The sequence below is a fragment of the Pseudomonas fluvialis genome, assembly GCF_002234375.1.
Lineage (GTDB): Bacteria > Pseudomonadota > Gammaproteobacteria > Pseudomonadales > Pseudomonadaceae > Aquipseudomonas > Aquipseudomonas fluvialis.
The window spans coordinates 1-104,298 of the sequence record NZ_NMQV01000023.1 but is presented as its reverse complement, the minus strand read 5'-3'; the positions used below and the strand labels follow the sequence as shown (position 1 = coordinate 104,298).

The 104,298-nt window shown below is 62.1% G+C and carries 106 protein-coding genes, 3 tRNA genes and 4 pseudogenes; 50 read left to right on the top strand and 63 right to left on the bottom strand.

Going from position 1 to position 104,298, the window contains the following annotated elements:
• Nucleotides 1-163 precede the first annotated feature (163 nt).
• The 3 genes from arsC to CFY91_RS12755 are packed head-to-tail and all read left to right on the top strand — an operon-like array spanning nucleotide 164 to nucleotide 1,519.
• Nucleotides 164-517: an arsenate reductase (glutaredoxin) gene (gene arsC / locus CFY91_RS12765; protein WP_093986760.1), complete on the top strand. Its 354-nt coding sequence runs from the start codon at nucleotides 164-166 to the stop codon at nucleotides 515-517.
• Complete coding sequence (gene wrbA, locus CFY91_RS12760) at nucleotides 514-1,119, top strand: NAD(P)H:quinone oxidoreductase (protein ID WP_093986759.1); 606 nt, start codon at nucleotides 514-516, stop codon at nucleotides 1,117-1,119. The genes arsC and wrbA overlap by 4 nt, the downstream gene beginning before the upstream one ends.
• Complete coding sequence (locus tag CFY91_RS12755) at nucleotides 1,112-1,519, top strand: DUF2069 domain-containing protein (protein ID WP_093986758.1); 408 nt, start codon at nucleotides 1,112-1,114, stop codon at nucleotides 1,517-1,519. The genes wrbA and CFY91_RS12755 overlap by 8 nt, the downstream gene beginning before the upstream one ends.
• A gap of 5 nt (nucleotides 1,520-1,524) precedes the next feature.
• Here CFY91_RS12755 and hda read toward each other — a convergent pair whose 3' ends face one another.
• The 4 genes from hda to CFY91_RS12735 are packed head-to-tail and all read right to left on the bottom strand — an operon-like array spanning nucleotide 1,525 to nucleotide 4,936.
• Nucleotides 1,525-2,229, bottom strand: a complete 705-nt coding sequence (gene hda / locus CFY91_RS12750; protein ID WP_093986757.1) for a DnaA regulatory inactivator Hda — start codon at nucleotides 2,227-2,229, stop codon at nucleotides 1,525-1,527.
• Nucleotides 2,226-3,320: an AI-2E family transporter gene (locus CFY91_RS12745; RefSeq protein WP_093986756.1), complete on the bottom strand. Its 1,095-nt coding sequence runs from the start codon at nucleotides 3,318-3,320 to the stop codon at nucleotides 2,226-2,228. Before CFY91_RS12745 ends, hda begins: the two co-directional genes overlap by 4 nt.
• The gene (locus CFY91_RS12740; RefSeq protein ID WP_093986755.1) at nucleotides 3,317-3,871 is read right to left on the bottom strand and encodes a CDP-alcohol phosphatidyltransferase family protein; all 555 of its coding nucleotides are present in this window, start codon (nucleotides 3,869-3,871) and stop codon (nucleotides 3,317-3,319) included. The genes CFY91_RS12745 and CFY91_RS12740 overlap by 4 nt, the downstream gene beginning before the upstream one ends.
• A 9-nt stretch (nucleotides 3,872-3,880) precedes the next feature.
• Entirely contained in the window at nucleotides 3,881-4,936 is a 1,056-nt protein-coding gene (locus CFY91_RS12735; RefSeq protein ID WP_093986754.1) for a DUF2066 domain-containing protein, read from the bottom strand.
• Between the two features lie 215 nt (nucleotides 4,937-5,151).
• Here CFY91_RS12735 and purM point away from each other — a divergent pair, with 215 nt between their 5' ends.
• The 4 genes from purM (at nucleotide 5,152) to CFY91_RS12715 (ending at nucleotide 8,327) form a co-directional block, all read left to right on the top strand.
• A complete protein-coding gene (purM, locus tag CFY91_RS12730; RefSeq protein WP_093986753.1) occupies nucleotides 5,152-6,210 on the top strand; it encodes a phosphoribosylformylglycinamidine cyclo-ligase in 1,059 nt (352 codons plus the stop codon).
• Nucleotides 6,210-6,854: a phosphoribosylglycinamide formyltransferase gene (gene purN / locus CFY91_RS12725; RefSeq protein ID WP_093986752.1), complete on the top strand. Its 645-nt coding sequence runs from the start codon at nucleotides 6,210-6,212 to the stop codon at nucleotides 6,852-6,854. The genes purM and purN overlap by 1 nt, the downstream gene beginning before the upstream one ends.
• 14 nt (nucleotides 6,855-6,868) lie before the next feature.
• The gene (locus CFY91_RS12720) at nucleotides 6,869-7,582 is read left to right on the top strand and encodes a DUF3108 domain-containing protein (RefSeq protein WP_093986751.1); all 714 of its coding nucleotides are present in this window, start codon (nucleotides 6,869-6,871) and stop codon (nucleotides 7,580-7,582) included.
• Nucleotides 7,583-7,721: 139 nt separating this feature from the next.
• Nucleotides 7,722-8,327 carry an inorganic diphosphatase gene (locus tag CFY91_RS12715; protein ID WP_093986750.1) on the top strand — a complete coding sequence of 202 codons (606 nt, stop codon included), beginning with the start codon at nucleotides 7,722-7,724 and terminating at the stop codon, nucleotides 8,325-8,327.
• A gap of 52 nt (nucleotides 8,328-8,379) precedes the next feature.
• Here CFY91_RS12715 and CFY91_RS16315 read toward each other — a convergent pair whose 3' ends face one another.
• A complete protein-coding gene (locus tag CFY91_RS16315; protein WP_279305037.1) occupies nucleotides 8,380-8,511 on the bottom strand; it encodes a hypothetical protein in 132 nt (43 codons plus the stop codon).
• A gap of 181 nt (nucleotides 8,512-8,692) precedes the next feature.
• Here CFY91_RS16315 and CFY91_RS12710 point away from each other — a divergent pair, with 181 nt between their 5' ends.
• Together CFY91_RS12710 and CFY91_RS12705 are read left to right on the top strand one after the other, a co-directional pair.
• A complete protein-coding gene (locus CFY91_RS12710) occupies nucleotides 8,693-9,982 on the top strand; it encodes an OprO/OprP family phosphate-selective porin (RefSeq protein ID WP_093986749.1) in 1,290 nt (429 codons plus the stop codon).
• An 83-nt stretch (nucleotides 9,983-10,065) separates the two neighbouring features.
• A complete protein-coding gene (locus CFY91_RS12705) occupies nucleotides 10,066-11,193 on the top strand; it encodes a GNAT family N-acetyltransferase (RefSeq protein WP_093986748.1) in 1,128 nt (375 codons plus the stop codon).
• Nucleotides 11,194-11,234: 41 nt separating this feature from the next.
• On the opposite strand, the gene CFY91_RS12700 is transcribed toward CFY91_RS12705, so the two are convergent.
• From CFY91_RS12700 to CFY91_RS12685, 5 genes and pseudogenes are all read right to left on the bottom strand, one after another.
• Entirely contained in the window at nucleotides 11,235-11,654 is a 420-nt protein-coding gene (locus CFY91_RS12700; RefSeq protein ID WP_003289468.1) for a DUF6306 domain-containing protein, read from the bottom strand.
• Nucleotides 11,655-11,759: 105 nt separating this feature from the next.
• A pseudogene (locus CFY91_RS16330) lies at nucleotides 11,760-11,840 on the bottom strand (peptidylprolyl isomerase A); the annotation flags it as partial.
• A 144-nt stretch (nucleotides 11,841-11,984) separates the two neighbouring features.
• Nucleotides 11,985-13,106, bottom strand: a complete 1,122-nt coding sequence (locus tag CFY91_RS12695) for a beta-ketoacyl-ACP synthase III (RefSeq protein ID WP_093986747.1) — start codon at nucleotides 13,104-13,106, stop codon at nucleotides 11,985-11,987.
• A 210-nt stretch (nucleotides 13,107-13,316) separates the two neighbouring features.
• Entirely contained in the window at nucleotides 13,317-15,335 is a 2,019-nt protein-coding gene (locus CFY91_RS12690; protein ID WP_093986746.1) for a methyl-accepting chemotaxis protein, read from the bottom strand.
• A 132-nt stretch (nucleotides 15,336-15,467) separates the two neighbouring features.
• A complete protein-coding gene (locus CFY91_RS12685; RefSeq protein ID WP_165765327.1) occupies nucleotides 15,468-16,244 on the bottom strand; it encodes a substrate-binding periplasmic protein in 777 nt (258 codons plus the stop codon).
• Between the two features lie 152 nt (nucleotides 16,245-16,396).
• Here CFY91_RS12685 and CFY91_RS12680 point away from each other — a divergent pair, with 152 nt between their 5' ends.
• Nucleotides 16,397-17,698 carry a ferredoxin reductase family protein gene (locus CFY91_RS12680; protein ID WP_093986744.1) on the top strand — a complete coding sequence of 434 codons (1,302 nt, stop codon included), beginning with the start codon at nucleotides 16,397-16,399 and terminating at the stop codon, nucleotides 17,696-17,698.
• A gap of 3 nt (nucleotides 17,699-17,701) precedes the next feature.
• Here CFY91_RS12680 and CFY91_RS16475 read toward each other — a convergent pair whose 3' ends face one another.
• From CFY91_RS16475 to CFY91_RS12665, 4 genes and pseudogenes are all read right to left on the bottom strand, one after another.
• Nucleotides 17,702-18,100 carry a CZB domain-containing protein gene (locus CFY91_RS16475; RefSeq protein WP_423812484.1) on the bottom strand — a complete coding sequence of 133 codons (399 nt, stop codon included), beginning with the start codon at nucleotides 18,098-18,100 and terminating at the stop codon, nucleotides 17,702-17,704.
• 78 nt (nucleotides 18,101-18,178) lie between these two features.
• Nucleotides 18,179-18,517 (bottom strand): annotated as a pseudogene (locus tag CFY91_RS16470) (methyl-accepting chemotaxis protein); the annotation flags it as partial.
• A 680-nt stretch (nucleotides 18,518-19,197) separates the two neighbouring features.
• Nucleotides 19,198-19,734, bottom strand: a complete 537-nt coding sequence (locus CFY91_RS12670) for a PAS domain-containing protein (protein WP_093986742.1) — start codon at nucleotides 19,732-19,734, stop codon at nucleotides 19,198-19,200.
• Between the two features lie 190 nt (nucleotides 19,735-19,924).
• Nucleotides 19,925-20,362 (bottom strand): HIT family protein, encoded by a 438-nt coding sequence (locus CFY91_RS12665; protein ID WP_093986741.1) that lies wholly within the window; start codon nucleotides 20,360-20,362, stop codon nucleotides 19,925-19,927.
• A gap of 92 nt (nucleotides 20,363-20,454) precedes the next feature.
• Here CFY91_RS12665 and CFY91_RS12660 point away from each other — a divergent pair, with 92 nt between their 5' ends.
• The gene (locus tag CFY91_RS12660) at nucleotides 20,455-21,153 is read left to right on the top strand and encodes a glutathione S-transferase N-terminal domain-containing protein (RefSeq protein ID WP_093986740.1); all 699 of its coding nucleotides are present in this window, start codon (nucleotides 20,455-20,457) and stop codon (nucleotides 21,151-21,153) included.
• A 66-nt stretch (nucleotides 21,154-21,219) separates the two neighbouring features.
• Entirely contained in the window at nucleotides 21,220-21,432 is a 213-nt protein-coding gene (locus CFY91_RS12655; RefSeq protein WP_093986739.1) for a VF530 family protein, read from the top strand.
• Nucleotides 21,433-21,486: 54 nt separating this feature from the next.
• Here CFY91_RS12655 and CFY91_RS12650 read toward each other — a convergent pair whose 3' ends face one another.
• Complete coding sequence (locus CFY91_RS12650) at nucleotides 21,487-21,999, bottom strand: DUF3087 family protein (RefSeq protein ID WP_093986738.1); 513 nt, start codon at nucleotides 21,997-21,999, stop codon at nucleotides 21,487-21,489.
• A 229-nt stretch (nucleotides 22,000-22,228) separates the two neighbouring features.
• A complete protein-coding gene (gene hrpA, locus CFY91_RS12645; RefSeq protein WP_093986737.1) occupies nucleotides 22,229-26,278 on the bottom strand; it encodes an ATP-dependent RNA helicase HrpA in 4,050 nt (1,349 codons plus the stop codon).
• A gap of 109 nt (nucleotides 26,279-26,387) precedes the next feature.
• Between hrpA and CFY91_RS12640 the strand changes: the two genes are divergently transcribed.
• Nucleotides 26,388-26,774 (top strand): hypothetical protein, encoded by a 387-nt coding sequence (locus CFY91_RS12640; protein ID WP_093986736.1) that lies wholly within the window; start codon nucleotides 26,388-26,390, stop codon nucleotides 26,772-26,774.
• 9 nt (nucleotides 26,775-26,783) lie between these two features.
• Here CFY91_RS12640 and CFY91_RS12635 read toward each other — a convergent pair whose 3' ends face one another.
• The 3 genes from CFY91_RS12635 to CFY91_RS12625 are packed head-to-tail and all read right to left on the bottom strand — an operon-like array spanning nucleotide 26,784 to nucleotide 29,868.
• Nucleotides 26,784-27,473, bottom strand: coding sequence for an ABC transporter ATP-binding protein (locus CFY91_RS12635; RefSeq protein WP_093986735.1), 690 nt, complete (start codon nucleotides 27,471-27,473; stop codon nucleotides 26,784-26,786).
• Entirely contained in the window at nucleotides 27,466-28,689 is a 1,224-nt protein-coding gene (locus tag CFY91_RS12630) for an ABC transporter permease (protein ID WP_093986734.1), read from the bottom strand. The genes CFY91_RS12635 and CFY91_RS12630 overlap by 8 nt, the downstream gene beginning before the upstream one ends.
• A gap of 3 nt (nucleotides 28,690-28,692) precedes the next feature.
• Nucleotides 28,693-29,868 carry an efflux RND transporter periplasmic adaptor subunit gene (locus tag CFY91_RS12625; RefSeq protein ID WP_093986733.1) on the bottom strand — a complete coding sequence of 392 codons (1,176 nt, stop codon included), beginning with the start codon at nucleotides 29,866-29,868 and terminating at the stop codon, nucleotides 28,693-28,695.
• A gap of 189 nt (nucleotides 29,869-30,057) precedes the next feature.
• On the opposite strand from CFY91_RS12625, the gene CFY91_RS12620 reads away from it, so the two are divergent.
• Nucleotides 30,058-30,261, top strand: a complete 204-nt coding sequence (locus CFY91_RS12620; RefSeq protein WP_093986732.1) for a hypothetical protein — start codon at nucleotides 30,058-30,060, stop codon at nucleotides 30,259-30,261.
• A gap of 1 nt (nucleotide 30,262) precedes the next feature.
• Here the strand turns inward: CFY91_RS12620 and CFY91_RS12615 are convergent, their stop codons facing one another.
• On the bottom strand, nucleotides 30,263-31,729 hold the full coding sequence (locus tag CFY91_RS12615) for a helicase HerA-like domain-containing protein (protein WP_093986731.1): 1,467 nt from the start codon (nucleotides 31,727-31,729) through the stop codon (nucleotides 30,263-30,265).
• 80 nt (nucleotides 31,730-31,809) lie between these two features.
• On the opposite strand from CFY91_RS12615, the pseudogene CFY91_RS16465 reads away from it, so the two are divergent.
• A pseudogene (locus CFY91_RS16465) lies at nucleotides 31,810-32,844 on the top strand (HAMP domain-containing protein); the annotation flags it as partial.
• Nucleotides 32,845-32,934: 90 nt separating this feature from the next.
• Nucleotides 32,935-33,699: a methyl-accepting chemotaxis protein gene (locus CFY91_RS16460; RefSeq protein ID WP_371870496.1), complete on the top strand. Its 765-nt coding sequence runs from the start codon at nucleotides 32,935-32,937 to the stop codon at nucleotides 33,697-33,699.
• A 50-nt stretch (nucleotides 33,700-33,749) separates the two neighbouring features.
• Here CFY91_RS16460 and CFY91_RS12605 read toward each other — a convergent pair whose 3' ends face one another.
• The 3 genes from CFY91_RS12605 to purU are packed head-to-tail and all read right to left on the bottom strand — an operon-like array spanning nucleotide 33,750 to nucleotide 35,245.
• The gene (locus CFY91_RS12605) at nucleotides 33,750-33,959 is read right to left on the bottom strand and encodes a hypothetical protein (protein WP_093986729.1); all 210 of its coding nucleotides are present in this window, start codon (nucleotides 33,957-33,959) and stop codon (nucleotides 33,750-33,752) included.
• On the bottom strand, nucleotides 33,934-34,356 hold the full coding sequence (locus CFY91_RS12600) for a CBS domain-containing protein (RefSeq protein WP_093986728.1): 423 nt from the start codon (nucleotides 34,354-34,356) through the stop codon (nucleotides 33,934-33,936). The genes CFY91_RS12605 and CFY91_RS12600 overlap by 26 nt, the downstream gene beginning before the upstream one ends.
• A gap of 37 nt (nucleotides 34,357-34,393) precedes the next feature.
• Complete coding sequence (purU, locus tag CFY91_RS12595; protein ID WP_093986727.1) at nucleotides 34,394-35,245, bottom strand: formyltetrahydrofolate deformylase; 852 nt, start codon at nucleotides 35,243-35,245, stop codon at nucleotides 34,394-34,396.
• A gap of 385 nt (nucleotides 35,246-35,630) precedes the next feature.
• On the opposite strand from purU, the gene mvaT reads away from it, so the two are divergent.
• Nucleotides 35,631-36,014 (top strand): histone-like nucleoid-structuring protein MvaT, encoded by a 384-nt coding sequence (gene mvaT, locus CFY91_RS12590; RefSeq protein WP_093986726.1) that lies wholly within the window; start codon nucleotides 35,631-35,633, stop codon nucleotides 36,012-36,014.
• 54 nt (nucleotides 36,015-36,068) lie between these two features.
• Here the strand turns inward: mvaT and sbcB are convergent, their stop codons facing one another.
• Nucleotides 36,069-37,505, bottom strand: a complete 1,437-nt coding sequence (gene sbcB / locus CFY91_RS12585) for an exodeoxyribonuclease I (RefSeq protein ID WP_093986725.1) — start codon at nucleotides 37,503-37,505, stop codon at nucleotides 36,069-36,071.
• Nucleotides 37,506-37,740: 235 nt separating this feature from the next.
• Here sbcB and CFY91_RS12580 point away from each other — a divergent pair, with 235 nt between their 5' ends.
• From CFY91_RS12580 to CFY91_RS12555, 6 genes are read left to right on the top strand one after another with little or no spacing between them, the layout of a single operon-like run.
• Nucleotides 37,741-38,508 (top strand): RDD family protein, encoded by a 768-nt coding sequence (locus tag CFY91_RS12580; protein WP_093986724.1) that lies wholly within the window; start codon nucleotides 37,741-37,743, stop codon nucleotides 38,506-38,508.
• Entirely contained in the window at nucleotides 38,505-39,485 is a 981-nt protein-coding gene (locus tag CFY91_RS12575; protein WP_093986723.1) for a stage II sporulation protein M, read from the top strand. Before CFY91_RS12580 ends, CFY91_RS12575 begins: the two co-directional genes overlap by 4 nt.
• Nucleotides 39,472-41,040, top strand: a complete 1,569-nt coding sequence (locus CFY91_RS12570) for a DUF4129 domain-containing protein (protein WP_093986722.1) — start codon at nucleotides 39,472-39,474, stop codon at nucleotides 41,038-41,040. The genes CFY91_RS12575 and CFY91_RS12570 overlap by 14 nt, the downstream gene beginning before the upstream one ends.
• The gene (locus CFY91_RS12565) at nucleotides 41,037-42,215 is read left to right on the top strand and encodes a DUF4350 domain-containing protein (RefSeq protein ID WP_093986721.1); all 1,179 of its coding nucleotides are present in this window, start codon (nucleotides 41,037-41,039) and stop codon (nucleotides 42,213-42,215) included. The genes CFY91_RS12570 and CFY91_RS12565 overlap by 4 nt, the downstream gene beginning before the upstream one ends.
• Nucleotides 42,212-43,279: an AAA family ATPase gene (locus CFY91_RS12560; RefSeq protein WP_093986720.1), complete on the top strand. Its 1,068-nt coding sequence runs from the start codon at nucleotides 42,212-42,214 to the stop codon at nucleotides 43,277-43,279. The genes CFY91_RS12565 and CFY91_RS12560 overlap by 4 nt, the downstream gene beginning before the upstream one ends.
• Nucleotides 43,276-44,607, top strand: a complete 1,332-nt coding sequence (locus CFY91_RS12555) for a DUF58 domain-containing protein (RefSeq protein ID WP_093986719.1) — start codon at nucleotides 43,276-43,278, stop codon at nucleotides 44,605-44,607. Before CFY91_RS12560 ends, CFY91_RS12555 begins: the two co-directional genes overlap by 4 nt.
• A 5-nt stretch (nucleotides 44,608-44,612) precedes the next feature.
• Here the strand turns inward: CFY91_RS12555 and CFY91_RS12550 are convergent, their stop codons facing one another.
• The 3 genes from CFY91_RS12550 to CFY91_RS12540 all read right to left on the bottom strand — a co-directional run bounded on the left by CFY91_RS12550 (nucleotide 44,613) and on the right by CFY91_RS12540 (nucleotide 45,910).
• The gene (locus CFY91_RS12550) at nucleotides 44,613-44,972 is read right to left on the bottom strand and encodes a PilZ domain-containing protein (RefSeq protein WP_093986718.1); all 360 of its coding nucleotides are present in this window, start codon (nucleotides 44,970-44,972) and stop codon (nucleotides 44,613-44,615) included.
• An 83-nt stretch (nucleotides 44,973-45,055) separates the two neighbouring features.
• Entirely contained in the window at nucleotides 45,056-45,487 is a 432-nt protein-coding gene (locus CFY91_RS12545; protein WP_093986717.1) for a DUF4124 domain-containing protein, read from the bottom strand.
• Nucleotides 45,488-45,517: 30 nt separating this feature from the next.
• Nucleotides 45,518-45,910 carry a tetratricopeptide repeat protein gene (locus CFY91_RS12540; protein WP_093986716.1) on the bottom strand — a complete coding sequence of 131 codons (393 nt, stop codon included), beginning with the start codon at nucleotides 45,908-45,910 and terminating at the stop codon, nucleotides 45,518-45,520.
• A gap of 171 nt (nucleotides 45,911-46,081) precedes the next feature.
• On the opposite strand from CFY91_RS12540, the gene CFY91_RS12535 reads away from it, so the two are divergent.
• The 3 genes from CFY91_RS12535 (at nucleotide 46,082) to CFY91_RS12525 (ending at nucleotide 48,908) form a co-directional block, all read left to right on the top strand.
• The gene (locus tag CFY91_RS12535) at nucleotides 46,082-46,990 is read left to right on the top strand and encodes a universal stress protein (RefSeq protein WP_093986715.1); all 909 of its coding nucleotides are present in this window, start codon (nucleotides 46,082-46,084) and stop codon (nucleotides 46,988-46,990) included.
• Between the two features lie 96 nt (nucleotides 46,991-47,086).
• Nucleotides 47,087-48,538, top strand: coding sequence for a pyruvate kinase (gene pyk / locus CFY91_RS12530; RefSeq protein WP_093986714.1), 1,452 nt, complete (start codon nucleotides 47,087-47,089; stop codon nucleotides 48,536-48,538).
• A gap of 25 nt (nucleotides 48,539-48,563) precedes the next feature.
• Nucleotides 48,564-48,908, top strand: a complete 345-nt coding sequence (locus tag CFY91_RS12525) for a YajD family HNH nuclease (RefSeq protein WP_093986713.1) — start codon at nucleotides 48,564-48,566, stop codon at nucleotides 48,906-48,908.
• 63 nt (nucleotides 48,909-48,971) lie between these two features.
• Here the strand turns inward: CFY91_RS12525 and fadD1 are convergent, their stop codons facing one another.
• On the bottom strand, nucleotides 48,972-50,660 hold the full coding sequence (gene fadD1 / locus CFY91_RS12520) for a long-chain-fatty-acid--CoA ligase FadD1 (RefSeq protein ID WP_093986712.1): 1,689 nt from the start codon (nucleotides 50,658-50,660) through the stop codon (nucleotides 48,972-48,974).
• 308 nt (nucleotides 50,661-50,968) lie between these two features.
• On the bottom strand, nucleotides 50,969-52,657 hold the full coding sequence (fadD2, locus tag CFY91_RS12515) for a long-chain-fatty-acid--CoA ligase FadD2 (RefSeq protein WP_093986711.1): 1,689 nt from the start codon (nucleotides 52,655-52,657) through the stop codon (nucleotides 50,969-50,971).
• Nucleotides 52,658-52,868: 211 nt separating this feature from the next.
• On the opposite strand from fadD2, the gene CFY91_RS12510 reads away from it, so the two are divergent.
• From CFY91_RS12510 to CFY91_RS12485, 6 genes are all read left to right on the top strand, one after another.
• The gene (locus CFY91_RS12510; RefSeq protein WP_093986710.1) at nucleotides 52,869-53,807 is read left to right on the top strand and encodes an alpha/beta hydrolase; all 939 of its coding nucleotides are present in this window, start codon (nucleotides 52,869-52,871) and stop codon (nucleotides 53,805-53,807) included.
• A 46-nt stretch (nucleotides 53,808-53,853) separates the two neighbouring features.
• A complete protein-coding gene (locus CFY91_RS12505) occupies nucleotides 53,854-54,324 on the top strand; it encodes a MaoC family dehydratase (RefSeq protein WP_093986709.1) in 471 nt (156 codons plus the stop codon).
• A gap of 110 nt (nucleotides 54,325-54,434) precedes the next feature.
• Nucleotides 54,435-54,659: a DUF2061 domain-containing protein gene (locus tag CFY91_RS12500; protein ID WP_093986708.1), complete on the top strand. Its 225-nt coding sequence runs from the start codon at nucleotides 54,435-54,437 to the stop codon at nucleotides 54,657-54,659.
• Nucleotides 54,660-54,689: 30 nt separating this feature from the next.
• Entirely contained in the window at nucleotides 54,690-55,256 is a 567-nt protein-coding gene (locus CFY91_RS12495) for a hypothetical protein (RefSeq protein ID WP_093986707.1), read from the top strand.
• Between the two features lie 61 nt (nucleotides 55,257-55,317).
• Nucleotides 55,318-56,589: an alpha/beta fold hydrolase gene (locus CFY91_RS12490; protein ID WP_093986706.1), complete on the top strand. Its 1,272-nt coding sequence runs from the start codon at nucleotides 55,318-55,320 to the stop codon at nucleotides 56,587-56,589.
• Nucleotides 56,579-57,361, top strand: coding sequence for an MlaA family lipoprotein (locus CFY91_RS12485; RefSeq protein ID WP_093986705.1), 783 nt, complete (start codon nucleotides 56,579-56,581; stop codon nucleotides 57,359-57,361). Before CFY91_RS12490 ends, CFY91_RS12485 begins: the two co-directional genes overlap by 11 nt.
• 7 nt (nucleotides 57,362-57,368) lie before the next feature.
• Here the strand turns inward: CFY91_RS12485 and CFY91_RS12480 are convergent, their stop codons facing one another.
• Complete coding sequence (locus CFY91_RS12480) at nucleotides 57,369-58,520, bottom strand: patatin-like phospholipase family protein (protein ID WP_093986704.1); 1,152 nt, start codon at nucleotides 58,518-58,520, stop codon at nucleotides 57,369-57,371.
• 38 nt (nucleotides 58,521-58,558) lie between these two features.
• Nucleotides 58,559-59,494 (bottom strand): lipid A biosynthesis lauroyl acyltransferase, encoded by a 936-nt coding sequence (locus CFY91_RS12475; protein WP_093986703.1) that lies wholly within the window; start codon nucleotides 59,492-59,494, stop codon nucleotides 58,559-58,561.
• A gap of 126 nt (nucleotides 59,495-59,620) precedes the next feature.
• Here CFY91_RS12475 and minC point away from each other — a divergent pair, with 126 nt between their 5' ends.
• The 6 genes from minC (at nucleotide 59,621) to CFY91_RS12445 (ending at nucleotide 65,936) form a co-directional block, all read left to right on the top strand.
• The gene (gene minC / locus CFY91_RS12470; RefSeq protein WP_093986702.1) at nucleotides 59,621-60,337 is read left to right on the top strand and encodes a septum site-determining protein MinC; all 717 of its coding nucleotides are present in this window, start codon (nucleotides 59,621-59,623) and stop codon (nucleotides 60,335-60,337) included.
• A gap of 100 nt (nucleotides 60,338-60,437) precedes the next feature.
• Nucleotides 60,438-61,253 carry a septum site-determining protein MinD gene (gene minD / locus CFY91_RS12465; RefSeq protein ID WP_093986701.1) on the top strand — a complete coding sequence of 272 codons (816 nt, stop codon included), beginning with the start codon at nucleotides 60,438-60,440 and terminating at the stop codon, nucleotides 61,251-61,253.
• Nucleotides 61,250-61,504 (top strand): cell division topological specificity factor MinE, encoded by a 255-nt coding sequence (gene minE / locus CFY91_RS12460; protein WP_093986700.1) that lies wholly within the window; start codon nucleotides 61,250-61,252, stop codon nucleotides 61,502-61,504. Before minD ends, minE begins: the two co-directional genes overlap by 4 nt.
• A gap of 81 nt (nucleotides 61,505-61,585) precedes the next feature.
• Entirely contained in the window at nucleotides 61,586-62,221 is a 636-nt protein-coding gene (locus CFY91_RS12455; RefSeq protein WP_093986699.1) for an RluA family pseudouridine synthase, read from the top strand.
• A gap of 71 nt (nucleotides 62,222-62,292) precedes the next feature.
• Entirely contained in the window at nucleotides 62,293-64,575 is a 2,283-nt protein-coding gene (locus CFY91_RS15920) for a M10 family metallopeptidase (RefSeq protein WP_093986698.1), read from the top strand.
• Between the two features lie 71 nt (nucleotides 64,576-64,646).
• Nucleotides 64,647-65,936, top strand: coding sequence for a M18 family aminopeptidase (locus CFY91_RS12445; protein ID WP_093986697.1), 1,290 nt, complete (start codon nucleotides 64,647-64,649; stop codon nucleotides 65,934-65,936).
• 74 nt (nucleotides 65,937-66,010) lie between these two features.
• Here the strand turns inward: CFY91_RS12445 and ahpF are convergent, their stop codons facing one another.
• The 3 genes from ahpF to CFY91_RS12430 form a co-directional block, all read right to left on the bottom strand.
• Nucleotides 66,011-67,564 carry an alkyl hydroperoxide reductase subunit F gene (gene ahpF / locus CFY91_RS12440; protein ID WP_093986696.1) on the bottom strand — a complete coding sequence of 518 codons (1,554 nt, stop codon included), beginning with the start codon at nucleotides 67,562-67,564 and terminating at the stop codon, nucleotides 66,011-66,013.
• Nucleotides 67,565-67,714: 150 nt separating this feature from the next.
• Nucleotides 67,715-68,278, bottom strand: coding sequence for an alkyl hydroperoxide reductase subunit C (ahpC, locus tag CFY91_RS12435; protein WP_093986695.1), 564 nt, complete (start codon nucleotides 68,276-68,278; stop codon nucleotides 67,715-67,717).
• Nucleotides 68,279-68,437: 159 nt separating this feature from the next.
• Nucleotides 68,438-69,400 (bottom strand): NAD(P)H-quinone oxidoreductase, encoded by a 963-nt coding sequence (locus CFY91_RS12430; RefSeq protein WP_093986694.1) that lies wholly within the window; start codon nucleotides 69,398-69,400, stop codon nucleotides 68,438-68,440.
• A gap of 190 nt (nucleotides 69,401-69,590) precedes the next feature.
• On the opposite strand from CFY91_RS12430, the gene CFY91_RS12425 reads away from it, so the two are divergent.
• Together CFY91_RS12425 and CFY91_RS12420 are read left to right on the top strand one after the other, a co-directional pair.
• Nucleotides 69,591-71,675 (top strand): carboxy terminal-processing peptidase, encoded by a 2,085-nt coding sequence (locus tag CFY91_RS12425; protein WP_093986693.1) that lies wholly within the window; start codon nucleotides 69,591-69,593, stop codon nucleotides 71,673-71,675.
• 131 nt (nucleotides 71,676-71,806) lie between these two features.
• Complete coding sequence (locus tag CFY91_RS12420) at nucleotides 71,807-73,552, top strand: GGDEF domain-containing protein (protein WP_093986692.1); 1,746 nt, start codon at nucleotides 71,807-71,809, stop codon at nucleotides 73,550-73,552.
• A 9-nt stretch (nucleotides 73,553-73,561) separates the two neighbouring features.
• Here CFY91_RS12420 and CFY91_RS12415 read toward each other — a convergent pair whose 3' ends face one another.
• The 6 genes from CFY91_RS12415 to CFY91_RS12390 form a co-directional block, all read right to left on the bottom strand.
• Nucleotides 73,562-74,032, bottom strand: a complete 471-nt coding sequence (locus CFY91_RS12415; protein WP_093986691.1) for a tetratricopeptide repeat protein — start codon at nucleotides 74,030-74,032, stop codon at nucleotides 73,562-73,564.
• Nucleotides 74,029-74,394: a hypothetical protein gene (locus CFY91_RS12410; protein WP_165765326.1), complete on the bottom strand. Its 366-nt coding sequence runs from the start codon at nucleotides 74,392-74,394 to the stop codon at nucleotides 74,029-74,031. Before CFY91_RS12410 ends, CFY91_RS12415 begins: the two co-directional genes overlap by 4 nt.
• On the bottom strand, nucleotides 74,391-74,714 hold the full coding sequence (locus CFY91_RS12405) for a helix-turn-helix domain-containing protein (RefSeq protein ID WP_093986690.1): 324 nt from the start codon (nucleotides 74,712-74,714) through the stop codon (nucleotides 74,391-74,393). The genes CFY91_RS12410 and CFY91_RS12405 overlap by 4 nt, the downstream gene beginning before the upstream one ends.
• A gap of 504 nt (nucleotides 74,715-75,218) precedes the next feature.
• Nucleotides 75,219-75,923 (bottom strand): BamJ family beta-barrel-assembly machinery protein, encoded by a 705-nt coding sequence (gene bamJ, locus CFY91_RS12400; RefSeq protein WP_093986689.1) that lies wholly within the window; start codon nucleotides 75,921-75,923, stop codon nucleotides 75,219-75,221.
• Nucleotides 75,924-76,094: 171 nt separating this feature from the next.
• A tRNA-Asp gene (locus CFY91_RS12395) sits at nucleotides 76,095-76,171 on the bottom strand.
• Nucleotides 76,172-76,192: 21 nt separating this feature from the next.
• Nucleotides 76,193-76,268, bottom strand: a tRNA-Val gene (locus CFY91_RS12390).
• Between the two features lie 157 nt (nucleotides 76,269-76,425).
• Here CFY91_RS12390 and rdgC point away from each other — a divergent pair.
• Entirely contained in the window at nucleotides 76,426-77,346 is a 921-nt protein-coding gene (gene rdgC, locus CFY91_RS12385) for a recombination-associated protein RdgC (protein ID WP_093986688.1), read from the top strand.
• Between the two features lie 385 nt (nucleotides 77,347-77,731).
• Here rdgC and CFY91_RS12380 read toward each other — a convergent pair whose 3' ends face one another.
• From CFY91_RS12380 to dapA, 3 genes are all read right to left on the bottom strand, one after another.
• Nucleotides 77,732-78,601, bottom strand: coding sequence for a phosphoribosylaminoimidazolesuccinocarboxamide synthase (locus tag CFY91_RS12380; protein WP_093986687.1), 870 nt, complete (start codon nucleotides 78,599-78,601; stop codon nucleotides 77,732-77,734).
• A 78-nt stretch (nucleotides 78,602-78,679) separates the two neighbouring features.
• On the bottom strand, nucleotides 78,680-79,789 hold the full coding sequence (gene bamC, locus CFY91_RS12375; RefSeq protein ID WP_093986686.1) for an outer membrane protein assembly factor BamC: 1,110 nt from the start codon (nucleotides 79,787-79,789) through the stop codon (nucleotides 78,680-78,682).
• 18 nt (nucleotides 79,790-79,807) lie between these two features.
• Complete coding sequence (gene dapA / locus CFY91_RS12370) at nucleotides 79,808-80,686, bottom strand: 4-hydroxy-tetrahydrodipicolinate synthase (protein ID WP_093986685.1); 879 nt, start codon at nucleotides 80,684-80,686, stop codon at nucleotides 79,808-79,810.
• Between the two features lie 189 nt (nucleotides 80,687-80,875).
• On the opposite strand from dapA, the gene CFY91_RS12365 reads away from it, so the two are divergent.
• On the top strand, nucleotides 80,876-81,433 hold the full coding sequence (locus tag CFY91_RS12365; RefSeq protein WP_093986684.1) for a glycine cleavage system transcriptional repressor: 558 nt from the start codon (nucleotides 80,876-80,878) through the stop codon (nucleotides 81,431-81,433).
• A gap of 10 nt (nucleotides 81,434-81,443) precedes the next feature.
• Complete coding sequence (locus CFY91_RS12360) at nucleotides 81,444-81,917, top strand: peroxiredoxin (protein ID WP_093986683.1); 474 nt, start codon at nucleotides 81,444-81,446, stop codon at nucleotides 81,915-81,917.
• A gap of 42 nt (nucleotides 81,918-81,959) precedes the next feature.
• Here CFY91_RS12360 and CFY91_RS12355 read toward each other — a convergent pair whose 3' ends face one another.
• Together CFY91_RS12355 and CFY91_RS12350 are read right to left on the bottom strand one after the other, a co-directional pair.
• Nucleotides 81,960-83,021, bottom strand: a complete 1,062-nt coding sequence (locus tag CFY91_RS12355) for an AI-2E family transporter (RefSeq protein ID WP_093986682.1) — start codon at nucleotides 83,019-83,021, stop codon at nucleotides 81,960-81,962.
• 38 nt (nucleotides 83,022-83,059) lie between these two features.
• Nucleotides 83,060-83,296, bottom strand: coding sequence for a sulfurtransferase TusA family protein (locus CFY91_RS12350; protein WP_093986681.1), 237 nt, complete (start codon nucleotides 83,294-83,296; stop codon nucleotides 83,060-83,062).
• Between the two features lie 239 nt (nucleotides 83,297-83,535).
• On the opposite strand from CFY91_RS12350, the gene CFY91_RS12345 reads away from it, so the two are divergent.
• Complete coding sequence (locus CFY91_RS12345; RefSeq protein WP_093986680.1) at nucleotides 83,536-84,972, top strand: M48 family metalloprotease; 1,437 nt, start codon at nucleotides 83,536-83,538, stop codon at nucleotides 84,970-84,972.
• A gap of 9 nt (nucleotides 84,973-84,981) precedes the next feature.
• Here CFY91_RS12345 and nadA read toward each other — a convergent pair whose 3' ends face one another.
• The 16 genes from nadA to aspS all read right to left on the bottom strand — a co-directional run bounded on the left by nadA (nucleotide 84,982) and on the right by aspS (nucleotide 97,949).
• The gene (gene nadA, locus CFY91_RS12340; protein WP_093986679.1) at nucleotides 84,982-86,040 is read right to left on the bottom strand and encodes a quinolinate synthase NadA; all 1,059 of its coding nucleotides are present in this window, start codon (nucleotides 86,038-86,040) and stop codon (nucleotides 84,982-84,984) included.
• A gap of 120 nt (nucleotides 86,041-86,160) precedes the next feature.
• Nucleotides 86,161-86,236 (bottom strand) — tRNA-Lys (locus CFY91_RS12335).
• 57 nt (nucleotides 86,237-86,293) lie between these two features.
• The gene (queC, locus tag CFY91_RS12330) at nucleotides 86,294-86,971 is read right to left on the bottom strand and encodes a 7-cyano-7-deazaguanine synthase QueC (protein ID WP_093986678.1); all 678 of its coding nucleotides are present in this window, start codon (nucleotides 86,969-86,971) and stop codon (nucleotides 86,294-86,296) included.
• Between the two features lie 11 nt (nucleotides 86,972-86,982).
• Nucleotides 86,983-87,633 (bottom strand): 7-carboxy-7-deazaguanine synthase QueE, encoded by a 651-nt coding sequence (gene queE, locus CFY91_RS12325; protein ID WP_188390235.1) that lies wholly within the window; start codon nucleotides 87,631-87,633, stop codon nucleotides 86,983-86,985.
• Nucleotides 87,634-87,745: 112 nt separating this feature from the next.
• Nucleotides 87,746-88,546 carry a tol-pal system protein YbgF gene (ybgF, locus tag CFY91_RS12320; protein ID WP_093986677.1) on the bottom strand — a complete coding sequence of 267 codons (801 nt, stop codon included), beginning with the start codon at nucleotides 88,544-88,546 and terminating at the stop codon, nucleotides 87,746-87,748.
• A 6-nt stretch (nucleotides 88,547-88,552) separates the two neighbouring features.
• A complete protein-coding gene (gene pal, locus CFY91_RS12315) occupies nucleotides 88,553-89,050 on the bottom strand; it encodes a peptidoglycan-associated lipoprotein Pal (RefSeq protein WP_093986676.1) in 498 nt (165 codons plus the stop codon).
• 54 nt (nucleotides 89,051-89,104) lie between these two features.
• Nucleotides 89,105-90,376 (bottom strand): Tol-Pal system beta propeller repeat protein TolB, encoded by a 1,272-nt coding sequence (gene tolB / locus CFY91_RS12310; protein ID WP_229727129.1) that lies wholly within the window; start codon nucleotides 90,374-90,376, stop codon nucleotides 89,105-89,107.
• Between the two features lie 26 nt (nucleotides 90,377-90,402).
• Nucleotides 90,403-91,329 (bottom strand): cell envelope integrity protein TolA, encoded by a 927-nt coding sequence (gene tolA, locus CFY91_RS12305; protein WP_093986674.1) that lies wholly within the window; start codon nucleotides 91,327-91,329, stop codon nucleotides 90,403-90,405.
• On the bottom strand, nucleotides 91,329-91,787 hold the full coding sequence (tolR, locus tag CFY91_RS12300; protein WP_093986673.1) for a protein TolR: 459 nt from the start codon (nucleotides 91,785-91,787) through the stop codon (nucleotides 91,329-91,331). The genes tolA and tolR overlap by 1 nt, the downstream gene beginning before the upstream one ends.
• A gap of 10 nt (nucleotides 91,788-91,797) precedes the next feature.
• Entirely contained in the window at nucleotides 91,798-92,469 is a 672-nt protein-coding gene (gene tolQ / locus CFY91_RS12295; RefSeq protein ID WP_371870490.1) for a protein TolQ, read from the bottom strand.
• 26 nt (nucleotides 92,470-92,495) lie between these two features.
• Nucleotides 92,496-92,927 carry a tol-pal system-associated acyl-CoA thioesterase gene (gene ybgC / locus CFY91_RS12290; protein WP_093986671.1) on the bottom strand — a complete coding sequence of 144 codons (432 nt, stop codon included), beginning with the start codon at nucleotides 92,925-92,927 and terminating at the stop codon, nucleotides 92,496-92,498.
• Between the two features lie 57 nt (nucleotides 92,928-92,984).
• Entirely contained in the window at nucleotides 92,985-94,034 is a 1,050-nt protein-coding gene (gene ruvB, locus CFY91_RS12285; protein ID WP_093986670.1) for a Holliday junction branch migration DNA helicase RuvB, read from the bottom strand.
• Nucleotides 94,031-94,642, bottom strand: a complete 612-nt coding sequence (ruvA, locus tag CFY91_RS12280; RefSeq protein WP_093986669.1) for a Holliday junction branch migration protein RuvA — start codon at nucleotides 94,640-94,642, stop codon at nucleotides 94,031-94,033. Before ruvA ends, ruvB begins: the two co-directional genes overlap by 4 nt.
• Nucleotides 94,643-94,657: 15 nt before the next feature.
• Nucleotides 94,658-95,182 carry a crossover junction endodeoxyribonuclease RuvC gene (ruvC, locus tag CFY91_RS12275; protein WP_093986668.1) on the bottom strand — a complete coding sequence of 175 codons (525 nt, stop codon included), beginning with the start codon at nucleotides 95,180-95,182 and terminating at the stop codon, nucleotides 94,658-94,660.
• A 138-nt stretch (nucleotides 95,183-95,320) separates the two neighbouring features.
• Nucleotides 95,321-96,070 carry a YebC/PmpR family DNA-binding transcriptional regulator gene (locus tag CFY91_RS12270; RefSeq protein ID WP_093986667.1) on the bottom strand — a complete coding sequence of 250 codons (750 nt, stop codon included), beginning with the start codon at nucleotides 96,068-96,070 and terminating at the stop codon, nucleotides 95,321-95,323.
• A gap of 103 nt (nucleotides 96,071-96,173) precedes the next feature.
• Complete coding sequence (gene aspS / locus CFY91_RS12265) at nucleotides 96,174-97,949, bottom strand: aspartate--tRNA ligase (protein ID WP_093986666.1); 1,776 nt, start codon at nucleotides 97,947-97,949, stop codon at nucleotides 96,174-96,176.
• Nucleotides 97,950-98,161: 212 nt separating this feature from the next.
• Here aspS and CFY91_RS12260 point away from each other — a divergent pair, with 212 nt between their 5' ends.
• From CFY91_RS12260 to CFY91_RS16240, 5 genes and pseudogenes are all read left to right on the top strand, one after another.
• Entirely contained in the window at nucleotides 98,162-99,271 is a 1,110-nt protein-coding gene (locus CFY91_RS12260) for an HD domain-containing phosphohydrolase (protein ID WP_093986665.1), read from the top strand.
• Nucleotides 99,272-99,360: 89 nt separating this feature from the next.
• A complete protein-coding gene (locus tag CFY91_RS12255) occupies nucleotides 99,361-99,828 on the top strand; it encodes a Dps family protein (protein ID WP_093986664.1) in 468 nt (155 codons plus the stop codon).
• A 53-nt stretch (nucleotides 99,829-99,881) separates the two neighbouring features.
• Nucleotides 99,882-100,949, top strand: a complete 1,068-nt coding sequence (locus CFY91_RS12250) for a GGDEF domain-containing protein (RefSeq protein ID WP_093986663.1) — start codon at nucleotides 99,882-99,884, stop codon at nucleotides 100,947-100,949.
• A gap of 174 nt (nucleotides 100,950-101,123) precedes the next feature.
• A pseudogene (locus tag CFY91_RS16310) lies at nucleotides 101,124-101,426 on the top strand (cold shock domain-containing protein membrane protein); the annotation flags it as partial.
• An 81-nt stretch (nucleotides 101,427-101,507) separates the two neighbouring features.
• Nucleotides 101,508-101,726 carry a cold-shock protein gene (locus CFY91_RS16240; protein WP_229727130.1) on the top strand — a complete coding sequence of 73 codons (219 nt, stop codon included), beginning with the start codon at nucleotides 101,508-101,510 and terminating at the stop codon, nucleotides 101,724-101,726.
• A 58-nt stretch (nucleotides 101,727-101,784) separates the two neighbouring features.
• Here the strand turns inward: CFY91_RS16240 and CFY91_RS12240 are convergent, their stop codons facing one another.
• The gene (locus CFY91_RS12240; RefSeq protein WP_093986661.1) at nucleotides 101,785-101,991 is read right to left on the bottom strand and encodes a SlyX family protein; all 207 of its coding nucleotides are present in this window, start codon (nucleotides 101,989-101,991) and stop codon (nucleotides 101,785-101,787) included.
• On the bottom strand, nucleotides 101,988-102,422 hold the full coding sequence (locus CFY91_RS12235) for an HIT family protein (RefSeq protein ID WP_093986660.1): 435 nt from the start codon (nucleotides 102,420-102,422) through the stop codon (nucleotides 101,988-101,990). Before CFY91_RS12235 ends, CFY91_RS12240 begins: the two co-directional genes overlap by 4 nt.
• A gap of 476 nt (nucleotides 102,423-102,898) precedes the next feature.
• Between CFY91_RS12235 and CFY91_RS12230 the strand changes: the two genes are divergently transcribed.
• Complete coding sequence (locus CFY91_RS12230; RefSeq protein ID WP_093986659.1) at nucleotides 102,899-104,254, top strand: OprD family porin; 1,356 nt, start codon at nucleotides 102,899-102,901, stop codon at nucleotides 104,252-104,254.
• The last annotated feature ends 44 nt before the right edge of the window (nucleotides 104,255-104,298 follow it).

Sequence of the window (104,298 nt, the reverse complement as noted above, 5' to 3'; positions counted from 1 at the left end):
GGGGACGGCGAGGGAAAAAAAGGGGCCCAGAGGAGAGAGAGGAAACAGCCCCGGGCGATGAATAAAACCCAGCTTCCCGCCTCTTTCCGGGTTCCCGGCAGTTCGGGGCGGGCCCCACGGGCGGTTAAAATCCCCGCCACTTCCCTGCACGAGCGACCCTGTGATGAGCGAACTGTGCCTGCTGCACAACCCGCGCTGTTCGAAATCCCGCGCAGCCCTTGAGCTGCTCGAAGCCCGCGGCCTCCAGGTCGAGGTGTTGCGCTACCTGGACAGTCCTCTCAACGCCGCGCAACTGCGTGAACTGCTGGGCAAACTGGGCCTGTCAGCCCGGCAACTGCTGCGCAGCGGCGAGGAACTCTACCAGAGCCTGCACCTCGACGATCCGCAGCTCAGTGAAGCGCAACTGATCGACGCCATGGCCGAGCACCCGCGCCTGATCGAGCGGCCCATCCTGATCAACGGCCCGCGCGCCATGGTGGGCCGCCCGCCCGAGCGCATTCTGGAGATCCTCCCGTGAGCGACGCCTATATCTTGGTGCTCTACTACAGCCGCCACGGCGCCACTGCGCAGATGGCCCGGCAAATTGCCCGTGGCGTGGAGCAGGGTGGCATGACGGCACGCCTGCGCACCGTGCCCGGCGTTTCCAGTGAATGCGCGGCGGTTGCCCCGGAGATTCCCGACGAGGGTGCGCTGTATGCCAGCCTGGATGACCTGCGCCAGTGCGCCGGTCTGGCACTGGGCAGCCCGACACGCTTCGGCAACATGGCGGCGCCGCTCAAGTACTTCCTGGATGGCACCAGCGGTCTGTGGCTGACCGGCGAACTGGTGGGCAAGCCGGCCGCACTGTTTACCTCCACGGCCAGCCTGCATGGCGGCCAGGAAAGCACCCTGCTGTCGATGATGCTGCCCCTGCTGCATCACGGCATGCTGATCAGCGGGCTGCCCTACAGCGAACCCGCGCTGCTGCACACCCAGGGGGGCGGTACGCCCTACGGGGCCAGCCACCTGGCCGGCGCCGACGGCAAGCGGCCACTCGACGAACATGAAATCAGCCTGTGTCGCGCCCTGGGCAAACGCCTGGCGCATATCGCCCAACGCCTGGAGCCTAGCCGTGGCTAAAACCCCCAAAGCCTTGCCGGAACTCGACTGGCTGATCCCGCGCATGAAGCTCAGCCGTGCGCTGAGCCTGTTCAACTTCGTGGCCCTGCTGCTCTTGCTGCTGGTATGGAACCTGTGGTTCGCCGACCTGCATGGTGCACGACCGTGGGTGGTGCTGAGCATTCAGCTGCTACCGCTGTTATTGCTGGCCCCCGGCATCCTGCTGGGTAACGCACGCGCGCATGCCTGGCTGTGCTTTGTGGTCAACCTCTACTTCATCCAGGGGGTACTGGCCGCCTTCGATCCGGCACGCGCCCTGTATGGCGCGCTGGCAACCACCATCAGCGTGCTGCTGTTCTGCTGTGCCCTGCTGTACACCCGCTGGCGTTTCCAGTACCAGCGCAAGCTGGCCGGCGAATAGCCGGCCTACCAGCCCAGGGTCTGTTTGAGAAACGGAATGGTCAGCTTGCGCTGGGCCTGCAAGGAGGCCTGGTCAAGCTGCTCAAGCAACTCGAACAGCGCACTCATGCTGCGCGCACCGCGGGTCAGGATAAACCGCCCGACCTCATCGGACAGCTGCAAGCCACGCCGCGAAGCACGTAGTTGCAGGGCACGCAACTTGTCTTCCTCGGCCAGTTCGCGCAACTGAAACACCAGCGCCAGGCTGAGCCGCGACTGCAAGTCAGGCAAGGCCACCGGCAATTCGCGAGGGGCCGCGCAAGCGGCCAGCAGCAGACGCTTGCCGGCATCGCGCAGACGATTGAACAGGTGGAACAGCGCTTCTTCCCAAGCGCTCCGACCCAGCACGGCTTCCAGATCGTCCAGGCAGACCAGCGCGCACTGCTCCAGGTCATCGAGCAGTTCGGGACCGTATTCGACCAACTCAGCCAAGGGCAGATAGACCGCCTGCTCGCCCTGTTGCTCGGCGCGCAGGCAGGCAGCCTGCAGCAAGTGGCTACGCCCGACGCCCGCACTGCCCCACAGGTAAATCAGGCTGTCGCCCCAGCCTGCATCAGGCTGGCACAGGCGCTCGACATAGCCGAGCGCTGCCGCGTTGGCGCCAGGATAGTAGTTGGCAAAGGTGGCGTCGTCGCGCAAACGCACACCGAGAGGCAGCTGGATTGGTTTCATGCCTGCTTCGGCGGCTCACCCGAGCCGTTTCCGTTCTCCCCATAAAGATCGGAAAGTTTATATAAATCATGCACATGACGCAGCAAAACCATGATCACCGCGGCCACCGGCAAGGCCAGCAGGATACCTACGAAGCCGAACAGCTGGGCACCGGCCAGCACCGCGAAGATGACCGCCACCGGATGCAGGCCGATGCGATCGCCCACCAGCAGCGGGGTAAGCAACATGCCTTCGAGCATCTGACCGATGCTGAACACCACCACCACGCCGACCAGCGGGTACAGGGCGTCACCGCCGAACTGGAAGACCACGGCAATCAGGGCCGCACCGATACCCACAATGAAGCCCATGTAGGGCACGATGCTGGCCAGGCCGGCAAGCAGGCCGATCAACAGCCCCAACTCCAGGCCAATCAGCATCAGGCCGCTGGCATAGACCGCACCCAGCGCCAGCATGACCAACAGCTGGCCACGCATGAAAGCGCCCAGCACCTCGTGACACTCGCCGGCCAGGCGCAGCACCAGGCCTTCCTGGCGACGCGGCAGGAGGTTGCGCAGGCGCAGCATCAGCACATCCCAGTCGCGCATCAGGTAGAAACCCACCACCGGCACCAACAGCAGATTGCCGACAAAGCCCAGCAAAGCCAGGCTGGAGTGGGTGACCTGGCTGGCCAGCAGGCCGAGCAGATCACCGGTTCGCTCGGGGTTGCTCGACAACGCGGTGCGAATCCGCTCGAAGCGCCAGAAATCACCGTCTACCCCCAACTGCATCTGCACCCAGGGCAAGCCCGTGACCTGCAACCATTCCAGCATGTGCGGGATCAGCTCGTACAAACGTACCAACTGACGCCCCAGCATGGGCAGGAGAATCAGCAATAGCAGCAGGACCGTCAGGGCAAACAGCACGAACACCAGGGTCACCCCCCAGGTCCGCGACAGCCCACGACGCTCCAGACGATCGACCAGCGGGTCACCCAGATAGGCGAGCAGCATGGCCACCAGGAAGGGCGGCAAAATCGGCGTCAGCAGGTAGAGCAGCCAGCCACCGCCCAACAGGGCTACCAGCCACAGCCAGCGTCGCGAATCGGTCATAAGGTCACTCCCTTGCGTTGGCGGCGATACAGCCGCGTCCAGGCCCATACATAATGCAGGCCGCTGCACAGGGTCAGCAGCAGCACCGTAACGATCAGCAGCGGGCGCACCTCGGCAAAGCTCGGCAGCCAGCTCAGTTCCAGCAGCACGGCCAGCACCAGGATGATCTGCGCCAGTGTCGAGGCTTTGCCGAGCAGGCTCGGGCGCATCTGCAAGGCACCGACCAGCACACGGTACACCAGCGCCCCTCCTACGATCAGTGCATCCCGCAGCAACACCAGCAGGGTCAACCACCAGGGCAATACCTGGCTCAGCCCCAGACAGACATAGCTGGTGACCAGCAGCAGCTTGTCGGCCAGCGGGTCCAGTACGCTACCCACGCGACTCACCCAGCCAAAGCGCCGCGCCAGAAAGCCATCCAGCGCATCCGAAGCACCGGCCACGGCGAACAGCCAGAGCGCTGCAGCAAAGCGTTCGCTGAGCAGCAACCAGGCGATCGGCAAGGTCAACAGCAGGCGCAGCAGGGTCAGCAGGTTGGGCAGATGGCGCATGGCGGCAAATCAGGGCCAGCGGTATTGCAACAGTGCGGCCGAGGCAGCCGGCACCTGCGCGGCTGCGGCCAGCGGCGCCTCGCCGCTCTGTTCAGCGGTTACCGGCTGGACGGCAGGCACCTCGGCAGGCACGACCTGCAGTTGCAGCAAGCTCAGTTGTGCATGCAACTGCTGGGCACCGGCCTGCAGGCGATAACGCAAACGATCGCCCTCGACGCGCAACAGGCGCGCGGCAAAGGGTTCCAAGACACGCTCCAGCTGGGCAAAGCGGGCCAGGTCGGCCCCCTGTACTTCCAACACCAGCTGGCTGGCGGCCTCCGGGCGCACCACAAAACGCGGCGCCAGGCGCTGGCTGAGCGTCAGCAGGAGGGCGTCGGCCAGGCTGGCCTGGTCACTGGCCTCAAGCTGGCCACGCTCCTCGCCATCGCCCAGCAACAGGCGCCAGTCGGCCTGCCAGGCCGAGCCGCGCTGGCGAGCCAGTACCAGCAACTGCATGTCAGCCTCATAACGTACCGCGGGCTCCTGCAACACCGCCTCGGCATCACCCTGCAACAGCTCGTCACTAATCAGCAACTGCTCGCTGAGATCGGCCAGGGGCAGGCGTATCGGCAGCCCGCGATGCTGCGCGGCCTGCTGTAACAGACTGGCGCCGTCCTGGGCATCGCCGACCAACTGGCTACCGTCCACACCCTGATTCAGCCACCAGACCAGCAAGGCCGGGCGGCTGGCGCCCCACAGCGCCAAACCCGCCTCGCGCAAGCGCGATTCACTGGTCAGCGGGTCGAACTCCACCAGCACATGGTCATCGGCGTAACCGAACTGGCGTGCCAGTTGCTGCGGATCGGCACGCAGCGCCTGCACCTGCGGGTTGAGCAGCGCCTGGGGATCGCCGGTCAGGCGCAGCACCAGGGTATCCAGCGCCCGCTGCAACGCCTCGCTACGTTGTTCAGGGCTCTGTCCGGCGAGGCTTTCGCGCACCTGATAAAGCGCCTCGGGGCTGGCAGCCCACAGGGGGGGCGCCCAGAAAGGCAGGCAGAGCACCAGCAGACGAAGAAAAACACGCATGGGGAATTCACCCGTTGACAGATTGGCGACAAAAAACGGCCGCAGTGTACCCCGAGCCAGAGCCCCCTGGCGTGCCGCGCACGACGATTCTGCCGCAGCCTTCGCCGACAGGCCATGGTCGCCCCCCGGCAAGCCTGATAAAATCGCCGCCTTTCCGGGTCGGCGCCGGCCGCGCACGACTGTTCCAACCGCTATCCAGGCAAAGGCACGCATTCATGAGCAAGCAACCCTCCATCAGCTACAAGGACGCCGGTGTCGATATCGATGCAGGCGAAGCCCTGGTCGAGCGCATCAAGGGCGTGGCCAAGCGCACCGCGCGGCCGGAGGTCATGGGTGGCCTGGGTGGCTTCGGCGCGCTGTGCGAGATCCCCGCCGGCTACCGGCAGCCGGTGCTGGTCTCCGGCACCGATGGCGTCGGCACCAAGCTGCGCCTGGCACTGAACCTGAACAAGCACGACAGCATCGGCCAGGACTTGGTCGCCATGTGCGTCAACGACCTGGTGGTGTGCGGCGCCGAGCCGCTGTTCTTCCTCGACTACTACGCCACCGGCAAGCTCAACGTCGACGTAGCCGCCACCGTGGTCACCGGCATCGGCGCCGGCTGCGAACTGGCCGGCTGCTCCCTGGTCGGCGGCGAGACTGCCGAAATGCCCGGCATGTACGAAGGCGAAGACTACGACCTGGCCGGCTTCTGCGTCGGCGTGGTGGAGAAGAGCGAGATCATCGACGGCTCGAAAGTCGCCACCGGTGACGCGCTGATCGCCCTGCCCTCCTCCGGCCCGCACTCCAACGGCTATTCGCTGATCCGCAAGATCCTCGAAGTATCCGGTGCCGACATCGAAACCACCGAACTGGACGGCAAGAAGCTGGCCGACCTGCTGATGGCGCCGACGCGCATCTACGTCAAGCCGCTGCTCAAGCTGATCAAGGACACCGGCGCGGTCAAGGCCATGGCCCACATCACCGGCGGCGGCCTGCTCGACAACATCCCGCGCGTGCTGCCGCAAGGCGCCCAGGCGGTGGTCGACGTGGCCAGCTGGACCCGTCCGGCGGTATTCGATTGGCTGCAGGAAAAAGGCAACGTCGACGAGCATGAAATGCACCGCGTCCTCAACTGCGGCGTGGGCATGGTCATCTGTGTCGCTCAGGACCAGGTCGAAGCTGCGCTGGCCAGCCTGCGCGCCTCGGGCGAGCAGCCGTGGGTCATCGGCCAGATCGCCCAAGCCACCGAAGGTGCCGCCCAGGTTCAGCTGAACAACCTGAAAGCCCACTGATGGCCTGCAATGTCGTCGTCCTGATCTCTGGCTCCGGCAGCAACCTGCAGGCGCTGATCGACAGCATTGCCCATGACGGCAATCCGGCCCGCATCGCCGCGGTGATTTCCAACCGCGCCGATGCCTACGGCCTGGTGCGTGCGCAGCAGGCCGGCATCACCCGTGAGGTGCTTGACCACAAGCAGTTCGCCGACCGCGAAGCCTTCGATGCGGCGCTGGTCGAGGCTATCGATCGCCACCAGCCCGACCTGGTGGTGCTGGCGGGCTTCATGCGCATCCTCACCCCGGCCTTCGTCACGCACTACAGCGGTCGCCTGCTGAATATCCACCCCTCGCTGCTGCCCAAGCACAAGGGTCTGCACACGCATCAGCGGGCCCTGGAGGCTGGCGACAGCGAACATGGTTGCAGCGTGCATTTCGTCACCGAGGAACTCGACGGCGGCCCTCTGGTCGTACAGGCTGTATTGCCCGTCCTCGCCGACGATACGCCAGACAGCCTGGCGCAACGCGTGCACCAGGCCGAGCACCAGATTTACCCGCTGGCCGTACGCTGGTTCGCCGAAGGGCGCTTGCGCCTCGGCCCGCAAGGTTGCCTGCTGGATGGACAAGCCTTGCCTGCGCAAGGCTGGCAGATTCGCCCCTGACCTGGAGAATGTCGATGCGTCGTGCTGCTGTATTGCTACTCAGCCTGCTCGCCCTGCCCGTGGCGGCACTCGAGCTGAAACCCTACACCGCCAGCTACACCGCCGACTGGAAGCAACTGCCGGTCAGCGGCAGCGCCGAGCGCAGCCTGCAGGCACAAGCTGACGGCAGCTGGCAACTCAGCTTCGAAGCCAGCATGTTGCTCGCCGGCCTGACCGAACGTAGCCGCCTGCGCGTTCAGGGCGAGCAGCTGCAACCCCTGGACTATCAGTTCTCCCGGCACGGCCTGGGCAAATCCAAGCAGATCGAGCATCGTTTCGACTGGGAGGCCAAGCAGGTGGTTGGCTCGGACCGCGGCGATGCGGTACGCCTGCCACTCAACCGTGGACTGCTCGACAAGTCCACCTATCAGCTGCAACTGCAATACGACGTAGCCGCCGGCAAGAAGGCCCTCAGCTATCAGGTTGTCGATGGTGATGAAATCGAGACTTATGATTTCCGCATCCTCGGTGAGGAGCGGGTGCGTACCAAGGCTGGCCTGCTGGATGCCATCAAGGTTGAGCGGGTGCGCGACCCGACGCAAAGCCAGCGCAAGACCACCCTGTGGTTCGCCAAGGACTGGGATTACCTGCTGGTGCGACTGCACCAGGTGGAGAAGGACGGCAAGGAATACCTGATCATGCTCAAGAGCGGCACGGTCGACGGCAAGACCGTCAGCGGCCGTCAGTAAGACGCCACACACTCAAACAGCCGGGCCAGCGCCCGGCTTTTTTGTGACTGTCACCCAACGGCAAACCCCTTGTAAAAAAACACTCACAGTCACCACGCATGATGACCGGGCAATCCCCCCTGTTCCTTGAGGAGTCACCATGCAAAAGTCCCTGCTCGCCATCGGTATTGCCCTATGCCTGGGTAGCACTAGCCTGCTGGCCAGCCAATCGATCAGCCATCCGTTCCATGCCGCACAGGCCGATAATGCACCGGCTGACGTGCACCTGGCCGTGGAAATCCCCGCTGGCAGCTTCACCAAGTACGAAATCAATGAAGAAGGCTTGGTCTTCGTCGATCGCTTCCAGTCCATGCCGGTTGTCTACCCTGCCAACTACGGCTCGCTGCCGCGCACCCTGGGGGGGGACAACGATCCGCTGGACGCCCTGGTACTGACCCGCGAGGCCCTGCATCCAGGCGTGCTGATCAAGTTCCGGCCAATCGGCTACCTGAAGATGATCGATGGCGGTGAGGCCGATGAGAAAATCATCGGCGTGCCGAGCAGCGATATCGATCCCACGTACGACACCATCCAGGACATCGACGACCTGCCGGCCATCGAGCGCCAGCGCATCGAAGCCTTCTTCCGCGTGTACAAACAGCTCCCGGAAGGTCGTAAGAAGGTTGAGCTGAACGGTTTCGGCAACGCCGAAGAAGCCCGCAAGATGATTCAGCAGGCAATGGACAACTACCAGAAAAAACACTGAGAGCCACCGTTCCTCCACAAACCCCGCCACGGCGGGGTTTGTCGTTGCTGGCCTAGTGCGCCTGGCGATACTGGAACAGGTAGCCGAGCTTGCGAGTGGCCACCTTGCCCAACTCACGGCGGTCAACCTGCGCATAGCCGCCGAGCTGGCGCGCGGTAAAGCCCGACGCTCCCAGCGAGCGCAACGTTCGCAGCTGACGAAAAAGTGCCGCAGCCGCTCTGTGATGCGGCTCCACGGAAAGTTCCGCTGTCACAAAAGATTTACATATCAGCCATTTGGCTGACATACGCCGCCGCCAAGATTCCCCCCAACACAAAGAGCCCATCTCGTGTGTTTCCGACGCTAAACATAAAGGGGAATTTTGGATGATCCGTAAGCACTTCGCCGGTTTCGCCGCCAGCGCCCTCGCTCTGGCCGTTTCCGCCCAGACTTTCGCCGGTACCGTCACCACCGACGGCGCCGATCTCGTTATCAAGACCAAGGGCGGCCTGGAGGTCGAAACCACCGACAAGGAGTTCTCGTTCAAGATCAATGGCCGTCTGCAGGCTGATGCCGACAGCTTCGATGGTTTCTACACCCGGAACGGCGAGCGCGCAGATGAGACCTACTTCCGTCGTGCGCGTCTGGAGATTTCCGGTGTTGCCTTCACCGATTGGGGCTACACCTTCCACCGCAACTTTGGCAACGATTCCAGCGATTGGCAGGAGCTGGCCATCCACTACAACGGCTGGAAGCCGGTCCAGGTTTCGGTTGGTCGTATCAACCCGACGTTCGGCCTGGAAGAAGCCGTCAGCTCCAAGTGGATCACCGCCATCGAGCGCTCGGCGATCTATGACCTGGCGCCCTGGCTGAACGACCACGAAGACGGCGAAGGCATCCGCGTGCGTACCACTGTCGGCATGTTCCACGGCGAGGCCGGTGCCTATCGTCAGGATGGTGGCGACGGCGTCGACATGCTCGAGGACGAAGATGGCGCCAACAACACCAGCTTCGTGCTGCGTGGCGTGATCGCCCCGATCGTCGAGAAGGACCAGGTGCTGCACTTGGGCGCGAGCTTCGGTCAGCGTGACGTGGAAGAAGGTTACCTGGAACGCATCCGTCCGCGCCTGTCCGTGCGTGGCACCACCGAAGACAGTGCCAACGGCAACCGCGCCACCTTCGGCGGCACTCGCACCGACGGCAGCGATCAGGCCTGGGGTCTGGAAGCGGCTTACATGATCGGCCCGTTCTCGGTTCAGGGTGAATACCTGACCCGCACCGTCGACGCCCAGGATGGTTTCGAGGATCTGGAAGCGTCCGGCTACAACGTGCAGCTGGCCTACACCCTCACCGGCGAGTCGCGCTCCTACAAGCTCGATGGCGGCAAGTTCGACAAGATCAAGCCGGAGAACAAGCAGATCGGTGCGTGGGAAGTGTTCTACCGCTTCGACGACATCACCGTCGACGAGACCGGTATCGCCCCGAGCGGTTATGTCGGTGCGCTGGACAGCGCCAAAGCCGGTGCCAAGACCCACACCATCGGTGTGAACTGGTATGCCAACGAGTCGGTCAAGCTGTCGGCCAACTACTTGAAGACCAGCGTGGACGACGTGGTAAACGCCAATGGCGACGACGACGGCGACGCCATCAGCCTGCGTGCCCAGTACGTGTTCTAAAACATCACCTCATCCGTGATGCTCCATTGAGCCCCGCCCTGGCGGGGCTTTTTTTCGCCTGCGGGACAGGCCAGACTGCGCGCATGCCTATCCAGACCCTGTACCGCCTCGCCGAACTGCCTCCCGCCGAATGGGATGCGCTGCTGAGCGATGATCAGCCCTTCCTTCGTCACGCCTTCCTCTGCGCGCTGGAAGACAGCGGCAGCGTGGGTGGGCGTAGCGGCTGGCAACCTGCCCATCTCCTGCTGCGCGACCCGCAGGGCGCGTTGCAGGCAGCCTTGCCGCTGTATCGCAAGTTTCATTCGTACGGCGAGTACGTGTTCGATTGGGCGTGGGCGGATGCCTGCCAGCGGGCCGGCATCGCCTACTACCCCAAGCTGCTTTGCGCGGTGCCTTTCACCCCGGTCACCGGCAGTCGCCTGCTGGGCGACGTACAGGCTGCCGGTGAGCTGCTCGATGTACTCACCGCTGGGCTTGAAAGGCAGGAACTGTCGGGGCTTCACGTGAATTTCAGCGAGCCGCGGGCCGATCAGCTGCTGGTGGGACGGGATGGCTGGCTGGAGCGCATCGGCTGCCAGTTTCATTGGCACAACCGTGGTTACCGCGATTTTCAGGACTTTCTCGATGCACTGACCTCGCGCAAGCGCAAGCAGTTGCGCAAGGAACGCGAACAGGTGGCGGGGCAGGGCATCAGCTTCGAGTGGCGCGATGGGCACGAGCTCAGTGAGGCGGAATGGGATTTCGTCTATGCCTGCTACGCCAACACCTATCAGGTCCGCGGTCAGACGCCCTATCTGACTCGGCAATTCTTCAGCCTGTTGGCCGAGCGCATGCCGCAGGCGATTCGCGTGGTGCTGGCGTTACAGGGCTCGAGGCCGGTGGCGATGGCCTTCAGCCTGCGCAGTGCGTCTGGCCTGTACGGTCGGTACTGGGGCTGTCTGGCGGAGTTCGACCGGCTGCACTTCGAGACGTGCTTTTACCAGGGTATCGATCAGGCCATCGCGGGCGGCCTGGAGCGGTTCGATGCCGGGGCGCAGGGTGAGCACAAGCTCATTCGTGGCTTCGTGCCGGTGATCACGCGCTCCTGGCACTATCTGGCGCATCCCGGCTTGCGTGCCGCGGTGGCCGAATTCCTCACTCAGGAACGCGCGGGTGTACAGGCCTATGCCGAGGCGGCACGCCAGGCGTTGCCGTATCGGCAGGCTGACTGACGGCGCAATAGGCACGCACCGATAGGCGCGAAGAGAAAAAATCAGTGCGACGCTGCGCTGTTCTCTTCGTGAATACGCAGCATCTGCTCCAGCTCGCTGCGCAGCAGCGGGTCGTCGCAGCCGGGCAGGTACTCACGCAGTTTGCGGATGACCCACTGCTGACCGCGATCGACGAAGGGCAGGCGCTCGTCCAGCGATTCGATGGCCATGGCCTTGCCGTAGAAGGCGCCGGTATCCCGGTTCGGCTCCAAACCCAGGTGCTTGAGGCAATTGAGCAGCAGCTTGCAACTGTCGATCTCGCCCTGGCGAATCTGCTCCAGCAGCTCGCGCTGCTGCGGATCGGTGGCCTGCTGCAGCGATTCGCCAGCGACCTTGGCACCGGCACGCTCGGCGCTGAGCAGGTCCTGTAGCAGCTGGGCCTGGCCTTCGGGGGTATTGAGGGGGCTTTGTGGGGCACTCATTACGCGATCTCCTGTAGCAGAGCAGTGCGCGGATGGGCGCAGCGGCTCGGCCGCCGCGTCGTTGCCGCAAGCGAGATGACCGGCGAGGCCGGTCATCGGAGGGGGTCAGAGCTTCTTGGCGCTGACGATCTTCACCGGCGTCAGCGGCACGTTCTGCATCATGCTGCGATTGCCGGTCGGTACGCGGGTACAACCCGCGGTGTTGGGGGAATCTTGGCGGGAGTTATTTCAGCGCAGTGGCTGTTAGATGAAAATTCAGTGACAACGGAACTTTTAAGTTCCGTAAACAATAAAAAACCGGCCTAAGCCGGTTTTTTATTGCTCGCTCTCTCAGCGCTTGCGCAGGATCACGCTACCAATCGAGTAACCGGCACCGAAGGAGCTGAGCACCCCCACGCTGCCCGCCGGCAGGTCGTCCTGGTACTTGTGCAGGGCAATGACCGAACCGGCCGAACTGGTGTTGGCATAGCTGTCGAGAATCACCGGTGCTTCATGCGGCTCGGCATCGCGGCCAAGCAGCTTGCGGGTGATCAGCAGGTTCATGTTCAGGTTGGCCTGGTGCAACCAGAAGCGCCGTACAGCGGACACCTCCAGCTGATGCTCGGCCAGGTGCGCGGCAATCAGCTCGGCCACCATCGGACAGACATCGCGGAACACCTTGCGCCCTTCCTGGACAAACAGCTTGTCGCGGGCACCGATACCTTCCTCGGCACAGCGATTGAGGAAGCCGAAATTATTGCGGATGTTGTTGGAGAACTGCGTGATCAGCTTGGTGCCGACGATTTCGAACTGCTGCGCCGAGCTGGCCTGATCAGCACGTTCGATGATCACGGCAGTAGCCGCATCGCCAAAGATGAAGTGGCTGTCACGGTCACGGAAATTGAGGTGGCCGGTGCAGATTTCCGGATTGACCATCAGGATGGCACGGGCTTGCCCGGTCTGTACTGCGTTGGTCGCCGCCTGGATACCAAAGGTGGCCGAAGAGCAGGCCACGTTCATGTCGTAGCCCCAGCCCTGAATACCCAGGGCCGCCTGAACTTCGATAGCCACGGCGGGATAGGCACGCTGCAGGTTCGAGCAGGCAACGATGACACCGTCGATATCCGCGGCGCTGCGTCCGGCGCGCTGCAGGGCTTCGCGGGCTGCAGCCACGGCCATTTCGGCCAGAATGCCCAGCTCGTCATTGCTCCGCTCGGGAATGCGCGGGGTCATACGCTGCGGATCGAGGATGCCGGCCTTATCGATAACGAAACGACTCTTGATGCCGGACGCCTTCTCGATGAAGGCCACGCTGGACTCACTCAGCGCCTCGACTTCACCACGCTCGATGGCGGCGGCATGTTCAGCATTGAACTGCTGAACATAGGTATTGAAGGCCAGCACCAGTTCCTCGTTGGAGATGCTGTTGGCGGGAGTAAACAAGCCGGTGCCACTGATCACGACGTTGTGCACAGTCTTTCCTCTTTGTTCTTCGGTCGCACGCAGCGGCCATCATGCAAGGGCTGGCGGTACAGGCCCGCAGCAGCTGAAACAGCAGGAAACACATTATGCCCTGCGAAAGAACAGAGTGTGCCACAGGCGCACCGATGGCGGGCAGTAGACATAACGCGCAGTTCACCGCATTGCTGTCTTGATGCGCGCCGCAGCGTGCAAGACACAGTTTCAGGTACGAAAACGACCGACATTGCCCAGCAGCGTATCCGCCAACGTCCCCAGGCTGGCCGCCGTCTGGTGATTACTGGCCACCGCCAGGCCGTTCTCTTCGGCCATGCGCGCGATCATCTCCACCTGCTGGGCGATTTCCGTGGATGCACTGCTCTGCTCACGCAGCGCATGAGAAATCTCCGCCACCGTGGCCTGCACCTGTTCGGCCGCCTGGCGAATGCGCGCCATGGCTTCGCCCGCTTTCTCGGCACGCGCCACCCCGGCGTTGACCCGCTCGACACCCCGCTCCATGCCCTCCACGGCACCTGCCGTACCCTGCTGGATGCTCTTGACCATCTCGGAGATTTCCCGCGTGGAGTTGGCCGTGCGCGCCGCCAGGTTACGCACCTCATCGGCGACCACGGCAAAACCGCGCCCCTGCTCACCCGCCCGCGCCGCCTCGATGGCCGCATTGAGCGCCAGCAGGTTGGTCTGCGCGGCAATGTCACCAATCACCCCGACGATGGCGGAAATCTGCCCGGAGCGCTCACCAAGTTCCTCGACAGTACGCGCCGACTCGGCAACCGATACGGCAATTTCACTGATCTCCTGCACCACCGATGCGACAATCGCCCCCCCATCGCGCGACAGCTCGCCAGAGCGGACCGCCAGCTCATCCGCCGCACCGGCACCGCGGGCGATATGCTCGATTCCCACGGTCATCTGCTCCACCGCCGCCGCCATGTTGGAAGCCGCGTCGCTCTGTTTCTGTGATGCCACATGAATCTGCCCGGAAGCCGTCACCAGGTCACGCGCGGCATCGGCTACTTCGCCGGCATTGCCCTTGATGCCTGCAATCAGGCCACGCATGGCCTCAGCCATGGCATTGAAGCCCGCTGCGACAAAGCGCAATTCATCGCGCGCCGCCAGCTGGATATGACTACTCAGCTCACCACGCGCCAGGCGCTCGCTGCCCTCGCGCAGGCAGCGAATGCTGTTCATCACCGACAGGTAGGCACCCATCGACAGGTAGCCGATCACCGCCAGTACCAGCACGGCCAGTAATAGGTTGAAGTACAGCACCTGCTGGGCCTCAGCCATGCGCTGTTCGAGCAACTGGTCGAGGGTCGGCAAGAGTACCTGGTTCATCTGTTGATAACCGATCGTGATCCCCTCGGTGGTCAGCTCGAAAAACTGCGCAGCACTGGTCGACTGAAAATCCTCATGCAGCAGCATGCCCTGGACGACCTGCTCAACCCGCTGGATTTTCTGATAGAGCGCTGCCACCGCCTGTTCAAGCGACAAACGCAGCTCCGGGCGTTGCTCGGCCACCTTGGCCAGGCCAGCCTCCACATCCAGCATGGCACTGCGGATTTCCTCGTTGAGTACGCTCAAGGCAATGCGCTGAGCACTATCGGCATGCCCCTGGGCCAGCGCACCGGAGCCCTGGGCACGCAAGCGGCCAAAGCGTTCGAGCAAAAATGGCAAACGATTGATTGCCGCCGTCATCAGGTAGAAGCTCGCTTCGTCCGGATCGAAACTCAGGCCATAGGCATCGGCCAGCTGAATCTGCAAGCGCAGCAACTGCGCCACCAGCTCGGTGTGCGCGTGGAAATTGGCGGCGCGCTCCAGTTGTAGCCCCTGCGCTTGCAACACCTGCCAATCCCGCTCGATCTGCTGCCAGGCGGGCAGCTGGCGCTTGTCCTCGGCCAGACTGGCACGCAGGCTGGCCAGCGCACGCGATACCTCTTCGGCGCGCTGCGCACGCTTATCCCGCATGTCTGCATTGCCGCCCAGCACCATCGAGGACAAGCCGCGATGCTGCTGGGTCAACTCAACCATCCGGGCCAGCGGGCGGGTCAGCGCGGTCGCCACCAGTTCGTTGCGCGAGCGCTCGATGGTTTCCCGCAACTCACTGGCCAGGGCCCACATCAGGCTGGCGAAGGCCAGCAGTACCAGAGCACCGATCAGGCCAAACTTGCTGGGATAGTTGAGCCGGTTCATCAACGCGGTGGCGGGTACAAAGAGGGTTTTCATGACAGACATCCCGAGGCGGATCAGGTGGGCAAGGCCCGCCGTAGCACACCGGCCAGCCTTCATACCTGACAGAATCACTCGGACAGTTCGCCACGTCCCTGATTGCAGTCAAGATAACGACTAACCAGTCAGTCAGGAATCTGGCAGGCCGTGCAGGGTACGTTCACGGGCTTGATAGCCTGGCGACTCGCGCACCCTGCGCACGCTGTCCCAGATGCGCTCGGCCAATTCGCCATCACGGTCGCAGAGCGGCGCACTGAGCATCAGGAAGTAAGGTTTGACCTGCAGCGGCAGCGGCGCCTTGCGGATGCTCGCCGCTAACTGGGCATCCCCCTGCAGAATGAAATCGGCACGGGCACTCTGTAACGCCACTGCCGAGACACGCCGGCTGGCCAGCATGCGCAACAGGGCCTGGGGTTCGCGACTACTTTCGTCCACGCGTGCGCCCAACTGATGCAGGAAAGGCACGATGGAGAAGCCACTGAGCGACCCCACCGAGCCATTCACCTGCAAACGCTGGCCATCCCAGTGAGGGATCTGCTCGACACGGTGGTAGAGCGCATAATCGCCGGTATGCAGGCGCCGACTGCTATCCACACTGCCTTGGGCATCCAGCGGATAGCGCCCCAGCAAGGCACGCTCGGCCTGGTAGCTGGCCGCAAAGGCACCGTCGTAGCGCCCCTGCTGCAGGCCCGCCAGGCAACGCCGCCAAGGCACGGCAATAAACTCGATAGGCCGTTGCAGATGCTCGCCTACCTCGCGCAGCAATTCGATATTCAACCCCTCGCCTCCCCGCATTACCCAGGGGTAGGAGTCACTGTCTTCATAGCAAAAGCGCAGCGCTGCGCTGTCCTCGGCCTGTGCGGTAGCCAGCAGCAGGCTGCAGCAGATCAACAACACTCGGGACACGACAGGCTCCTTGCGGGGGAACAGGCAAAACTGCAGTGAGTATAGGCAAGGTAAAGGTACATTCAGCTTCGCTTCAGTTTGCCGGCGCATGCTAACTAGGCTTTTAATAAGCAAGCTACTTATTAGCCTGATAAATACCAAGGAGCTCATCCATGCGCTCGATTAGCGTGATCGCCAGTCTGGTACTGGCCGCCTGGCTGTATAGCCTGGGCATGGGGCCTGGCGCTGCCTGGCTGGATGTCTGGTGGTGGCGTCGCGAAACCATCCTGTTCAGCGGCGTGCTGTCGTTTACCCTGATGGCCTGGCTGATGCTGCTAGCCATGCGCCCGGCCTGGCTGGAGCAACGTATGGGCGGTCTGGATCGGCTGTATCGCATGCATCGCCTGGCCGGCTACTGGGCCATCGGCCTGGGCTTTGCGCACTATCTACTGGAGCTGGCCGGCCCACTACTGGACATGCTGGTTCCCCACCCAGGCAAGGGCCCCAAGGTCGAACGACTCTTCGAAGCCTGGCGCGACTCGGCCAAGGACCTGGGCGAATGGTCGATCTGGCTGCTCGGCCTGCTGTTGGTGCTAACCCTCTGGCAGCGCTTCCCCTACCACCTGTGGCGTTACGCACATCGCCTGCTGGCACCGCTGTTCCTGCTGTTCGCCTTCCATGGCGTGGTACTGGCACCGGATAACTACTGGCGCCAGCCGCTGGGCCTGCTGATCGCCGGCAGTGCACTGCTCGGCAGTATCTGCGCGCTGTATTCGCTGACTCGACGCATCGGCCAGTCACGACGCCATACCGGGCAGATCGTCGCCATGCGCGCCCTGGCTGATGATGTGCTGGAGATCACCTGCCAGTTGCAAGGCCACTGGCGGCACCAGCCCGGACAGTTCGCTTTCATTGACTTCGGTGGCGCCGAGGGCGCACACCCCTTCACCCTCAGTGCTGCTGATACGGGAAATGCCTGTGTGCGCGTTGCCATCAAGGCCCTGGGTGACCACACCCGACACCTGCAGCACACCCTGCAGGTAGGCCAGGCCGTGCAGGTCGAGGGCCCCTACGGTGCCTTCACGCTGCCATCGGCACAGTTGCCCAACCAGCACTGGATTGCCGCCGGGATTGGCGTAACTCCCTTCCTGGCCTGGCTGGAAGCGCTTCAGGGACAGCCCGAACGTGCGCCCCAGGCCACGCTGCATTACTGCGTACGCAACCCAGCGGAAGACCTGTTCGGTCAGCGTCTGGCGCAGCTGTGCAGCGGCTTGCCAAGCATCCGCCTGCAGGTCCATTACAGTGACCTCCAGGGACCGCTAGATGGCTCCACCCTGCTCAGCGAGCACCCGCAAGGCTGGCCACACCTGTGGTTCTGCGGCCCGCAGGGGCTGGCCGAACACCTGCGGCGCGGCCTGCGTCAGGCCGGCATGCCGCTGGCACAGTTTCACCAGGAAGCCTTCCGCATGCGCTGAGGGTTAGCCGAGCGAGGCATGCTTCTCCTGCAACATGGCATCCATATGCTGGATCATCGCGTAGCTCTGTTCCTCGGCTTCACGCATTGCATCGATGATGCGTTGCTTGATCGCCGGCTGGTGGATCCAGTCGGCATCACGCAATGCCACGGCGGCCTGTACCGCACGGTGTACCTGGACATGCGGTGCTTCAAGGGCACGGAAGCCGCGGGTATGGCTGCAACTGGCCTGCCCTTCGCCCTGGTAGTACCACTGACCAAGGCGACAGTGCTGGTGATCCATGGCCACCGCCTCCAGCGCACCGGTGAACTGCGCCGAGCTGTCCAGAGCGATATAGCCGTTCTGCTTGTAGATGATGTGGTCGACCTTGACCAGGGTGTTGAGCGCCTGGTCCTTGGCCATGCTCACTGCCGCCATGGTTTGCCGCGAACCACTGGCAAAGGTATCGAACTGATCGCGGAAGCCCACCGCCATGCGACTGACTTCCTGCGCCAAGCTGTTGGAGTCGGCGGCTTGCACCACCATGTCGCTGACGCGCCGGCTGAAATTGCCAATGGTACTGGTGACCTCCACCGCCGCATCCTTGGTACGCCGCGACAGGGCCTTGACCTCATCGGCAACGACCGCGAAGCCGCGTCCCTGGTCGCCGGCACGCGCTGCCTCGATGGCGGCATTAAGTGCCAGCAGGTTGGTCTGATCAGCGATCTCGGTAATGATCGACAGCGACGCCTGCACCTGCTGGCTGTCGTTGCCCAGCTGGTTGACCACCTCCGCAACCTGATTGATGGTGCGTGAGATATTGTCCAGCGCCTCCACCATTTGCTGCACGCCCTGCTGACTGTGCAGAGCCGCGCTGCCATTGTCATTGGCAATCTGCTCGACCTGCCCCATACGCTCGCCAATGTGCAGCAAATCCTCCTGGGCATCTCGCAGGTTACGAATCAGGTTCTGCACATTGAGTGAGTGCAACGCCGAATGCAGCTGGTTGTCGGCGACCAGCCGCGAGTTCTTGCTCATCTCGCCGATCGAGTAGTTGATGTTTTCCAGCGACACACGCAACTGACCGGGCATGCCGTCAGTCAGCGCCTGGCGCTGGAAGTTGCCTCGCGCCACGTGACTGAAACAGGAGTCGACCTCCTTGAAGTAAGACTCGACCTTGTCGAGGAAGTCGTTGACCTCCCAGGCCACCTTACCCACCTCGCCCAGGTGCTGGGTATTGGTCACGCGCAAATGAAAGGCGCCCGCATTGGCCTGACTCATCGTGTCGTAGACCGTCTGCAGGGTGCGCAGCACACGCCCCCCGGCACGCAGCATGACTACAACCGGCAACAGGGTCAGCACGGGTTGCAGCAACCACCACAGGCTGCCTTCGGCAAACAGGATGGCCCACAAGGGGCCCGCCAGGGAAATAGCCACCAGGCTGCCGGCCAGCAGCTTGATGCGCGCGCAGAGGAACGGTGAACCCGCGCTGACGCCGTAGGTTTGCGGTGACGAGAAACTCATGAGCGCACCTCCTGGGTGAGCGCCAGGACAAACCCGGTGTAGTCCGTGCCTTGTTGCTGCAACAACTCCTGCAGGTAGGCTTGTGAGCGGGCAATCGCTTCACGCGGGCCAGCCTCGCGCTCCAGCTCCAGCATGCGCCGATAGATGGGTTCGAGGACCGCCAGCGCACTGGCCTTGGGCTTGCGACGCACCGAATAGTAGCCACGCAACTGGCCAGCGCTGTCCAGGTCCGGGGTGATATTGGCCAGCACCCAGTAGAAACTGCCGTCCTTGCACAGATTCTTCACATAACCGAAGAACTCCTGGCCGCCCTGCAGGGTGCTCCACAGCAATTGGAAAACCCCACGCGGCATATCCGGATGACGCACGATATTGTGCTGTACGCCCAGCAGCTCAGGCTCGGCAAAGCCGGAGATCTTCATGAAGGTGCGATTGGCGTAGGTAATGCGTCCCTTGGTATCGGTTTTGCTGACGATGAACTCATCATCGCCAAGACGAATTTCGTTGCGTGTAGGAGTGATCTTCAGCTTCATGCCAGTAGTCCGCAGGTGGAGACGGTGCATCCTGAACATCGCCAGGCGATAGACGCACTATCGGCCAGCCTGCTGGCCACTTGAATGGCTAGGGGGGCCTGACACAGGCTGCACAGCGGCATAGTGCCAGCAGCCCCCTGGTGAAAACTTGAGCCAAAGCAAGCAAAACGCCGCCTTGGCCAGAGCGGGCTTATTGCTCGAGGCGTTTCTGCAAGCGCGCCTGCAATGCCTTGAGTTGCTCGGCATCGGCCTGCTGGCTGGCATGGATACCCAGCGAGTCGCCGGCAAAGCGCGGAATGATGTGCAGGTGCAGGTGGAAGACCGTCTGCCCGGCCGGGGCACCGTTAAACTGTGCAATCTGCACGCCGTCGGGCTGCAGCTCCTCCACCAGCAGTTTGCTCAGGCGCTGCACCACGGCCATCAGCTGAGCCAAGGTAGCACCATCGACCTCCAGCAGGTTGCGTGCCGCGACCTGTTTGGGAATCACCAGGGTATGCCCGTAGGATTGCGGGAACAGGTCGAGGAAGGCCAGTACCTGCTCATCCTCGTAGATCTTGTAACAGGGCAGTTCGCCACGGATGATCTTGGCAAAGACATTCTGTGGGTCGTATTGGCCATGCAGGCTCATGGTGCTCTCCCTCGGCACAGGTTGTGAGAGATGCACCATACCGGCTCGCCAGCCCGCCGAACAGCCAGCTCACGCCCCAGCCAGGAGATCCCATGAATCCGCTCGACGCGTTCCCCGTCACCCGCAAATGGCCACCGAGCCAACCACAGTACCTGCAGCTGTATTCGCTACCCACCCCCAACGGGGTCAAGGTATCGATCATGCTGGAAGAAATCGCCCTGCCTTACGAAGCGCACCGGGTCAGCTTCGAGGACAACGCTCAGTTCAGCAGCGAGTTCCTGTCACTCAACCCCAACAACAAGATTCCAGCCATCCTCGACCCCAACGGGCCTGAAGGACAACCACTGGCACTCTTCGAGTCCGGCGCAATCCTGCTCTACCTGGCCGAGAAAAGCGGACAACTGCTACCCGCCCAGGCCCAGCAACGCTACGAATGCATCCAGTGGCTGATGTGGCAAGTCGGCGGCGTCGGGCCAATGTTTGGCCAGCTGGGTTTCTTCCATAAGTTTGCCGGCAGCCAATATCCCGACAAACGTCCGCGCGACCGCTACGTTGCCGAGGTGGTGCGCCTGCTCGGCGTACTGGAGCAACGCCTGCAGCAACGCCAATGGCTGATGGGCGACACCTACAGCATTGCCGATATTGCCGTACTGCCCTGGGTGAATACCCTGCTGGGCTTTTATGGCGCTGGCGAACTGGTCGACTTCGCCCGCTTCGCCAACGTGCGCCGCGTACTCGACGCTTTTCTTGCCCGCCCGGCGGTACAGCGCGGCCTGCAGGTACCCGGCTGAGCGTGCCGCACTCGCGCAACCTTTAGGCGGGCGCTAAAGTGCCCGCCCGGACATGAGAAACGCACGATGAGCAATGATCCACTGCACGGCCTGCCCCTGAAGACCATCCTGCAAGCACTGGTCGAGCGACATGGCTGGGAGCGCCTCGGCCAGCTGATCGCCATTCGCTGCTTCCAGCATGAACCCAGCCTGGCTTCCAGCCTGAAATTCCTGCGTAAAACCCCCTGGGCGCGGGAGAAGGTCGAAGCCTTGTATATAAAAGACCTGGCGCACAAGTGACCCTCGGCGGGAGGCGCGCACAGCGATTCCTCACTGAGCGCGTCCAACAGGCTACTAAAGCGACTCCAGCCAACGCGGATCGAAGCAACGCTGCTCGGTGTCCAAGCCGCGTTGCTGCATGGCCTCACAGTGGCTGTCGATTTCCCGCACCATCTGGCTCAACTCACTGCTGTTCCCGTCCAGTTGGTGCATCTGGGTAACGCCCAGATGGTAGAAACGCAGCACCTTCATGGCGGTTGCATCGCCGGCGGCGACACCTGCCTGCACCCGGTGCATGCGGTTGGTCACCTGCATCAGGTGGCGCTTGAGTTGCCAACCATAGACAGCGGCGGCCATCACCGGACGCGACCAGAGTTGCTGGCGCACCAAGGCGATGGTCAGCACCAGACCTGCCAGCACACCCAGCAGATTCCACTGGAAGTTGTCCCCTCCCGGAGTGCCGAACAGCCGGTTACTCGCTGTCGCACAGAGCATGCCCAATACCACAAAAATCAGCACGACCAGCAGCGTGCTACGCCGGGTTTGCTGGCGATAATGCTCGGGGTTCATCGGTTGGATTTCGAACATGGTTTTCCTGCAAGGTCTGAACAATCAATGACAGCAGGCTGGCCCGCGCTGCCTGCTGGTTATACTGCGCGCCACAAACAGCCGGCAAGACGAGCAATACACCTGTGCTCGGATTGACGTACCTGGCAGTAGCAGACTAACCGTAGCGAAAAGGTGCCCCCTATTCCTAGGGCCAAGCCTGGCGGCGCAATGGGCTGCATGAATAAATAACCAGAGCGGCAGCCTGGCCTTAGCTCTCCACCACAGACCACTGCTTGGCCAGGCGTTTGTCCGACACGGCCATCCTGGTGCCCAGCTGCTGGGCGAACAGCGACACGCGATACTCCTCGAGCATCCAGCGATACAGGGTCAGCTGCGGGTCGCGCTTGCCTTCCTGGGCATGCTTGGCGGCGCGCGCCTGGTACTGCTCCCAGGCGGCACTCAGCTCGCCGGTCCAGACGCGGTCGCGCTGCACCTGACTCCCCACCTTGTCCAGGCGCTGTTCGATGGCCTTGAGGTAGCGCGGAATCTCCTTCAGCCACTCACCCGGTGTCTCGCGCACGAAGCCGGGGTAGACCAGATTGGCCAGTTGCTGCTTGATGTCGTTGAGCGCCATGGCCTGGGCCAGGTCGATCTTGCCTTTGAAGCGCTTCTGCAGGCCGTGGGCAAGCTTGAGGATGTCCAGGGTGAGCCTGGCGATGCGCTCGGCGTGACTGGTCCAGTCGCCACGCTTGCGCTCGGCCAGCTGCGCCAGAGCGGCGCCGTCGCGCGGCAATGTCGCCTCGCCGTCGAGGATGCAGGCATCGAGACTGGCCAGCAGGATGTCCTCGACCAGCGCCTCGGGGCGGCCCATTTCGCGGTACAGCAGGGCCAGCTCGGTGAGCCCCGGCAGCTTGCCGCGCAGGTACTTGGCCGGCTCGGCCAGCTGTTGCAAGAGCAGGCGCTGCAAGGCTCGGCGGTGCTGGTAGTCGGCCTCGGCCTGGGTCGGGAAGCGCCCTTCCTTGACCACACCGCGCACTCCATCAGGGCCGCTCTCGGCAGTCTCCACCAGCGCCGGGAACACGGTCATGGACAGGCCGGCGATCTTCTGCTGGGTCTTCTCGGCGACCTGGGCAAAGGCCTTGGCCTCGACCGGCTTCTGTTCCTGCTTCTGCTGCGGCATGGCCAGTGCGGCCTGGCTGGCCTCGGCGAAACGTGCGCAAAGCTCGGCCAGATCGCGACCTTCGCCAAGGAACTTGCCGCGCGCATCGACCACCTCGATGTTCATCTTCAGATGATTTTCCAGCTGCGCTGCCGCCTCGACCCACGCCTCTTCGGGCACGCGGGCACCAGTCATGCGGGTCAGTTCGCGACCCAGCGACTCGGCCAGGCTGCCCTGGCCGAAGACCATCTTGGAGAGTGCCGCGCCGACGAAGTCCGGCACCGGCACGAAGTTCTTGCGCAGTGCCTTGGGCAGACCGCGCACCAAGGCGATGGCCTTGGCCTCGAGCAGACCTGGCACCAGCCAGTCGAGGCGTTCGGCCGGCAGCTGCGGCAGCAGCGGCGCCGGCACGCGCAAGGTCACCCCGTCGCGCGGGTGGTTCGGCTCGAAGTGGTAGGTCAGCGGCAGTTGCAGCTCGCCGAGCTGGAGAATGTCCGGGTACTGCGCGGCGGTGACTTCCTTGGCGTCGCGCGCCAGCACGTCCTCCTCGCGCATGATCAGCAGCTGCGGGTTCTTCGCCCCTTCGCCCTTGTACCAGTGCTCGAAGGTCGCGGCCTGGTGGATTTCCGCCGGAATGCGCGCCTCGTAGTAGCCGTACAGGGTTTCCTCATCGGCGAGGATGTCGCGGCGGCGCGCCTTGGCCTCCAGCTCGTCGAGGCGCTCGAGCAGCGCGCGGTTGGCCGCCAGGCATTTGGCACGACTGTTGATCTCGCCACGCACCAGGCCCTCGCGGATGAACAGCTCACGCGAAGCGACCGGGTCAACCGGGCCGAAATGCACCGGCCGGCGGCCGACCACGATCAGCCCGTACAGGCTGACCTGCTCGAAGGCCACCACCTGGCCACGACGCTTCTCCCAGTGCGGCTCGAAGTGGTTCTTCTTGATCAGGTGGCCGGCCAGCGGCTCGATCCAGTCCGGCTCGATCTTCGCCACCATGCGGGCGAACAGCTTGGTGGTTTCCACCAGCTCGGCGGTCATCACCCAGGCCGGCTTCTTGCGCCCGATCACCGACGAGGGGTGAATCCAGAAGCGCCGCTGGCGCGCGCCGAGGTAGTCGCCATCTTCACTCTTCTGGCCGATCTGGCTAAGCAGGCCGGACAGAATCGCCTTATGCACGGCGGCGTAGCTCTTGGCGCGCTGCGCCGCCTCGCTGGCCTCGGCCTGCTCGCGGACGATCACGTTGACCTTGCTGTCGGTAGTCGGCTTGACCTTCGCCTCGCTCTGGGCCGGGCGCTCGCGCTTGCCTTCCGCTTTGCTCGTCGACAGCTGCAGCTCGCGGGCGATCAGCACCAGCTGGCGGTGCGCATCGCGCCATTCGCGCAGACGCAGGTAATTGAGGAAGTTCTTCTTGCACCAGTTGCGCAGCGGGTTGCTGCCCAGCTCCTGGCGCTTCTCCTCGAAGCCGCGCCACAGGTTGATCAGCGCAGCGAAGTCGGAATCCACATCCTTCCACTGCGCATGCGCCTGGTCGGCCGCCTGCTGGCGGTCCATCGGCCGCTCGCGCGGGTCCTGCACGGACAGCGCCGAAGCGACGATGAGGATCTCCTCTAGGCTGCCGAGCTTGGCCGCCTCCAGCACCATGCGCCCCAGGCGCGGGTCGATGGGCAGGCGCGCCAGTTGGCGGCCCAGCGGGGTCAGCTGGCCCTCGCGGTTGACCGCCGAGAGTTCCTGCAACAGGTTGAAGCCGTCGCTGATGGCCTTGCCATCCGGCGGCTCGATAAAGGGGAAGTCTTCGATGCTGCCCAGGCGCAGGTGCAGCATCTGCAGGATCACCGCCGCCAGGTTGGTACGGAGGATTTCCGGATCGGTGAATTCGGGGCGGGCGAGGAAGTCCTCCTCGCTGTACAGGCGGATGCAGATGCCCGGTTCGACCCGGCCGCAACGGCCCTTGCGCTGGTTGGCGCTGGCCTGGGAAATTGCCTCGATGGGCAGGCGCTGGACCTTGGCGCGGTAGCTGTAGCGGCTGATGCGCGCGGTGCCGGAGTCGATCACATAGCGGATGCCCGGCACGGTCAGCGAGGTTTCCGCGACGTTGGTGGCCAGTACGATCTTGCGCGCGCCCATCGGCGCGAAGATCTTCTGCTGCTCGGCCGGGGTCAGTCGCGCGTACAGCGGCAGCACCTCGGTCAGGCGCAGGTTGGCCTTGCGCAGCACCTCGGCGGCCTCGCGAATCTCGCGCTCGCCGGGGAGGAACACCAGCACGTCGCCAGGACGCTTGCCCTCGGCGCGCTCATGGGCAGCAATCTCGTCCAGCGCGGCGAGGATGCCCTGGTCGACGGTCAGATCGTCGAGCAGGCGCTCGCCCTCCTCGTCCACCTCGGCGGCCAGCGGGCGATACCAGGTCTCCACCGGGTAGGTGCAGCCGGACACCTCGATGATCGGCGCATCGTTGAAGTGCTTGCTGAAGCGCTGCAGATCGATGGTCGCCGAGGTGATGATCAGCTTCAGATCGGGGCGGCGCGGCAGCAGGGTCTTCAGGTAGCCGAGCAGAAAGTCGATGTTGAGGCTTCGTTCATGCGCCTCGTCGACGATGATCGTGTCGTACTTCTCCAGGTAGCGATCGTGCTGGGTCTCGGCCAGCAGGATGCCGTCGGTCATCAGCTTGACCAGGCTGGCGTCGCCGGAATGGTCCTCGAAGCGCACCTGGTAGCCGACCAGCTCGCCCAGCGGGCTGCCGATCTCCTCGGCCACGCGGGTGGCCACGCTGCGCGCGGCCAGACGGCGCGGCTGGGTGTGGCCGATCAGGCCATGCACGCCACGGCCCAGCTCCAGGCAGATCTTCGGCAACTGGGTGGTCTTGCCCGAGCCGGTCTCGCCGGCAATCACCAGCACCTGGTGCTCCTGCAACGCCTTCTTGATCTCGTCGCGCTTGGCGGCGATCGGCAGGGCATCGTCGTAGCGGATCGCCGGAATGCTCTGCCGGCGCGCCTCGACCTTGGCCACCGAGGCCTGGAAGCGCTCCAGCCACTGTGCCAGCCTGGTCTCGTCCGGCATCTTGCGCAACTCGTGCAGCTGGCGACGCAAGCGATGCCGATCCACCAGCAAGGCCTGGCCAAGGTTGTGCTGCAGGGTCTCGAAGTCGGGCGTGGCGTGGGTCATGGCGTGGATCGGCTGAACAAAGGGTGGCGATTGTCGCAGATTTTACCCGCTGTCCGGGCCTGCCCTGTGTTGCAATAGCACCTGCCCATTTCGCAAAAGGACCTGCACCGTGTTGCGCCAACTGTTTGCCTGCGACTTTTATGTACAAATCATGCCCGACGCTTTTCAGCTGACACTGCTGGAGCCGCCCTATCCACAGCTGCAGGTACAAGCCAACCCGGGCTTCACCAGCTCGCGCCTGCTGGTCGGCCAGTTCAGCCAGGCCAGCCGCTGCCTGCGTGAAGCGCTGGGTCAGTTGCCCGGCAAGGGCTGGGTAAAGCGCAGCCCACGGCTACTGCTGCATCCCATGGCTCTGTGCGAGGGCGGGCTGAGCGAGGTGGAAGAGCGCCTGCTGCGCGAGCTGGGCTTGTCAGCCGGCGCCCATCAGGTGCGCTTGCATCTGGGCAACCCGCTCAGCGCAGAGCAGGCCCAGGCCTTGCTACGGCAAGTCGCCTGACCCCGACATTCAGGGCTGGATGCGCCCATCCACCAGGATCACCTGCCGCGCGCAGCGCGCTGCCAGGCGCGGGTCATGGGTGACCAGCAGGATGGCACAGTCAAACTGCTGGTTGATTCGCTCGAAAAGACTGAACACTCCCTCTGCGCTGCGGCTGTCCAGATTGCCGGTCGGCTCGTCGGCCAGCAGCAGCGGCGGTCGGGTGACCAGGGCACGGGCGATGGCTACCCGTTGCTGCTGACCGCCCGACAGCTGCCCCGCCGGCTTGTCGGCAAACGCACCAAGACCGACTTCCCCCAGCAGCTCGTGCGCCAGCTGGCGCTGCTCGGCGCTGGGCCGGCCGCTACGGATCATCAAGGGCATCAACACGTTGTCCAGCACACTGAAGGCACTGATCAGGTGGTGAAACTGGAACACGAAACCCAGGGCCTGGTTACGCAGTCGCGTGCGCTGTGCGTCATCCAGCCGCGAGGTGGCCTGGCCCAGCAGATACAGCTCACCACTGCTCGGCTGATCGAGCAGGCCGATCTGGTTCAGCAAGGTACTCTTGCCAGAGCCGGACGGGCCGATCAGCGCGCACAACTCACCACCCCGCAGGGTGAGCTCGATGTCTTGCAGCACCCTGCTCTCCTGAGGCGTGCCTGGGTTGTAGACCTTGCCCAGCCCTTGCAGGCGCAGTATTTCACGCGATTCAGACATAGCGGATGGCCACCGCCGGATCGAGGAGCGCGGCGCGGCGCGCCGGCCAGGCCGCTGCCAGCACCCCACTGAGACTGGCCACCAACATGGCCAGGGGAATCAGATCAGGAGCCACACTGATTTCAAACAGGCGCTTGCCAAACAGATTGAACAGCTGGATCAATCCCCAGCCGGCCAGGCCGCCCACTGCAGAACCACACAGGCCGAACAGACCACCCTGGATCAGGAAAACCCGCAGGATTTGCCCACGCGGGCTACCCATGGCCCGCAGGATGCCAATCTCACGCGTGCGCTGAACGACGCTGACCGCCAGCACGCTGGCAATACCGAAAGCCACCGAAATGCCGACGAACAAGCGAATCATCTGCGTGGTCATGCTCTGCGAACTCAGCGCATTGAGCAGCTGTCCATTGGTCTCCATCCAGCTCTGCACCTTCAGCCCGGTCAGCCGTTGCAGGCGCTGGGCCACCTGCTCGGCCGCGAAGATGTCATCCACCGTGGTTTCCAGCACGGTCACGCCACCCGGCAAGTCGAGCAGGGTTTGCGCCTGTTTGAGTTCCAGGTAGACATAACGGGTGTCCAGCTCGCGGACCCCCAGCTCGAAGATGCCGACAATATCCACTACCGCGTCACGCCCGCCCCCCGCGTCCAGGCGCAACTTGTCGCCGATGCCCAGGCCCAGTTCCTCGGCGAGCTGTTGACCAATCAGCGCCTGGTCGGCGGCCAGGCGCAGCGTGCCGGCACGCATGTGCCGCTGCAACGGGATGATCCGCAGGTAGCGCGGCAGGTCCACGCCGAGCAGGGCTACCGAGGTACGTGCCACGCCACGCCGGGCCAGCGCCGGACCACTGACTACCGGCGAGACTGCCCGTACCTGAGGATGCTCGTCGAGCAGTGCCAGCAGCGCCTGCCAGTTGCTGATCGAGCGCAAGCGCTGTGCGCGTGGGCTTTCCCGCAGCAACAACTGGCTGCCATCGGCCAGCGGAGCCAGGCGGTTGAACTCATCCGGCGGCAGGATGCGGATATGCGCCTGACTACCCAGGGTGCGCTCCACCACGTTGGCCTGCAGGCCAGTAATCAGCGCGGTGATAAAGACGATCACCGCCGAGCCGACGGCAATCCCCAGGATGATCAGCAGGCTTTGCTGGCGGTTTTCGAGGAGAAAGCGCAAGGCAATCAGCCATTCCGTCCAGTGTGTGCGCCAGGCTTGCGGCATGCGCTACTCCTGCTCCGCCGCCAACCCAGGCAATAGGCGCACGCGTACCTGCTGCCCCACTTGCGCTGGCTCTGCCAGCAGCAGATCGCCTTCCGCAAGGCCGTCGAGTACTTCGCTGTGACTGTCGCCCTGCAGCCCCAGACGCACGCTCAGTGCTTCCACGCGACCATCACGCACCCGCTGCACCTGCGCCTGGCGCCCTTGGCGCTGCAACAGTGCGTCATTGGCCAGCACCAGGGCCTGCTCGCGGCGGGCGGTTTCGATATTCACCGAGACGGTCATGCCGTAACGCAGGAAGTCGGCCGCTTCAAGCAACTCCAGATGCACATCGAGGGTCCCGCGACTGCTGTCGACATTCGGTGCAATGAAACTGACCCGCGCGGCCAGCCACTGTTCGGGGTAGGCATCAGCCGCCACCTGGGCGGGCTGCCCCAGCGCCAGGGCGGCAATATTCTTTTCATCCAGCGGCAGGATGATCTCGCGGCTGTCGGCGCGGGCAATCTGCAGCAGGGTACGCCCCGGCTGCACCAGGTCGCCCGGTTCCACGGCACGGTTCTGCACCGTGCCCGCGACCTGGGCATGGATGCGCGTCTTGGCCAGATTGGCCCGCGCCGCCTGCAGGCGTTGTTCCAGCACCTGTTGCTCACTACCGCCCGGCGCCAGGGCCGCGGCAGCCAGCTCGGCGCGTTCCAGCGCCACACGCAGGCTGCGCTCGATACGACGGGCCTGCTCCAACTGCTCCAGTGACAGCAACTGGCGCTGTCGCAAGGCCTCGCGCCGCTGGTACTCGCGCAAGGCCTGGGCATGGTTGTGGCGTGCCTCGCGCAAGGCCGCCTCAGCTTGCGGGCGCAACGAATCAGTCAGCTGACGCAACGCTGCCTCGGCTTCCGCCAGGCGTGCGCGCTGCTCGTCATCCTGCAGGCGCAGCAGCAACTGGCCGGCCTGCACCGAGTCGCCTTCACGTACATAGCGTTCGGCCACCACCCCGGTGATCTCGCTGCCGACCTGGGCCACCGACTGATTACCCACTTCGCCGCTGGCCACCACGCGCTGGACCAACGGGCGCAGCTCCAGGCGGTACGCCGCCACTTCCGGGCCACGCGCAACCTGCCACCACCACCAGGCCAGCCCAGTGCAGAGAATCAGTAGCCAGACAATCAGTGAACGCGCAGCGGGCACGGGACTCTCCACGGGCAAGGCTCAGGCATCGATGCCCGGCAGCTTACCGCAAGCGACGCCTGGCCTGCACTTGCGAGGCTGGGGCGAATCAGCGAGGATGCGCGGCGCGCGGCCCTGCACGCCGCGCCCAACTGTTGCGGTGGCGGTTCTCCAGCCTGCCCTGCGCTGTTTTGATCTGTGGAAGAGCCCGTGAACAAAGACCAACTGCGCGCTGAACTGGAGCGTCAGGCGCAACGTTACAAGGATGTCTATGGCGGCGAAGTGACCCTCTACGCCGCCCAGCCGGAACCCGAACGCAAACCCTGGCGCAAGCGCCCCTCGGTACAGGACCAGGCGTTTGCCAGCGAACTGGAAAAGATCGCCAGGGACTTGCAAGCACCCGCCGAGCCCTGACTCAACGCTTGCCCAGCAGCGACCCCAGCAAGCCACGCACCAGCTGCCGCCCCAGTTGGTTGGCCGCCTGACGCACCGCACTCTTGAGCACCTGCCCGGCAACCTCACCCAATGCCTCCAGGGCCGGAGAGCCGGCCCCCGGCACGGGCTGGCCGGTCGCCTGCGCGGGGGTCGCCTGCAGGGCGCGTTCGCGCAGCATTTCGTAGGCCGAGTGGCGATCAATCGCCTGGTCATAACGCCCGCGCAACGCCGAATTCGTGATCAGCGCGCGACGCTCCTCGGCCAGCAACGGGCCGATGCGCGACTGCGGCGGGGCAATCCACACATGCTCGACGCGCCCGGGAATGCCGCTGCTCTCCAGGCTGCTGATCAGCGCCTCGCCAATGCCCAGCTCACTGAGACGGCTGCGCGTATCGAACGCCGGGTTGCTGCGAAAACCATCAGCCACCGCCTTGAGGCTGCGTTGCTCGGCCGCCGTGAAGGCACGCAGGCCATGTACGATGCGCAATCCCAACTGGGCCAGTACCGGATCGGGCAGGTCGCTGGGGCTCTGCGTGACGAAATACACCCCGACACCCTTGGAACGGACCAGCCGCACCACCTGCTCCAGGCGCTCCTGCAAGGCTTTCGGGGTGTCATGGAAAAGCAGGTGTGCTTCATCGAAGAACAGCGCCAGTAAAGGCCGCTCGGCATCGCCTCGCTCGGGCAGTTGCTCGAACAGCTCAGCCAGCAACCAGCACAGGAAGATCGCGTACAGCTTGGGTGATTCGTGGATCAGCCGGCTGGCATCCAGCAGATGAATCATCCCGCGGCCATCAGCGGCCGGCTGCAACAGATCGGCCAGTTGCAGCGCCGGCTCACCGAATAGCGCTTCGCAGCCCTGCTGCTCCAGCGTCGCCAGCCGCCGCTGCAAGGCCTGTGCCGAGGCCTTGGTGAACAGCGCGGCATCCTCGCCAAGCACCGTGGGCTGCTCGCCAAGATGCTGAAGCAAGGCCTTGAGGTCTTTCAGATCCAGCAACAGCAAGCCCTCGCGATCCGCCACGCGAAATACCGCATAGAGCGCGGCCTGCTGGCTGTCGCTGAGCTGCAGCAGGCTGCCCAGCAGCAGCGGGCCCATTTCGCTGAGGGTAGTACGTAGCGGATGGCCGGTCTGCCCGTGCACATCCCAGAGGGTCAGCGGGTAAGCCTGGCTGCGGTAGTTGAGGAAACTCATCTGGGCAATGCGCTCGGCAATCTTGCCCTGCGGGGTAGCGGCTGCTCCCAGGCCACACAAATCGCCTTTGATATCGGCAGCAAACACACTGACCCCGGCATCACTGAAGCCTTCGATCAAGCGCTGCAGGGTCACGGTCTTGCCGGTGCCGGTGGCTCCGGCGATCAACCCATGACGATTGCCCAGGCGCAGACTCTGGCCTTGCGGCTGGCCATCGGCACGCGCGCCCAGCAGCAACTCGGTGATTTTTTCCATCTTGTCTTCCTGTGGGTTCAAGCTTTACTCAACAGTAACCGATAACCCGGCTGGAGCCACCTCACCTGGACATAGAAGCCATGCTCAAGAATCTGAAATTTCGCCACAAGATCTTGCTCGCCGCCTCGCTGGTAGTGATCGGCGCCTTCAGCCTGTTCACCCTGTACAACGACTACCTGCAGCGCAACAGCATCAACCGCAACCTCGACGGTTACCTCAACGAGATGGGCCAGGTCACCGCCAGCAACATCGAAAGCTGGCTGTCCGGGCGCATCCTGCTGGTCGAGGCCCTGGCACAAAACCTGGGCCGGGACCGTAGCCAGCAGGCCCTGGAGTCGCTGCTGGAACAGCCGGTGTATGGCAAGACCTTCATGTTCAGCTACCTGGGCGCCGATGACGGCAGCTTCATCATGCGACCTGACGATGAAATGCCCGCCGACTATGACCCGCGCACCCGCCCCTGGTACAAGGACGCCATCAGCGCGGGAGGCAGCACGCTCACCGAGCCCTATATCGATGCGTCGACCAACCAGCTGATCATCACTATTGCCAGCCCGGTTCGCGAAGCGGGCCGCCCGGTCGGTGTGGCTGCTGGCGACCTGAGCCTGGACACCCTGGTCAAGACCATCAACGCCCTGGATTTCGGCGGCATGGGCTATGCCTTTCTGGTCAGCAGCAACGGACAGATTCTCGTCCATCCGGACAAGTCGCTGGTGATGAAGAACCTGCGTGATCTGTTCCCACAGAACACCCCGGCGATCAGCAGCCAGCTCAGCGAAGTCAGCCTCAATGGCCAGCCACGCCTGCTGACCTTTGCCGCCATCAGTGGTTTGCCCTCGGTGCAATGGCATATCGGCCTGTCCATCGACAAGAACAAGGCCTATGCCTCGCTCCGCGAATTCCGCGCCACCGCATTGGTCGCTACGCTGGTCGCCGTGGTGCTGATCATCTTCCTGCTCGGCCTGCTGATTCGCGTACTGATGCGTCCGCTCAATCAACTGGGACGCGCCATGCAGGACATCGCCCAGGGCGAAGGCGACCTGACCAAGCGCATCCACAATGACAGCAACGACGAGTTCGGCCTGCTGGCCAGCGCCTTCAATCGCTTCGTCGAACGTATCCACGCCTCGATACGCGAAGTGTCCTCGGCCACCCTGCAGGTCAACGAAGTGGCCAAGCTGGTGGTGAACGCCTCCAACTCGTCCATGCACAACTCCGATGAGCAGGCGCAGCGCACCAACAGTGTCGCCGCGGCGATCAACGAGCTGGGCGCGGCCGCCCAGGAAATCGCCCGCAACGCCGCCGACGCCTCACACCAGGCTTCCACCGCACGCCACCTGGCCGAGGACGGCCGCAATGTGGTCGAACGCACCATCAGTGCCATGAACGAGCTGTCCAGCAAGATTCGCAGCTCTACCCAGAACATCGAGGCGCTGAACAGCCGCACGGTGAACATCGGGCAGATCCTCGAAGTGATCAAGGGCATCTCCGAACAGACCAACCTGCTGGCCCTCAACGCTGCCATCGAAGCCGCCCGCGCGGGCGAAGCCGGGCGAGGCTTTGCCGTGGTCGCTGACGAGGTTCGCAACCTGGCCCACCGCACCCAGGAGTCGGCCCAGGAAATCCAGAAAATGATCGAGGAGCTGCAAGTGGGTGCCCGCGAAGCGGTCGGCACCATGAGCGAAAGCCAGCATTACAGCGAAGAGAGCGTAAAAATTGCCAACCAGGCCGGCTCCAGCCTGGGCAGCGTAACCGAGCGCATCGGTGAGATCGATGGCATGAACCAGTCGGTAGCCACCGCCACCGAAGAACAGACTTCGGTCATCGAGTCGCTGAACATGGACATCACCGAGATCAATACGCTCAACCAGGAAGGCGTGGAAAACCTCAACGCCACCCTGCGTGCCTGCACCGAACTGGAGCAACAGGCTGCACGCCTCAAGCAACTGGTGGAGAGCTTCAAGATCTGAAGTAGCGGCGCACAAAAAAAACCGAGCAAGTGCTCGGCTTTTTTGTGTCGTTACGCCTTCTGCGTATCTGCCTGAGCAGCCAGCCAGGCCTGCCAGGCGCAAGCAGCACCAGGGAACTCGGTACCGTGCGCCTCGCTCAGTTGCTCCGGGTCAAAGCGCCGGGTGCAGCCTTCGCCAAGGGTCGCCGGCATGCCGGCGGCGCCACGCTGCAGGGCGGCCAGCGAGGCCGCCTGTTCAGCCGCGGGATCTGCCTTGCTCATGCAGGGCAAACTCCTTCACCGCACGCAACACGTCGTGCCGACTGATCTGTCCGACCAGCACACCGTCATCGACTACCGGCAGACGACGTCGACGGCCGCGCAGGAAGCGTTCGGAGGCCTCGATGATATCGGTCTGCGAGGTGACGGTTTCCACCTCGCGCGCCATGTAGGCACTGACGTTGCCACCGACTTCCTCGTGATAGGCCCCGGCCAGGATGCCACGCAGGCAGTCACCCTCCGAGAGCAAGCCAATCAGGTGCCCCTGAGAATCGACCACCGGCGCACCGGAGATATTGTGTTCGAGCAGACGATTGATCGCCGTGAACAGGTCCATATCCGAGCGGAAGGTCACCAGATGGCGGGTCATGTAATCCCCGACCTTGATCGACTTGAGCATGTGCGCTCTCCTTGTTGGCGTTGATCCGGGTGGCCGGTCAGTCGAACACCACGGTTTTGTTGTCGTGTACCAGTACTCGGTCTTCCAAGTGATAGCGCAAGCCACGGGAAAGCACCATCTTTTCCACATCCTTGCCGAGGCGAACCATGTCCTCGATGCTGTCGCGATGGCTGACCCGTACCACATCCTGTTCAATGATCGGGCCGGCATCCAGCTCGTCGGTAACATAATGGCAGGTGGCACCAATCAACTTGACCCCGCGCAAGGAGGCCTGGTGATAAGGCTTGGCCCCGACGAAGGACGGCAGGAAGCTATGGTGGATGTTGATCACCCGCTGGGCAAAACGCTCGCAAAGTGCTGGCGGTAATATCTGCATGTAGCGTGCCAGGACAATGGCGTCAGCCTGTTGCTCCAGGACCAGGCGCTCTACCTCGGCAAAGGCAGCGGCCTTATCTTGCGGGTCGACCGGCACATGGTGATAGGGAATGCCATGCCACTCGACCATGCTACGCAGCGTGTCATGATTGGCGATCACGCAGGGAATGTCACAATCCAGCTCGCCGCTGTGCCAGCGATGCAGCAGGTCAGCCAGGCAGTGCGACTCGCGACTGGCCATCAGGACCACACGCTTACGCTGGCTGGAGTCGGTCACCCGCCACTCCATCTCGAACTCCCGGGCGATCGGCGCGAAGGCCTGACGAAAACCCTCCAGGTCGAACGGCAGCGAATCGGCACGGATCTCATGACGCATAAAGAACCAGCCACTCTGATTATCCGAGTGGTGGCTGGCTTCCGTGATCCAGCCATTGTAGGTAGCCAGGAAACTACTGACCTTGGCAACAATCCCAACACGGTCCGGACAGGCAATGACCAGACGAAACGTACGCATGAACAGGCTCCCGCTCTAGGTAAAGCGCCATTCTAGCCAGTGCCGTGGACGAAAGGCACGGTAAACGCCGAGCAAATGCAGCACAGGCAACTCGGCAGGGCAGATCGCCCCCTCAGGGCGCGCCGCACATCATCAATAAGCGCACCGAGCATTTTGTCGTTTTTATATGACACATACCGTAACCTTGAATAGAAGGTCACGCCTGTTAATTATTGCTTATTTATTCAAGCCAGCATTTACAGGCTCATGCAGGCTGACTAACATTGCCGCCAATGTTGGGTTTGTCTGTTGTAGCCAACATGACAGTTCAGCGTGTCGAATAAATATTTCGGCAGCGCCTGCGCAACCCGATTCTTTTTATCACTGCAACACACGGGATATATCCATGAGCACGTCGCTGATCAGTGAATACCGCGCCACCCAGGAAGCCATTGAGGAACTGCAACAACGTCTGCAAGCCCTGTCGCAAGACCAGAAACTGCAACAGGAACTGGAGTTCGAGCAGAAACTGCGTGCACTGATGGCCGAATATGGCAAATCGCTGCCGGCCATCATTGCCATTCTTGATCCGCAGGCAGCCAAAAACAGCCGCGCCAGCCAGCCGGCCAAGGCCAGCAGCAGCCGTCGCAGCCGCAAGACCAAGCAGTACAAAAACCCCAACACCGGCGAAGTGATTGAAACCAAGGGTGGCAATCACAAAACCCTGAAAGAGTGGAAAGCCCAATACGGCAATGACACCGTGGAAAGCTGGATGACCCTGCTGGACTGAATTCAGTCGTATTGAAAAATCCCCTGCTGGTCAGGGGATTTTTTATATCCGCGATTAATCCGGCTGCGCCAGTTGCGCCTGCAAGTCCTGCGCATAGCGTTGCCACTCAGCCAGCAAGCGATACTGGGCGTCCCCCGCCTGCGCCATCGCCTGCGCCATCGCCCGTTCAAACTGTTCCGAGGTATTTGGCGCGGCGTATTGCGGATCACTCAGACGCTGCCGGCAAAATTGCCGCCAGCGCTGCCGTTCGGCCTGCGACAGGCTATCCGGAAAGTTGCGCGCGCGGTAACGAAACAGCAACTCGCCCAAACGCGCGTCATCGAACAACCAGTCACCCTGTGCCAACTGTTCAGCACTGGCCTCGCGCACCTGCTGCACCAGGCGCCGGTCACGCTCACCGAGAAAGCCGGCGTAGAGCTGCTGCTCGACATCTGCCGGCGCAAAACCGGGCTCCTCGGCGTACAGCGCCGCCAGCTTGTCCTGCCATAGCGCACGCTGCTCGGCCAGTTGCCGGCCGCGCTGTTGCAGATCAGCCAGGTCCAGACCGAGCCGCTGGCAATCGCTGTCACCCAGCACATTCAGCGGTGCCAGCACCGGGCAACGGTTGATATGCACCAGTTTCAAGGGCACCGGCAACTCGTCGGCAGCCAGTTCGCTATGCCGGCGATACAGGCGCTGGCGCAGGCTTTCCGCATCCAGTTCCAGCAAGGGCCGGGGGTCCTGATGCAGGTCACAGACGATCAGCGCATTGCGATTGTGCGGATGCCAGGCCAGCGGCAACACCACCGCCAGGTAGTGACGACTGGCGGCAAAGCGTCCGGACACATGGAGCAGCGGCTGCAACAAACGGACCTGCGCCTGCACGGCATTCTTGCGACGCAAGTCGTACAGGTACTGGTACAAGCGCGGCTGACGCTCCCGTAGCAGGCGGGCCAAGGCGATGGTCGCACGCACATCGGCCAGCGCATCGTGGGCCTGGCCATGTTCGATACCATTGGCAGCGGTCAGCAGTTCCAGGCGCAGGCTGACCTGCCCGTCCTGCTGCGGCCAGACCAATCCTTCCGGGCGCAAGGCATACGCCGTGCGCAACAGGTCGATGAGATCCCAGCGACTGTTACCACCCTGCCACTCACGGGCATAGGGGTCGATAAAGTTGCGCCAGAAGCTGAAACGGGCGACTTCGTCATCAAAACGCAGGCTGTTGTAGCCTGCCGTACAGGTCCCCGGCTGGACCATCTGCTGCTCGAGGCGCTGCATGAACTCCACCTCGGCAACGCCCTGCTCGGCCAGACGCTGCGGGGTAATGCCGGTGACCAGGCAGGCCTGCGGATGCGGCAGGATATCCTCGGACAACTTGCAGTAGAGATTGAACGGCTCGCCGATCTCATTGAGTTGTTCATCGGTACGTATCCCGGCCACCTGCAAAGGGCGGTCACTGCGCGGATCGATCCCGGTGGTTTCGAAGTCGTACCAGAAAATACTGGAAGTCACATGCACTCCATAGGTCTATTGCCCGCCTGTCCGTCGTTACGCCACCCTGGCCTGGCCCGGACACACCAGCGCGCAGTGTAGACTGCCCACCGACCAGCGGCTCCACTACGCAGTTTACCCGACCAGCGCTTGCCGGTCGGGCAATGGCTGATTAGCATGCACGGCTCATTCTCACCTGCACGCGCCTAAGGATGGTCGGCATGCTCACCCCCTACCTGCCCAGCTGCCTGATGGCATGCCCTGCAACAGGGGTTGCGGCTTGAGCCAGACCTTCGCGCCTCCCGCCGCCGCGGCACAGCCTGCCCTGGACAGCTGCTATCAGGTGGAGACCCCGGAAGGCATCGACCTGCAGCTGCGTCCGGCCGGTATCGTGCCGCGCGCACTGGCCTATACCATCGACCTGCTGATCCGCGTGTTGACCCTGCTGCTGCTATTCACCCTGCTGGCCTTTCTTGGCCGCTTCGGCACCGGCCTCGGGCTGATCCTGACCTTCCTGATCACCTGGTGGTACATGGTGCTGTTTGAAGTACTCAACCAGGGACGCACCCCCGGCAAATACTGGATGGGCTTGAGTGTGGTGCACGATGATGGAACACCCGTGGGCTGGAGTGCCTCCCTGTTGCGCAATCTGCTGCGCTTCGTCGACATTCTGCCGTTCGGTTATACCCTGGGCTTACTCAGCTGCCTGAACCATCCGGCGTTCAAACGGCTCGGCGACATCGCCGCAGGCACCTTGGTGGTCTATCGCGAAACCACCCTGTTCAGCCGGCCACCACTCCCCGAAGCTATCCCGCAACGTCCGCCTCTGCCCCTGCACCTGGACGAGCAACGGGCACTCATCGCCTTTGCCGAGCGGCATGAGCAGTTATCCACAGCCAGACGCCAGGAGCTGGCGACCATCGTCTCGCCACTCTTCGATGACGCCGACCCCGCCGCCAGTGAGCAGGCACTCTATGGCATCGCCCATGGCTTACTGGGCCCGGCGCTGGACACCCCGTCATGAAGCAGACGCAGTTTGAACAACGCTACCAGGCGCACTGGCACGCCTTCGCGCTGCAGCTTGAAAGCCTGGAAAAAAGCCAGGCCTGCGACCCCGCACATCGCTCTTTCGCCAGTGCCTACCGCCAGATCTGCCAGCACCTGGCACTGGCCCAGGCGCGCGGCTACAGCAGCCACCTGATCGACCACCTGCAACGCCTGGCATTGCGCGGCCACCGCCAGTTCTATCGGCACCGCAGCAGCCTCCCCGGGCAATTGGCCGGTTTCCTGCTGCAGGGCTTTCCCCGCCTGGTGCGCCAGCAATGGCGTAGCGTGCTACTGGCCAGCCTGCTGTTCTATGGCAGCCTGCTGCTGATGGGTGGCCTGGTGTACAGCCATCCCGAGCTGGTGTACAGCATCATGGAGCCCAGCCAGGTCAGCGACATGGAACAGATGTACGACCCGGCCGCACGACGTATCGGCAAGCTGGCCGAACGCGACAGCAATGATGACTGGATGATGTTCGGCCACTACATCATGAACAACATCGGCATTGCCTTTCAGACCTTTGCCAGCGGCCTGCTGTTCGGGCTGGGCAGCCTGTTCTTTCTGTTATTCAACGGTCTGATGATTGGTGCGGTAGCCGGCCACCTGACGCGCATTGGCTATCACGACACCTTCTGGTCGTTCGTCATCGGCCACGGTGCCTTCGAACTGACCGCCATTACCCTGGCCGGGGCGGCAGGCCTGCAACTGGGCTGGGCACTGATCGCCCCCGGCCGCCATGCACGCAGTGAAGCCTTGCGTCTGGCAGCTGCGCAGGCTGTAAAGCTAGTGGCCGGTGTGATCATCATGTTGCTGATCGCCGCCTTCGTCGAAGCCTACTGGTCATCCATGACCCTGGCCAGCAGCTCGCTCAAGTACTGGGTAGGCGCGGCGCTCTGGCTGCTGGTCGCTATCTATTTCCTGGCTGTCGGACGAGGTACCCATGCGCCTGACTGACGCCACGGTGGTCATCCGCCCACGCAGCCAGTGGGAAGCCATGGACCTGGGCATACGCCTGGCACGCCGTCACGCCGGCCTGCTAATGGCCAGTTGGGCGATCATCACCCTGCCACTGCTCGGCCTGCTCAGCGCCTTGCTGTGGTCTTACCCCAGCATAGCGGTGCTGATCTTCTGGTTGCTCAAGCCAGCCTACGAACGCCTACCGCTGTATATCCTCTCGCAGGCACTGTTCGGCCATACCCCCAGCCTGTCGGCCAGCTTGCGCGCCTTGCCGGGCCTGCTCAAACCGCAGTTGCTGGCCAGCCTGACCTGGCGACGCCTGAGCATGACGCGCAGCTTCGATCTGCCCGTTCTGCAACTCGAAGGCCTGGCCGGCCAAGCGCGCAGCCAGCGCCTGGTGGTGCTCGGCCAGAAAGGCACCGCCGGCGCTACCTGGCTGACCCTGGTAGGCGTACACGTGGAAATGGCCCTGCTGTTCGGTCTGTTCGCCCTGCTCTACCTGATGTTGCCGATGCAGGTGGAGATCGACTGGAGCTGGGAAAGCCTGATCAACCCGGATAGCCATCAGTGGCTATGGCTGGAGCACCTGTCCAACCTGCTCTACGGCCTGTTGCTGGTGATCTGGGGACCGGTGTATGCAGCCTGTGGCTTCACCCTGTACCTCAACCGCCGCAGCGAACTGGAAGCCTGGGATATTGAACTGGTGCTGCGTCGCCTGCGCCAGCGCGTCACCGGCAGCGCCTATGCCCTGCTATTGCTCGCCGGCCTGTTGCTCAGCCAATGGCCGGCCCCGGCACTGGCCGACGACATGCCCGTGCAGTGCCAGCCCGAGCAGCTGGCAGCCGACCACCCCGATGCGCCACGCCTGCAGCTGCAGCACCTGGACAGCGACAGTGCCCGTTATGCCATTGCCGGGCTGCTGGCCGAACCGCCCTTCGAACACACCGAACAGGTCACCCGCTGGCGTCTTGGCGACCCCCAGGAACTGGACGAAGAACGCATAAAAGCCTGGGCCGAGCGACTCAAGGCCTTATTCGACTGGTGGGAGCGCAGCAGCGGCCTGGCCCTTGTGGTGGAGAGCCTGCTCTGGGGCCTGTGCCTTGGCTTGCTGGTATGGCTGGCCTGGCGCTACCGACAATGGCTGCAGGCCTTCGGCAGCCGTTTGCGACTGCCACGCCGCAGTCCGGCGGAAGTCCCGCCCAGCCAATTGTTCGGTCTGGAAGTCAGCCCACAAAGCCTGCCGCAGGACATTCCCGGCGCCGTACTGGCGTTGTGGACAGAACAACCGCGCGCCGCCCTCAGCCTGCTGTATCGCGCCTTGCTCAGTCATCTGCTGCATGAGCGGCAGTTGCCGCTCAAGGCGTCGCACACCGAAGGCGAGGTACTGGCCCTGGTGCAGCGCCAGCAGCATGAGCCGCTCAGCCAGTTTTGCCAGCAGCTCACCACGCACTGGCTACAACTGGCTTACGGCCACCGCCTGCCCCCTGCAGACAGCTGCCAGGCACTCTGTGCACAGTGGCGCCAGCTGTTCACCACGGAGCCCCGCCCATGACTACGCGGCAACGCCAGTGGCTGCTCGGCGGCCTGCTGTTACTGGCTCTAGTGGGCCTGGGTGGCTACCTCTTCGAACAGCTACAACACTACCAGAGCACCGTCAAGCACGGCCCCAGCCCGGAAGCCCGACGCAACCCCTACCTGGCCGCGGAACACTTCCTGCGTCTGCAGCAGATTCCCGTGCAGCGCGCTGCCAACTTCTCCACCTTGCACGACCTGCCAGCCATGGGCCATAGCCTGCTGGTGCTGGGGGGGCGCAACAAGCTCAGCCCGACCCAGCAAAAGCGCCTGCTCGACTGGGCAGCCCGTGGCGGTCACCTGCTGTTCGTGGCCGAAGCCCTGTATGACGAGGAGCGCCAGGCCAGTGACGATCCGCTGCTGGACGCCCTGGGTATCCAACAATACCGTACCGAGGAACTGCCCGAAGAGCACAGCGAGGACAGCTCGGCGCCACGCGACAACCCACATCCCGAACTGACCCGCCTGTACCTGCAGAACGAAAAGGCGCCGGCCTATATTGCCTTCGACGACGAGTTTCACCTGTACGACAGCCAGAACCGCGCCCATGCCTGGGCCAACAGCGCGGCGGCCACCCACTTGCTGCAGCTGTACCACGGCCAGGGCATGGTCAGCGTGCTCAGCGATGCCTGGATCTGGGAAAACGACAACATCAGCGGCTACGACCATGCCTGGCTGCTCTGGTACCTGACCCAGGACAGCCAGGTCACCCTGTTCCACGACGCCGAGCGTGATGGCCTGGGCAGCCTGTTACTGCGCCACTTCCCACTGGCTCTGCTGCTGCTCGCCCTGCTGCTGGGGGCCGGCCTCTGGCATGTGGCGCCGCGTTTCGGTCCGCTGCTGCCGTCCGCAGATCCGACGCGCCGGCAACTTGAGGAACACCTGCGCGGCAGCGCCGACTTCCTGCTGCGCCGTGCCGGCCAGCACAGCCTGCTGCAGGGCCTGCAACAGGACATCCAGCGCCGCGCCCGCCATCGCCAGCCCGGTTTTGAACGCCTGCCGGTAGCCGAGCAATGGCAGGTGCTCGGCCGGCTCAGCCGTCTTCCCAGCAACGCCATCAGTCAAGCCATGCGCCCGCTCGGCCAGCAGCCGCTGAGCGCCGCCGATTTCACCCGTCAGGTTGCCCACCTGCAACGTCTCAGGAATGCCCTATGAGCGAACATACCGCAGAGCCCACCCCGTCCCATGACGACACCGCACCGGCCGTCACCGCCGTGCCCCCCGCCGCCAGTGCGGCAACCCCGGCCAGTGCGCCAAGCAGCCAGCGGCAGCGTGCCAGTCAGTTGGCTCAGGCACTGCGCCAGGAGCTGCACAAGGCGCTGATCGGCCAGCAGGCGGTGGTCGAGGACGTACTGACCGCCCTGCTGGCCGGCGGCCATGTGCTCATCGAAGGGGTTCCCGGGTTGGGCAAGACCCTGCTGGTGCGGGCCCTGGCACGCTGTTTCAACGGCGAGTTCGCACGCATCCAGTTCACCCCGGACCTGATGCCCAGCGACGTGACCGGGCATGCCGTATACGACCAGGCCAGCGAACAGTTCAAGCTGCGCAAAGGACCGGTGTTCACCCATCTGCTGCTGGCCGATGAGATCAACCGTGCGCCTGCCAAGACCCAGGCCGCCCTGCTGGAAGTCATGCAGGAGCGCCAGGTCACCCTGGAAGGCCGCCCACTGGCGGTGCCCCAGCCCTTCATGGTGCTGGCCACGCAAAACCCCATCGAGCAGGAAGGCACCTACCCGCTGCCCGAAGCCGAACTGGACCGCTTCATGCTCAAACTGCGCATGGACTATCCGGCCGCCGAGGAAGAACTCAACCTGGTACGCCAGGTCACCCGTTCGGCCAAGGCCGACATGCTCGAAGTCAACCCGCTGCGCAGCCTGCTGCAACCCCGTGACCTGCTGGCACTGCAAAAGATCGCCAGCGACCTGCCACTGGACGAGCAGGTACTCGACTATGCGGTACGCCTGGCACGCAGCACACGCAGCTGGCCAGGCCTGGCACTGGGCGCCGGACCACGCGCGTCAATCGCCCTGGTGCGTGGCGGCCGCGCACGTGCGCTGCTGCGCGGTGGCGACTTTGTCATTCCCGACGATATCAAGGGCTGCGCCCTGGCGGTACTGCGCCATCGCGTGCGCCTGGCGCCCGAGCTGGACATCGAAGGTCTGTCCGTAGACCAGGTGCTCAGCCAGCTCCTCGACCAGGTTGCGGCGCCGCGCCTGTGAAGCCCAGTCGCCGCCTGCTCGTCCTGCTCGGCACGCTGGCCGCCCTGGCGCTGCTGCAGGGGACTCTGCACGCCCTGCACGCGCCGCTGGCCGACCGCCTGGCCAGCCTGACCGGCGCCCTGCTGGCCACCCTACTGTTGGTGGCGCTGCTCGATGCCTGCTGGCTATGGCGCCTGCCCAGCCCCACCCTGCAGCGCCAGTTACCCGGCACTCTGCCGCTGGGGCGCTGGAGCGACGTACAGCTGACCCTGCACCACAGTCTGGCCCAGGCATGCCGTGTACAGCTGTTCGACGCCCTACCGGAGGGCATGGACAGCCAGGCCATGCCGCAGCAGGTACAACTGCAAGCGGGGCGCTACAGCCAGTTCAGCTATCGCCTGCGCCCCCTGCGCCGCGGGCACTTCCACTTCACCAGCGCCGACCTGCTGCTGCCCAGCCCGCTCGGGCTGTGGCTGGCCCGGCGACGTCTGGACTGCCCTGGCCAGGTGCGCGTTTATCCGGATTTCGCACGTCTCTACGGCGCCGAACTCATGGCCGTAGACGACTGGCTGAGCCGCCTTGGCGTTCGCCAGAAGCCACGTCGTGGGCTGGGCCTGGAGTTCCACCAGTTGCGTGAGTTCCGCGATGGCGACAGCCTGCGGCAGATCGACTGGAAAGCCACCGCCCGCAAGGGCACGCCGATTGCTCGCGAATATCAGGATGAGCGCGATCAGCAGATCCTCTTCCTGCTCGACTGCGGACGACGCATGCATAGCCGCGATGACGAGCTGGCGCACTTCGACCACGCGCTGAATGCCTGCCTGCTGCTCAGTTACGTCGCCCTGCGCCAGGGCGATGCAGTCGGTCTGTGCAGCTTTGCCAGCAGCACGCCGCGCTACATCGCACCGAACAAAGGCAATGCGCAGCTGGGCGTGCTGCTCAATGGCGTCTACGACCTGCACAGCAGCCTGCTGCCCGCCGACTTCAACCAGGCCGTCGAACAGGTCTTGTTGCGCCAGCGCCGCCGCGCACTGGTGGTGGTCATCAGCAACCTGCGCGACGAGGATGACGAAGAACTGCTCGCTGCCATGCGCCGCCTCAACCGCCGGCATCGCGTCCTGCTGGCCAGCCTGCGCGAGCCGGTGCTCGACCGCCTGCGCCACAAACCGGTGGAAAACCTCAATGACGCCCTGGGCTATTGCGGAGCACTGGACTACCTCAACGCACGCGCCAGCCTGCATGAACGCCTGCTGGCCCATGGCCTGCCGCTCCTTGAAGCCACGCCTCAGCAGTTGGGCCCGCAGCTAGTCAGTCGTTATCTGGAGTGGAAAAAAGCCGGCGTATTCTGAACGCGTCAGGCCGAGGTGGGCAGGCAGCGAAAGCTGAAGTAGTGACGCAGCGCTGCGACCATCTGCACATACTCGGCCGGCGCGGTGACCAGGGCAAAGCCCGAGTCGAAATGTCCCGGGGTGAGATCCTCGCGGCTCCACTGGCAGGTGGCGTAGAAATCCACCAGATGCAACTGGCCATCATGGCCGGGGATCTTCAGGCGCATATCGAAGCGCGCACCCACCAGCATGGGCAGCTCGCTGATCAGCATCAGCCCTTCCAGGGAAATATTGCCGATATAGCCCATAGGCCTGTCGGTGATGCGGTTGAACACCTTCAGGTAGTAGGGCAACTGGTGCCGTTCGATTCGACGATGCGGGCGCATGCTGGCAGATCGCTAGTGGATGAGCCCTGAGTATGGTCGCATCCGGCCATCACAGCCAATCCAGCACACGACCTTTCATCGCCTCAGTCGCCGCATTGCTCAGCCACCCGCGCCTGCAATTGCTGCCGGGCCTTGGCCATCTGCGCATCACTGTAGAACTGCCGCTCACCCTGCTGATCCGTGCGGAAGAACAACCCCGGCTGGCTGATCCGGACCAGCTCGCGGCGCATCTGCTGGCACGCGTGCAGGCGTTGTCGCTGGCGTTCGGCCTGCTCCTCGCGTTGTTGCTGCTGTTCTTCCTGGCGGGCCCGGAAAAACCGCTCGCTGCGTGCCTCACGCTCACGGGTGGCGGCATCCCGCTCCATCACCTGCGGACGCACCTCCACTCTCTCGGCGTCGGCCGCCTGCGGACGCTGGCCAAAGTGCACGCGGCCCTGGGCATCGGTCCAGCGATAGATTTCCTGGGCCACGCTCATGCTGCTGAGGCAGGAAAAAGTCAGGCACAGCATCAACATCCTTGGCATGCAGAAGTTTCCTTGAAAGGCTTAGGGTTTGCCCGGCAAGGGCTGATCCCGGGCAGTGCTGACCTGCACATCCGTAGCCGGCCAATGACCGAGCTGCTGCAAGGTATCCAGGCGCGCACGGGCGCGGAAGGCATACTCGCTGCGCGGGTAATGCTGGAGGATGAACTGGTAGGTCTGCCCGGCGTCGACAAACAATTGCTGGCGCTCCAGGCACTGTCCACGCAACAGGGAAACCTCCGGCTGCAGGTAGGGGCGCGCACGAATGCTCCGTTCAACCCGCGACAGGGCCAGTGCCACCGCGGCACAATCGCCGGCGGCATAGGCCCGGTAAGCCTCGTCCAGCTGGTGGTTGGCGGTCAGCCGGGTGCAGCCAGCCAGAAGCAGATACAGGCCGAGCAGGAAAAAGATTCGCATGGCAGGGTTCCTCCGTGTGCCAGTGTATCGGCTGGCGGGTCGTTTTCTCCAGCGCGGCGCAGGTCTCAGCAGCTCATGGCGTGGCCATTGGTCGCAGCGTGACGCAGATCAAGCCGCCGCCGGACAAGCTAGGCTGCAATACAGGCCTAGCCTTTGCGAGGAATCCCTGCCATGCGTCTACAGCAACTGCTGGTCGTGCTCGACCCTACTCAGGAAGCCCAACCGGCACTCAATCGTGCAGCCTGGCTGGCCCGCCACAGTCAGGCCCACCTTGACCTGCTGCTCTGCGAGTTCACCCCAGCCCTGGAAGGTGCCTTGTGGCTGGATAGTACGCGCCTGGAGCAGGCCCGCAGCGACCTGCTCACGCAACGCCGTGCCTGGGCTGAACAATTGGCCGCCCCGCTGCGCGCCGAGGGACTGGATGTCAGCGTGGAAGTCCGCTGGGGCAAGTCGGTGCAGCAGACCGTGCTCGACCGCGTCGCCGAGCGCCAGCCGGACCTGGTGTTCAAGGCCAGCAAGAACCATGGTCTGTTGCAGCGCCTGTTCCTCAGCAACAGCTGCTGGCAGCTGATACGCAAGTGCCCGGTGCCTTTATGGCTGGTGCATCGTGCCGAATGGCAAGGCCACAAGCTGGCCGCCGCGCTTGACCCCATGCATGTAGCCGACAAGCCTGCTGCACTGGATCACCAACTGATTCGCACCGGCCAGGAGCTGGCCACCAGTCTCGGCCTGGAAGCCCACTATCTGCATTGTTATGCCCCGCTGCCACGAACACTGGTCTTCGATGCCGAGCTGATCGCTGATTACGAAGGCTATGCACAACGCTGCGCGCAACAGCACCGCCAGGCCTTCGAGCAGCTGCTCGCCCCCTATGCGCTGCAGGCCCACCAGCAACACCTGCTGGAAGGCTTTGCCGAGGAGCGCATTCCCCAGTTCGTCGAGCAGAGCGGCATCGACCTGCTGCTGATGGGGGCCGTATCGCGCAGCCATCTGGACCGGGCCTTGCTCGGCAACACGGCAGAACGCATCCTCGAGGCCGTGCACTGCGACCTGCTGGTGCTCAAACCCAGCCAGACCTGAGGGCTGCACCCCCGGCGACGAGGTAGTGCGAGGCCAGGCATGACTACAGAGTCAGCTCGGTGTAGCCTCGCTGCACTCTTGAACCTGGAGCCTCGCATGACCCTTCGTCGCAGCAAGATCGTCGCCACCCTCGGCCCGGCCAGCAACACCCCTGCCACCCTCAACGCCCTGATCCATGCGGGTCTGGATGTGGCACGCCTGAACTTCTCCCACGGCAGTGCCGATGAGCACCGCGAACGGGCGCGTCTGGTCCGCGAGCTGGCTGCCGCGGCCGGGCGCCATGTGGCTCTGCTGGGCGACCTGCAGGGCCCGAAGATCCGCATTGCCCGCTTTGCCGAGAAACGCATCGAGCTGGCCGCCGGCGATCACTTCCGTTTTTCCATCAGTCACCCGCGCGATGCCGGTACCCAGCAGGTGGTAGGTATCGACTATCCCGACCTGGTCAAGGACTGCCAGGTCGGCGACCAGCTGTTGCTCGACGATGGCCGGGTGGTAATGCAGGTGGAGCGTGTCAGTAGCGACGAACTGGGCTGCCGGGTACTGATCGGCGGCCCGCTGTCCGACTACAAGGGCATCAACCGCAAGGGCGGCGGGCTCACCGCGCCGGCGCTGACCGACAAGGACAAACGCGACATCCAGCTGGCCGCCGAGCTGCACCTGGACTATGTGGCGGTGTCCTTTCCGCGCGATGCCGCCGACATGCACTACGCCCGCCAGCTGCTGCAGGAAGCCGGTAGTGATGCCTGGCTGATCGCCAAGATCGAACGTGCCGAGGCGGTAGCCGACGACCACACCCTGGATGAGCTGATCCGCGCCAGCGACGGCGTGATGGTCGCCCGCGGCGACCTGGCGGTGGAGATCGGCGATGCCGAACTGGTCGGCATCCAGAAGAAGATCATCCAGCACGCCCGACGCCTGAACAAACTGGTGATCACCGCCACGCAGATGATGGAGTCGATGATCGCCAGTCCGATGCCGACCCGCGCCGAAGTCTCCGACGTGGCCAATGCGGTGCTCGACTATACCGATGCGGTCATGCTCTCCGCAGAAACCGCCGCCGGCCAGTATCCCGTGCAGGCCGTAGAAGCCATGGCACGCATCTGTCTGGGTGCGGAAAAGCACCCGACCAGCCAACGCTCCAGCCATCGCCTGGGACACACCTTCAGCCGCTGCGACGAGAGCATCGCCCTGGCCGCGATGTACACCGCCAACCACTTTCCCGGGGTCAAGGCGATCATCTGCCTGACCGAAAGCGGCTATACCCCGCTGATCATGTCGCGCATCCGCTCCGCCGTGCCGATCTTCGCCTATTCGGCACAACGCGCCACCCAGGCCCGTGCGGCGCTGATGCGTGGGGTCTACACCATTCCCTTCGATATCGACGCCTTTGCCGCGGAGCACCTCAGCCAGGCGGCGGTCGATGAACTCCTGCAACGCGGCCTGGTCAACCCGGGTGACTGGGTAATACTGACCAAGGGCGACAGCTACCACACCATTGGTGGCAGCAATACCCTCAAGCTGTTACAGGTAGGCCAGGCGCTGGCCTGAGCGGCGCTCACCAGGAGACAAGGTCATGAGCAAGGTTGATGAACTGATTGCCGCCAACCGCCGCGAGCGTGAAGAAAGCTACCGGCGCCTGGCGCTCAAGCTCTACCCGCATGTGTGCGGACGCTGCGCCCGGGAGTTTTCCGGCAAGCGCCTCAGCGAACTGACGGTGCATCACCGCGACCATAACCATGACAACAACCCAGCCGATGGTTCCAACTGGGAACTGCTCTGCCTGTATTGCCATGACAACGAACATGCGCGCTACACCGATCAGCAGTACTACCGCGAAGCCACCCCCGGCAGCGACAAGCCCGCCACGGCGACTTACAAGGCGCTCGGTGACCTGGCCCGCCTACTCGGCAAGTCCTAGCCAGCCCTGAAACGACAAGGCCCCGCCGAAGCGGGGCCTTGCACAAACGCACGCTGACTCGGCTTACTTCTTGCCGAGCTTCTTCAGCTCTTCGTCACGCAGCTCGCGACGCAGAATCTTGCCCACGTTGGTGGTCGGCAGCACCTCGCGGAACTCGACGTAACGCGGCACCTTGTAGCCGGTCACATTGGCACGCATGTGCTCCATGACCTGCTCCTTGCTCAGGCTCTCGCCCGGCTTGACCACCACGAAAACCTTGATCGCTTCGCCCGACTTCTCGTCCGGTACGCCAATCGCCGCGCACTGCAGTACGCCCGGCAGGGTGGCCAGCACGTCTTCCAGCTCGTTGGGATACACATTGAAACCGGACACCAGGATCATGTCCTTCTTGCGATCGACGATGCGCATGAAACCATCGTCCTGAATCACCGCGATATCACCGGTTTTCAACCAGCCTGCGGCATCGAGAATCTCGTCGGTGGCTTCCTGGCGCTGCCAGTAGCCCTTCATCACCTGCGGCCCCTTCACGCACAGCTCGCCAATCGCGCCCATGGGCAGGTCGTTGCCCTCGTCGTCGATGACCTTGCACTGGGTCGAAGGCACCGGAATGCCGATGGTGCCGATCTGGATATTCTGGAAAGGATTCACCGACACCACCGGGCTGGTCTCGGTCATCCCGAAGCCTTCGCAAATGGCACAGCCGGTGACTTCCTGCCAGCGCTCGGCGGTAGCCAGCTGCAACGCCATGCCTCCGGAGAAGGTGGCCTTGAGGCTGGAGAAGTCCAGCTTGCGGAAATCTTCGTTGTTGCACAGGGCCACGAACAGGGTGTTCAGCCCCACGAAGCCGGTGAAACGGTAGGCAGCCAGATCCTTGATCATCGCCGGCAGATCGCGCGGGTTGGTGATCAGTACGTTATGCCCACCCACCAGCATCATGGCCATGCAATGGAAGGTGAAGGCATAGATGTGGTATAGCGGCAGCGGCGCGATGAGAATTTCGCTGCCTTCCTGCATTTCCGAACCCATCAGCGACTTGACCTGCAGCATGTTGGCCACCAGGTTGCGATGGGTCAGCATGGCGCCCTTGGCTACGCCGGTGGTACCGCCGGTGTACTGCAGTACGGCGATATCCTGATTGGCCGGAGTGGCTTCCTTGACGGCCTTACCCTTGCCCTTGGCCAGCGCGGCGGTGAGCTTGACGGCCTGCGGCAGGCTGTAGGGGGGCACCATCTTCTTCACATGCTTGACCACGGTATTGACCAGCAGGCGCTTGAGCGGCGGCAGCATGTCGCCGACTTCGGTCACCACCACATGCTTGATGCCAGTCTTGGGCAGCACTTCTTCAGCCAGGTGAGCCATGTTGGCCAGGCAGACCAGCGCCTTGGCACCGGAGTCATTGAACTGGTGCTCCATTTCCCGCGCGGTGTACAGCGGGTTGGTGTTGACCACGATCAGGCCGGCGCGCAGGGCACCGAATACCACGACCGGATATTGCAGCACGTTGGGCAACTGCACGGCGATGCGATCACCCGGTTGCAAATCGGTATGTTGTTGCAGGTAGGCGGCGAAGGCACCGGACAGCTCGTACACATCGCTGTAGCTGAGGGTCTTGCCCATGTTGCTGAAAGCGGGCTTGCTGGCGAAGCGCTGGCAGGACTCTTTCAGAACCGATTGGATATTTGGATATTGGTCAGCATTGATTTCCGTCGGAATACCGGCCGGATACTTGTCCTTCCAGAAATTTTCGGTCATGCAAGCCCACTCCTAAACGACAGCTGGTCTTCACCGCCCTCAAGGGCGATTGTTTATTGTCATAGTCATGTAAACGGGTCTGCCGGCCGGGCGGCCGGACAGAAAAGCGCGCCGAGCGTAGCAGTTTTGCCAGGCCTCGACCAGCACTAAACCTGGGCTCAGCAGTCATTAAATAGACCCAATCTATTGATTGCAGTCATTTTCCGGCCGCCATCTGCGAAGGTGCTACTGGCAGGTCGCGCCAGCGTCTGCGCCGGGCCTCCGGCTGCCGGTGAGTGTAGCCGGAGGCTGGCACTTGTGAGGATTTTTCAGGTCAGGTCGCGCAGCTCGCGACGCAGGATCTTGCCGACCGGCGTCATCGGCAGGCTGTCACGCAACACGATGTGCTTGGGCACCTTGTAGCCGGTCAGGTTTTCCCGGCAGTAGTTCTTCAGTTGCTCCACGCTCAGCGACGCATCACGCGGCACCACGAACAGCTTGACCGCTTCGCCGGAGCGCTCGTCCGGCACACCGATTACCGCGCAGCTGGCCACTTGCGGATGGGCCATGAGCACCTCTTCGACTTCGTTGGGGTAGACATTGAAGCCGGAGACAATCACCAGATCCTTCTTGCGATCGACGATACGCACATGCCCGTCCTCGTCGATCACCGCGATATCCCCGGTCTTCAGCCAGCCCTGCTCATCAAGCACCTCGGCAGTCGCCTCGGGGCGCTGCCAATAACCCTGCATGACCTGCGGCCCCTGGATGCACAACTCGCCCGGCTCGCCCAGCGGCAACTCCACACCCTGCTCGTCGATGACCTTGAAGGCCGTACCAGGCACCGGAATACCGACACTCCCCAGGCGCGCCAGACGCCCGTAGGCATTGGTGCTGGCAACCGGCGAGGTTTCCGTCAGGCCGTAACCCTCCACCACCGAGCAGCCGGTGATCTGCTGCCAACGTTCAGCGGTGGCCTTGACCAACGCCGTACCACCAGAGTTGGTGACCTTCAGGCGAGAGAAGTCCAGGTCCTTGAACTCGGGATGATCCATCAGCGCCACGAACAACGTATTAAGGCCGAGCAAGGCCGAGAAGCGCCACTTTTTCAACTCGCGAATGAAGCCGGGAATATCCCGCGGATTGCTGATCAGCACATTGTGGTTGCCGGTGACCAGCATGCACATGCAGTTCGCGGTAAAGGCATAGATGTGATAGAGCGGCAGGGGCGCAATCATCACTTCTTCGCCCTCGCGGAGCAGTGGCTGCCCCTGCTCATCCAGCTGCCCCAGACAAGCGCGCACCTGCTGCATGTTGGCGACCAGGTTGCCGTGGCTGAGCATGGCCCCCTTGGCGACCCCCGTGGTGCCACCGGTGTACTGCAGCACCGCAAGGTCTTCGAGGGATAGCGGAACCGTGCGGTAGCTGGCCGGATCGCCCTGGCGCAGAACCTTGCGCATGGACACCGCCTGCGGCAGGCGATAGGGCGTGACCATCTTTTTGACATGACGGACCAGGGCATTGATCAGCCAGCCCTTGGCGACCGGCATCAGGTCGCCCATGCGCGCCTCGATCAGGTACTCGATCGGCGTGTCCGGCAGCACCTGCTCGACCAGGTGGCCAAACACATTCAGATAGACCAGCGCCCGCACACCGGCATCGCTGAACTGGTGTTTCATTTCCCGTGCCGTGTACAGCGGGTTGGTGTTGACCACTACCAGACCGGCACGCAGGGCACCGAATACGGCAATCGGGTACTGCAGGATGTTGGGCATCTGCACGGCGATACGGTCACCCGGCTGCAGATCGGTATGCTGTTGCAACCAGGCCGCAAAAGCGGCGGCGTGCCGATCCAGTTCGGCATAACTGAGGGTCACGCCCAGGTTGCTGAAGGCCGGACGCTCGGCAAAGCGCTGACAGGAGCGCTCGAACACATCCACCACCGAGCGGTAGTCGCCCATGTCCAGGGTATTGCTCACGCCCGGCGGGCGCTTGTCGTTCCAAAACTCGGCCTGCATTGTTGTTGTCCTCTTGGCCTGTTTAACGGGTGCCCGGCGAACTTAGCAGCTTGCCCCGAGCAGGCAAATACGCCGCACGCGCAGATTCGTGTCGTGAATTGTCCGGCCTGCACAGCCGGCATGGGCTCCCCCTGACGCGCCAGCCGAGGCTATGCCCGGGCCATGCGGCGGTGCACAATGCAGCCAGTCACAGGGCAAAGGATCTCCCGTCATGCCGCATTCCTCGTTCTGGCTACAGGCCACCGACGGCACCTCGCTGTATGTCAATCAATGGTTGCCCGCACAAGCGCCTCGCGCGGTACTCATGCTGGCCCACGGCATGGCCGAACACAGCGCGCGCTATGCGCGCTTCGCCGATTTTCTCAACCTGCACGGCATCGGCCTGTTCGGCCACGACCAGCGCGGCCATGGGCAGACCGCACAGCACGGCCTGCTCGGGCACTATGCCGACCATCACGGCTGGCACAAGGTGGTCGGCGACCTGGCCTGCCTCAACCATCACATTCGCCAGCAGTTCCCACGCACCCCCATCCTGCTGTTCGGCCACAGCATGGGCAGCTACATCGGCATGGCCTACCTGATGCAGCACAGCTGCAGCCTGCAGGGCGCCATACTCAGCGGCTCCAACTATCAGGCCAGCCCACTCAAGTACCTGGCGGCACGCAGCATCGCACGCCTGGAAAGCCTGCGCCTGGGACGCCGCGGGCGCAGCCGGCTACTCAACTGGCTGACCTTTGGACGTTTCAACCAGGCCTGCCAGCCGAGGCACAGCGCCTTCGACTGGCTCAGCCGGGATGCTGCCGAAGTGCAGCGCTACCTGGACGACCCGCTATGCGGCTTTCTCTGCACCAACCAGCTATGGCTGGACCTGCTTGGCGGCCTGCTGCAGATCAGCCAGGTGGAACAGCTGGCGCAAATCGATCCACAATTACCGCTGCTGGTCACCGGCGGCCAGTGTGACCCGGTCAGCCAGGGCCGCCGTCTGCAGGAACTGGCCGAGGCACTGCGCCTGGCTGGCGCCCAGCAGGTCAGCCTGCATGTCTACGAGCAGGCGCGTCACGAACTGCTCAACGAAATCAATCGCCAGCAGGTCAGTGAAGACCTGCTGGCCTGGATCGAACTGGCCCTGCAGCACCCCCGCTGCCACTGATTGCCCTCGCGCTCGCGCGGGGTTCTTTACCTGTCGAGGAGTACCCATGACCCAGGTTCGCAACTTCCCCTACGATACCCTTGAAGTCGGCCAGCAGGCCCGCCTGCAGAGAACCGTCGAAGAGCGTGACATCCAGCTGTTTGCCGCCGTATCCGGCGACCGCAACCCGGTGCATCTGGATGCGGAATACGCTGCGGCCAGTCTGTTCAAGGAGCGTATTGCCCACGGCATGTTCAGCGGCGCGTTGATCAGCGCGGCGATTGCCTGCGAACTGCCCGGCCCGGGGACCATCTACCTGGGGCAACAGCTCAAGTTCACCCGTCCGGTCAAACTGGGCGACCAGCTCACCGTGGAGCTTGAGGTTCTGGAAAAGCTCGCCAAGGGCCGCGTGCGCCTGGCGACCCGCGTCAGCAATCAGGCCGGCGAACTGGTGGTCGACGGCGAGGCCGAAGTACTGGCACCGCGTGAAGCGCTGAGCATCGAGTTGCCGGAGCTGCCGCCGATCCAGGTTGGCTGACTGAAAAAGCTATCCAGCACATAGAAAAGCTGTATTTCCGCAACAACAGGCGGCGGCCTAAGCTGAGTTCAACAGAGAAGCATTCTCGACCGAACACGGGAGCCGCCGCCATGCTCAAGACCTTCACCTTTACCCTCATGCACTTCTGCATCGCCTTCGCCGTGACCTACGCGCTGACTGGCAGCGTGGTGGCCGGCGGCCTGGTAGCGTCTATCGAACCGCTGTGCAACTCGGTGGGCTTCTACTTCCACGAGAAGCTCTGGCAGCGCATCGAGGGGCGCAAGGTCGCCAGGCAGCAGATACCCGCCCACGCCTGGCTGCATCACCAGGCCTGACGTGCCTGCCGGCCTGCTACACTGGCCGGCATGCTCAATCGTCGCCTCGTTTTCATTGCCGCCGCGCTGGTCAGCCTGTGGCTGATTTGGCCAGCGCTGCGCCCCACGCCCCCGGCCCCGCCGCTGTCCCTGCCTGATGGACAGCTGCAACTCTCCGGGCATCGCATCATTCCCCTACAGCCTTTCAGCCTGGAAGCCCGGGTACTGGGCCGCGAGGATTACTACCTGGACCGCCCGGCCCAACTCTCGCCAACCGACCTGGCGCTGGGCTGGGGCCCCATGGCCGAACCGGCAAACTACCAGCGCGTGGCCATCAGCCAGCGCAACCGCTGGTACTACTGGCGGGTCGATGAGTTCTTCATCCCGCGCCGCGACATCGAGCGGCACAGCGCCAACATGCACATGATCCCGGCCAACCCTGTGGTAGCCAAGACCCTGGCTCGCGTCAAACGCGAGCAGCGCATCAGCCTGCGCGGCCAGCTGGTGCGCGTGGAAGGTGATGACGGCTTTCGCTGGGTCAGCTCACTGAGCCGGGACGACACAGGGGACGGCGCCTGCGAAGTGATCTGGCTGGAACACCTGGAGATTCTGCCCTGACGAACCATTGCCCGGCAGCACAGTCTCACCCCCTGGTTTGCCCGTTGCCCAAGGAGTTGCCATGCGGCCATTGCTGCTACTGATCTGCCTGCTACCCACCTGGCTACTGGCCGACGACTATGGCTATCCGCTACACAATCCCTTCGAGGCCACCATTGCCGGCACCCCGGTCGCGCTGCGCCCCGCCCTGCCTGACGAGCAGTCCATCAGCCAGCGCGACTACAGCCTCAATCTGCGCCCGGAGCGCGCCAACCGCCTGCCTGCCAACTTCTGGCCGGTACGCCGCCTGCGCTACCGCCTGGCCAGCCAGCCCGGCCCGGCGCCGCTGATCTTCATCATTGCCGGCACTGGCGCGCACTACGCCAGCAGCACTCCGGAATACCTGAAACGGCTGTTCTACGGCGCCGGCTTCCATGTGGTACAACTCTCTTCGCCTACCAGCTACGACTTCATGGTGGCGGCGTCGCCCAACGCCACCCCGGGCTTCAGTCCCGATGATGCCCGCGACCTGTACCGGGTCATGCAGACCATCCAGGCACGCCACCGCGATCTGCCGGTCAGCGCCTGGCACCTCACCGGCTACAGCCTGGGCGGCCTGCAGGCGGCCTTTGTCAGCCATCTCGACGAGCAGCAACAAAGCTTCAACTTCCAGCGCGTGCTGCTGCTCAACCCACCGGTCAACCTGTACACCTCGGTGAGCAATCTCGATCGCCTGGTACAGACCCGCGTACAGGGGATCGACGACCAGACCAGCTACTTCCAGGTGGTTCTGCAGAAAATCACCCGTTACTTCAGCGAAAAAGGCCATGTCGACCTGAATGCAGCGATGCTTTATGACTTCCAACGCTCCGGTGAACGCCTCACTGACGAACAGCTGGCCATGCTGATCGGTACGGTGTTCCGCTTTTCCGCGGCGGACATTGCCTTCACCTCGGACCTGATCAACCAGCGCGGGCTGATCACTCCGCCACGCCTGCCGATCAACGACAGCACGCGCCTCACCGAGTATTTCAAGCGTGCCCTGCTCTGCGATTTCGACTGTTACCTGAGCGAGCAGCTGATCCCTTCCTGGCGCGCCCTGCATGATGGCGGCAGCCTAGCGCAGCTGATCGAGCAGGCCAGCCTGTATGCGCTCAGTGAGTACCTCGGCAACAGCCGCAAGGTGGCCGTGATGCATAACGCGGATGACCCGATCCTCGGCCCGGGCGACCTGGGCTATTTGCGCCGCACCTTCGGCTCACGCCTGACGGTCTATCCCTATGGCGGTCACTGCGGCAACCTTGACTACCGGGTCAATGCCGCCGACATGCTGGAGTTCTTCCATGCCCCGTGATCTGTCCCGCCTATTTGTCCTGTGTGCCTGCCTGGCCGCTCCAGGCACTCTGCTGCTGGCTGCCGACGACGTTGATGCCGACGGTTTCCGCAATCCCATGCAGCGCCTGCACTTCAATCCGCGACTGGACCAGCGCGAGTTCGAGCGTTCCAGCTTTGCCGCCCTCAACGTGTATGACCCGTTCGAGGCCTGGAACCGCCGCGTCTACCACTTCAACTACCGCGCCGACCAGTGGCTGCTGCTGCCGCTGGTGGATGGCTATCGCAAGGTCACTCCGGGCTTCGTGCGCAGCGGCATACACAACGTCTTTCGCAACCTGGGCGAGTTACCCAACCTGTTCAACAGCCTGCTGCAGTTCAAGGGCCGGCGCGCCCTGGATAGCACCGGGCGCCTGCTCATCAATACCACCCTGGGACTGGCCGGCCTGTGGGACCCGGCCACACGTATGGGACTGCAGCGGCACAACGAAGACTTCGGACAGACCCTGGGCTTCTATGGCGTACCGGCTGGTCCCTATTTGATGCTGCCGCTGCTCGGCCCGTCCAACTTGCGCGATGGCAGCGGCCTGGTGGTGGATTTCAGCCTGGACAGCCAGGTCGACTGGCTGGGCATGGCCAGTGCCAGTGATCGCTACCCGGCCCTGCACCTGCTCAAGGCCATCGATACCCGCGACAACACCGCCTTCCGTTACGGACAAACCAACTCGCCGTTCGAGTACGAGAAGATTCGCTACGTCTACCACGAGGCACGCCAACTGCAGATCGCCGATTGAAGGCCGGTTAGAGCTTGAGAAAGGTGCGCAGCTCATCCTGCTGGGCCATGGCATCCTGGTAGCCCAGCTCGATCAGCTCGTTGCAATAGCCCGGTTCGAACAGCAGGTAGCTGAGTACCCCGCCCCCCCCTCGACGCGTCGCCCCTGGGCCGCGCAGAAACAGGCGCAAGGCCTTGGGTAGCTCGGCAATATGCCGCGCGGCGATCTCATCCAGCGGCTTGCTCGGGGCAATGGTCAGCACGTCCACCGGGCGCATACCCAGCCCGCGAGGTGGCGAAGCCAGCGGTAACTGCGCACTCATGTGGTTGATGCGTTCGAGCAGCTCCAGGTCGGTTTCCAGGTTGTCGATAAAGGTACTGTTGAGCATGTGCCCGCCGATCTGCGCCAGGCTCGGCGGCTGCCCCGTCTGCTGCCGGGGTGCCGGCCCGGTTTGACGGGTATTGCCGCTGACCCCAATGACCAGCACGCGACTGGCGCCCAGGTGCAAGGCCGGGCTGATCGGCGCCGCCTGGCGCAACGCCCCGTCACCAAAATACTCGCGGTTGACCTTGACCGGCGGGAAGACCAGCGGAATCGCCGCACTGGCCAACAGGTGCTCCAGATTAAGGCGCGTTGGCACGCCCACCCGCCGATGGCGAAACCAGGGATCGATGGCTGCCCGCCCCTGGTAAAAGGTCACCGCCTGAGCCGACTCGTAACCGAAGGCCGTCACCGCCACAGCCCGCAAGCGCCGCATACGCACTGCCGCAGCGATCCCGGAGAAGTCCAGTTCGCGGGCCAGCAACTGCCGCAACGGCCGGTTATCGAGCAACGCCACCGGCTCGGCCCGGCCGATTCCCAGCACGCTGTTGCCGACAAAACGCAGCGCCTGCAGGCTCACCCCCTGCCAATCACTGCGATAGACCTGATCGGTGTGAAAGCCCTGCCAGACCGTGGTCAGGCGGCGGATAGCCTCACTGAAATGTACCGCACCGCAGGCCAGGCCCACGGCATTGATAGCCCCTGCCGAGGTACCGACGATGACCGGGAAAGGATTGTGCACGGCGTTGGGCAGCAGGTCAGCAATCGCCGCCAGCACACCCACCTGATAGGCCGCACGTGCACCGCCTCCGGAAAGGATCAGCCCGGTCAGTCCCTGCTCGTGCTCCTGGCTGGCCATGCCCGCTCCTGTCTGTGTGCCGCCCCGCAGTATAGAACTCAGCGCCGCTGCTTGGGGTACAGGCGCGCTTCACCCGCTGGCCGGGTTTTGAAGCGCCGATGCGCCCACAGGTACTGCTCGGGGCAGGCGCGCACCACCTGCTCGATCCACTGGTTGATGCGCAGGCAGTCAGCCTCCTCGCTGTCACCCGGAAAGTCCTGCAGTGGCGGGTGGATCTGCAGGTGGTAGCCTGCGCTGCCGGGCAGGCGCCGCTGCGTGAACGGCACCACACGCGCCTTGCCCAGGCGGGCAAACTTGCTGGTGGCGGTCACCGTCGCGGCTTGAATGCCAAACAGCGGCAGAAAAATGCTCTGCTTGGGGCCATAGTCCTGATCCGGGGCATACCAGATGGCCCGCCCATTGCGCAGAGTCTTGAGCATGCCACGCACATCATCGCGCTCGATGGCCGTGGCATCGCGGTTGTGCCGTTCGCGACCACGACGCTGCAGGTAATCGAACAACGGATTCTTGTGCGCACGGTACATGCCATCAATGGTATGCACCTGCCCCAGCAGGGCCGCGCCAATTTCCAGGGTAGTGAAATGCACGGCCATGAGGATCACCCCCTGCCCCTCACGCTGCGCAGCCTGCAGGTGCTCCAGACCGTCGATATGCGCCAGGCGCGCCAGGCGCCAGCGTGGCCAGAACCAGCCCATCGCCGTTTCAAAGAACGCGATGCCGCTGGAGGCGAAGTTCTCGCGCAACAGACGCTCACGAGCCACCGCATCCTGCTCGGGGAAGCATAGTTCCAGGTTGCGCCGGGCAATCTCGCGGCGTGAGCGGGCCAGCCGCAACATCAACCAGCCCAGGCCACGCCCCAGTCTCAGCAACACGCCGTAGGGCAACTGCACCAGCAGCCACAACAAGGCCATGCCCAGCCACAACAGCCAGTAGCGCGGGTGCAGGAAAGCCAAGCGAAAGGAGGGACGATCCATAAGCAGATACCTGAGACAAAACGGCCATGCAGCCGGCGATGAGCGTGCCGCCGGGCATTCTACATGGCTTGCGGCCCTGCAGGCTTCTGGTTATAAGTCGAGGCGTTTTTACCCACTGGGCAGACCATGAGCCAAGCCGACCTTCTCGACCAAGACCCTGTATTCCAACTCAAGGGCAGCATGCTGGCCATCACTACCCTGGAACTGGCCCATAACGACCTCGACCGACTGGATCGCCAATTGCAGGCCAAGGTCGCCCAGGCCCCGGCGTTCTTCGAGAATACCCCCCTGGTGCTGGCGCTGGACAAACTGCCGGAAGCCGAAGGCACGGTGGATCTCAATGCGCTCATGCAGCTGTGCCAGCACCACGGCCTTCGCACCCTGGCCATCCGCGCCAGTCGCGCCGAGGACGTCAGCGCGGCCAACGCTCTCAACCTGCCGGTACTGCCGCCCTCGGGCGCCCGCGAACGACTGGTCGACCCGGCGCCGGTCAAGGTCGTCGAAGCCGAACCACGTCCCAGCCGGATCATTACCCAGCCGGTGCGCGGCGGCATGCAGATTTATGCGCAAGGCTGCGACCTGATCGTACTGGCCGCGGTAAGCGCCGGTGCCGAGCTGCTCGCCGACGGCAATATCCATGTCTATGGCCCTCTGCGCGGACGTGCCCTGGCGGGCGTCAAAGGCAATACCCAGGCGCGCATCTTCTGCCAGCAACTGGCTGCGGAAATGCTCTCCATCGCCGGGCAATACAAGACAGCCGAAGACCTGCGCCGCGAGCCGCTCTGGGGGCAGGCGGTGCAGGCCAGCCTGAGCGCCGACGTGTTGAACATCCGCAGCCTTTAACGGATACTGCCGGCACTTTTTTCGGAGCAACACCGAGGGCAGCAGGATGCCTGCGCGGCTGATCGGCGCCCCCGTATTCTACCTTTGAGGGTGATTCATCTTGGCCAAGATTCTCGTTGTCACGTCCGGCAAGGGCGGCGTGGGTAAAACCACCACCAGTGCCGCCATCGGTACCGGCCTGGCCCTGCGCGGGCACAAGACCGTCATCGTCGACTTCGATGTCGGCCTGCGCAACCTCGACCTGATCATGGGTTGCGAGCGCCGCGTGGTCTACGACTTCGTCAATGTCTGCAACGGCGAAGCCACCCTCAACCAGGCCCTGATCAAGGATAAACGCCTGGAAAATCTCTACATCCTTGCCGCCAGCCAGACCCGCGACAAGGACGCCCTGAGCAAGGAAGGCGTAGAGAAGGTCATCAAGGAGCTCTCCGAGCAGTTCGAATACGTGGTCTGCGATTCGCCGGCCGGTATCGAGAAAGGTGCACACCTGGCCATGTACTTTGCCGACGAAGCCATCGTGGTGACCAACCCGGAAGTGTCTTCGGTACGCGACTCCGATCGCATGCTCGGCCTGCTGGCCAGCAAGTCCAAACGTGCCGAAGAGGGCCTGGAGCCCATCAAGGAACGCCTGCTGCTCACCCGCTACGACCCGGAACGCGTCACCAAAGGCGAAATGCTCGGCGTGGAAGACGTCGAGGAAATCCTCGCCATCAACCTGCTGGGGGTGATTCCCGAATCCCAGGCCGTACTCAAGGCTTCCAACCAGGGCGTTCCAGTGATCCTCGATGACCAGAGCGATGCCGGCCAGGCCTACAGTGACGCCGTTGATCGCCTGCTGGGTAAAGAGGTGCCGCATCGCTTCCTCGACGTGCAGAAGAAAGGCTTCCTGCAACGGCTGTTTGGAGGTCGCGAATGAACATTTTCGATTTCTTCCGCGAGCGCAAGAAGGACACGCCGGCGGCCATCGCCAAGGAGCGCCTGCAGATCATCGTGGCCCACGAACGCGGCCAGCGCGCGCAGCCGGATTACCTGCCGGCTCTGCAAAAGGAACTGGTGGAAGTTATCCGCAAGTACGTCAACATCGATGCTGACCAGGTACAGGTTGCCCTGGAAAGCCAGGGTAGCTGCTCGATCCTCGAGCTCAACATTACCCTGCCGGATCGTTAACAGGCCGCACAGCCTGGATATACGGCGGCCACGTGCCGCCGTTTTTATTGCATAACCCCTGCAACCGCCCGTGGAAACCCCATGCCGCTGTCGAACATCGAGATCCTCCATGAGGATCCCTGCTTTCTGCTGATCAACAAGCCTACCCTGCTGCTCTCGGTCCCTGGCCGCGCCGAGGACAACCGCGACTGCCTGATCACCCGTCTGCAGGAAAACGGCTATCCCGAAGCGCGTATCGTGCATCGCCTGGACTGGGAAACCTCCGGCATCATTCTGCTGGCGCGCGATGCCGACAGCCATCGCGAGCTATCACGTCAATTCCACGACCGAGAGACGGAGAAAGCCTACACCGCGCTCTGCTGGGGCCAGCCGGATGCCGATAGCGGGCGCATCGAGCTACCGTTGCGTTACGACCCACCCAGCAAGCCTCGCCATGTCGTCGACTTCGAGCAGGGCAAGCATGCCCTGACCTTCTGGCGGGTCGTGCAGCGCTGCGGGCATTACAGTCGCGTGGAACTGACCCCCATCACCGGCCGCTCCCACCAGCTGCGTGTGCACATGCTGTCTATCGGCCATCCACTGCTGGGTGATGGCCTGTATGCCCACCCCGAAGCCCTCGCAGCCTGGCCGCGCCTGTGCCTGCACGCCAGCCAGCTGGCCTTCAGCCACCCTGCGACCGGCCAACTCCTGCGTTTCGAATGCCCGGCGCCTTTTTGAGGCGCCGCACAGCGAAAACCTGTTCACTGGGTTAGCATTCAAGCATTTCGTTGTTGAAGAGCTGCTTGACCATGCCCAGCCCCTATCAAGGCACCGCCACCCGCGTATCCCCACTTAGCAATGACAATCTGATCAACAGCTTGTTAACCACCGAGCGCTGGGACAAGACGGCGCTAACGTTCAGCTTTCTGACCCTTGGCCGCTCTTTCTATAGCAACAACTATTCATACGACGACGAATACAGCAATGCGTTCGCCTTGAGCAAGGCACAGATGAGCGCGGTACGCCAGGCACTCAACAGCTGGAGCGCGGTCAGTCAGCTGACTTTCAAGGAAGTGCGCGACAGCAGCAGTGTCGCGGGCGATCTGCGCTTTGGTGGTTTTTCCGGCATGCCTGACAGCTATGCGGCCTGGGCCTACTACCCGAGCACCGCGCCCGTAGGGGGCGATGTCTGGATTGGCCAAGTCACCAACGACCCTGCGCCCAGCCCCGGTAGTTACGACTTCCATACCTTCGTACACGAAATTGGCCATGCCCTGGGCTTGAAGCATCCCTTCGAGAGCGAAGCCGGCAATCCCGCCGTGCTGCCCAGCACACTGGACGATGCCCGCTACAGCGTAATGAGCTACAACAGCGACTACGACTTCCTGCCCACAGGCCCGATGCTGCTGGATATTGCCGCCATCCAGCACATGTATGGTGCCAACAACCAATGGAAAACGGGTAACGACACCTACCGCTGGGGCGCCAGCCAACAAATCTTCGAAACCCTCTGGGACGCGGGTGGCATCGACACCATTGATGCCAGCAACCAGTTGCGAGCGGTACGCATCGACCTCAACCCAGGCGCATTCAGCCGTATCGGCGCCAATATCTATGATTACCAGCGCGGAGAGAACGTTAATGACCTATTGAGCATTGCCTACAACGTCATCATCGAGCGAGCCATCGGCAGCGCCTATGATGATGAGCTGATCGGCAACAACACGGACAATCTGCTGGATGGCCGGGCGGGTAACGACACTCTGCGTGGCGGCCTGGGCAACGATAGTTATGTGATCGACAGCATTAATGACCGGGTCATTGAACTAGACGGCCAAGGCTACGATAGCGTACGGATCAACATTAACCAGCGTGACGGGCAGTACCGTCTACCTGATTACGTGGAAGAAGGCCAACTGATCAACAGCGTGGACTTCACCCTGCTAGGCAACGCTCTGAACAACACCCTGCTTGGCAACGCACGCAACAACCGACTGGACGGTGGTAGCGGCGCCGACACCATGAAAGGCGGTGCGGGCAACGATACCTACGTCGTCGATCATGCCGGCGATCTGATCATCGATAGCGCAGGCTTGGACAGCGTAGAAAGCTACATCAGCTTCACACTCGGCCAAGGGCTTGAGAATCTAGTCTTGCTGGGGCATTCGGCAATCAGCGGTACTGGCAACAATGCGGCCAATTTCATCGATGGCAGCCAGAACACTGCGGCCAACCTGTTGATTGGCTTGGGCGGTAACGATACCTACCTGCTCGGCAGCGGCGACCGGATTCAGGAGGCCAGCAACGCTGGACGCGACAAGGCACAGTCCTACTTCGACATCACGCTTGATGAGCACGTAGAAGACTTGCAACTGTTGGGAGGGGCCAATACCCAAGGCATTGGCAACAACCTTGCCAACACCCTACTCGGCAATACCGGCAACAACCTGCTGGATGGACGTGCAGGCGTGGACAAGCTCTACGGTGGGCAAGGCAACGATACCTACCTGGTAGACCTCAACAGCCGCAACGCATTGGAAGACAAGGTCATCGAAAAAGCCGCTGAAGGTATCGATACGATCTTTCTGCGCGGCGGTCAATCACTTAGCAAAGCAACAAGCATTAGCCTGGCCAGCCATGTAGAGCACCTCAACGCCAGCCAGACAGGCAGTACGCTGCTCAATCTCAAAGGTAACGTTAGCGATAACTGGCTCATTGGCAACAGTGCCAACAATCTCATTGATGGTGGAGCGGGCAATGACTTGCTAAGCGGCAATGGTGGCTACGACACGCTGATCGGTGGTAAAGGCGCCGATATTTTCCACTTCGACCTCTCCTGGCTCAACAGCAGCGCGGGAGCGCTCAGTTCACAAGTCAATGACTTCCGGCGCAGCGATGGTGACAAGCTGAATTTTGCTGGTGCTGCCTTCACGTTCACCGGCAATCAGTTCAGTGCTAGCGCAGGCACCTACCAACTGAGCTTCGCGGACGGCTTGTTGCGCGGCAGCAACGATCACGGACAAAGCGAACTGTTCCAGATCCGCCTGCTGGGCGTGAGCCAGCTATACAGTGACGACTTTCTGGCTGCCTGAGGCGTTGGCCCACGGCTTATCGCACCTTCCCTGCTAAGTTAGACTTGGCGTCATTCCGATGGAGTAACGCCATGTCCAACACGCTCAACCAGGGCCTGATCGATTTCCTGCAGTCCTCGCCCACCCCCTTTCACGCCACGCAGAGTCTCGCCCAGCACCTTGAGGCGGGCGGCTACCGGCAACTGGACGAGCGCGACAGCTGGCCCGTGGGCGTGCCCGGCAAGTATTACGTTACGCGTAACGGCTCCTCGCTGATCGCCGTGCATATCGGACGTCAGCATCGCCTGGAAGACGGCCTGCGTCTGGTCGGCGCGCATACCGACAGCCCCTGTCTGCGCATCAAGCCCAATCCGGAACTGGTGCGCCAGGGCTTCTGGCAACTGGGGGTCGAAGTCTATGGCGGCGCCCTGCTGGCTCCCTGGTTCGATCGCGATCTGTCGCTGGCCGGGCGAGTCACCTACCGTGCCGCCGGACGCGTGGAGAGCCAGCTGATCGATTTTCGTGCACCCCTCGCGGTCATTCCCAACCTGGCCATCCACCTCAACCGCGAGGCCAACCAGGGCTGGGCGATCAATCCGCAGAACGAGCTGCCAGCCATTGTCGCGCAACTGCTGCCTGGGGAAAGCCGCGATTTTCGCGACCTGCTGGCGGAACAGTTGAATCGTGAGCACGGCATCATCGCTGACACCGTGCTGGACTTCGAACTCAGCCTGTACGACACCCAGAAGGCCGCTGTGGTCGGCCTTGACCAGCAGTTCATTGCCGGCGCACGACTGGACAACCTGCTGTCTTGCTACGCCGGCCTGCAGGCACTGCTGTCTGCCGACGGTGAGCAAAGCTGCGTATTGGTGTGTACCGACCACGAAGAAGTCGGCTCCTGCTCGGCGTGCGGTGCCGATGGCCCATTCCTTGAGCAAACCCTGCGCCGCTTGCTCGGCGATGGCGAGGACTTCGTGCGGCTGATGCAACGCTCGCTGCTGGTTTCCGCCGACAATGCCCACGGCATCCACCCCAATTATGCCGACCGGCACGACGGCAACCATGGCCCACTGCTCAACGCCGGCCCGGTGATCAAGATCAACAGTAACCAGCGCTATGCCACCAGCAGCGAAACCGCCGGTTTCTTCCGCCACCTGTGTCTGGAAAACGAAGTGCCGGTACAGAGCTTCGTCACCCGTAGCGACCTCGGCTGTGGCTCGACCATCGGCCCAATCAGCGCCAGCCAGCTGGGCGTGCGCACCGTGGATATCGGCCTGCCAACCTTTGCCATGCACTCCATCCGCGAGCTGGCCGGCAGCCAGGATCTGGCGCATCTGGTCAAGGTATTGCGCGCCTTCTATGCCAGTCTCTCCCTGCCCTGAACGCCCTATTGGCGGACGGCCGGCCAATAAAAAGGGCAACCCGCGGGTTGCCCTTTTCGTATAGCGCCCGACGGTCAGCTGCGGATCAGATGATCGAACGCTGACAGCGAAGCCTTGGCCCCTTCGCCAATAGCGATGACGATCTGCTTGTAGGGCACGGTGGTCACGTCCCCAGCGGCAAATACGCCAGGCACATTGGTCTGGCCCTTGGCATCGACGATGATCTCACCAAAGCGGCTCAGTTCGACGGTACCTTTCAGCCAGTCGCTATTGGGCAGCAAGCCGATCTGCACGAAGATACCTTCCAGCTCCACACGGTGCAGTTCTTCGGTGACGCGATCCTTGTAGGTCAGCGCGGTAACCTTCTGACCGTCGCCCACCACTTCGGTGGTCTGTGCGTTTTTAATCACCGTAACGTTCGGCAGGCTGTACAGTTTCTTCTGCAAAACCGCATCGGCACGCAGGGTATCGGCAAATTCCAGCAGGGTGACATGGCTGACGATACCCGCCAGGTCGATGGCCGCTTCCACACCGGAGTTACCGCCACCGATCACCGCCACACGCTTGCCCTTGAACAGCGGGCCATCGCAGTGCGGGCAGAAGCACACGCCCTTGGCCTTGTATTCCTGCTCGCCGGAAACGCCCATCTCGCGCCAGCGCGCACCCGTGGAAAGGATCACTGTCTTGGCCTTGAGCGATGCGCCGTTCTCGAACTTCACCTCGTGCAGGCCGCCGGCGCTGCTGGCCGGAACGAGCGCCGCAGCACGCTGCAGGTTCATCACATCGACTTCGTATTCCTTGACGTGCTCCTCGAGGGCGCGCACCAGCTTCGGACCTTCGGTTTCCTTGACGGAGATAAAGTTCTCGATGGCCATGGTATCCAGTACCTGGCCGCCGAAACGCTCGGCAGCGACGGCCGTGCGGATGCCCTTGCGCGCCGCGTAGATGGCCGCTGCAGCGCCGGCCGGACCGCCACCGATGACCAGCACATCGAAGGCTTCCTTGGCGCTCATCTTCTCGGCGTCGCGGTTCGCCGCGCCGGTGTCGATCTTGGCGAGGATTTCCTTCACGTCCATGCGCCCTGAGGCGAACACTTCGCCGTTCAGGTAGATGCTCGGCACGGCCATCACCTGGCGGCGCTCGACTTCGTCCTGGAACAGCGCGCCGTCGATCGACACGTTGCGGATGTTGGGGTTGAGCACGGCCATCAGGTTCAGCGCCTGGACCACGTCCGGGCAGTTCTGGCAGGACAGCGAGAAGTAGGTCTCGAACTCGAACTTGCCTTCGATGCTCTTGATCTGGGCGATGGTCTCGGCGTCCAGCTTGGACGGGTGGCCACCGACCTGCAGCAGGGCCAGTACCAGCGAGGTGAACTCGTGGCCCATGGGGATACCGGCGAAGCTGACGCCGATATCGGTGCCCGGGCGAATCAGGGCGAAGGACGGACGGCGGGCATCGTTGCCGTCGGTCTTGAGGGTGATCTTGTCGGTCAGGCCGACGATGTCTTGCAGGAGTCCGAGCAACTCCTGGGATTTCTCACCGTCATCGAGGGAAGCGACGATCTCGAACGGCTGGGTGACCTTCTCGAGGTAGGCCTGCAACTGGGATTTCAGAGTGGCGTCCAACATGACGGGATTCCTCAAAGCAAATTTCGGACAAACAAACGCCCGGACGGATCGCGCCCGGGCGTTCGGGCACCTGCGGAAGTCCTGTAGGACTTCTTGAGGCGGAAAATGGCACGGAGCACGCCGCGTAACGCGGCGGCTCCTCGTCCATTTTTAGATCTTGCCGACCAGGTCCAGGGACGGAGCCAGAGTCTTCTCGCCTTCTTTCCACTTGGCCGGGCACACTTCACCCGGGTGGGCAGCGGTGTACTGAGCAGCTTTCAGCTTACGCAGGGTCTCACCGACGTCACGGGCGATCTCGTTGGAGTGGATCTCCACGGTCTTGATCACACCTTGCGGGTTGACAATGAAGGTGCCGCGCAGCGCCAGGCCTTCTTCATCGATATGCACGTCGAAAGCACGGGTCAGCTGGTGAGTGGGGTCACCGATCAGCGGGAACTGAGCCTTGCCAACGGCCGGCGAAGTTTCGTGCCATACCTTGTGAGAGAAGTGGGTATCGGTGGTAACGATGTAAACCTCGGCACCAGCCTTCTGGAACTCGGCATAGTTGTTAGCCGCGTCTTCGATTTCGGTCGGGCAGTTGAAGGTGAAGGCAGCCGGCATGAAGATCAGCACGGACCACTTGCCCTGCAGTGACTGCTCGGTCACTTCGATGAACTTGCCATTGTGGAAGGCGTTGGCTTTGAACGGCTGGACTTGGGTGTTGATGAGGGGCATCAAGGTACTCCTTGTGGATGAAAATCTGGCGGAAAGAATAATAGGGGCAACCGATTTAAAAAGCCTATTGATTAACCCCATGAATGCCATAGATTAACCCTATCGCAAACAAGGGCAACTACACCCACTGCGACCTGCGCAACACGCAAAGGTTTCCCTCTACATCCCATTAGCAATGCGCAGGGCCAGCTTCCCGACAACCTGATTACTGGCCAGCGAGGCAAATGCCTGCTCAGCCTGCTCTCGCGGGAAAGTGCCGCTCAATTGCGGTTGCAAGCGTCCACTGGCCAACAACGGCCACACTTCGCGTTGGAGGTCGGCCAGCAACTCACGCTTGAACGCCGCATCACGATTACGCAAAGTCGAGCCAATCAACTGCACACGCTTGCCCAGCAGTAGGCCCATATCCAGCTCGGCCATGCGCCCACCCATCAGACCGATACTGACCCAACGTCCGTCTTCGCCCAGCAGGCGCAGATTGAGCGGCGCATAGCTAGCCCCCACGGGGTCGAGAATCACGTCGAAAGGCCCTTGCTCCTGCAACTGTGCAGCCATCGACTCACCACGCAGCGCGCCGCCCACCGCCCCCAATGAGCGGCAATAATCCAGCTTGTCCGGGGAACTCACGCTGACCCAGCAGGGACTGGCAAAGGCACTGCATAGCTGGATCGCCGCCGAACCGACGCCGCTGGCGCCGGCATGCAACAAGACCCTCTCGCCAGGCTTGAGTGCCGCCAGCTGGAACAAATTCAGCCAGGCCGTGGCATAGACTTCCGGCAAAACCGCCGCCTGCTCCAGGCTAAGCCCTTCTGGCACAGGCAACACATGGCCTTCATCAACCACGACCTCATCAGCCATCCCGCCACCGGCCAACAGAGCACATACGGCCTCGCCGACCCGCCAGCGACTGCCGGCCCCCACTTCGCTGATCAGTCCCGCGCACTCCAGGCCCAGCCCCATACTGGCACCCGGCGGAGGCGGATAGACCCCAGCCAACTGCAGCAGATCGGCACGGTTCAAGCCAGCAGCGACCACCCGAATACGCACCTGTCCGACATCGCAGGACTGGCGCTCTGCGGCCTGCCACACAGGCCGCCCTTGTATGCCTTGCAATAGCTGCATAGCCCCTCCATAGTTCATCGCACAAGCACTGCATGCGAGCCTGTTCCAGGTGCGTGCACTGACCTGTCCTCTGCGCGGCATACTCGGCTGTCGAACAAGGCCGCGCAGGCTAGCGGGCAGTTTCCACGGGAACCTCTGCCTCTTCCAGGTGACCTAATATGCGTCATCACCAGCCCGACGTCGAATCAGCATGAAGCGTACACTCCTTGGCTCCACCCTGGCCCTGGCTTTGGCAATGGCTCTGCAGCCCCTGCATGCAGCCGTGGCCAAGTCCACCGACTGGAACTACCTGCAGCCCACTCGCGAACAGGCCATGGCCAGCCTCAACGTGGTCGAACTGCTGCGCCGCCACCACTACAGCAAGCCACCACTGAACGATGCACGCTCGCAAAAGATTCACGAGAGCTACCTAAAACTACTCGACCCGGCGCGCCTGTACTTCACGGCCGCTGACATTGCCGAATTCGCCCCGCTGCGTGATCGCTATGACGACCTGCTGAAGAGTGGCGAACTCAACCCGGGCTTCGAGCTGTACCGCCGCCATCTGCAACGCCTGGAAGAGCGTCTGCTGTATAGCCTGGATCTGCTTGAGCGTGGCGTTGCCCAACTCGACTTCAGTCTCGACGAGCGCCTGGAAATCGACCGGGAACAGGCCGCCTGGGCCAAAGACAGCGCGGAACTGGATGATCTGTGGCGCAAACGCCTGAAGGACGAAGTCTTGCGCCTGCGCATTGCCGGAAAAGACGACAAGGCTATCGAAGAACTCCTGCAGAAGCGCTACAGCAACCAGCTCAAGCGCTTGCAGCAAACGCGTAGCGAGGATGTATTCCAGGCTTACATCAATGCTTTCGCGCAGACCTATGACCCGCACACCACCTACCTGTCGCCGGACAATGCGGAAAACTTCGACATCAACATGAGCCTGTCTCTGGAAGGCATCGGTGCCGTCCTGCAGAACGACAACGAGCATGTGAAGATTGTCAGTCTGGTGCCCGCCGGCCCTGCGGAAAAAAGCAAGCAACTGGCACCGGCCGACCGGATTATCGGCGTGGCTCAGGGTAATGGTGAGATGGTCGACGTCATCGGCTGGCGTCTGGATGAAGTGGTCAAACTGATCCGCGGCCCCAAGGGCTCACAGGTCCGCCTTGAAGTCATTCCGGCCAGCAATGCCCCCAACGACCAGACCAGCAAGGTCGTCAGCATCACCCGCGAAGCAGTCAAACTGGAAGAGCAAGCTGCCAAGAAGTCGGTCCTGGAACTGCAACACGAGGGGCGCGACTACAAGCTGGGGGTGATCGACATTCCCACCTTTTATCTGGATTTCAAGGCTTATCGCGCTGGCGACCCGCAGTACAAAAGCACCACGCGCGACGTCAAACGCCTACTCAAGGAACTGCAGGCCGAGCAGGTCGACGGCGTGATCATCGACCTGCGTAACAACGGTGGCGGCTCGCTGCAGGAAGCCAATGAGCTGACCGGCCTGTTCATCGAACAAGGTCCTACGGTACTGGTGCGCAACAGCGACGGCAGCGTCGACGTACTCAGCGATGACAGCAACGGTACCTATTACGACGGCCCGCTGGCGGTACTGGTCAATCGCTTGTCGGCCTCGGCTTCGGAAATCTTTGCTGGCGCCATGCAGGACTACCATCGCGCCCTGATCATTGGCGGCCAGACCTTCGGCAAAGGCACGGTGCAGACCGTGCAACCGCTCAATCATGGCGAGCTCAAACTGACATTGGCCAAGTTCTACCGGGTGTCCGGACAGAGTACCCAACACCAGGGCGTACTGCCGGATATCGCCTATCCGCCGCTGGTGAATCTCAGCGAGATCGGTGAAAGCGCCCTGCCGGAAGCGATGCCCTGGGACAGCATTCGCCCGGCCGTACGCCCGGCCCATGACCCTTTCGGCCCTTTCCTGGCCGAGCTCAAGGCACGTCATGAAGCACGCAGCGCCAAAGACCCGGACTTCCTGTTTAGCCGGCAGCGCCTGCAGCTGGCCGAAGAACTGAACCAGCAGACCCACGTGAGCCTGAATGAACAGGCCCGCCGTGCCGAGCATGCCAGCATCGAGGCACGCCAACTCGCTCTGGAGAACGCCCGCCGTCAAGCCAAGGGCGAACAGCCACTAACCGCACTACAGGAAGAGCCGGAGGACGGCCTGGACAGCGAAGAAGCCCATGAACCGGCAGGCAAGGATGACGCTTTCCTCGCGGAAACCGGACGCATCCTCCTCGACTATCTTAGCCTGGGCACGCGCTTGGCCAAGCACTGAAATGCGCAGGCAATACCCGCCTGCCGTCATCAAAGCGTCATAGTCACGGCGTGAAATGATCGGGCTCACCATGGGTGAGCCCTGTCGATTCACCCGGCCAGCCTCTGGCATGGCCTTGCCGAGACCCTAACATGACCGTCACCGAGCAGTTGAGCGCACTGGACCGGATTCTCGCTCACGGCGACATCAGCACCCTGTTCCAGCCGATAGTCTGCCGCAGCGAGCAACGCATCCTCGGCTATGAAGCACTCAGCCGCGGCCCCTCCAATAGCCCATTGCACTCACCTCTGACCCTGTTTGCCGTGGCACGCCATGCACAGCGACTCAGCGAACTGGAGCTGCTGTGTCGACGCAATGCCTGTCAGCGTTTCCAGCAATTAGGGCTGCAAGGCAAGTTGTTCCTCAACGTCTCGCCGGAGTCCCTCCTGGAAAGTGCGCACCAGCCGGGCCGCACCCTACAGCTGCTACAACGCTTTGCCATCAGCCCGGATCAGGTAGTCATCGAACTGACCGAGCAAACTCCTACCGAAGACTTCAATCTGCTCGACAGTGCCTTGCATCACTACCGCACCATGGGTTTTTCGATTGCCCTGGATGATCTGGGCGCAGGCTATTCCAGCCTGCGCCTCTGGTCTGAGCTACGTCCCGACTATGTGAAGATCGACCGGCATTTCATTGATGGCATCCATGAAGATGCGGTCAAGCGTGAGTTCGTCGGCTCCATTCTGAAGATGGCCCGTGCCTCTCGCGCCCAGGTGATTGCCGAAGGCATTGAGCGCCAGGAAGAGCATGCCGTTCTCGCCGAAATGGGTGTCGACCTGCTGCAAGGCTATCTGTTTGCCCGCCCCAGCGAGACCCCGAGTCACGAACCACCCCGCTCACTGAGCGAACTCCCCTGCCACGGCACGGCTCAGGAAGAGAGCGATAACCTGCAAGCCTTACTGCTCGACCAGCCCGCCTTGCCAGTGGATACCAGCACTCAAGAAGTACTCGAAGCCTTTCGCGGCCAAGCCAATTTGAATTCGCTGGCCATCCTCGACTCACAGGGAAAGCCGGTCGGCATCGTGCATCGTCATGCGCTGGCCGACAGCCTGCTCAAGCCCTTTGCCACCGAACTGTTCTCCCGCAAACCCATCAGCCGCTTGATGAGCCCGGACTTTCTCGCCGTGGAGTGCAGTCAATCGCTGCAGCAGGTCAGTCGCTTGCTTACCAGCCGTGCGCGCCAACGCATTGAAGAAGATTTCATCATTACTCGTGAGGGTGACTACCTGGGCATGGGACGAGTCATTGACCTGCTCAAGCTGATCACCGAGCAGCGCCTGCAACAAGCTCGTCACGCCAACCCGCTTACCCTACTGCCTGGCAATGTACCCATCCAGCAGTGCCTGGAACGTTTACTCCAGCAGCGCCGCAGCGCCGTGGTTTGCTATGTCGATATAGACAGTTTCAAACCCTTCAACGATCTATACGGCTATGCCAAGGGCGATGAGGTACTGCTGAGCCTTGCCCAATGTCTCAACGAACGGATCAATCCCAGTCATGATTTCGTCGGGCATATCGGTGGCGATGATTTCCTGCTGGTGCTGGCCTCCACGGACTGGCGCGCACGACTGGCTGAGCTGTTAGAGGACTTCCAGCAACAATGCCGGCGTTTCTATCAACGCGAGCACCTGCTGGCAGGCGGCTTCACGACGCGCAATAGACATGGACAGCTTGAGGTATTCCCACTGCTGTCCCTGTCAGTGGGTGTCGTGCAGGTCGACGAACTGAGTGGTTGCCATATGGATGCCGAGCAACTGGCTGCCCTGGCTTCCGATGCAAAGCGTCAGGCCAAGGCCATCCCCGGTTTCAGCCTGCAAGTAGTCAAAGCCAGCTGAAACCAGACACTAGTAGCCCTGCTCATGCGCGCGTTGCTCCAGGCGCTCGGCCGCCTGCAAGTCACAAGCCAAGCCGGGACCACCCTGGCGATACAGCTGAGCCAGGCGGTAAGTGGCCAACGGATGCCCCGCATCACTAGCCATCTGCCAATAACTGGCAGCCTGCCGGGCATCGGGCGCTTCCTGTACTGAGCCTTGCAGAGCCAACACACCGAGCTGATATGCAGCCTTGTCGTCCCCCCCCTGGGCAGCCAGGCGCAACAAGCGACGTGCTTCATCGCCTACTGCAAAACCCTGGCCACGGTGTAATAAAAGATGTCCATAGAAGCTCTGCGCCGGAACATAGCCTAGCGCAGCCATACGCGCATATTGTCCCTGCATCCACTGCCAGGCACGCGGCTGACGCACCAGCCAGGCGAAACGCAGCAACCAGCGCGCCAGCCGATAACCGGCATAAGCGCGCCACCACCAGAAGTTCATGGGGCCTCCGGGTAGTTGTGCTCGAAAACGCGCACCACTTCAGCAGAATGCCAGGACGCAGCCGCCACACCATCCGGAGCCCCCGAGAAACAACCCAGGCGCTCGGCACATTGGAAAAAACCCGGGCGAGGCAGGCGACTCGCACCCTGGCTGATCACCAGCGCACTCCGTAATGGCTGCTCGGCCCGCGCATCCAGAGCTGCCAGGTGCTCCAGGGCTGCCACCAGGGTCTGCATGGCCGGAGTCGGCAACTGCAAGCGTTCGATCAGCGCACGATAAGTCACCAGATGACGCTGCTGACGTGCCGCTTCCAGCTCACCGAGCAGGCCCTGCCAATGCTGTCGACTGATGCGCATGCTCATGACTCGCTCCACCCCGTAACACCCAGGGCTCGCGCCAAACTACGGCGAATCGCCGAATCCGCTTCACGCTCGCCGGCTTCGATCATGTTCAGGTAATGCGGACTGATGCCTACCTGACGAGCAAGGTCCTGCAGCGACAAGCCCTGCGCCTCACGCAACTGACGCAACGCTTGGAAGCCAGGATTAATCGAAACAGCCGTCTCTGCTTTGACGGGTGCAGCAAGCTCCTGCCCAGCCGCTTTCAACAAAGCCTGATATTGCGCCCAAGGCAGCACGGCATACTCCGGCTGTCCTTCACGCAGAATGACCTGTACATCCATAAAGCGCTCCTTATTTACAGCCCAACCGCCTGCCTGGCAGCCGGATAGGTGCATAGTATCAGGCGGCACTTAGCGCTGCTGAACGCTTGCCGCACTTGCAGAACGCGCTAACGGCCTGCATGAAAAAATACGCAGTTTCAGCATTTTTTCTCTTGACTACGCTGCAGCCCAGAACAGCTCTGGGCTGCCAGCCGTTACCCACAAAACCTGTGGATAACTCTGTGCATAGCATCTGGATGAGACGCGTAAAGCCGCATCAGACGGGCTTTCCAGACAGATCGTTGATTTTTTGAGCAAGGCAAAAAAACCTTATTTTTCAATAAGTTATATAAATCAAAAGAAATTCTGAGCGAATCTTGTCGAGCGCTTGCCGATATAGACCGAAGTGTGCATAAGCGTAACGTAACACCCTCGGTAACACGCTTGCCACGACGCCTGCCTGGCCAAAACGACTGCGCCCGCACAAGGCGGGCGCAGTGGCAAGGGTGACAAAAGCGCCTAGTCTTATTCGGCGCTCATATCCTTGATACCCAGCAGTTCAAGATCAAACACCAGAACAGCATTGGCCGGGATAGCCGGTGTTGGGCTGTTTTCGCCGTAGGCCAACTCGCTGGGGATGTACAGCTTGTACTTCTCCCCCACATGCATCAGCTGCAATGCCTCGACCCACCCCGGAATCACACCTCCAACCGGCAAATCAATCGGACTGTTGCGGGCTATCGAGCTATCGAACACGCTACCGTCAATCAGGCGCCCCTCGTAGTGCACCGTCACCACGTCATCTGCCTTAGGCTGCGCGCCGTCCTCGGCCTTCTGGACGATTTCGTACTGCAGCCCCGAAGCGGTGGTAATCACGCCTTCACGCTTGGCGTTTTCTTCCAGGAACGCTTTGCCAGCCTTGGCGGACTCGGCATTCAACTCTGCCATGCGCTGCTCACCACGTTGTTGCAGGAAAGCAAATGCCTCCATCAACTCTTCATCGCTCATGCGTTGCGGCGCCTTGCCCAGGGCGTCTTCGATACCCAGCGCAACAGCCTTGGAGTCGAGATCATCCATGCCTTCCTGAACCAGGCTTTTCCCCATGTTCAGGCCGATGCCGTAAGAAGCCTTTTGCGCCGGAGTGGTCAGCTCGACAGTGGCTTTGTCTTCGCAACCCGCCAGCACAAACGCAGCACAGGCAACTGCAACGGCCAATAGATTCTGTTTCATGGATATTCCTTGTTCGGATGCCTTGCGGCGGAAGTCATGTAGGCCGCGAGCTTAGCAGGCACGAGCAAGCGCTGGCTACCGCGATAGGAAACCAGAAAAGTGTATAAGTTCGCGCTACAGAAGGATTTTTTAATTGATCTGAAATGATCGGAGATGTTGCAGGAAGGAAAATGGCGCAGCGGACGGGACTCGAACCCGCGACCCCCGGCGTGACAGGCCGGTATTCTAACCGACTGAACTACCGCTGCGCGTAACCTCGTGAGCGAGATTGGTGGGTGATGACGGGATCGAACCGCCGACCCTCTGCTTGTAAGGCAGATGCTCTCCCAGCTGAGCTAATCACCCTTCACTCTCGAAGTGGGGCGCATTCTAGACAGCACAGAACCACTTGGCAAGCTTCTTTTTCAAAAAATTTTCTAGAACCAGCAAAGGCTTAGCGATCACTTGGCCTGAGCGGCGCGGCACTGAATAATGCCCGCTTCGTTCAACGGAGTGTTTTCTCATGTGGTTTCGCAACCTGCTTGTCTATCGCCTGACCCAGGATCTCGATCTGGATGCCGAGCGTCTTGAAGCGGCCCTGGCCAGCAAGCCTGCCCGCCCCTGCGCCAGCCAGGAGCTGACCACCTACGGCTTTGTCGCGCCATTCGGCAAAGGTGCCGATGCGCCACTGCTACATGCCAGCCAGGGTTTTCTACTACTCGCCGCACGCAAGGAAGAGCGCATCCTGCCCGGCAGCGTGGTACGCGATGCACTCAAGGAAAAAGTCGACGAGATCGAAGCCGAGCAGATGCGCAAGGTTTATAAAAAGGAACGCGAGCAGCTCAAGGATGAGATCGTCCAGAGCTTCCTGCCACGCGCCTTTATCCGCAAGTCGGCGACCTTTGCCGCCATTGCCCCTGCGCAAGGCCTGATCCTTGTCGATGCCGCCAGCCCCAAACGCGCAGAGGACCTGCTTTCCACGCTACGCGAAGTGCTCGGCAGCCTGCCGGTACGCCCGCTAAACGTGAAAATCGCCCCCAACGCCACCCTGACCCAATGGCTGCAGAGCCAACAGGCCAGCCACGGTCTGCACGTACTGGATGAGTGCGAGTTACGTGACACTCAGGAAGACGGCGGCATTGTGCGCATCAAACGTCATGACCTGGCCAGCGAAGAAGTCCAGCAACACCTGGCTACCGGCAAGATAGTGACCAAGTTGAGCCTGGCCTGGGAAGACAAGCTCTCCCTGTTGATCGATGACAAGCTGGCACTCAAGCGTCTGCGCTTTGAAGACCTGCTGCAGGATCAGGCGGCCGAAGAAGGCGGAGATGATGCACTGAGCCAGCAGGACGCCAGCTTCACCCTGATGATGCTCACCTTCATGGAGTTCATTCCGCAACTGATCGAAGCGCTGGGCGGCGAAGAACTGCCTCAAGGTATCTAAAAACGCGCAAAAAAAAGGGGCGGGGTTACCCCCGCCCACTCTTTTGTCCCTACTCCATGGTTTCCTTCGCATCGTCCTGATGCACCGCATCCTGCGGCCGTCCTGACCAGCAATCCCTACCGGCCTGTGCCATTCCCTGTGCACGCCTCCATCATAGCGCCCGTTATGCACTGCACAACCACCTCCCTCGGCGCAGCCCACAGCCTTCTCACCACCTCATGAAAATAAAAATTCTTTAAATTCATGCAGTTAAAATTTGCCTCTATAAAAGCGAGCCATGTTCCGGCAAGCAAAATCGCCGATCACCTACAACAATGTAAGCAATAACTTACAACGCACATACAAAAAAGGGAGGCAAAGCCTCCCCTTTTGCAAAGCAGCCCGCTTATTCGGTCAGGCGCTGCAGCGCTTCGCGATATTTGTCGGCCGTACGCTGTGCCACTTCAGCAGGCACGGCAGGTGCCGGCGGCTGCTTGTTCCAGCCCGTAGACTCCAGCCAGTCACGCACATATTGCTTGTCGAAACTCGGCGGGTTGCTGCCTACCACATAGCTGTCAGCCGGCCAAAAACGACTGGAATCCGGAGTCAGCACTTCATCCATCAGGGTCAGTGTGCCGTTCTCGTCCAGGCCGAACTCGAACTTGGTATCGGCAATGATGATGCCGCGACTGGCTGCGTACTCTACGGCCGCACTGTACAAGGCAATTGCCGTATCCCGCACCTGGGCAGCAAGTGATGCGCCAACCAACGCCTCGCACTGCGCAAAGCTGATGTTCTCGTCATGATCACCGACGGCAGCCTTGGTCGACGGGGTAAAGATCGGTTGCGGCAACTTGGCCGCTTCCTGCAGGCCTGCAGGCAAGGCAATACCGCATACCGTGCCACTCTTCTGGTACTCCTTCCAACCGGAACCAACCAGATAACCACGCACGATGGCTTCGACCGGCACAGGCTTGAGCCGCTTGGCGACCACGGCACGCCCCTCGACCAAAGGTAACTCGGCAGGCGGTACTACATCCTCCACACGATCCCCGGTGAAATGATTGGGCACCAACGCCTTGAGCTTGTCGAACCAGAAATTGGAAATGGCCGTGAGAATCTTGCCCTTGTCCGGTATCGGTTGATCGAGAATCACATCGAACGCAGACAGACGGTCAGTAGCCACCATCAACATGCGTTGCTCATCAATCTGGTAGAGATCACGAACCTTGCCCGAGTAGATTTTTTTCAGGCTCAAAGTGGTGGGAGTAGACATAGACAGGATACCGCTGCGGTTAAATGAAACAGGCGAAACCCTTGCGGATTTCGCCTATAGAACGTCCCTGGCCAGCAATCAGCCGAGGTTTTCCTGGATCTGGCTGAGCAGGCGTCGAGCCACCTCGCTGGGTGCCACGGTGTTGCTGTCCTTTTCCACACTGACCTGAACGCTGTCTGCACTGGGCGTCAGACGCACCTGATATCGCTCGGCACGAGCCTCGATTTCTTCCTTGCTCGGCGCTGAGCCGAACAGACGTGCAAAGAGCCCAGGCTCCTCGGTCGGCACCGCACGCTCGGCGAGGTTCACATAGAACACTCCCAGGCTGCGGTTAAGGTCTTCTACCCGCAAATCGGACAACTCCAGGGCACGGCTGACACTGGACCAGGCGCGATCGAAATCGGTGTCCAGGTGCAGCAAGGGATTACCGTTGCCATCACTGCCCAGGCGCGCTTTACCTGGCGAGTCAAAACGGCTGCTGGCCAGCAGGGAAACCGAACTGCCCTGTTGCAGACTACGATTGAAACCACCCAGCAGCTCATCCAGCATGACGCCATCCAGGCTACTGTTCAGGGCGCGCTCCGGGAAGGCCACATCGGCACTGCTGCCCTGCGAGCGCTCAGCCGTCACGACGAAGATCTCGCTGGTATTACGCACCACACCCGGTTCGATGCGCACGCGCACACGCGCCTCGCGCCCCGGCTCGACAGCCCCCGCCAGGCGCTGCCCCAGGCCACTGGGAAGCTCATCAAAGCGCTGCCAGGCGGTCACCAGCTCACCCGTTTGCGGGCGCTCACGTTCGATACGCAGGCCATTGTCCTCAAGCAGCTGACGTGCCAGAGGCCACACTTCTGCCGGAATCCGCTGCGCCACCAGCCAACGAGCATCACCGCTGCGCTGTAGACTGAACTCACTGACTTCGGCCTGAGTAGCCAGCGGCAACGGCCGGGGTACTTCATAATCACCCTGCGCGGCAGACAGGCTGGCTACCCGTTGCGGCACCGGCAACAAAGGCTCCAATGACTTGGCCTGCACGCCGGAAGGCAACTGCATGGGCGCACTCTGCCGAGCCTCCAGATAATCATTGCCACGATCACGGAAATAGCCTTCTTCACCCCACAACCAACCACAACCGCCCAAGGTGGAGACAGTCAGGGCAAGGGCAGACAAACCAGCCAGTCGCTTCATGCGTTGTATTTCCTCGAATTAAGCCAGTACACCGCACTGGCGCAAGGCCTGGCGCAGCGGTTCATGACAGCGCGGGCTGAGCCAGGTCAGCGGCAAGCGAATGCCATCCGGAATGAGCCCCATTTCATGCAGTGCCCACTTCACCGGAATCGGGTTCGACTCGATAAACAGCGCCTTGTGCAACGGCATCAAACGGTCGTTGATGGCACGCGCCGCTTCCGCCTGGCCGGCCATCGCCGCACTGCACAGGTCAGCCATGGCACGCGGCGCCACGTTGGCAGTCACCGAGATGTTGCCCTTGCCACCCATCAGCATCAGTTCGACAGCCGTGGCGTCATCGCCGGAGTACACCAGGAAATCAGCCGGAACGCGATCCAGCACCTCGCGGGCACGCTGCAAGTCCCCCGTGGCTTCCTTGATACCGATGATATTGTCGATTCGCGCCAAGCGCTCGACGGTCTCCGGCAACATGTCACATACGGTACGGCCGGGCACGTTGTAGAGAATCTGCGGAATGGCCACCGCTTCGGCAATATGCCGGAAATGCAGATAGAGGCCTTCCTGGGTAGGCTTGTTGTAGTAAGGGGTCACCAACAGGCAGGCATCGGCACCCACGTCCTTGGCCGCCTGGGTCAACTCGACCGACTCGCGGGTGGAGTTACCGCCCGTACCAGCGATCACCGGCATGCGCCCGGCGACCTGCTGAACGACACGCCGCACCACTTCAATGTGTTCTGGAACGTCCAGCGTGGCCGACTCACCGGTGGTGCCGACCGCGACTATGGCATTGGTGCCCTGCTGCAGATGGAAGTCCACCAGTTTGCCCAGGCTGTCCCAGTCCACCGCGCCTTGAGAATCCATGGGCGTGACCAGTGCCACCATACTGCCCGCAATCATGCAACCACTCCTGCCGGATAAATGAAGGCGTAATGGTACAAGGCTCGCCAACGCATTGCGAGGGGCTGCAGCGGCTGGTACAGCGCGTCATCCGGCTGCGCCGGCATTCCCCTGACCGGTGCTTTTCGCTAACCTTCCCGCTTTGCATGGCACCTTCGCGTGCCTTACCCCCGCTGTCAGGAATACTGCATGTCGACCACTCCACCCCGTGAGCAATTTCTCGTACTCAGTGCCCTCGGCCCCAACCCCATGGAGCTCAGCAGCACCCTGTACCGGGCCTGCCAGGAAAATCGTTGCGCCGTACTCAGCAGCCGCCTGACACGCCATGGCGAGTTTTCCGCTCTGGTTCTGCAAGCCACGGGCAGCTGGGATGCCCTGGCGCGCCTCGAAGCCAGCTTGCCCGGCTTGGCCAAGCGCGCCAATTTTCACTACAACGTAATGCGCAGCAGCGCGCTGCCGCCTCGCCCGGACTCACTGCCCTACGTCGCGTATGTCAGCGCTGCCTACCGACCGGACATTCTCGGCGAACTGTTCCAGTTCTTCAGCGACCACCGCGTCGAGCTGGAAAGCCTGACCTGCGACACCTATCAGGCCCCGCAAACCGGCGGCACCCTACTCAATGCCACCATCACCGTGACACTGCCGGCAGGCACCCAGATCAGCTGGCTGCGCGACCAGTTCCTGGATTTTGCCGACGCACTCAATCTGGATGCACTGATCGAGCCCTGGCGCCCGCAAAACCCCTGAGGAGAACATCATGAGCGTTACCCTTGGACACCCCGTCGATGATTTCAGCGCCATGGCTACCAGCGGCCTGCAGGTACAACTGAGCCAACTGCGTGGCCAGCAGGTTGTACTGTATTTCTACCCCAAGGACAGCACGCCAGGCTGCACGACCGAAGGCCAGGATTTTCGTGACCTGCACGGACAGTTTGCCGCGGCCGAGACACTGGTCTTCGGCGTATCGCGCGACAGCCTGAAAAGCCATGAGAACTTCAAGGGCAAACAGTGCTTTCCCTTCGAACTGATCAGCGATAGTGACGAAACGCTGTGCCAGCTGTTCCAGGTAATCAAGCCGAAGAAGCTCTACGGCAAGGAATACATTGGCATTGAGCGTAGTACCTTCCTGATCGATAAACAGGGCGTATTGCGCCAGGAATGGCGGGGCGTCAAGGTACCTGGACACGCGGCAGCCGTTCTGCAAGCCGCCCAGCTGTTACAGCAAGGCTGATCACCAAGAGGGGGCGTCCGGCAAACGCCCCCCGCTACCCGACTAGCCGCCCAATAGCTCGCGCCGCGGCCAGGCGTCCAGTACGGCCTTGCATAGAGTGGCCAACGGAATGGCAAAGAACACGCCCCAGAACCCCCACAGTCCGCCAAACAGCAGCACCGCACAAATGATCGCCACGGGGTGCAGGCTGACCGCCTCGGAAAACAGCAGCGGCACCAGCACGTTGCCATCAAGCGCCTGAATGATCCCGTAGATCACCATCAGGTAAATGAACTGGTCGCTCATCCCCCACTGGAACAAGCCGATCAGCGCCACCGGCACGGTCACCACCACAGCGCCGATATAGGGCACCACGACCGACAAGCCCACCAGCAAGGCCAGCAAGGCCGCGTAATTGAGTCCAAGATAGGCAAAGGCGATATAGGTAACCACGGCACAAATGAAGATCTCGATCACCTTGCCACGGATATAGTTGGCAATCTGCAGATGCATTTCCTGCCATACCCGAGTCATCAGAGCACGCTCCTGTGGCAGATAGCCACTCATCCAGCGCGCAATCAGGCTGCCATCCTTGAGGAAGAAGAACACCAGGATCGGCACCAGTACCAGGTAGATCATGATATTGATCAGCATGGGCAGGCTGGACAGGGAAATGGTCAGCGCCCACTGCCCCAGCTTGCCCAGCTCTCCGCGCGCCGCTTCAATGGCATTGAGCACCTGCTGCTCATCAAGCAGCAGCGGATAACGTTCGGGCAATACCAGCAACAAAGTCTGCCACTCGCCCAGCATACGTGGCAGCTCGTTGACCAGATTGGAGAGCTGTCGCCACATCAACGGCAGCAGCACCAGCAGGCAGACAGCCAGTAAGCCGATGAACAGGGTAAACACCAGCCATACCGCCAGGGTATGCGAGAGACGCAGCCGCTCAGCCAAGTTGACCAACCCCTGCATGAGGAACGCCAGGACCAGTCCAGCCAGCACCGGGGCGAGCATGCCACCCAGTGTCAGGATGGCGGTAAAGCCCAGCAGCAGGATTACCGCCAGCACCACCGCCTGTTCATCGGAGAAGTAACGGTGAACCCAGTTACGCAAAACCTTGAGCATTACCTGTTTCCATAATCGGTAGAAAAATCGCGCCTGTTTCAGGCTTTCTGCAACCAGTAACCATAAACGCCAGTTTCGACCGACTCATGCAGCAGCCTGTGTCCAGCCAGGCGCGCAAACGCGGCAAAGTCACGCTGCGATCCGCCATCGGTCGCCAACACCTTGAGCACATCACCGCTGGCTAAGCGATTCAATTCCAGTTTGGCCTTGAGCAACGGCAACGGACAACTCAATCCCCGCGCATCCAGAAGGGCATCAAAAGCAGGCTCGGTCATGATCAGCAGACACTCCTCAACAGCACCCCGGCGTATCTTCAACGTTTCGCCAGGCAAAATAGTCGAGCAGCATACCCAACGGTGCGCTCAGGCAACAGACTGCAGAGTAGCGCAAGCACTCCAAACAAGAACCTAAGCAAAGACAGCCTGTCATAGTCGCCAGGCATTGCGAAATGCCCATTGAATTAACCTACAGCCGCTCTAGAGTAGAGCCCGCCATCGAGACTGCGAGTTAGCTCATGAACCTGTTGCGCCCTACCCTGCTCAGCCTGACCTGCCTGCTTGCCAGCCCTTGGCTTGTGGCCAGCGATTTACCGGCACTGGGCGATGCCAGCTCAGCGATCGTTTCTCCACAGCAGGAAAGCCAGCTGGGACGCGCCTGGCTAAGCCTGTTGCGTGGCCAGGTGCGTCAACTGGCCGATCCGCAGCTCAAGGAGTACGTGGAAAGCAGCGTGTATAGCCTGGCAGAAACCAGCCAACTGCAAGACCGACGCCTTGAATTCATCCTGCTCGATAGCGCGCAACTCAACGCCTTCGCTGCGCCAGGCGGAATCATTGGCGTCAACGGCGGTTTGTTTCTGCACGCCCAAAGCGAAGCCGAGTACGCCTCGGTCATGGCCCACGAACTGGCTCACCTCTCGCAACGCCACTTCGCACGTGGCGTGGAAGCGCAGCAACGCATGCAACTCCCCGTCATGGCCGCCATGCTCGCCGGTGTCGTCGCCGCTGCCGCAGGTGCCGGGGACGTTGGCATGGCCGCCATCATGTCGACACAGGCCGCCGCCATCCAGGAACAACGGCGCTTCTCCCGACAGAACGAGCAGGAGGCCGACCGTATCGGCCTGCTCAATCTGGAGCGAGCCGGCTTCGACCCGCGCGCCATGCCCAGCATGTTTGAACGCCTCATGCGCCAGTACCGCTACGACAGCAAGCCGCCGGAGTTCCTGCTCACCCACCCGGTCAGCGAGAACCGCATTGCTGATACACGCAACCGTGCCGAACAGTTTCCACAACGCGGCAAAGTCGACAGCTTGCGCTACCAACTGCTGCGCGCACGGGTACAGCTGCACTATGAAGAAACCCCGGGCTTGGCCGGAAAACGCTTTGCCAGCATGCTCGATAACAACCCGCAACTGGATGCGGCACGCTATGGACTCGCCCTGGCACGGCTGCGCGCCGGACAACTCGGCGAGGCACGCCAACAGCTTGAGCAGCTGATCAAGAAGGCACCCAACGAACTGACCTACCAGTTGGCCATGATCGAGGTGGAGATGGCCGCCGAGCAATTGAGCCAGGCCGAACAACGCATCCATCGGCTACGCGAGCTTTACCCCCAGCACTACCCACTGCAGCAACTACAGGTCGAGTTGCAACTCAAGCAGAATCAACCGCAGCAGGCGGAAAAAACCCTGGATAGCCTGCTGAAGAGCCGACCCGGCGATCCCGACATCTGGTATCAGGTTGCCGAAGTCCGCGGTCTCTCAGGCAATGCTATTGGCCTACACCAGGCACGCGCCGAGTTTTTTGCCCTGGTGGGTGATTTTGACCAGTCCCTGCAACAGTTGGACCTGGCCAAACGCCGCGCTATGGGCAACTTCCCCCTGGCCGCAAGCATTGATGCTCGCCAGCAGCAACTACGCGACGACCAGCGGCTTGTGCAGAGCCTGATGCGTTAAAACGCGCGCTCAGGCGTTGCCAGCAAGACGCAGGCGCGCCGCCTGGGTAAAGTCCAGCATGCGCTTGAGCGGCTGGACTGCACGCGGAATCAGCGCCGCATCGACAAAAATCTCGTTGCTGCCCTGACGCAGGCTGTGCAGGGTACGCTCCAGCGTATTCATCGCCATCCACGGACAGTGCGCACAGCTGCGGCACGCTGCACCATTGCCAGCCGTAGGCGCTTCAAAGAACTCCTTGTCCGGACAGAGCTGCTGCATCTTGTAGAAGATGCCGCGATCGGTAGCGACAATGAACTGGCGATTTGGCAGGGTCTGCGCCGCCTTGATCAACTGACTGGTCGAGCCCACCGCATCGGCCAGCTCGATCACCGCCTCAGGCGACTCGGGATGCACCAGAATGGCCGCTTCCGGGTACAGTGCCTTCATGTCTGAGAGCTGCTGAGCCTTGAATTCCTCATGCACGATACACGAGCCATCCCACAGCAGCATGTCGGCCCCCGTCTCGCGCTGTATGTAGCGCCCCAGGTGCTGGTCGGGAGCCCAGAGAATCTTCTCGCCGTTATCCATCAGGCTCTCGACGATTTCCAACGCGCAACTGGAGGTCACCACCCAGTCGGCGCGCGCCTTCACCGCCGCCGAGGTATTCGCGTAGACCACCACGGTACGTTCGGCATGCTGATCGCAGAAGGCCGAGAACTCGTCCACCGGGCAGCCCAGGTCCAGAGAGCAGGTAGCCTCCAGAGTCGGCATCAGTACGCGCTTTTCCGGGTTGAGAATCTTCGCCGTCTCACCCATGAACTTGACCCCGGCTACCACCAGGGTCTGCGCCGCATGCTGGCTGCCAAAGCGGGCCATTTCCAATGAGTCGGATACGCAACCGCCTGTTTCCTCGGCCAGCGCCTGAATCACCGGATCACAGTAGTAATGCGCCACCAGCACGGCGTTCTGCTTCTTCAGCTCGGCGGCGATTTCGCTGCGGAAGAAGGCTTCCTCCTCGGCCGTCAGCGGCTTCGGCTGCTTGGCGGCAAGGTGGGCCTGCACCAGCAGGCGTTCGGAAATCTGCGTCATGTCATCAAACCTGAGGGTGCTTAAACGCGAGCACGTAGTATACCACCGGGCCCGGCGCCTCCCGCCCACGCCTTCTACAGGGCATAAAAAAAGCCAGTCACTTGACTGGCTTTGGCGATATGGTGGGTCGTGTAGGATTCGAACCTACGACCAATTGGTTAAAAGCCAACTGCTCTACCGACTGAGCTAACGACCCAACGCGAGGCGCATGATACTGATTTTTAACGGGAAATCAACACCCAACGAAAAATATTCAAAAATAGCGTGTTGCATCGGCGACGCCAGCGGCTGCAAAGCCCGCTGCGCGCAGGCGGCAGCTATCGCACTTGCCGCACGCTCGCCCCTGCTCGTCGGCCTGGTAGCAGGATACGGTCAACGCATAGTCAACCCCCAGACGCACGCCTTCGGCAATGATCTGCGCCTTGCTCATATCCTGCAGCGGCGCACGAATACGAAATCCCGCGCCCTCCACGCCAGCACGCGTCGCCAGGTTGGCCAGCTGCTGAAAAGCCTCGATGAACGCCGGACGGCAATCCGGATAGCCGGAGTAGTCCACGGCATTCACGCCAATAAAAATATCCTGCGCCGACAATACCTCGGCCCAGCCCAGCGCCAGCGCCAAGAACACCGTGTTACGGGCCGGCACATAGGTCACCGGAATGCCTTCGGCCAGGCCATCCTCGGGCACGGCAATAGCTTGGTCGGTCAACGCCGAGCCTCCAATGCCGTTTAGATTAAGCCCCACGACCTTGTGCTCAACCACACCCAACTGTTCGGCCACACGCACGGAAGCCTGTAGCTCGGCACGATGCCGCTGCCCATAGTCAAAACTCATGCTGTAACAGGCATAGCCCTGTTCTCGAGCCATGGCCAGCACCGTGGCGGAGTCCAGGCCACCAGACAGCAAAATCACTGCGCGCTTGTCAGTCATCGTTGTCCTCCTCAGTGGCCCGGCTCGTCATTCCACAGCAGCTTGTGCAACTGCAACTGGAAACGCACCGGCAAATTGTCGGCAATGATCCACTCGGCCAGTTCTCGCGCCTGAACCTGCTGGAAGCTCGGCGAAAAGAGCACCTCTCCGACGCGCTGCGGGAGATTGAACTCGATCAGCTTGGAGCGCGCCCACTCATAGTCTTCCCGCGAGCAGATCACGAACTTGACCTGATCGTGCTGCCCCAGCAAGAACATGTTCTCGTAACGGTTACGCGACAACTCACCCGAACCAGGCGTTTTCAGATCAACCACGCGACTGACCCGCGCATCAACTGCCGCTACGTCCAGCGCGCCACTGGTTTCCAGGGAGACCTGATAACCCGCATCACACAAACGCTTTAGCAGAGCAATACAGTTGGGTTGTGCCAGCGGCTCGCCACCGGTGACACAGACATGCCGCGGATTCCAGCCGGCCACTTGGGCAAGAATGTCGTCAAGGCTGTGCAACTCGCCGCCACTGAAGGCATAAGCCGTGTCGCAATACTGGCAACGCAGGGGACAGCCGGTGAGGCGCACGAACACCGTGGGCAAGCCACTGGTACGCGTTTCCCCCTGCAGCGAGTGGAAGATCTCGGTGATACGCAGGGTTTCTGTAGACATATGAGCCACGGGCGTGACGGCGATACAGGCCATCCGCCTCCGTTGCGAAAAAGGGGTGCAGATTCTGCCGCGTCAGGCCAGGCGCTTCAAGCGCAAAAAACTGAGCACCTGATCAGGGCAGGCGCTGCAGGTCACGCTGGGCCAGCTGGGCCGCCGAGCTGCCCGGGTACTGCTGGACAACCTGCTGCAAAATGCCTTTGGCCTTGGCCGTATTGCCCAGGCGCTGTTCAACATCAGCCAGCTTGAACAGGGCATCCGGGACCTTGGCATGCTGTGGATAGCCCACACTGACCTGAGCAAATGCCTGGCCGGCAGCCTGCAGATTACCTTGTGCCAGGTTGACCTCACCCAGCCAATACTGGGCGTTACCAGCATACTGGCTGGCCGGGAACTTCTGCAGGAACGCTGTGAAAGCCTGGGTAGCCTTGGCAAAATCCTTGGCCTTGATCAGGTCAAAAGCCGCATCATAAAACAGCTTTTCCTTGGCCGGATCGGCAGGCGCCTGTGCAGCCTGAGCCGCCGGTGCCTGCGGAGCTGCGCCCGCCGCAGCGGCCGGCGCAGAAGAAGAGGCGTTGGCAGACGGCAGGGCAGCCTGTCCGCTGAGCCGCGCATCAAGATCCTGATAACGCTCCAGACCTTCGCGCTTGAGTTGCTGAATCTCGTTTTGCTGTTCTTCCAGCATGCCACGCAGCAAGGCGATTTCCTGCTGCATCTGCTGCAACTGCATGAACAGTTCACCCTGCGCTGTAGCCGGGGCCGAAGCCCCGACCGCAGCGGAGGCACCGCTCGTACCGAAACCCGCAGGTGGATAGCTGGCCGGATAAGCACCACCATCCACCACCGGCACCTGGGCCTGCACCATCAGAGGCAGCAGGGCCAAACTTGCGATCAAGGTACGCGCGGACATAGCCATGAGAACTTACTTACGCAGTTCTACACGACGGTTCTGAGCCCAGGCGCTGTCGTCGCTGCCAGTGGCAACCGGACGCTCTTCACCGTAGGACACCAGTTCCAGCTGAGCCGGGGAAACGCCCTGCAGTACCAGGTAACGCTGCACGGCCTTGGCACGACGCTCGCCCAGCGCCATGTTGTACTCACGGGTGCCGCGCTCGTCAGCGTGACCTTCCAGAACAACGCGAGCACCGTTGCCTTTCAGGTCCTTGGCATGTACGTCCAGGGCGCGCATGGCTTCCGGCTTCAGGTCGGAGCTGTCGAACTCGAAGTAGAAGGTGGTGATGGCGCGCAGAGCAGCTTCTTCGCTCAGAGCACCGTCTACACCGCTACCGTTGGCACCGTAGCCAGCGTTCGGATCGATAGCGCCTTCGCCGGCAGCGTCGCCGCCTTTGGAGGAACAGCCTACGGCAACAGCCAGGGCCAGGCTCAGGGCAGCAAATTTGCCGTATTTCAGCATTTCCATGGTAAAGCTCCTGATGAACTTTCAGTGTGTTGGGAAAATCGAGTTATTGACCGTTTAATCAAGATAGGGCGACCAGGACGGTTCGCGCACTTCACCTTGAGCGGTCGGAAGCGGTGTTTTGAAGCGTCCGTTGGTGGACACCAGCATCAACATACCGCGACCCTGCTGACGGGTGGCGTAGGTTAGCATGGTGCCGTTTGGAGCAACAGTGGGCGACTCATCCAGACCTGTTGCGGAAAGTATCCGCACACGTCCGGTTTGCAGGTCCTGAGCCGCCACACGGAATACCGTAAAGCCGTCCTGGCGATGCACCATGACCAGGGTTTTTTCGTCAGCCGACAGCTTCGGGTTGGCGTTGTAGTTGCCAACGAAAGTCACCCGATCGGTTGCCCCGCTGTTGATGTTCATTTTGTAGATCTGCGGGCGCCCGGCGCGGTCCGAAGTGAAATACAGCGTCTGGCCGTCTTTGCCCCAGAAGGGCTCGGTATCGATGGCCATGTGATTGGTAACCCGGCGCAACTGGCGAGAAGCCACGTCCATCACGTAGATTTCCGGATTGCCATCCTTGGAAAGCACGAACGCCAGGCGCGTGCCATCCGGCGACCAGGCCGGCGCGCCGTTGAGCCCCTCGAAGTTGGTGATCTGCTCGCGACGCCCGGTATCGATATGCTGGATGAAAATCCGCGGACGCTTCTGCTCGAACGACACATAGGCGATCCGCCGACCATCCGGCGCATAGCGCGGCGAAAGAATCGGCTCGCGCGACTGCAGCAGGGTCACGGCGCGCGCGCCATCGTAGTCGGAACGTTGCAGGGTATAACGGGTGTTTTCAACACCAAAGCGCTCGGCGGTGACGTACAGCATCTTGGTGGAAAACGCCCCCTTGATCCCCGTGAGCTTCTCGAAGGCCAGGTCGGCAATATGGTGCGCCATGTCACGCAACTGGTCACCCGCGCCACCTACGCTACCCGCCATGACCTGTTGCTGGGTCGCTACGTTGAATAAGGCAAACTGCACCTGCAAGCGCCCGGCATTCGGCTGGATACTGCCGACCATCACATATTGCGCACCCAGCGCCTGCCAGTCGCGATAGATGATCTCTGCGGCCGACGTGGGCAGGCTGATCATGTTCTGCCGTGGAATCGGCTCGAAGAACCCGGAATTGCGCAGGTCATTGCCGACAATCTCCGCCATGTCCTCGGGCAACAGGCTACCGCCCTGCCAGCCGAACGGCACCACGGCCACCGGGATGGCACGATCGGCGCCACTGGTAACCAGAATATTCTTTTCCTCTGCCATGGCCAGGCCGGCCGTGCAGCAGAGCATGATCAGCAAAGCGCGGAAGAAAGTGCTCACAGTGCCAAGTCCTCGGGGGTAAAAGTCATCTTGAACGAGCGATAAGGGGCGAAGTCTGCCGGGCTAAGGCCCTGCATCTCGCTGATGCGCCCGACATTGCGCACCGCGTTGACCGCGGAACTGTCAAAACCGGCGTCACCACTGCTACGCGAAACGCTGGCATTGGCAATGGTGCCGTCGGGCAACATGTTGATCTGTACGACCACAACCATGCCATTACGTGCCGAAGGTGGACGTGTCCAGTTCTGCGAGACCAGCTGGCGAATCAGATCATCAAAGCTGCCCGCTACCTGACTACCCAAGGTGTCGGCCTGAGTCTGCTGGTACTGGGTATCGGTAGACAACAGCTCGGCCAGCGCCTGTGCCTTACGGTCTTCCTGCGCCTTGCGCGCGGCCTCCTGGGCCTTGCGCTGCTTATCGGCCTCGGCTTTCTTGCGCGCCTCCTCGGCTTTGCGTTTTTTCTCCGCCTCGGCTTTCTTGCGAGCTTCTTCAGCTTGTTTCTTTTTTTGCTCTTGTTCGGCTTTCTTCTTGGCAATCGCGGCCTGCTCGGCCTTCTTGCGTGCTTCTTCAGCCTTTTTCTGCTGCTCAGCCTTCTTCGCGTCCTCAGCCTTCTTGCGCGCTGCAGCCGCTGCTTCCTGCTTCTGCTGTTCCTGCTTGCGGCTTTCCATCTGCTCGGTCTGATGCACCGGCGCGGAAGTTTTTTGTGCCTCACCGGCAATTTTCTGATTGGTACGCGTAGTCGCCTGGCTTTGCGACTGCAATTGATACAGGGTGACCTGCACCACCGGCTTGGAAGGTGGCAGTTCCACCGTGGACTGGAAACTCACGAACAGCAGAATGATGATCAGCAGGTGCAGGCTGACCGCCCAGACCACAGGCCAGAACAGATTTTCCGAGGGCAACGGCTCGCGCATGGGCTGCATCAGGGCGCCTCGGTAATCAGCCCGACATTGGCCACGCCGGCCTGCTGCAGGCCACCCATCACCGCCATCACTGCACCATAGTCCACAGCCTTGTCGCCGCGCACGAAGACCTGCACGGTCTTACCCTGCCGACTGTTCTCGGCGAGGATGCCGCTGGCGGCCGCCACCAGCTGGTCCAGCGACACACTGCTTTCACTGTCCTTGCCCTGCTCGGCATCCACCGAGTCGCCCATGTTCCAGTAATAGCTCTTGTCCGCCTTGATCGAGATGGTCAGCACGCGTGCATCGTTGTCCTGCGGCAACACTTCGCTGGACACCTTGGGCAGGTCAACCTTGACCCCCTGGTTGAGCATCGGCGCGGTGACCATGAAGATCACCAGCAGCACCAGCATGACGTCGATGTAGGGAACGACGTTCATCTCGGCAACGGGTTTGCGGCGGTTTCGGATTCTGGCCATGGCTTGGCACTCAGTCGTCGGAGCTGTGCACTTTACGGTGCAGGATTGCCTGGAACTCGTCGGCAAAGGTGTAGTAGCGGGCGATCAGGCGCTCACTGCGCGCCGCGAAGCGGTTGTAGGCGATGACCGCAGGAATTGCCGCGAACAGGCCGATTGCCGTAGCGATCAACGCTTCGGCAATGCCCGGCGCCACGGTAGCCAGGGTGGCCTGCTGCACCTGGGCGAGGCCAAGGAAGGAGTTCATGATGCCCCATACGGTGCCGAACAGACCGACGTAGGGACTGGTCGAGCCTACCGTGGCAAGGAACGGCAGCGCTGTCTCAAGTTTTTCCTCTTCGCGGGAAATGGCCACGCGCATCGCACGGTTGACACCATCCATGACCGCATCGGGGTCTACGCCGGACTGCTGGCGCAGGCGGGAAAACTCCTTGAAGCCGGCACGAAAAATCTGCTCGACCCCCGAGTCTGGATCAGGGTTGCTACCCGCCTGGCGATACAGCTTGGACAGATCGATACCCGACCAGAAACGCTCTTCGAAGGTTTCCAGACCACGCTTGGCAGCGCGCATCAGGTTGCTGCGCTGAAAGATGATGACCCACGAAGCGACCGAGGCAGCAACCAGCGACAGCATAACCAGCTGCACGACCAGGCTGGCGTGACTGATCAGACTCCATACAGACATATTGTCAACGGCTGTGGCTTCCACACTTAGTCTCCTAGAGGGGCGGCGAAGGCTGCACGCAGCGCTTCGGGTATGGCCCGGGGTTGCAAATTGTCAGCCCGCACGCAGGCCACGGTGAACTGTCCCTGGCAGAGCAGCGCATCATCCTGCTCACGCCTGACCTGCTGGCTGAAACACAGGCTGGCACGCTTCAGCCACAGCACCTCGGCGCTCACATACAGCGCATCATCCAAGCGCGCCGGCTGCTGGTAACGCACCTCCGCCGAATGCACCACGAACAACAGGTTCTCACCAACCAGTTGCGACTGGGCATAGCCCATGGCGCGTAGCCGCTCGGTACGGGCACGCTCCATGTACTTGAGGTAGTTGACGTAGTAAACGATCCCGCCAGCGTCGGTATCTTCGTAGTAGACCCGGCAGGGATAACGAAACGACAAGGCTTGCTGCAAGGCGCGCATACTCTAGTGATCCCCCGAGGCCTTGCCAATCCACCGGCACAGGTATTTTTTCATCGACTAGCCTTCACCGTTGAACAGGTCGGCTGTCGCCCCTTCGCCGAGGCGTGTCGGTAGATTAAGGCCAAAGTGCAGATAGGCATGCCGGGTCACCATGCGCCCTCGCGGGGTACGCATCATATAGCCCTGCTGGATGAGGTAGGGCTCCAGCACATCCTCGATGGTATGCCGTTCTTCGCCAATCGCCGCCGCCAGGCTGTCCAACCCCACCGGACCACCATCAAAACGCTCGATCATTGCCAGCAGCAAACGGCGATCCTGATGATCGAAGCCACGCGCATCGACATCCAGCAGGTTCAATGCACGATCAGCGGTCTCCAGGCAGATGGCGCCATTGCCTCGCACCTCGGCATAGTCGCGTACTCGCCGCAGCAGGCGATTGGCGATACGTGGCGTACCGCGCGCCCGGCGGGCGATTTCGTAGGCACCCTGCGGATCGATCGACAAGCCCAGGATGCCCGCGGAACGGCTGACAATGCTCGCCAGGTCATCGCTGTTGTAGAACTCCAGGCGCTGCACGATACCGAAGCGATCACGCAGCGGGTTGGTCAGCATGCCGGCACGCGTGGTAGCGCCGACCAGGGTAAAGGGTGGCAGATCGAGTTTGATCGAGCGCGCCGCCGGGCCTTCACCGATCATGATGTCCAGCTGGAAGTCCTCCATCGCCGGATAGAGGACTTCCTCGACCACCGGCGAGAGGCGATGGATCTCGTCGATGAACAAGACATCGCCGGGCTCCAGATTGGTCAGCAGCGCGGCCAGGTCACCCGGACGCTCCAGCACCGGGCCCGAGGTGCTCTTCAGCGAAACACCCATTTCTGCGGCAAGGATATTGGCCAGCGTCGTCTTGCCCAACCCCGGCGGGCCAAAGATCAGCGTATGGTCCAGCGCCTCCTGGCGGCTGCGCGCGGCCTGGATGAACAGCTCCATCTGCTCGCGCACCACCGGCTGACCAATATAGTCGGCCAGGCGTAACGGGCGAATGGCCCGATCAATCTGCTCTTCGCGTTCCCGCGGGCTGGCAGCCACCAGCCGATCCGCTTCAATCACCCTTGCACCATGCCCTTGAGGGCGCGCCGAATCATTTCTTCACTGGACAGGCCTTCCGCCTTGACCGCCGCCACAGCCTTGCTGGCTTCCTGCGGCTTGTAGCCCAACGCCAGCAAGGCGCTCAACGCATCACTTTCAGCGCTTGAGACTACCTGCGCTGCACGAGGTTCCACCACCAGCCCGGCCATCAACGGCGACGTTTCCCAGGCTTTAAAGCGGTCCTTGAGTTCAACCAGCAGGCGCTCGGCAGTCTTCTTGCCCACCCCCGGCACCTTGACCAGCGCCGAGGTGTCCTGGGCCTGCACGCAGCGCACCAACTCATCGACCTCCAGGCCGGACATCAGTGCCAGCGCCAGCTTGGGGCCCACGCCATTCAGGCGGATCAGCTCACGAAACAGCTCACGCTCACGCTTCTGGGCAAAGCCGTAGAGCAGCTGGGCATCCTCGCGCACCACCAGGTGGGTATGCAGGAGCAGCGCCTCGCCAAGACCGGGCAGACAATAAAGCGTGCTCATCGGCACTTCCAGTTCATAGCCCACGCCATTCACATCCAGCAAAACATGCGGTGGCTGCTTTTCCACCAGCAGGCCTTTCAGTCGACCGATCACAGAAAATTCCTTTGCTTACAGACGCAGACGCCCGCCACGACGGCGCGCGCCAAGCAGACCATGGGGAATAAGACTTTGCCGATGATGAGCGTGGCACAGAGCAATGGCCAGGGCGTCGGAGGCATCGACCTGCGGCTTCTGGGTCAGCCTGAGCAGGTGCATGACCATCAGCATGACCTGCTGCTTGTCTGCCCCGCCAGTTCCGGCAATCGCCTGCTTCACCTGGCTGGCGGTGTATTCGCTGATCGCCAGACCGGCTTCGATTCCCGCCACGATCGCCGCGCCACGCGCCTGACCGAGCTTGAGCGCCGAATCGGCATTCTTGGCCATGAACACCTGCTCGATGCCCATGGTCACCGGCCCATGCTGACGGATCACCTCGCCAACACCGCGGAATACCTGCTGCAGTCGGCTAGGCAAGTCGCCTTCGCCAGTGCGAATACAGCCGGAAGCCACATATTCACAGCCATGCCCGGTATCGCGCACTACACCGTAACCGGTGATACGCGAGCCTGGGTCGATGCCGAGGATCAGAGTCATGCCGCCCGTGCACTCCACATCCGGCCACGGCCGGAATACTGTCTATTTATCCAGCCATGAGTATACGGAGCAGCATCGATATAAAAAAGCCGGAAGCGCACCTGCGATCCCGGCTTTTTTCACCACCCAGGGTATCGATCAATCGAGCTGGGCAACAATTTCGTCGGGAATTTCCGCGTTGTGATAGACGTTCTGCACGTCATCCAGGTCTTCCAGCATATCAATCAGCTTGAGCACCTTCTGCGCGGTCTCCAGATCATCCACCGGCGCGGCAATGGTCGGGATCATCGCGATATCCGCTTCCTCGCCCTTGAAGCCGGCAGCGCTCAACGCTTCGTTCACCGCATGGAACTCGGCAAAGCTGGTCGACACCAGTGCCGAGCCATCCTCGCCCATCTCCACATCGTCAGCTCCCGCCTCCAGCGCCGCTTCCATCAGCGCCTCCTCGCTGACGCCCGGTGCAAAACTGATCTGCCCCTTGCGCTCGAACATGTAGGCTACCGAGCCGTCGGTGCCCAGGTTGCCGCCGCACTTGCTGAACGCATGACGTACCGCTGCAGCCGTGCGGTTACGGTTGTCGGTCATGGCCTCGACGATGATCGCTACGCCGTTGGGCGCATAGCCTTCGTAGCTCAGCTCCATGACGTTGTCAGCTTCGTTGTTACCGGCACCACGGGCAATCGCACGATCAATCACATCACGCGACATATTCGCCGTGAGCGCCTTGTCCACGGCCAGGCGCAGACGCGGGTTATCCGCCGGAATCGGCCCGCCGTGCTTGGCAGCCACCGTCAGCTCGCGAATCAGCTTGGTGAAGATCTTGCCGCGCTTGGCGTCCTGGCGACCCTTGCGGTGTTTGATATTGGCCCATTTGGAATGACCAGCCATAACTCACTCCGGTTGTTGCAAATTCGATATCCAGGCGTAAGAGTTCGAGCCTCTCCGTCCAGCCATAAAGAAGAAGCCTGGAAATCCAGGCTTCTTTTACGCTTTATTCTGCTTTCACCTGTTCACGCAGGCGAATATGCAGTTCGCGCAGCGCCTTGTTATCCACCAGGCCCGGGGCCTGGGTCATCACGCAGGCAGCGCTCTGGGTTTTCGGGAAGGCAATCACTTCACGGATCGAGCTGGCACCGGTCATCAGCATGACCAGGCGATCCAGACCGAAGGCCAGGCCACCATGGGGCGGCGCACCGTACTTCAGCGCATCAAGGAGGAAACCGAACTTCTCCTGCTGCTCTTCCTCGCTGATGCCGAGCACGCGGAACACGGTCTGCTGCATGGCCTTGTCATGGATACGGATCGAACCGCCACCCAGCTCGGTGCCGTTGAGGACCATGTCATAGGCACGCGACAGCGCGGCGGCCGGATTGGCTTCCAGCTCTTCCGGGCTGCAGCTCGGTGCGGTGAACGGGTGGTGCATGGCGGTCAGGCTGCCATCGTCGTTTTCCTCGAACATCGGGAAGTCGACCACCCACAGCGGGGCCCACTCACAGGTCAGCAGATTGAGGTCATGACCCAGCTTGATACGCAGCGCGCCCAGGGCTTCGCTGACGATCTTGGCCTTGTCGGCGCCGAAGAACACGATATCGCCATCGACAGCACCCACGCGATCGAGGATCACGTTGATGTTGTCCAGCGGGATGTTCTTGACGATCGGCGACTGCAGACCGTCAACGCCGGCGGCACGCTCATTGACCTTGATATAGGCCAGGCCCTTGGCGCCGTAGATGCCGACGAACTTGGTGTAGTCGTCGATCTGCTTGCGCGGCATGCTCGCCCCGCCCGGCACGCGCAGTGCGGTGACGCGGCACTTCGGGTCGTTGGCAGGTCCCGCGAATACCTTGAACTCGACGTCCTTGAGCTGATCTTCCACATCCACCAGTTCCAGCGGAATGCGCAGGTCCGGCTTGTCCGAACCGAAGCGACGCATGGCTTCGGCCAGGGTCATGTGCGGTAGTTCGCCGAACTCGACGTCCAGCACTTCCTTGAACAGGTTGCGCACCATGGTCTCGGTGATGCCCATGATGTCTTTTTCATCGAGGAAGCTGGTCTCGATATCGATCTGGGTGAATTCCGGCTGACGGTCGGCACGCAGGTCTTCGTCGCGGAAGCACTTGGCGATCTGGTAGTAGCGGTCGAAGCCGGCGACCATCAGCAGCTGCTTGAACAGCTGCGGCGACTGCGGCAGGGCGAAGAAGCTGCCGGCGTGGGTGCGGCTCGGCACCAAGTAGTCGCGCGCACCTTCCGGGGTAGCGCGAGTCAGGATCGGCGTTTCGACGTCGAGGAAGCCGTTCTCGTCCAGGTAGCGGCGAATGCTCGAGGTGATGCGCGAGCGCAGCTTGAGCTTCTCAGCCATCTCCGGGCGACGCAGGTCGATGAAGCGATAGCGCAGGCGGGTTTCCTCGCCAACGTCGGTGTATTCGTTGAGCGGGAACGGCGGAGTCTCGGCTTCGTTGAGCACATCCAGCTCATAACCCAGCACTTCGATGGCGCCGGAAGCCATGTTCGGATTGACCGCACCGGCCGGACGCAGACGTACCTTGCCGGTGATCTTCACCACATACTCGCTGCGCACACGGTCGGCCTTGGCGAAGGTCTCGGCGCGATCCGGATCGAATACCACCTGGGCCAGTCCCTCGCGGTCGCGGATGTCGAGGAAGATCACGCCACCGTGGTCGCGACGGCGGTGCACCCAGCCGCAAAGAGTGATTTCCTGGCCGTCCAGGCGCTCGTTCAGTTGGCCGCAGTAATGGCTTCGCATCATGGTCGCGCTTCGCTTCTCTCAAGGTCGTGGATTCGGGCCGGGCACGGGCCAAGCACGGCAGCGCGACAGCGCGACAGCGCCAAATCGCACCGCAGCCCGGGCAGGCAACGGCAAAGTCGCGGATTATAGCCTTAAAGCCACGCGCCTTGCAGCCGCCCTGCCGAGCCTCTCCTATACTGCAGGAGCGACGTCGCCAGCCCGGGAAAACCACCATGAACAGCCCCGTTGATAGCGATCTGCTCCAGGACCTGCGCCTGGATGCCGAGGAGCAACTGCCACGCTGCGAGCAACTGCTGATCGAACTGGAACAGCATGCCGACGATAGCGAACGCCTGGCTGAATTGTTTCGTCTACTGCACAGCCTCAAGGGCAATATCGGCATGGTCGGCCTGCACGCCTTGCTACCCCTTCCGCAGGCCATGGAGGATATCCTGGCGGCGCTGCGTAGCCGGCAATTGCGCTTTGACAGCCTGCTTGGCGACATCCTGCTGCTCAGCTTCGATCGCCTGCGCCAGCACCTGCAGGCCGTGTACGCCGGCGCACTGGACTACCAGCCGGATACAGACTGCGCGCAACTGGCTATCGCCCTCCACGAACTCGCCGGCACAGCGACGACACAGCAGGCGACTGCGCGCCAACGCTTGCTGTTGCAACTGGCGCCCGGCAGCGCCCTGCAGCCCAACGCGACGCCCGAGAGCGCGCCTGACTGCGCACGCCTGCTGGAACGTTACGACATCCCTGCGGACGCCGATGTGCAGTTCTGCCTGACCCTGATGCAAGCGATTGAACAGCGCTCACGCTACTGGCAAGGTCGCGGCCTGCGCCTGCTTCACCTGACCCTGGCCATCAACCAACAGGGCGGCCGCGTAGTCGACCCCGCGCAACTGGCTGTCGCCACCTGCCTGCACGACCTGGGCATGGCCTTCCTGCCATTGCACGTACTGCACAAGAAAAGCCGCCTCAGCCGCGAAGAAGTCCAGCACATCCGCAGCCACCCACGCCTTGGCCACGACCTGCTGCGCCGCCTGGAACGCTGGGAGGATGCCGCCGAAATTGTCCTGCACCACCAGGAACACGCTGACGGCCAAGGCTATCCGCGCGGCCTGCGCGAGGTGGAAATCCATCCGGGCGCCTTGATCCTGGCGATCGCCGACACCTTCGATGCGCGCACCCACGAGCGCGCTTACCAGACACTCAGCAAGCGCCCACGGCTGCGCGCCATCCTGGAAATCAACAACCTGGCGGGCCGCCAGTTCAGCGCCCACTGGGTCGAAGTGTTCAACCACACCCTGCAGCAACAACCGCAACTGGCACATTTATAGCTTGGCCAGGCGTTGACCCTGAACAACATGCCCCAAGCGCGGCACATGCTAGGCTTGGCACATCGTTACCCGAGAAGAGGATGTAGCCCATGGACATCAACATCGGTATCAAGGAAGCAGATCGCGCCGCCATCGCCGACGGCCTGGCCCGTCTGCTGGCCGACACATATACCCTGTACCTGAAGACCCACAACTTCCATTGGAACGTTACCGGGCCGATGTTCAACACCCTGCATCTGATGTTCGAAACCCAATACACCGAACTGGCGCTGGCTGTCGACCTGATCGCCGAGCGCATCCGCGCCCTGGGCTTTCCGGCCCCCGGGACTTATGCGGCCTATGCCCGCCTGTCATCGATCAAGGAAGAAGAAGGCGTACCGTCAGCCCAGGAAATGATCAAGCTACTGGTACAGGGCCAGGAAGCCGTGGTGCGTACCGCTCGTGGTATATTCCCGCTGGTTGATCAGGTGAGTGACGAACCTACCGCCGACCTGCTCACGCAACGCATGCAGGTGCATGAAAAAACCGCCTGGATGCTACGCAGCCTGCTCGACTGAGCATTGAGCCGCGACGCCCCGCAGCCCTGGACACCACCCCCACAGTGACGTGCATGAGCAAAGCCAACAAACCTACCAGCCTGCTGGAGCTGTTTCCCGAGGAAACCCGCGAGGCCGCCGACCTCCTCAAGCAGGCTGTGCCGCACATGGTGCGTCACGACATCCCCCCCAATCCGGTGCACTACGCCCTGTGGTACAGCTATTGCCAGGGCAACGAGCCGGAGCTGCAACGCCGCCTGGACAAGATCGTCAAGGACTTTGATGCCTTCCCCCCGGAAAGCGCCGTCAAGCTGTACCGCGAGTTCATCATCCGAGGCGAACTGGACGAAGCACGCCAAGGCCAGCAACAGGTGATCGAACTGGTCGACGACATCGAAGGCAACGTGGCGCGCAGCGTAGCGGGCAGCCAAGCCTACCAGGCCAGCCTCGAACAAGGCCTCAACGCCCTGTATGACCCGCTGATCGATGACCTGCCGGACGTCCTCCACGACCTGCAGGAAAGCACCCAGTTGATGCAGCACCAGCAGGAGCAGTTCCTCTCCCGCCTGCAAGCCGCCCAAGCGGAAATCCAGAACCTGCGCAACCAGTTGGAGCGCGCCCAGCTGGCCGCCACCCTGGATGGCCTGACTCAGGTGTTCAACCGTCATTCCTTCAGTCGCCTGCTGGAACAGGCGCTGGCCAATGATCCGCGCGGCATCGCCCTGATCATCATGGATATCGACTACTTCAAGCAGTTCAACGACCAGTTCGGCCACCCGCTGGGCGATCGGGTGCTGCAGCACTTTGGCCAGATGCTCAGGGAAACCCTGCCACCTCGCGCCATGGCCGCACGTTACGGCGGCGAGGAGTTCTGCGTAGTCATGCGCGACTGTCATGATCTACAGCAGGCCATGCAGCATGCCGAACTCTTGCGCCAGAAAATCCAGGCGCTACGGGTCAAGGTACGCAGCACTGACAAGGTACTGGACACTATCACCGCCTCCTTCGGTGTTGCCCTGGCGGTTCCAGGCGACAACCTGGAAAGCCTGCTGACCCGTGCCGATGACGCCCTCTACCAGGCCAAGCGCGGCGGACGCAACCAGGTTCAGCCGAGCCCGAGCACGCCCGCACTAACGGGCTAATTTGAGAAGCCCCCGCCTTTACGGTTAAATAGCCGCCGCCAGCCAGCCCCCAAGCCCCCACAAGCGGGCAATGCCTGATAACAGCGCTGCTCTGTGTCGAGCAAACGCCCGGGTTAGCCGGCGCGGCCTGCTGGTATCGCTGTGTTTTTTATTTTTTCTGACGTGAGTATCTCAATGTTGAAGATCGTGCATCTGCTGACCGGCGCCTGCGCACTATTGCTGGCAGCCATCCTTACCCTGCAAACCAGTAACGAAGCCCCACTGCAGGACAGCAGCTTGCTGGCACTCGGCCTGCTGGCTCTGTCCAATCTGATCGTCTCCGGCCTGACCCACAGCAGCCTGACCCGCCTGCAACAAGCCGGCAGCCTGCTGCTCGTGGTAGCCACCCTGACCCAGGCGCTGGATGTCCTACTGACGCTACCACTGCCCAGCAACCTGCCAGCCCTGCTACTCCTGGCCATAGCCAGCCTGTGTTATGTACTGCGTCTGCCCAGCCCACAACGCGCTCCGCGTAGCCGCGCAACGCCTAGCCAGAACACCAACAACAATGCCGGCGGCCTGCGCGAAAGCGGAACGGTCAAGTGGTTCAACACATCCAAGGGGTTCGGCTTCATTTCCCGCGATTCAGGCGATGATATCTTTGTGCACTTTCGGGCCATTCGCGGCGACGGCCACCGCATTCTGGTCGAAGGCCAACGTGTCGAGTTCGTGGTCATGCAGCGCGACAAGGGACTGCAGGCCGAAGATGTGGTGATAGACCTTCCCGGCCGACGCTAACCACAGGTCCTGATAAAAAACGCCCCGCATCAGCGGGGCGTTTTTTATCAGCGAAACATCAGTAGTGCGGCGGCGGCACATCGATAATCGGCTCCCCCACATGAACCTGCATGTCTTCCTGGCGTCTAGCCAACTGGACCACCTGCTGCTGCAGACGCTCGATAATCCTTTGCTGGGTGGCCAGTTCGGTACTGAGACTAGCCAACATGTCATCCTGGAAAGCCAGGCGAACCTCAAGCTCGGTGACCCGCTGCTCCAGACTCATACCGACACCCCATCGCCAAACCGGAAGTCGTCAGTCAATACCAGGCGCAGGCGCTCCAGCACAGCCGCCACCTGCTCGGCCGTATAGACCTGTGCCGGCGAATGCCCCCATACCGGCGCAGGCCAGGCGGGGTCCTGACGCTTGCGCACGATCACATGCATGTGCAACTGCCCTACGACGTTACCTAGCGCTGCCACATTCATCTTATCGGCGGCAAAACTATCCTTGAGCACCTCAGCCAACATAGTAGTTTCACGCCATAGCAGTGCCTGGTCAGCGGCATCCAGCTGAAAAATCTCGCTAACTTCCTCACGCCGCGGCACCAGAATGAACCAGGGGTAGCGGGCATCATTCATCAGCAGCAGACGACACAGTGGAAAATCCCCCAGCACCAGACAGTCCTGTTGCAAACGTGAATCCAGAACAAACATGAGCATTCCTCCAGCCACTCGGCCAACGCACGTCACAGGCATCAAAGGCGGCCAGACTAGCGAGAGCGCCCGGCAAAACCAAGCCACGCAACACGCACCAAAAGCCGCCAGCACAAGAAAAGTCGCACCAAATCGACGCAAAGCTACCCCGAAAGGCATAGCTCAACCCCTCAAATACAGCCTGCACGGCCTGAAAAACATGCATCAGGCATTTTGTGCACGCTATTTGCTTACAACCAAGTGCACAGGCTGCCGTGGCACATCCGGAAAAATCCTGACCCTTGCGACAGCTATGAAATTGCGACAAAAATGATGCACTTGCGCGACATTACCGTGAAGCAAAGGTTCCTTTCCCGGGCCAAGTGTCGTCATTTTCGGCAGCGTGCTATAAGTTACGCGCCGACACAAAAAGAAAGACCGCCCAGTCAGGCCTAACCTGCGGGTGAGAAAATCTTCAAACCAAAGGAGCAATTCCCATGCAAATGATGAAGTGGAGCGCCCTCGCCCTGGCAGTAGCCGCCGGCACTTCCCAGGTGGCTTTCGCCAGCGCGCAGTCTGAGTCCAAGGGCTTTGTTGAAGACAGCAGCTTCGACGTTCTGAACAAGAACTTCTTCTTACACCGCGACTTCCGCAACAATGGCGCAGGCAATGGCGGAAGCGCTGACGATCAGAACTATCGTCAAGAGTGGGCCCACGGCATTACCGCTCTCTACGAGTCGGGCTATACCGTAGGCACCGTAGGTTTCGGCGTAGACGCCCACGGCATGCTGGGCATCAAGCTCGACAGCGGCCGCGGCACTACAGGCACCGGCCTGCTGCCGATCGACAGCGATGGTCGCGCGGAAGACGATTACTCCTACGCCGGTGGCGCGGTGAAGATGCGCATCTCCAATACCGAACTGAAGTACGGCAACCTGTTCCCGACCGCCCCGGTCTTCGCCACTAGCACCGCCCGCCTGCTGCCAGCCAGTGCAGAAGGCTTCCAGCTGTCAAGCAGCGAAATCGAGAACCTTAGCCTGGATGCCGGCCACTTCACGTCCATTCGCGACGGCAGCATGAGCACCAACAGCGACGGCGAAATCGCCACTTCCTATGCTGGCGTTACAGCTAAAAGCGCCGACTATGTCGGCGGCAGTTACAGCTTCAGCGATGACTTCAGCGTAAGCCTGTACGGCTCCGAGCTGGAAGACATCTGGCGCCAGTACTACGGCAACGCCAACTACAACATTGCGTTCAGCGACAGCCAAGCACTGAACTTCGATTTCAACATCTATCGTACCGTGGACGAAGGCTCAGCCAAGGCCGGCGAACTAAACAACACAATCTTCTCCCTAGCTGCTGCCTACACCCTAGGCGCCCATAAGTTCACCCTCGCCCATCAGCGCAATAACGGCGACGAACCTATGGACTACATCATGATGGATGGCTTCAACTACGGTGACTCGGTCTTCCTGGCCAACTCCGTCCAATACTCCGACTTCAACGGCCCTGGCGAGAAGTCCTGGCAGGTCCGCTATGATCTCGATATGGCCGCCTTCGGCGTACCCGGCCTGAGCTTCATGGCCCGCTACATCACCGGCAGCGATGTCGACGGCACCAATGCCGACGTGAACGGTGCATTTGCTGGCGCCTATGGTAGCGACGGCAAGGAGTGGGAGCGCGACCTTCAAGTCAAGTATGTGTTCCAGGAAGGCCCCGCGAAGGATCTTTCCATCACCGTCCGCCAGGCCACCTGGCGTAGCAACAATGACATGGGCTGGGTCTACTCCGGCGGCTCCAGCGCGCTGGACGAAGTTCGCGTGATCACCGAATATCCGTTGGATATTCTGTAAGCATCCTTCGAGCTGTAAAAGAACCCGGCCTAGGCCGGGTTCTT

What these genes read in the sequence shown, in the direction of transcription:
- arsC (WP_093986760.1), top strand. Translation starts at nt 164, where the DNA reads ATGAGCGAACTGTGCCTGCTGCACAACCCGCGCTGTTCGAAATCCCGC.
- hda (WP_093986757.1), bottom strand. Translation starts at nt 2,229, where the DNA reads ATGAAACCAATCCAGCTGCCTCTCGGTGTGCGTTTGCGCGACGACGCC.
- CFY91_RS12745 (WP_093986756.1), bottom strand. Translation starts at nt 3,320, where the DNA reads ATGACCGATTCGCGACGCTGGCTGTGGCTGGTAGCCCTGTTGGGCGGT.
- CFY91_RS12740 (WP_093986755.1), bottom strand. Translation starts at nt 3,871, where the DNA reads ATGCGCCATCTGCCCAACCTGCTGACCCTGCTGCGCCTGCTGTTGACC.
- CFY91_RS12735 (WP_093986754.1), bottom strand. Translation starts at nt 4,936, where the DNA reads ATGCGTGTTTTTCTTCGTCTGCTGGTGCTCTGCCTGCCTTTCTGGGCG.
- purM (WP_093986753.1), top strand. Translation starts at nt 5,152, where the DNA reads ATGAGCAAGCAACCCTCCATCAGCTACAAGGACGCCGGTGTCGATATC.
- purN (WP_093986752.1), top strand. Translation starts at nt 6,210, where the DNA reads ATGGCCTGCAATGTCGTCGTCCTGATCTCTGGCTCCGGCAGCAACCTG.
- CFY91_RS12720 (WP_093986751.1), top strand. Translation starts at nt 6,869, where the DNA reads ATGCGTCGTGCTGCTGTATTGCTACTCAGCCTGCTCGCCCTGCCCGTG.
- CFY91_RS12715 (WP_093986750.1), top strand. Translation starts at nt 7,722, where the DNA reads ATGCAAAAGTCCCTGCTCGCCATCGGTATTGCCCTATGCCTGGGTAGC.
- CFY91_RS12710 (WP_093986749.1), top strand. Translation starts at nt 8,693, where the DNA reads ATGATCCGTAAGCACTTCGCCGGTTTCGCCGCCAGCGCCCTCGCTCTG.
- CFY91_RS12705 (WP_093986748.1), top strand. Translation starts at nt 10,066, where the DNA reads ATGCCTATCCAGACCCTGTACCGCCTCGCCGAACTGCCTCCCGCCGAA.
- CFY91_RS12700 (WP_003289468.1), bottom strand. Translation starts at nt 11,654, where the DNA reads ATGAGTGCCCCACAAAGCCCCCTCAATACCCCCGAAGGCCAGGCCCAG.
- CFY91_RS12690 (WP_093986746.1), bottom strand. Translation starts at nt 15,335, where the DNA reads ATGAAAACCCTCTTTGTACCCGCCACCGCGTTGATGAACCGGCTCAAC.
- CFY91_RS12680 (WP_093986744.1), top strand. Translation starts at nt 16,397, where the DNA reads ATGCGCTCGATTAGCGTGATCGCCAGTCTGGTACTGGCCGCCTGGCTG.
- CFY91_RS16475 (WP_423812484.1), bottom strand. Translation starts at nt 18,100, where the DNA reads ATGGCCAAGGACCAGGCGCTCAACACCCTGGTCAAGGTCGACCACATC.
- CFY91_RS12670 (WP_093986742.1), bottom strand. Translation starts at nt 19,734, where the DNA reads ATGAAGCTGAAGATCACTCCTACACGCAACGAAATTCGTCTTGGCGAT.
- CFY91_RS12665 (WP_093986741.1), bottom strand. Translation starts at nt 20,362, where the DNA reads ATGAGCCTGCATGGCCAATACGACCCACAGAATGTCTTTGCCAAGATC.
- CFY91_RS12660 (WP_093986740.1), top strand. Translation starts at nt 20,455, where the DNA reads ATGAATCCGCTCGACGCGTTCCCCGTCACCCGCAAATGGCCACCGAGC.
- CFY91_RS12655 (WP_093986739.1), top strand. Translation starts at nt 21,220, where the DNA reads ATGAGCAATGATCCACTGCACGGCCTGCCCCTGAAGACCATCCTGCAA.
- CFY91_RS12650 (WP_093986738.1), bottom strand. Translation starts at nt 21,999, where the DNA reads ATGTTCGAAATCCAACCGATGAACCCCGAGCATTATCGCCAGCAAACC.
- hrpA (WP_093986737.1), bottom strand. Translation starts at nt 26,278, where the DNA reads ATGACCCACGCCACGCCCGACTTCGAGACCCTGCAGCACAACCTTGGC.
- CFY91_RS12635 (WP_093986735.1), bottom strand. Translation starts at nt 27,473, where the DNA reads ATGTCTGAATCGCGTGAAATACTGCGCCTGCAAGGGCTGGGCAAGGTC.
- CFY91_RS12630 (WP_093986734.1), bottom strand. Translation starts at nt 28,689, where the DNA reads ATGCCGCAAGCCTGGCGCACACACTGGACGGAATGGCTGATTGCCTTG.
- CFY91_RS12615 (WP_093986731.1), bottom strand. Translation starts at nt 31,729, where the DNA reads ATGGAAAAAATCACCGAGTTGCTGCTGGGCGCGCGTGCCGATGGCCAG.
- CFY91_RS16460 (WP_371870496.1), top strand. Translation starts at nt 32,935, where the DNA reads ATGCACAACTCCGATGAGCAGGCGCAGCGCACCAACAGTGTCGCCGCG.
- CFY91_RS12605 (WP_093986729.1), bottom strand. Translation starts at nt 33,959, where the DNA reads ATGAGCAAGGCAGATCCCGCGGCTGAACAGGCGGCCTCGCTGGCCGCC.
- CFY91_RS12600 (WP_093986728.1), bottom strand. Translation starts at nt 34,356, where the DNA reads ATGCTCAAGTCGATCAAGGTCGGGGATTACATGACCCGCCATCTGGTG.
- purU (WP_093986727.1), bottom strand. Translation starts at nt 35,245, where the DNA reads ATGCGTACGTTTCGTCTGGTCATTGCCTGTCCGGACCGTGTTGGGATT.
- mvaT (WP_093986726.1), top strand. Translation starts at nt 35,631, where the DNA reads ATGAGCACGTCGCTGATCAGTGAATACCGCGCCACCCAGGAAGCCATT.
- CFY91_RS12580 (WP_093986724.1), top strand. Translation starts at nt 37,741, where the DNA reads ATGCCCTGCAACAGGGGTTGCGGCTTGAGCCAGACCTTCGCGCCTCCC.
- CFY91_RS12575 (WP_093986723.1), top strand. Translation starts at nt 38,505, where the DNA reads ATGAAGCAGACGCAGTTTGAACAACGCTACCAGGCGCACTGGCACGCC.
- CFY91_RS12570 (WP_093986722.1), top strand. Translation starts at nt 39,472, where the DNA reads ATGCGCCTGACTGACGCCACGGTGGTCATCCGCCCACGCAGCCAGTGG.
- CFY91_RS12565 (WP_093986721.1), top strand. Translation starts at nt 41,037, where the DNA reads ATGACTACGCGGCAACGCCAGTGGCTGCTCGGCGGCCTGCTGTTACTG.
- CFY91_RS12560 (WP_093986720.1), top strand. Translation starts at nt 42,212, where the DNA reads ATGAGCGAACATACCGCAGAGCCCACCCCGTCCCATGACGACACCGCA.
- CFY91_RS12550 (WP_093986718.1), bottom strand. Translation starts at nt 44,972, where the DNA reads ATGCGCCCGCATCGTCGAATCGAACGGCACCAGTTGCCCTACTACCTG.
- CFY91_RS12545 (WP_093986717.1), bottom strand. Translation starts at nt 45,487, where the DNA reads ATGTTGATGCTGTGCCTGACTTTTTCCTGCCTCAGCAGCATGAGCGTG.
- CFY91_RS12540 (WP_093986716.1), bottom strand. Translation starts at nt 45,910, where the DNA reads ATGCGAATCTTTTTCCTGCTCGGCCTGTATCTGCTTCTGGCTGGCTGC.
- CFY91_RS12535 (WP_093986715.1), top strand. Translation starts at nt 46,082, where the DNA reads ATGCGTCTACAGCAACTGCTGGTCGTGCTCGACCCTACTCAGGAAGCC.
- pyk (WP_093986714.1), top strand. Translation starts at nt 47,087, where the DNA reads ATGACCCTTCGTCGCAGCAAGATCGTCGCCACCCTCGGCCCGGCCAGC.
- CFY91_RS12525 (WP_093986713.1), top strand. Translation starts at nt 48,564, where the DNA reads ATGAGCAAGGTTGATGAACTGATTGCCGCCAACCGCCGCGAGCGTGAA.
- fadD1 (WP_093986712.1), bottom strand. Translation starts at nt 50,660, where the DNA reads ATGACCGAAAATTTCTGGAAGGACAAGTATCCGGCCGGTATTCCGACG.
- fadD2 (WP_093986711.1), bottom strand. Translation starts at nt 52,657, where the DNA reads ATGCAGGCCGAGTTTTGGAACGACAAGCGCCCGCCGGGCGTGAGCAAT.
- CFY91_RS12510 (WP_093986710.1), top strand. Translation starts at nt 52,869, where the DNA reads ATGCCGCATTCCTCGTTCTGGCTACAGGCCACCGACGGCACCTCGCTG.
- CFY91_RS12505 (WP_093986709.1), top strand. Translation starts at nt 53,854, where the DNA reads ATGACCCAGGTTCGCAACTTCCCCTACGATACCCTTGAAGTCGGCCAG.
- CFY91_RS12500 (WP_093986708.1), top strand. Translation starts at nt 54,435, where the DNA reads ATGCTCAAGACCTTCACCTTTACCCTCATGCACTTCTGCATCGCCTTC.
- CFY91_RS12495 (WP_093986707.1), top strand. Translation starts at nt 54,690, where the DNA reads ATGCTCAATCGTCGCCTCGTTTTCATTGCCGCCGCGCTGGTCAGCCTG.
- CFY91_RS12490 (WP_093986706.1), top strand. Translation starts at nt 55,318, where the DNA reads ATGCGGCCATTGCTGCTACTGATCTGCCTGCTACCCACCTGGCTACTG.
- CFY91_RS12485 (WP_093986705.1), top strand. Translation starts at nt 56,579, where the DNA reads ATGCCCCGTGATCTGTCCCGCCTATTTGTCCTGTGTGCCTGCCTGGCC.
- CFY91_RS12480 (WP_093986704.1), bottom strand. Translation starts at nt 58,520, where the DNA reads ATGGCCAGCCAGGAGCACGAGCAGGGACTGACCGGGCTGATCCTTTCC.
- CFY91_RS12475 (WP_093986703.1), bottom strand. Translation starts at nt 59,494, where the DNA reads ATGGATCGTCCCTCCTTTCGCTTGGCTTTCCTGCACCCGCGCTACTGG.
- minC (WP_093986702.1), top strand. Translation starts at nt 59,621, where the DNA reads ATGAGCCAAGCCGACCTTCTCGACCAAGACCCTGTATTCCAACTCAAG.
- minE (WP_093986700.1), top strand. Translation starts at nt 61,250, where the DNA reads ATGAACATTTTCGATTTCTTCCGCGAGCGCAAGAAGGACACGCCGGCG.
- CFY91_RS12455 (WP_093986699.1), top strand. Translation starts at nt 61,586, where the DNA reads ATGCCGCTGTCGAACATCGAGATCCTCCATGAGGATCCCTGCTTTCTG.
- CFY91_RS15920 (WP_093986698.1), top strand. Translation starts at nt 62,293, where the DNA reads ATGCCCAGCCCCTATCAAGGCACCGCCACCCGCGTATCCCCACTTAGC.
- CFY91_RS12445 (WP_093986697.1), top strand. Translation starts at nt 64,647, where the DNA reads ATGTCCAACACGCTCAACCAGGGCCTGATCGATTTCCTGCAGTCCTCG.
- ahpF (WP_093986696.1), bottom strand. Translation starts at nt 67,564, where the DNA reads ATGTTGGACGCCACTCTGAAATCCCAGTTGCAGGCCTACCTCGAGAAG.
- ahpC (WP_093986695.1), bottom strand. Translation starts at nt 68,278, where the DNA reads ATGCCCCTCATCAACACCCAAGTCCAGCCGTTCAAAGCCAACGCCTTC.
- CFY91_RS12430 (WP_093986694.1), bottom strand. Translation starts at nt 69,400, where the DNA reads ATGCAGCTATTGCAAGGCATACAAGGGCGGCCTGTGTGGCAGGCCGCA.
- CFY91_RS12425 (WP_093986693.1), top strand. Translation starts at nt 69,591, where the DNA reads ATGAAGCGTACACTCCTTGGCTCCACCCTGGCCCTGGCTTTGGCAATG.
- CFY91_RS12420 (WP_093986692.1), top strand. Translation starts at nt 71,807, where the DNA reads ATGACCGTCACCGAGCAGTTGAGCGCACTGGACCGGATTCTCGCTCAC.
- CFY91_RS12415 (WP_093986691.1), bottom strand. Translation starts at nt 74,032, where the DNA reads ATGAACTTCTGGTGGTGGCGCGCTTATGCCGGTTATCGGCTGGCGCGC.
- CFY91_RS12410 (WP_165765326.1), bottom strand. Translation starts at nt 74,394, where the DNA reads ATGAGCATGCGCATCAGTCGACAGCATTGGCAGGGCCTGCTCGGTGAG.
- CFY91_RS12405 (WP_093986690.1), bottom strand. Translation starts at nt 74,714, where the DNA reads ATGGATGTACAGGTCATTCTGCGTGAAGGACAGCCGGAGTATGCCGTG.
- bamJ (WP_093986689.1), bottom strand. Translation starts at nt 75,923, where the DNA reads ATGAAACAGAATCTATTGGCCGTTGCAGTTGCCTGTGCTGCGTTTGTG.
- rdgC (WP_093986688.1), top strand. Translation starts at nt 76,426, where the DNA reads ATGTGGTTTCGCAACCTGCTTGTCTATCGCCTGACCCAGGATCTCGAT.
- CFY91_RS12380 (WP_093986687.1), bottom strand. Translation starts at nt 78,601, where the DNA reads ATGTCTACTCCCACCACTTTGAGCCTGAAAAAAATCTACTCGGGCAAG.
- bamC (WP_093986686.1), bottom strand. Translation starts at nt 79,789, where the DNA reads ATGAAGCGACTGGCTGGTTTGTCTGCCCTTGCCCTGACTGTCTCCACC.
- dapA (WP_093986685.1), bottom strand. Translation starts at nt 80,686, where the DNA reads ATGATTGCGGGCAGTATGGTGGCACTGGTCACGCCCATGGATTCTCAA.
- CFY91_RS12365 (WP_093986684.1), top strand. Translation starts at nt 80,876, where the DNA reads ATGTCGACCACTCCACCCCGTGAGCAATTTCTCGTACTCAGTGCCCTC.
- CFY91_RS12360 (WP_093986683.1), top strand. Translation starts at nt 81,444, where the DNA reads ATGAGCGTTACCCTTGGACACCCCGTCGATGATTTCAGCGCCATGGCT.
- CFY91_RS12355 (WP_093986682.1), bottom strand. Translation starts at nt 83,021, where the DNA reads ATGCTCAAGGTTTTGCGTAACTGGGTTCACCGTTACTTCTCCGATGAA.
- CFY91_RS12350 (WP_093986681.1), bottom strand. Translation starts at nt 83,296, where the DNA reads ATGACCGAGCCTGCTTTTGATGCCCTTCTGGATGCGCGGGGATTGAGT.
- CFY91_RS12345 (WP_093986680.1), top strand. Translation starts at nt 83,536, where the DNA reads ATGAACCTGTTGCGCCCTACCCTGCTCAGCCTGACCTGCCTGCTTGCC.
- nadA (WP_093986679.1), bottom strand. Translation starts at nt 86,040, where the DNA reads ATGACGCAGATTTCCGAACGCCTGCTGGTGCAGGCCCACCTTGCCGCC.
- queC (WP_093986678.1), bottom strand. Translation starts at nt 86,971, where the DNA reads ATGACTGACAAGCGCGCAGTGATTTTGCTGTCTGGTGGCCTGGACTCC.
- queE (WP_188390235.1), bottom strand. Translation starts at nt 87,633, where the DNA reads ATGTCTACAGAAACCCTGCGTATCACCGAGATCTTCCACTCGCTGCAG.
- ybgF (WP_093986677.1), bottom strand. Translation starts at nt 88,546, where the DNA reads ATGGCTATGTCCGCGCGTACCTTGATCGCAAGTTTGGCCCTGCTGCCT.
- pal (WP_093986676.1), bottom strand. Translation starts at nt 89,050, where the DNA reads ATGGAAATGCTGAAATACGGCAAATTTGCTGCCCTGAGCCTGGCCCTG.
- tolB (WP_229727129.1), bottom strand. Translation starts at nt 90,376, where the DNA reads ATGCTCTGCTGCACGGCCGGCCTGGCCATGGCAGAGGAAAAGAATATT.
- tolA (WP_093986674.1), bottom strand. Translation starts at nt 91,329, where the DNA reads ATGCAGCCCATGCGCGAGCCGTTGCCCTCGGAAAATCTGTTCTGGCCT.
- tolR (WP_093986673.1), bottom strand. Translation starts at nt 91,787, where the DNA reads ATGGCCAGAATCCGAAACCGCCGCAAACCCGTTGCCGAGATGAACGTC.
- tolQ (WP_371870490.1), bottom strand. Translation starts at nt 92,469, where the DNA reads ATGTCTGTATGGAGTCTGATCAGTCACGCCAGCCTGGTCGTGCAGCTG.
- ybgC (WP_093986671.1), bottom strand. Translation starts at nt 92,927, where the DNA reads ATGCGCGCCTTGCAGCAAGCCTTGTCGTTTCGTTATCCCTGCCGGGTC.
- ruvC (WP_093986668.1), bottom strand. Translation starts at nt 95,182, where the DNA reads ATGACTCTGATCCTCGGCATCGACCCAGGCTCGCGTATCACCGGTTAC.
- CFY91_RS12270 (WP_093986667.1), bottom strand. Translation starts at nt 96,070, where the DNA reads ATGGCTGGTCATTCCAAATGGGCCAATATCAAACACCGCAAGGGTCGC.
- aspS (WP_093986666.1), bottom strand. Translation starts at nt 97,949, where the DNA reads ATGATGCGAAGCCATTACTGCGGCCAACTGAACGAGCGCCTGGACGGC.
- CFY91_RS12260 (WP_093986665.1), top strand. Translation starts at nt 98,162, where the DNA reads ATGAACAGCCCCGTTGATAGCGATCTGCTCCAGGACCTGCGCCTGGAT.
- CFY91_RS12255 (WP_093986664.1), top strand. Translation starts at nt 99,361, where the DNA reads ATGGACATCAACATCGGTATCAAGGAAGCAGATCGCGCCGCCATCGCC.
- CFY91_RS12250 (WP_093986663.1), top strand. Translation starts at nt 99,882, where the DNA reads ATGAGCAAAGCCAACAAACCTACCAGCCTGCTGGAGCTGTTTCCCGAG.
- CFY91_RS12240 (WP_093986661.1), bottom strand. Translation starts at nt 101,991, where the DNA reads ATGAGTCTGGAGCAGCGGGTCACCGAGCTTGAGGTTCGCCTGGCTTTC.
- CFY91_RS12235 (WP_093986660.1), bottom strand. Translation starts at nt 102,422, where the DNA reads ATGTTTGTTCTGGATTCACGTTTGCAACAGGACTGTCTGGTGCTGGGG.
- CFY91_RS12230 (WP_093986659.1), top strand. Translation starts at nt 102,899, where the DNA reads ATGCAAATGATGAAGTGGAGCGCCCTCGCCCTGGCAGTAGCCGCCGGC.